General features: G+C 65.8%; 87 protein-coding genes and 6 pseudogenes (1 of these 93 cut by a window edge). 68 read left to right on the top strand and 25 right to left on the bottom strand.

Going from position 1 to position 115,343, the window contains the following annotated elements; all coding sequences use genetic code 11:
- Positions 1-1,381: 1,381 nt before the first annotated feature.
- On the top strand, positions 1,382-2,077 hold the full coding sequence (locus Bsp3421_RS02595; RefSeq protein WP_273995248.1) for a ParA family protein: 696 nt from the start codon (positions 1,382-1,384) through the stop codon (positions 2,075-2,077).
- Positions 2,070-3,098 carry a ParB/RepB/Spo0J family partition protein gene (locus Bsp3421_RS02600; protein ID WP_273995249.1) on the top strand — a complete coding sequence of 343 codons (1,029 nt, stop codon included), beginning with the start codon at positions 2,070-2,072 and terminating at the stop codon, positions 3,096-3,098. The genes Bsp3421_RS02595 and Bsp3421_RS02600 overlap by 8 nt, the downstream gene beginning before the upstream one ends.
- A 157-nt stretch (positions 3,099-3,255) precedes the next feature.
- On the opposite strand, the gene Bsp3421_RS02605 is transcribed toward Bsp3421_RS02600, so the two are convergent.
- Positions 3,256-4,572 carry a replication initiation protein gene (locus Bsp3421_RS02605; protein ID WP_273995250.1) on the bottom strand — a complete coding sequence of 439 codons (1,317 nt, stop codon included), beginning with the start codon at positions 4,570-4,572 and terminating at the stop codon, positions 3,256-3,258.
- A gap of 1,489 nt (positions 4,573-6,061) precedes the next feature.
- On the opposite strand from Bsp3421_RS02605, the gene Bsp3421_RS02610 reads away from it, so the two are divergent.
- The 5 genes from Bsp3421_RS02610 to Bsp3421_RS02630 all read left to right on the top strand — a co-directional run bounded on the left by Bsp3421_RS02610 (position 6,062) and on the right by Bsp3421_RS02630 (position 11,914).
- Complete coding sequence (locus Bsp3421_RS02610; protein WP_273995252.1) at positions 6,062-6,946, top strand: phytanoyl-CoA dioxygenase family protein; 885 nt, start codon at positions 6,062-6,064, stop codon at positions 6,944-6,946.
- Between the two features lie 27 nt (positions 6,947-6,973).
- On the top strand, positions 6,974-8,212 hold the full coding sequence (locus Bsp3421_RS02615) for an ATP-grasp domain-containing protein (protein WP_273995254.1): 1,239 nt from the start codon (positions 6,974-6,976) through the stop codon (positions 8,210-8,212).
- A 45-nt stretch (positions 8,213-8,257) separates the two neighbouring features.
- A complete protein-coding gene (locus Bsp3421_RS02620) occupies positions 8,258-9,355 on the top strand; it encodes a DUF1611 domain-containing protein (protein WP_273995255.1) in 1,098 nt (365 codons plus the stop codon).
- Entirely contained in the window at positions 9,352-10,668 is a 1,317-nt protein-coding gene (locus Bsp3421_RS02625; RefSeq protein ID WP_273995256.1) for an ATP-grasp domain-containing protein, read from the top strand. Before Bsp3421_RS02620 ends, Bsp3421_RS02625 begins: the two co-directional genes overlap by 4 nt.
- 94 nt (positions 10,669-10,762) lie before the next feature.
- Positions 10,763-11,914 (top strand): NAD(P)-dependent malic enzyme, encoded by a 1,152-nt coding sequence (locus tag Bsp3421_RS02630; RefSeq protein ID WP_273995257.1) that lies wholly within the window; start codon positions 10,763-10,765, stop codon positions 11,912-11,914.
- 82 nt (positions 11,915-11,996) lie between these two features.
- Here Bsp3421_RS02630 and Bsp3421_RS02635 read toward each other — a convergent pair whose 3' ends face one another.
- From Bsp3421_RS02635 to Bsp3421_RS02650, 4 genes are all read right to left on the bottom strand, one after another.
- The gene (locus tag Bsp3421_RS02635; protein ID WP_273995258.1) at positions 11,997-12,431 is read right to left on the bottom strand and encodes a response regulator transcription factor; all 435 of its coding nucleotides are present in this window, start codon (positions 12,429-12,431) and stop codon (positions 11,997-11,999) included.
- Between the two features lie 2 nt (positions 12,432-12,433).
- Positions 12,434-13,780 (bottom strand): 3-phosphoshikimate 1-carboxyvinyltransferase, encoded by a 1,347-nt coding sequence (locus tag Bsp3421_RS02640; RefSeq protein ID WP_273995259.1) that lies wholly within the window; start codon positions 13,778-13,780, stop codon positions 12,434-12,436.
- A 137-nt stretch (positions 13,781-13,917) separates the two neighbouring features.
- Positions 13,918-14,670 carry an iron-containing redox enzyme family protein gene (locus Bsp3421_RS02645; RefSeq protein WP_273995260.1) on the bottom strand — a complete coding sequence of 251 codons (753 nt, stop codon included), beginning with the start codon at positions 14,668-14,670 and terminating at the stop codon, positions 13,918-13,920.
- 543 nt (positions 14,671-15,213) lie between these two features.
- Positions 15,214-16,620: an MFS transporter gene (locus Bsp3421_RS02650; RefSeq protein ID WP_273995261.1), complete on the bottom strand. Its 1,407-nt coding sequence runs from the start codon at positions 16,618-16,620 to the stop codon at positions 15,214-15,216.
- A 606-nt stretch (positions 16,621-17,226) separates the two neighbouring features.
- Here Bsp3421_RS02650 and zwf point away from each other — a divergent pair.
- From zwf to cydB, 3 genes are all read left to right on the top strand, one after another.
- Positions 17,227-18,708, top strand: coding sequence for a glucose-6-phosphate dehydrogenase (gene zwf, locus Bsp3421_RS02655; protein ID WP_273995262.1), 1,482 nt, complete (start codon positions 17,227-17,229; stop codon positions 18,706-18,708).
- A gap of 327 nt (positions 18,709-19,035) precedes the next feature.
- Positions 19,036-20,436, top strand: a complete 1,401-nt coding sequence (locus Bsp3421_RS02660; protein WP_273995263.1) for a cytochrome ubiquinol oxidase subunit I — start codon at positions 19,036-19,038, stop codon at positions 20,434-20,436.
- A 3-nt stretch (positions 20,437-20,439) separates the two neighbouring features.
- The gene (gene cydB, locus Bsp3421_RS02665; protein WP_273995265.1) at positions 20,440-21,447 is read left to right on the top strand and encodes a cytochrome d ubiquinol oxidase subunit II; all 1,008 of its coding nucleotides are present in this window, start codon (positions 20,440-20,442) and stop codon (positions 21,445-21,447) included.
- 61 nt (positions 21,448-21,508) lie between these two features.
- Here the strand turns inward: cydB and Bsp3421_RS02670 are convergent, their stop codons facing one another.
- Positions 21,509-22,027: a hypothetical protein gene (locus Bsp3421_RS02670; protein WP_273995266.1), complete on the bottom strand. Its 519-nt coding sequence runs from the start codon at positions 22,025-22,027 to the stop codon at positions 21,509-21,511.
- A gap of 194 nt (positions 22,028-22,221) precedes the next feature.
- Between Bsp3421_RS02670 and Bsp3421_RS02675 the strand changes: the two genes are divergently transcribed.
- From Bsp3421_RS02675 to Bsp3421_RS02685, 3 genes are all read left to right on the top strand, one after another.
- Positions 22,222-22,674, top strand: a complete 453-nt coding sequence (locus tag Bsp3421_RS02675; RefSeq protein ID WP_273995267.1) for a hypothetical protein — start codon at positions 22,222-22,224, stop codon at positions 22,672-22,674.
- A gap of 660 nt (positions 22,675-23,334) precedes the next feature.
- Positions 23,335-24,828: a UbiD family decarboxylase gene (locus Bsp3421_RS02680; RefSeq protein WP_273995645.1), complete on the top strand. Its 1,494-nt coding sequence runs from the start codon at positions 23,335-23,337 to the stop codon at positions 24,826-24,828.
- Between the two features lie 109 nt (positions 24,829-24,937).
- Positions 24,938-25,378, top strand: a complete 441-nt coding sequence (locus Bsp3421_RS02685; RefSeq protein WP_273995268.1) for a MarR family winged helix-turn-helix transcriptional regulator — start codon at positions 24,938-24,940, stop codon at positions 25,376-25,378.
- A gap of 69 nt (positions 25,379-25,447) precedes the next feature.
- Here Bsp3421_RS02685 and Bsp3421_RS02690 read toward each other — a convergent pair whose 3' ends face one another.
- Positions 25,448-27,187 carry a cholesterol oxidase substrate-binding domain-containing protein gene (locus Bsp3421_RS02690; RefSeq protein ID WP_273995269.1) on the bottom strand — a complete coding sequence of 580 codons (1,740 nt, stop codon included), beginning with the start codon at positions 27,185-27,187 and terminating at the stop codon, positions 25,448-25,450.
- A gap of 465 nt (positions 27,188-27,652) precedes the next feature.
- On the opposite strand from Bsp3421_RS02690, the gene Bsp3421_RS02695 reads away from it, so the two are divergent.
- The 7 genes from Bsp3421_RS02695 to Bsp3421_RS02725 all read left to right on the top strand — a co-directional run bounded on the left by Bsp3421_RS02695 (position 27,653) and on the right by Bsp3421_RS02725 (position 34,348).
- The gene (locus tag Bsp3421_RS02695) at positions 27,653-28,435 is read left to right on the top strand and encodes a COG4705 family protein (RefSeq protein WP_273995270.1); all 783 of its coding nucleotides are present in this window, start codon (positions 27,653-27,655) and stop codon (positions 28,433-28,435) included.
- A gap of 28 nt (positions 28,436-28,463) precedes the next feature.
- Positions 28,464-28,919 carry a hypothetical protein gene (locus tag Bsp3421_RS02700; protein ID WP_273995271.1) on the top strand — a complete coding sequence of 152 codons (456 nt, stop codon included), beginning with the start codon at positions 28,464-28,466 and terminating at the stop codon, positions 28,917-28,919.
- A 16-nt stretch (positions 28,920-28,935) separates the two neighbouring features.
- The gene (locus Bsp3421_RS02705) at positions 28,936-29,694 is read left to right on the top strand and encodes a COG4705 family protein (protein ID WP_273995272.1); all 759 of its coding nucleotides are present in this window, start codon (positions 28,936-28,938) and stop codon (positions 29,692-29,694) included.
- 22 nt (positions 29,695-29,716) lie between these two features.
- Positions 29,717-30,382 (top strand): response regulator transcription factor, encoded by a 666-nt coding sequence (locus tag Bsp3421_RS02710; protein ID WP_273995273.1) that lies wholly within the window; start codon positions 29,717-29,719, stop codon positions 30,380-30,382.
- Complete coding sequence (locus tag Bsp3421_RS02715) at positions 30,358-31,746, top strand: ATP-binding protein (RefSeq protein WP_273995274.1); 1,389 nt, start codon at positions 30,358-30,360, stop codon at positions 31,744-31,746. The genes Bsp3421_RS02710 and Bsp3421_RS02715 overlap by 25 nt, the downstream gene beginning before the upstream one ends.
- A gap of 414 nt (positions 31,747-32,160) precedes the next feature.
- Entirely contained in the window at positions 32,161-33,102 is a 942-nt protein-coding gene (locus tag Bsp3421_RS02720) for a LysR family transcriptional regulator (protein ID WP_273995276.1), read from the top strand.
- Between the two features lie 274 nt (positions 33,103-33,376).
- On the top strand, positions 33,377-34,348 hold the full coding sequence (locus tag Bsp3421_RS02725) for a sulfonate ABC transporter substrate-binding protein (RefSeq protein ID WP_273995277.1): 972 nt from the start codon (positions 33,377-33,379) through the stop codon (positions 34,346-34,348).
- 71 nt (positions 34,349-34,419) lie between these two features.
- On the opposite strand, the gene Bsp3421_RS02730 is transcribed toward Bsp3421_RS02725, so the two are convergent.
- The 4 genes from Bsp3421_RS02730 to Bsp3421_RS02745 form a co-directional block, all read right to left on the bottom strand.
- Positions 34,420-35,895 (bottom strand): M81 family metallopeptidase, encoded by a 1,476-nt coding sequence (locus Bsp3421_RS02730; protein WP_273995279.1) that lies wholly within the window; start codon positions 35,893-35,895, stop codon positions 34,420-34,422.
- A gap of 314 nt (positions 35,896-36,209) precedes the next feature.
- Complete coding sequence (locus Bsp3421_RS02735; RefSeq protein WP_273995280.1) at positions 36,210-37,634, bottom strand: aldehyde dehydrogenase family protein; 1,425 nt, start codon at positions 37,632-37,634, stop codon at positions 36,210-36,212.
- Between the two features lie 39 nt (positions 37,635-37,673).
- Positions 37,674-39,071 (bottom strand): aspartate aminotransferase family protein, encoded by a 1,398-nt coding sequence (locus Bsp3421_RS02740; protein WP_273995282.1) that lies wholly within the window; start codon positions 39,069-39,071, stop codon positions 37,674-37,676.
- A gap of 44 nt (positions 39,072-39,115) precedes the next feature.
- On the bottom strand, positions 39,116-40,498 hold the full coding sequence (locus tag Bsp3421_RS02745) for an APC family permease (RefSeq protein ID WP_337995246.1): 1,383 nt from the start codon (positions 40,496-40,498) through the stop codon (positions 39,116-39,118).
- 233 nt (positions 40,499-40,731) lie between these two features.
- Between Bsp3421_RS02745 and Bsp3421_RS02750 the strand changes: the two genes are divergently transcribed.
- Positions 40,732-41,904: an AraC family transcriptional regulator gene (locus Bsp3421_RS02750; RefSeq protein WP_273995283.1), complete on the top strand. Its 1,173-nt coding sequence runs from the start codon at positions 40,732-40,734 to the stop codon at positions 41,902-41,904.
- A 673-nt stretch (positions 41,905-42,577) separates the two neighbouring features.
- On the opposite strand, the gene Bsp3421_RS02755 is transcribed toward Bsp3421_RS02750, so the two are convergent.
- From Bsp3421_RS02755 to Bsp3421_RS02770, 4 genes and pseudogenes are all read right to left on the bottom strand, one after another.
- A complete protein-coding gene (locus Bsp3421_RS02755; protein WP_273995284.1) occupies positions 42,578-42,880 on the bottom strand; it encodes a DUF4148 domain-containing protein in 303 nt (100 codons plus the stop codon).
- Between the two features lie 230 nt (positions 42,881-43,110).
- Positions 43,111-43,401: a hypothetical protein gene (locus Bsp3421_RS02760; protein ID WP_273995285.1), complete on the bottom strand. Its 291-nt coding sequence runs from the start codon at positions 43,399-43,401 to the stop codon at positions 43,111-43,113.
- 90 nt (positions 43,402-43,491) lie between these two features.
- On the bottom strand, positions 43,492-45,360 hold the full coding sequence (locus Bsp3421_RS02765; protein ID WP_273995286.1) for a DUF3857 domain-containing protein: 1,869 nt from the start codon (positions 45,358-45,360) through the stop codon (positions 43,492-43,494).
- 113 nt (positions 45,361-45,473) lie between these two features.
- Positions 45,474-45,665, bottom strand: a pseudogene (locus Bsp3421_RS02770) (alcohol dehydrogenase); the annotation flags it as partial.
- 297 nt (positions 45,666-45,962) lie between these two features.
- On the opposite strand from Bsp3421_RS02770, the gene Bsp3421_RS34210 reads away from it, so the two are divergent.
- Both Bsp3421_RS34210 and Bsp3421_RS34215 read left to right on the top strand, forming a co-directional pair.
- The gene (locus Bsp3421_RS34210) at positions 45,963-46,358 is read left to right on the top strand and encodes a plasmid fertility inhibition factor family protein (protein WP_443111418.1); all 396 of its coding nucleotides are present in this window, start codon (positions 45,963-45,965) and stop codon (positions 46,356-46,358) included.
- Positions 46,324-46,578 (top strand): annotated as a pseudogene (locus tag Bsp3421_RS34215) (hypothetical protein); the annotation flags it as partial. The gene Bsp3421_RS34210 and the pseudogene Bsp3421_RS34215, both read left to right, overlap by 35 nt.
- On the opposite strand, the gene Bsp3421_RS02785 reads toward Bsp3421_RS34215, so the two are convergent.
- The 5 genes and pseudogenes from Bsp3421_RS02785 to Bsp3421_RS02805 all read right to left on the bottom strand — a co-directional run.
- Positions 46,499-47,818 (bottom strand): beta-glucosidase, encoded by a 1,320-nt coding sequence (locus Bsp3421_RS02785; protein WP_443111408.1) that lies wholly within the window; start codon positions 47,816-47,818, stop codon positions 46,499-46,501. The pseudogene Bsp3421_RS34215 and the gene Bsp3421_RS02785 sit on opposite strands and share 80 nt — an antisense overlap.
- Before the next feature lie 394 nt (positions 47,819-48,212).
- A pseudogene (locus Bsp3421_RS02790) lies at positions 48,213-50,402 on the bottom strand (GNVR domain-containing protein); the annotation flags it as partial.
- Between the two features lie 77 nt (positions 50,403-50,479).
- On the bottom strand, positions 50,480-51,811 hold the full coding sequence (locus tag Bsp3421_RS02795) for a cellulase family glycosylhydrolase (protein ID WP_273995288.1): 1,332 nt from the start codon (positions 51,809-51,811) through the stop codon (positions 50,480-50,482).
- 13 nt (positions 51,812-51,824) lie between these two features.
- Positions 51,825-53,051: a hypothetical protein gene (locus Bsp3421_RS02800; RefSeq protein WP_273995289.1), complete on the bottom strand. Its 1,227-nt coding sequence runs from the start codon at positions 53,049-53,051 to the stop codon at positions 51,825-51,827.
- 258 nt (positions 53,052-53,309) lie between these two features.
- Positions 53,310-53,537, bottom strand: a pseudogene (locus Bsp3421_RS02805) (transposase); the annotation flags it as partial.
- A 329-nt stretch (positions 53,538-53,866) separates the two neighbouring features.
- Between Bsp3421_RS02805 and Bsp3421_RS02810 the strand changes: the two are divergent.
- The 6 genes from Bsp3421_RS02810 (at position 53,867) to Bsp3421_RS02835 (ending at position 61,825) form a co-directional block, all read left to right on the top strand.
- Positions 53,867-55,213 carry an alpha/beta fold hydrolase gene (locus Bsp3421_RS02810; protein ID WP_273995290.1) on the top strand — a complete coding sequence of 449 codons (1,347 nt, stop codon included), beginning with the start codon at positions 53,867-53,869 and terminating at the stop codon, positions 55,211-55,213.
- A gap of 596 nt (positions 55,214-55,809) precedes the next feature.
- On the top strand, positions 55,810-56,721 hold the full coding sequence (locus tag Bsp3421_RS02815) for a homocysteine S-methyltransferase family protein (protein WP_273995292.1): 912 nt from the start codon (positions 55,810-55,812) through the stop codon (positions 56,719-56,721).
- Positions 56,722-56,834: 113 nt separating this feature from the next.
- Complete coding sequence (locus tag Bsp3421_RS02820; protein WP_273995293.1) at positions 56,835-58,403, top strand: ABC transporter substrate-binding protein; 1,569 nt, start codon at positions 56,835-56,837, stop codon at positions 58,401-58,403.
- Positions 58,388-59,425 carry an ABC transporter permease gene (locus tag Bsp3421_RS02825; RefSeq protein WP_273995294.1) on the top strand — a complete coding sequence of 346 codons (1,038 nt, stop codon included), beginning with the start codon at positions 58,388-58,390 and terminating at the stop codon, positions 59,423-59,425. The genes Bsp3421_RS02820 and Bsp3421_RS02825 overlap by 16 nt, the downstream gene beginning before the upstream one ends.
- Positions 59,422-60,273 (top strand): ABC transporter permease, encoded by an 852-nt coding sequence (locus Bsp3421_RS02830; RefSeq protein ID WP_273995296.1) that lies wholly within the window; start codon positions 59,422-59,424, stop codon positions 60,271-60,273. Before Bsp3421_RS02825 ends, Bsp3421_RS02830 begins: the two co-directional genes overlap by 4 nt.
- Positions 60,263-61,825, top strand: a complete 1,563-nt coding sequence (locus Bsp3421_RS02835) for an ABC transporter ATP-binding protein (RefSeq protein ID WP_273995297.1) — start codon at positions 60,263-60,265, stop codon at positions 61,823-61,825. Before Bsp3421_RS02830 ends, Bsp3421_RS02835 begins: the two co-directional genes overlap by 11 nt.
- 107 nt (positions 61,826-61,932) lie before the next feature.
- Here Bsp3421_RS02835 and Bsp3421_RS02840 read toward each other — a convergent pair whose 3' ends face one another.
- The gene (locus tag Bsp3421_RS02840) at positions 61,933-62,295 is read right to left on the bottom strand and encodes a hypothetical protein (protein ID WP_273995299.1); all 363 of its coding nucleotides are present in this window, start codon (positions 62,293-62,295) and stop codon (positions 61,933-61,935) included.
- Positions 62,296-63,057: 762 nt separating this feature from the next.
- Here Bsp3421_RS02840 and Bsp3421_RS02845 point away from each other — a divergent pair.
- The gene (locus Bsp3421_RS02845) at positions 63,058-64,962 is read left to right on the top strand and encodes a tetratricopeptide repeat protein (RefSeq protein WP_273995300.1); all 1,905 of its coding nucleotides are present in this window, start codon (positions 63,058-63,060) and stop codon (positions 64,960-64,962) included.
- Positions 64,963-65,560: 598 nt separating this feature from the next.
- On the opposite strand, the gene Bsp3421_RS02850 is transcribed toward Bsp3421_RS02845, so the two are convergent.
- Positions 65,561-66,469, bottom strand: a complete 909-nt coding sequence (locus Bsp3421_RS02850; RefSeq protein ID WP_273995301.1) for a LysR family transcriptional regulator — start codon at positions 66,467-66,469, stop codon at positions 65,561-65,563.
- A gap of 143 nt (positions 66,470-66,612) precedes the next feature.
- Here Bsp3421_RS02850 and Bsp3421_RS02855 point away from each other — a divergent pair, with 143 nt between their 5' ends.
- The 10 genes from Bsp3421_RS02855 (at position 66,613) to Bsp3421_RS02900 (ending at position 76,066) form a co-directional block, all read left to right on the top strand.
- Positions 66,613-67,947, top strand: coding sequence for an MFS transporter (locus Bsp3421_RS02855; protein WP_273995302.1), 1,335 nt, complete (start codon positions 66,613-66,615; stop codon positions 67,945-67,947).
- Between the two features lie 323 nt (positions 67,948-68,270).
- Entirely contained in the window at positions 68,271-68,576 is a 306-nt protein-coding gene (locus Bsp3421_RS02860; RefSeq protein ID WP_273995303.1) for an H-NS histone family protein, read from the top strand.
- A gap of 353 nt (positions 68,577-68,929) precedes the next feature.
- Positions 68,930-69,712, top strand: a complete 783-nt coding sequence (locus Bsp3421_RS02865) for a hypothetical protein (RefSeq protein ID WP_273995305.1) — start codon at positions 68,930-68,932, stop codon at positions 69,710-69,712.
- A gap of 370 nt (positions 69,713-70,082) precedes the next feature.
- Positions 70,083-70,955 (top strand): TauD/TfdA dioxygenase family protein, encoded by an 873-nt coding sequence (locus tag Bsp3421_RS02870; RefSeq protein ID WP_273995306.1) that lies wholly within the window; start codon positions 70,083-70,085, stop codon positions 70,953-70,955.
- Between the two features lie 72 nt (positions 70,956-71,027).
- Positions 71,028-72,131 carry an iron-containing redox enzyme family protein gene (locus Bsp3421_RS02875; RefSeq protein ID WP_273995307.1) on the top strand — a complete coding sequence of 368 codons (1,104 nt, stop codon included), beginning with the start codon at positions 71,028-71,030 and terminating at the stop codon, positions 72,129-72,131.
- Positions 72,128-73,315 (top strand): amidohydrolase family protein, encoded by a 1,188-nt coding sequence (locus Bsp3421_RS02880; protein ID WP_273995308.1) that lies wholly within the window; start codon positions 72,128-72,130, stop codon positions 73,313-73,315. Before Bsp3421_RS02875 ends, Bsp3421_RS02880 begins: the two co-directional genes overlap by 4 nt.
- Before the next feature lie 14 nt (positions 73,316-73,329).
- On the top strand, positions 73,330-73,692 hold the full coding sequence (locus Bsp3421_RS02885; protein WP_273995309.1) for a (2Fe-2S) ferredoxin domain-containing protein: 363 nt from the start codon (positions 73,330-73,332) through the stop codon (positions 73,690-73,692).
- 500 nt (positions 73,693-74,192) lie between these two features.
- Positions 74,193-74,897, top strand: a complete 705-nt coding sequence (locus Bsp3421_RS02890; RefSeq protein WP_273995311.1) for a CoA transferase subunit A — start codon at positions 74,193-74,195, stop codon at positions 74,895-74,897.
- A 1-nt stretch (position 74,898) separates the two neighbouring features.
- A complete protein-coding gene (locus Bsp3421_RS02895; RefSeq protein WP_273995312.1) occupies positions 74,899-75,540 on the top strand; it encodes a CoA transferase subunit B in 642 nt (213 codons plus the stop codon).
- A 70-nt stretch (positions 75,541-75,610) separates the two neighbouring features.
- Positions 75,611-76,066 (top strand): DMT family transporter, encoded by a 456-nt coding sequence (locus Bsp3421_RS02900; RefSeq protein ID WP_273995313.1) that lies wholly within the window; start codon positions 75,611-75,613, stop codon positions 76,064-76,066.
- A 276-nt stretch (positions 76,067-76,342) separates the two neighbouring features.
- On the opposite strand, the gene Bsp3421_RS02905 is transcribed toward Bsp3421_RS02900, so the two are convergent.
- Positions 76,343-76,672, bottom strand: coding sequence for a hypothetical protein (locus Bsp3421_RS02905; protein WP_273995647.1), 330 nt, complete (start codon positions 76,670-76,672; stop codon positions 76,343-76,345).
- Positions 76,666-79,305 carry a glycoside hydrolase family 15 protein gene (locus Bsp3421_RS02910; RefSeq protein WP_443111409.1) on the bottom strand — a complete coding sequence of 880 codons (2,640 nt, stop codon included), beginning with the start codon at positions 79,303-79,305 and terminating at the stop codon, positions 76,666-76,668. Before Bsp3421_RS02910 ends, Bsp3421_RS02905 begins: the two co-directional genes overlap by 7 nt.
- Before the next feature lie 91 nt (positions 79,306-79,396).
- Here Bsp3421_RS02910 and Bsp3421_RS02915 point away from each other — a divergent pair, with 91 nt between their 5' ends.
- From Bsp3421_RS02915 to Bsp3421_RS03025, 23 genes and pseudogenes are all read left to right on the top strand, one after another.
- Positions 79,397-79,762, top strand: a complete 366-nt coding sequence (locus tag Bsp3421_RS02915) for a hypothetical protein (protein WP_273995315.1) — start codon at positions 79,397-79,399, stop codon at positions 79,760-79,762.
- A gap of 4 nt (positions 79,763-79,766) precedes the next feature.
- Positions 79,767-79,937, top strand: a complete 171-nt coding sequence (locus Bsp3421_RS02920) for a helix-turn-helix domain-containing protein (protein ID WP_273995316.1) — start codon at positions 79,767-79,769, stop codon at positions 79,935-79,937.
- Between the two features lie 1,921 nt (positions 79,938-81,858).
- Complete coding sequence (locus Bsp3421_RS02925) at positions 81,859-82,758, top strand: type VI secretion system protein TssA (protein WP_337995252.1); 900 nt, start codon at positions 81,859-81,861, stop codon at positions 82,756-82,758.
- 31 nt (positions 82,759-82,789) lie between these two features.
- Positions 82,790-83,341, top strand: coding sequence for a type VI secretion system contractile sheath small subunit (gene tssB / locus Bsp3421_RS02930; protein ID WP_337995248.1), 552 nt, complete (start codon positions 82,790-82,792; stop codon positions 83,339-83,341).
- Positions 83,338-84,849: a type VI secretion system contractile sheath large subunit gene (tssC, locus tag Bsp3421_RS02935; protein WP_273995318.1), complete on the top strand. Its 1,512-nt coding sequence runs from the start codon at positions 83,338-83,340 to the stop codon at positions 84,847-84,849. The genes tssB and tssC overlap by 4 nt, the downstream gene beginning before the upstream one ends.
- 150 nt (positions 84,850-84,999) lie before the next feature.
- Entirely contained in the window at positions 85,000-85,527 is a 528-nt protein-coding gene (locus Bsp3421_RS02940; RefSeq protein WP_273995319.1) for an Hcp family type VI secretion system effector, read from the top strand.
- Between the two features lie 74 nt (positions 85,528-85,601).
- Positions 85,602-86,030 carry a GPW/gp25 family protein gene (locus tag Bsp3421_RS02945; protein ID WP_273995320.1) on the top strand — a complete coding sequence of 143 codons (429 nt, stop codon included), beginning with the start codon at positions 85,602-85,604 and terminating at the stop codon, positions 86,028-86,030.
- Between the two features lie 16 nt (positions 86,031-86,046).
- Positions 86,047-87,909, top strand: a complete 1,863-nt coding sequence (tssF, locus tag Bsp3421_RS02950; protein WP_273995321.1) for a type VI secretion system baseplate subunit TssF — start codon at positions 86,047-86,049, stop codon at positions 87,907-87,909.
- Positions 87,906-88,886, top strand: a complete 981-nt coding sequence (gene tssG / locus Bsp3421_RS02955) for a type VI secretion system baseplate subunit TssG (RefSeq protein WP_273995322.1) — start codon at positions 87,906-87,908, stop codon at positions 88,884-88,886. Before tssF ends, tssG begins: the two co-directional genes overlap by 4 nt.
- Positions 88,887-88,888: 2 nt before the next feature.
- Positions 88,889-91,555 (top strand): type VI secretion system ATPase TssH, encoded by a 2,667-nt coding sequence (gene tssH / locus Bsp3421_RS02960; protein ID WP_273995323.1) that lies wholly within the window; start codon positions 88,889-88,891, stop codon positions 91,553-91,555.
- Positions 91,546-93,838 (top strand): annotated as a pseudogene (locus tag Bsp3421_RS02965) (type VI secretion system Vgr family protein). The gene tssH and the pseudogene Bsp3421_RS02965 overlap by 10 nt, the downstream one beginning before the upstream one ends.
- 13 nt (positions 93,839-93,851) lie before the next feature.
- A complete protein-coding gene (locus Bsp3421_RS02970; RefSeq protein ID WP_273995325.1) occupies positions 93,852-96,143 on the top strand; it encodes a type VI secretion system Vgr family protein in 2,292 nt (763 codons plus the stop codon).
- Complete coding sequence (locus Bsp3421_RS02975; RefSeq protein WP_273995326.1) at positions 96,143-98,368, top strand: DUF2169 family type VI secretion system accessory protein; 2,226 nt, start codon at positions 96,143-96,145, stop codon at positions 98,366-98,368. The genes Bsp3421_RS02970 and Bsp3421_RS02975 overlap by 1 nt, the downstream gene beginning before the upstream one ends.
- Positions 98,365-99,435: a pentapeptide repeat-containing protein gene (locus Bsp3421_RS02980; RefSeq protein WP_273995328.1), complete on the top strand. Its 1,071-nt coding sequence runs from the start codon at positions 98,365-98,367 to the stop codon at positions 99,433-99,435. The genes Bsp3421_RS02975 and Bsp3421_RS02980 overlap by 4 nt, the downstream gene beginning before the upstream one ends.
- Positions 99,436-99,437: 2 nt before the next feature.
- A complete protein-coding gene (locus Bsp3421_RS02985; RefSeq protein ID WP_273995329.1) occupies positions 99,438-100,043 on the top strand; it encodes a DUF3540 domain-containing protein in 606 nt (201 codons plus the stop codon).
- A 24-nt stretch (positions 100,044-100,067) separates the two neighbouring features.
- The gene (locus tag Bsp3421_RS02990) at positions 100,068-100,454 is read left to right on the top strand and encodes a DUF4150 domain-containing protein (RefSeq protein WP_273995330.1); all 387 of its coding nucleotides are present in this window, start codon (positions 100,068-100,070) and stop codon (positions 100,452-100,454) included.
- Complete coding sequence (locus Bsp3421_RS02995) at positions 100,454-101,032, top strand: type VI secretion lipoprotein TssJ (RefSeq protein WP_273995332.1); 579 nt, start codon at positions 100,454-100,456, stop codon at positions 101,030-101,032. The genes Bsp3421_RS02990 and Bsp3421_RS02995 overlap by 1 nt, the downstream gene beginning before the upstream one ends.
- Positions 101,029-102,389: pseudogene (gene tssK, locus Bsp3421_RS03000) on the top strand (type VI secretion system baseplate subunit TssK). Before Bsp3421_RS02995 ends, tssK begins: the two are co-directional and overlap by 4 nt.
- 82 nt (positions 102,390-102,471) lie before the next feature.
- Positions 102,472-103,986 (top strand): type IVB secretion system protein IcmH/DotU, encoded by a 1,515-nt coding sequence (icmH, locus tag Bsp3421_RS03005; protein ID WP_273995648.1) that lies wholly within the window; start codon positions 102,472-102,474, stop codon positions 103,984-103,986.
- On the top strand, positions 103,983-107,471 hold the full coding sequence (tssM, locus tag Bsp3421_RS03010; protein WP_273995333.1) for a type VI secretion system membrane subunit TssM: 3,489 nt from the start codon (positions 103,983-103,985) through the stop codon (positions 107,469-107,471). The genes icmH and tssM overlap by 4 nt, the downstream gene beginning before the upstream one ends.
- Positions 107,472-107,526: 55 nt before the next feature.
- Positions 107,527-107,886, top strand: coding sequence for a DUF6277 family protein (locus Bsp3421_RS03015; RefSeq protein ID WP_273995334.1), 360 nt, complete (start codon positions 107,527-107,529; stop codon positions 107,884-107,886).
- A 123-nt stretch (positions 107,887-108,009) separates the two neighbouring features.
- The gene (locus Bsp3421_RS03020; RefSeq protein ID WP_273995335.1) at positions 108,010-108,297 is read left to right on the top strand and encodes a hypothetical protein; all 288 of its coding nucleotides are present in this window, start codon (positions 108,010-108,012) and stop codon (positions 108,295-108,297) included.
- Positions 108,298-108,440: 143 nt separating this feature from the next.
- On the top strand, positions 108,441-108,809 hold the full coding sequence (locus tag Bsp3421_RS03025) for a hypothetical protein (protein WP_273995649.1): 369 nt from the start codon (positions 108,441-108,443) through the stop codon (positions 108,807-108,809).
- A 238-nt stretch (positions 108,810-109,047) separates the two neighbouring features.
- Here the strand turns inward: Bsp3421_RS03025 and Bsp3421_RS03030 are convergent, their stop codons facing one another.
- Positions 109,048-109,647, bottom strand: coding sequence for a TetR/AcrR family transcriptional regulator (locus Bsp3421_RS03030; RefSeq protein WP_273995337.1), 600 nt, complete (start codon positions 109,645-109,647; stop codon positions 109,048-109,050).
- 311 nt (positions 109,648-109,958) lie between these two features.
- Here Bsp3421_RS03030 and pxpA point away from each other — a divergent pair, with 311 nt between their 5' ends.
- The 5 genes from pxpA to Bsp3421_RS03055 form a co-directional block, all read left to right on the top strand.
- Positions 109,959-110,735, top strand: coding sequence for a 5-oxoprolinase subunit PxpA (gene pxpA / locus Bsp3421_RS03035; RefSeq protein ID WP_273995338.1), 777 nt, complete (start codon positions 109,959-109,961; stop codon positions 110,733-110,735).
- A gap of 299 nt (positions 110,736-111,034) precedes the next feature.
- Positions 111,035-111,565, top strand: coding sequence for a hypothetical protein (locus tag Bsp3421_RS03040; protein WP_273995339.1), 531 nt, complete (start codon positions 111,035-111,037; stop codon positions 111,563-111,565).
- A 237-nt stretch (positions 111,566-111,802) separates the two neighbouring features.
- Complete coding sequence (locus tag Bsp3421_RS03045; RefSeq protein ID WP_273995341.1) at positions 111,803-112,183, top strand: hypothetical protein; 381 nt, start codon at positions 111,803-111,805, stop codon at positions 112,181-112,183.
- A 73-nt stretch (positions 112,184-112,256) separates the two neighbouring features.
- Positions 112,257-114,443 carry a bifunctional diguanylate cyclase/phosphodiesterase gene (locus Bsp3421_RS03050; protein ID WP_273995342.1) on the top strand — a complete coding sequence of 729 codons (2,187 nt, stop codon included), beginning with the start codon at positions 112,257-112,259 and terminating at the stop codon, positions 114,441-114,443.
- Positions 114,440-115,343 carry the 5' portion of an autoinducer binding domain-containing protein gene (locus tag Bsp3421_RS03055; protein ID WP_273995344.1) on the top strand. Its footprint extends 113 nt past the window's final position, so only the first 904 of its 1,017 coding nucleotides appear in the window; its start codon is at positions 114,440-114,442; its stop codon lies beyond the right edge, outside the window. The genes Bsp3421_RS03050 and Bsp3421_RS03055 overlap by 4 nt, the downstream gene beginning before the upstream one ends.

Genomic DNA, 115,343 nt, shown 5'->3' on the forward strand with positions numbered 1-115,343 from the left:
CATGAGCCTGCGGCAATGCCAGAAGTGGATCGACTGAAGGAAGCATGTTACCTGATGCTGTCGAGTGGACGAGGCGCGGCGGGCATGGCGTCTCGCGTGGGATATGACGACCCAACTCAGGCCAATCACAGGTGCAGCCGGCAGTTCGGGAATTCGCCACACCGAGGCACTGATCTCTTGTGACATCAAATGGATACCCAGCCGTCTCGCGAATCGATCTCGGCAAGACCGTCTCCGTAGCGAGGCGCGGTTGTCACGTGACAACCGGATCAATTGACACGCGCCTGCGCGGAGGGATTTGCTCACCGATTTGTTTTGAACATTACGATATACGTATCAATCAAGACGTTCGGCACTTTTGTAGCGCTCCGCCCGCCTGGCTGGGCAACGGTTTCATATACGCCCCCATTTTTACCTGCGTGACAGGCTGTCAGCGTGAAACAATCCCTTCGACTCCCTCCCCAAACCCCCTCCAGCAAGGCTTTATGCGCCCACTCCATTCTTCCGAGAATGTTTCACGAAAATGCCTCGGCCACGCACATTCCTCTTCATCAGCCGCGAAATCGCCTGCGTGTGGACTGGGGCATCGCCAATCGAAGCGCCTTCGAATGTTTCCGAACAAAACGCTCCGGACAGCGACACCGCCCATTGCACGCCATCGGCGTCAACAATAATAAGGGCCGCATCATCAACCCCTCACATCTCCGCAATCCACCGAGCCGTTTCGCCCTCCCGCATTACAGTCGGTCACCGTTCATCTAGCCGAATAACGAACTAATCTCCACGACGAGCCACGATACTTGGACGCTGCATGCCAATACCGATCGCCTCGCATCTCCTGATTGACGATCGATGACACCATCGCCAAAAAATGCTGCTCACTTAAACGCCTTCAATCCGCTCGCCGTTCCAGCGCCCATGCGCCATCGCCGCAGCACGGTTGTCACGTAACAACCCGCGGCTAACGCCAGCCAAGTCGAAAGAATAAAAAACACAAGCTGAGTTCAGCCGAGTTCCCGTCCTCCGAAGCATCTCAATGTTGGGTTGTTACGTGACAACCCAACCACGCACACGCAAGCTTGCTAAAAACCACTTGCATCTGCCCAGACGTGAGCGGAACGTTGATCAGATGAAAGGGAAATCTCGATAGGGGCAATCCAAGTTCAATCTAGTCTCATCGCACGACTCAAGATTCGCTCGCGAAGATAAACATGCTTTAGTCGAGCTATCCAACGCACGACGAATGTCTCCGCCGTGCCGCCCATCGCACATCCGTTTGTCACGTGACAACACTGCCATACGGCTATTCCTATAAAACACCATTCTGTTGGACTTTTCTCTAGCAATTGAATATATTATGCAAAACTCATTGGGGAATTTAATGGCATTCAAGATCGCCGTGAGCAACCAGAAAGGCGGGACGGGCAAGACAACCCTCTCGGTCAATATCGCCGCCGCGTTCGAAGCCGGCGGCAACAAAGTCGCCCTGATCGACGCCGACCCCCAGGGCACCTCCGTGCGCTGGGTCACCAGCGGCGAGAACACCTTGCCGATGACCGTCCTCTCCCTGGCCCCGGCCGGCCGAGGCATCGGCGCGGAAATCAAGAAGCAGGATGCCCACTTCGACGTCATCGTCGTCGACTGCCCGGGCAACCTCGAAGATCCCCGTATTGCCTCCGTGCTCGAAGTCGCCGACTTCTGCCTGGTGCCGCTCTCGCCATCGCCAGCGGATCTCTACAGCACCGTCGCGATGATCCGGATGATCGAATCGATGCGCGCCGTCCGCAATCCTCAGCTGTCCTCCGCACTGATGCTCAATAGCGTCAATGGAAAAACAAAAATGCGCGAAGAAATTCTAAAAATTCTTAGGGCAGAGGAAATAGGGGAGCATCTGCTCGAAAGCCAGATCGCGCAGCGGGAGGTCTATCGGCAAACCTTCGCACTCGGCACGACCATCCATCATCACAACCGATACATGAAAGGGCTCAAGGAAGCCCGCGCAGAAATCGAAAAACTGGTCACCGAAATGGCCCAGTACATCGCCTCCACGCGCGCAACCGGAGCAGCTCATGGCTAAGGACGCCTCGAAAGACAAGAAGCCTACCGGCAACCTCCATCTGGCAGCCGGCCTGTTGCGCGGCCTGGCGCAGGAAAACGCCGCGCTGGCAACCCGCCTGCCCGACGCACCGGCGCAGCGCCCCGTCGTCCACATGCCGGCCGCGCCTGCGCCTCAGCCGGTTGAGCCCGGCACGGCCCCGTCGGATCTCGACGCGCCGCAGCGCGTGGCGCTGAAGGACTGCATCCCGAATCCGTTCAATCCGCGCGTCTTCTATTCCGAGGCGAGCCTGCACGAGCTGGCGCTCACGCTGAAGCGGGAAGGGCAGATCGAGCCGATCAAGGTGACCCGGCTGCCGGAATTCCCGGGCAAGCTCGTCGTGATCGACGGCCAGCGCCGCCTGCGCGCCACGAGCATCAACGGCGACGAATACATCAACGCCACGTTCCGCTCGGACCACACACCGGAACAGCTCTACACGATCGCCTACCGCGCCAACCACGATCACGAACGCCAGACGATCTTCGACGACGCAGTGGCCTGGAAGCGCCTGCTCGACGAAAAGGTCTTCCCGGATCAGAACACGCTCGCGGAGAAGATCGGCAAGGACAAGGCCTCGATCAGCAAGACCTTGTCGCTCAATGCGCTGCCCGCACCGATCCTCGAGCGGATGGCTGCCGCGAACGACAGCATCGGTCTGCAGGCGGCTTACTTTCTGAAGCTGATCTTCGAGCGCCTCGGCGAGCCCACCGCCGATCGCCTGCTGTCCGCCGTGATCGAGCGCAAGAAGTCCGTCCGCGATCTCGAGAATTTCCTCCGTACGCAGAACGAAGGAAATCCGAAGGCGGGACGCACGCGCTACAGCGTCCGTCATGACTTCGCGATCGATGCGCGCGCCATCGGCCAATTGAAGACCTATCCCGACGGACGCCTCGACCTGCAGTTGAAGGACGTGGCCGCCGCGGATCAGGAAGCGCTCGCCGACCAGCTCAAGGCGGTCATCGACGCCTACGTCGCCGGACGCGTCACCAGCGAACGCTGAACGCCCGGCGCCCATGACAAAAGACCTCGCATCGCGAGGTCTCAGGCTGCTGACAAACCCCACGTTTTTCGGAGCGTGGGGTTTTGCTTTTTAGAATCGGGCAGGCAGGGTTGCGGAGAGCGAGCAGACCGAACTGCGGGCCACGGGCTTTTTGCGCTCAGCTGGCAGCAAGACTGCTGCGCAGCAAGAACTCCAGCAGGTCGTCGGAAGTGGGTTCGCCCCAGGTATCGAGCGCGAGCCAGCGGAAGAAGCTCGTCTGCGCCAGCTTGCTCGCCTTCTTCTTCGGCGACAGCGTCAAATCCTTCGATCCCACGACCGTCTCGTTGTAGCGGTCGATGAGCGTGGTCTGGTCGTCGATCTCGAGTTCACGGAAATACGCGCCGGCCTCGTCGATCTTGGCGGCGAGATACTTGTCGCGGATCTGCTCCTGCTTGCTCTGTGCATTTTGCTTCGCGGGCGCCGCGGCTTCCGGCGCCTGCCCCTCGGCCAGCGTGTAGCCGTGGGAAAGCGCCTTGCGGAAATAGGCCCCGACATTGTCGAGCGGCGCCGCATTTTTCTTCGTCGTGCGATTGAGCGTATAGGCGAGCGCCGCCTTGATCCGCTGCACGCCGTACTGCGTGATCAGCCGGCGCGCCTCCGAGCGCGGAATGCCGAGCTTCGCCACTTCGTCGATCAGCGCCTCGTTCTTGACGTCGCCTTCTTCCACCGTGTCGGCGCTCGGCTTGCGCAGGACCTTGAACTGGACGGCCTCGACGCTGCGCCCGGACTTGTGTTCGATCAGTTCGAGCGTATGGTCGGAGACCTCGTTGACTTCCTGGATGCAGGGCACCAGGACCTTGCTCTTGAAGAGCTTGTATTCCTTGTACGACTGCGACGCCTTGTCCTGGCCCAGGATCAGGTCGCGAAACTTCGGCAGCGGAATCTTCGCGGTGATGCCGATGCCTTCGTAGCGCACCGTGTTTTCCCACAGCGCGAGCGAATGCGAACGCCGAAATTCGCGGGCGATACGCATGTCGATCAGCGCGTAGATTTCCGGGTTCAGCAGTTCGCTGCGGATCTGGTCGGAGAAGCTGTACTTGAGGACCGATTGCTCCAGCTCCGCACCGGCGAGCAGGCCGGACGCCTTCCAGACCGTCGAACGGTCCGCGGCAAGATAGTCCCAGTTGACGACGGTGCTGATCAGCGAATTCACCGTGTCCTTCACGTACTTGGTGTTGTTGCTGTTCAGCCCGCTCTCGTGCGAGAGCGCCGCGATCGAGATCGAGAAGCTGGTGCGTCCGGGCTCGAAGGCTTCCTGGCGAAGCGCGTTCTTGATCAGCGAGCTGAACATCTTGCGTTGCTGCAAGCCGATCTTGCCGGACTTCGGCGCGATGTGAATCGCCTGCACCGCCTTGCGCAGCAAGTCTGGAGGCTCAGGAGTTTGAAACAGCGAGACCTGTTTGTCAGAGCCTTTGCTTGCGGGCTTTCGCGGCATGGAGTATCCAGGCAAGGTAACCTTATTCAAAGCGGACTTTATACCTTTTCACCGCCCGCGGCAACGACCATCCTCGCGCGCCACTTGCACAATCCGAGCTAACTGGTCGACTGAAAAGAAGTTTTTTTGCCGGCCCCTCGGATGCCATGCCCCATAACCCTCTACCTTTTGGCCAGGCGCCATCCCAAAACCCGCTACCTTTGGGCGTTCCAGGCCTTTCCGGCTCCCCTGAACCGCCCCGAAAGGTAGCCTTTCATGGGGGTGAAACCGCCGAATCATTCGTCGGGCATCATTTTTGTGATGCCGTGCAGCAGTCTCTCAAAAAAGCCCCATAAACGGCTACCTGAAAAGGAACTCATAAACGGCTACCTTTCGTGCTCCCCGCCTCGAATCCGCACGGACTCGATTCCCCATAAACAGGAACCTTTTCACACTCCCATAAAAGGTTACCTTGCGACTGACCCCTACCTGTGCACAAGACGCTCGCGGACAGCACACCGGCGCTCGTCCGAATTGGAAATTTACGCGCTCCCATAGACATCCACCCTGGAAAGCTCCCATAGGCGGCTACCCTCAGGTGGGCATGAGTTTGTGCCCCCATAAACATCCCCCTGAAAAAGCTCCCATAAACAGCTACCCTCAAGGGCTCCCATAACCGGGTACCTGTGGTTTGCGGCATCGTCTATCCCATAACCGGGTACGTTTATCCCATATCCACAGACCTGTTTCCCCACGGTTTGCTACCCAATCTCCCAAATCCACAGACCCAACACCCCACATCCTTCCACCCAGGGTCCCATAAATGGGTACCGAACACCTCGCAAAGCCTTGCCTGCCAAGTCCTTGATCCGGCTAAAGGTAGTTAAAGAAGTAAACGTGCCCTTATAAAGATGTAAACACACGTGCGTGTCCGTCAAAAAGACCCGACCCATAAACCACTACCCTCCGATCACCGGCAGCTTGATTTCCTCGAGCGAGACACGCAACGTCCCATTCGTCGATCGTCTGTTCGGCATCCCGCGATCCATCGAAATCGTCACGAAGCAAGCGAACCCCGCTTGAACCACGACATACGTAGACAGTTATGGGAAGAGGCCGGGACGTTCTCGCTTCCCGAGTTCGAAAGGTTACCGTTCATGGGAACCTATTTGCGCCGACACTCGATCGACACCGGTTGCTCACAGCCCAGACTCAAACGTCAGGCATCACGCATTGCAGCAAGCGCGCTCGCATCCGTCGATGCCTCGGCAAGCGCACGACACGCAGCACGCATCGCCGACCTCCTCGCGCACGCGTCCCCGCTCATGATGCGCACAGCGCGAACACCGCTGCGTCTCCCATACACGTCAACCTGAGCGCCGCCTCGCTCGCCGCGATACATACCTTCGTCCATCTGCCCAGCGGCATCGTCGCTCGCTAGCATGGATTCGCGTCAACTACCCGCGCGTTCTGCATGCGCGAATCCGGTACCAGCTCAAGAGGGGAAGAGATGTCTCATCACTTGTCGAAGGAAGACGTCGCGCGCTTCCAGCAATCCGGTTTCCTTGTCGTGCCCGATCTGTTCGATGTCGACGTCGTGGCGGAAATGGATGCGGCCGTGACGCACATCATCGATTCGGCGGCCAACGTGCGCGACGTCGCCGAACTGGAACCCGCCGATGCCGCCATCATCCGGCGGATCTGGCAGCCGTCGAAGCGGCACGCGGTGTTTCGGCGCGTGCACGAAGATCCGCGCGTCCTCGATGCGATGGAATCGTTGATCGGCCCCGACATCGTGTTCCATCACAGCAAGCTCAACATGAAGGGACCAAGGATCGGCTCGCCCGTCGAATGGCACCAGGATTTCTCGTACTACCCGCACACCAATACCAAGCTCGTCGCGTGCCTGATCTACCTCGACGACGCCGACGAAGGCAACGGCTGCCTGCGTGTGCTCGCGGGCTCGCATCGGGCCGCGATGTACGACCACACGACCGACGGCTATTTCCGCGGCAAGGTCGATCCCGCCATCTTGCCCGACGGCTACGAGGAGGTGGCGATCGCGGGTCGCGCGGGCACCGCCGTGTTCCTGCATTGCAAGGTCCTGCACCGGTCGGATCCGAACCACTCCGAGCGCTATCGCCGCGTCTTCATTCCCGCGTATCGCGCGGCCGATTCCGTGCCGATCTACTTCGGTCCCCACGCCGCGCACAACGAACCCGACGCCTACCTGCTGCGCGGCCAGCGGCAGATGTATGCGACGGTGGAAGGCGGGCGGATTCCGCTGCCCATCACGGAGAAAGCGTTCAACTCGCTGTTCGCGCTGCAGCAGGGCGAGCATGTGCGCAAGGACGGGCTGCACGAACAGTCGAGCGGTTATGCCACGCAGGCCTGATCGCCACCCGCCACGCGGAGGAATACGATGAAACCGCACGTGCTGGTGCTGAACCGCTGGCCGCAGGCGCAGATCGGCCCGGCATGGGATCACGAGCTGTGCCGCTATCGGGAGATCCTGCCGTCCACCTGCACGGTCAGCTATCTGTGCGACGACGAAGGCGCCATCGGGCTCGATGCGGAAGCGATCGACGGGCGACTGCAGCGGGTCGCCGATTTCGACGACCTCGACGCGGTTCGGCGCGCGGCGCAGGCGCTCGCGACCCGCCACGGTCCGTTCACGCAGGTGCTGGCGTTCTCGGAATACCTGCTCGATGCCGCCGCGCAGCTGCGGCGCGATTTCGCGATCGCGGGCCATACGCCGGAGGAAGTGAGCCGCTTTCGCGACAAGACCGAGATGAAGGCCGCGCTCGATGCGGCCGGCCTGCGCGTGCCGCGCTGGTTCGCGTGCGGCGAAGCGCAACAGGTGCGTCGGCACGCCGAGGCGCTTGGCTTTCCGCTCATCCTGAAGCCGGTGCGCGGCGCATCGAGCAAGGGCGTATACAAGATCGGCTCGGCGGCGGAGCTGGAGCCGTTCCTCGCGGATCACGCGCTGCCCGGTCACGAGATCGAGGAGTTCATCGAGGGCGACGTCCTGCATGTCGACGGCATCGTGCTCGACAACGGCGAGATCGCCTTCGCCTGTGTCAGCCAGTACATCTCGAACTGCCTCGCCTTCGAGTCGGGCACGCCGCTCGGCTCGTTCATCCTCGGCGACTCGCCGCTCGCGCGCAACAGCAAGGCTTTCGCCGATCTCTGCCTGCGCGCGCTCGGGCTGCGCCGCTCGGCGTTCCACCTGGAACTGTTCCATCGCGACGGCGAACTGGTGTTTCTCGAAGTCGGTGCGCGCGTTCCGGGCGCCGACGTCCCGTACGTGATCGAGCGTGCGTTCGGCGTCAACCTGTTCGCGCAGTGGGTCGCCGTGCTGCTCGACGAGCGGCCGGTGGTGCCGTCCATTGCGCGGCGGGCGAGCGGCGGCTGGATCACGGTGCCGCGTCCCCGACCGCTGCCGCGCCAGGTGGTGTCCGCCACGTCGCTGCTCGGGCAGGTCGCCGGGCTCTACCGCGAATGGATTCCGAGCGAGGGGCAACTGCTGGCCGATACGCGCGGCGGTTATACGCACCTGCAAGGCGGCCGTTTTCTCGTCGAGGGCGACGACGACCGACAGGTCGCGCGCGCGCTCGAAGCGATCAGCAGGCAATACGTCCTCACCACCCGCGCGGCGTGACGCGTCGCGCCGACTCAACGATTCCCACCCAGACGGAGAACGAATATGGCAACGCTCACGCATGCGCAACTGCTCGACAAGAAATGCATCGTTTTCGCCGAAGGCTGCTTCGGCCTGTTCACCAGCAAGGTGGCCGCCTCCTTCCTGCGCTATCGCGGCGAGAACTGCCTCGCGGTGATCGACAGCACGCAGGCGGGCAAGCGCGTCGAGGACGTGATCGGCTACGGCGGCGATATTCCCATCGTCAAGGATGTCGAGACGGCCATGGCGTTCGGCCCCGAGGTGATGCTGATCGGCAAGGGGCTCCATTCGGCCCAATTGCCCCCCGGTTGGAAGGCCCCGATCCTGCGGGCCATCTCGGGCGGCCTGCATGTGATCAACTGCATCCACTTCCGCCTGCGCTCGGATCCCGAGCTTGCCGCCGCCGCGGATCGGGCGGGCGTCACGATCTGGGAAACCAAGGAACCCGTGCCGCTCGAACTCAACAAGGCACGCGTGCTCGATCTGCCCGTGTTCGTCTCGCATACCTGCGGCAGCGATTCGAACATCGGCAAGAAGACCACCGCGCTCGAAGTCGTGCTCGAGGCACGCCGGCGCGGCATTCGCACGGGCTTCGGCGCGACGGGGCAAACCGGCCTGCTGATCTCGGGCACGGGCGTCGTCGTCGACTGCATCCCGAGCGACTTCGTCGCCGGCGCGGCCGAGAAGGTCGTGATGGAGGCGGCGCCCGGCAACGAATGGGTGGTGCTCGAAGGGCAGGGGTCGCTCAACCACATCGGCGCGAGTGGTATCGCGCTCGCGTTGCTGCACGGCGGGCTGCCCCACGCGCTGATCTTCTGCCACCGGCTGGGCCTCGAGCGCACCAAGGTCTGGGAGACCCCGATCCGGCCGTTGCCGGAACTGATCCAGCTGAACGAAGCCCTGACCGTGTTCGAGCGTCCGGCCAAGGTCGTCGCGATCAGCGTCAACAGCGCGGGCTTTGACGACGCCGAGTATCGCGAGGCGATCGGCCGCTTGAGCGAGGAGACCGGGCTGCCCGTCGTGGACCCGTGCCGCGAGGGCGCGGGCGTGCTGGTCGACGCGCTCGTGGCCTATCAGAAGACGCTGCCCGAGTTCGCCTCGGTCGAGGAGGCCCAGTCATGACGCAGGCGGTGCTGTTGCTCATGCACCAGGGCAACTCGTTCACGCAGGAGGTGCGCGCGTTCGTCGCGGCGCGCGGGCTGGCGCTCGTCGCCGTCAGCTCGCGGCCGGGCGATCCCGAGGTGTTCCGCAAGAACGAAACGCTGCTGGACGACTACGAGGTGGCGGACGGCTTCGACCTGACCCAGGCGGACGTCGAGGCGGGCGTGCGCGCGCTGCAGGCGCGCGGCGTCGAGATCGTCGCCGCGCTCGCGACCTTCGAGGGCTATCGCGTGTTCATGGCCGGAATCAATGCCGCGCTCGGCGCACCGGACGCGCCCGTCGACGCGCTCGCGCTGACGCTGGACAAGCATCGCTGCCGCAGCGCGCTGCGCGAGGCCGGCCTGAGCGAGGTGCGCGGCATGCTGGTTCCCGCCGGGGACGCGCGCTGGCGCGGCGCGCTCGATCCGGCCAGCCGCTGGTTCGTGAAGCCCGTGCGCGGCGCGGCGTCGTTCGCGTGCTTCATCCTCGAAGACGCGGATGCGCTCGACGACCTGGTCGCCATGCAGCAGCAGATGGTCAGCGATCGCAAGCTGTCCGCGATCTTCATGGGCAAGTACGATTTCGTCGTCGAGGAATATGTCGACGGGCCGGAGTTCAGCTACGAGATCATCGCGGCCGAGACGCCGCGCGTCGTCTGCATTCACGAGAAGGCGCGCGTCGAGCGCCAGGCGCGCACGACCCTCGAAAGCATGTCGATCACGCCGCCCACGTCGCTGCCGGAAGCCACGCTGCGCGAGGGCGCGGATTTCGTGTGCGCGTGTCTTGCGCAGCTCGGCTTGCGGCAGGGGGCGTTTCACGTCGAGATGAAGTACTGGCAGGCGCGGCGCCGCTGGGAAATCATCGAGGTCAATCCGCGCATGGGCGGCAGCCTGATTCATGCGAGCACCGAGCGCGCGACCGGCGTGTCGCTGCTGTCGTTGTGGCTGCGCACCCTGCTCGCGCGCACGCCCGAGGCGCGCGCGGCGCTCGACGCCGAAGTCGATTCGATCAGCCAGCTGCACGACCTGAGCCTCGGCAGCGCGCGACGCGGGACGGTGTTCGTCAGCAAGTACGGCGCGCGCGGCAGGACCATCGAGGCGATCCGCTATGCGGCGGCCGATCGCGAGCCCGCCGTGCTCAAGCTGCACGCGAAAGCCGGCGATACGCTCGACGATTCCGACCGGGCGATCTGCGTGATGGACGCGCTGTGGGAAGTCGAGCGCGCCACCTTGCCCGACGCGGTGGCCGCGATCGAGGCCGAATCGGAGCAGTGCTTCCACATCGCCTATCGCTGAAGCGGCGCGCGGCGGGCGGCGGGCGGCGGGCGGGCCCCGCGCCCGCCCGCCGCTTTTTTCTTTGTTTTTCCACTCCTCTCATTTGGATCCGACGATGAACGATCTTTCGCATCCCGCCTTCGCCGACCACCTCGGCGGCAAGCTGGGAATCGTCAGCAAGGTGCGCATCGAATCGCGCGACGACCTGTCGCGCGTCTACACCCCGGGGTTCGCGCGCGTCGCGGCGGCGATCCACCGCGACCCGGAACTGGTCTGGCGCTACACGATCCGCCAGCACACCGTGGCGATCGTGACCGACGGCTCGGCGGTGTCGGGCATCGGCAACGTGGGCCCGCTCGCGGCGCTGCCCGTGATGGAGGGCAAGTCGCTGATCTTCCGGCGCTTCGCCGATCTCGACGCGGTGCCGATCTGTCTCGACGCGAGCGACCCCGACGACATCGTCGACACGGTGCGCCGCATCGCCCCGACGTTCGGCGCGATCATGCTCGAGGACATCTCGGCGCCGCGCTGCTTCGAGATCGAGGCGCGCCTGCAGGCGGCGCTCGACATTCCGGTGCTGCACGACGACCAGCACGCCACGGCGATTTCCGCGGGGGCCGCGCTGCTCAATGCGTTGAAGCTGGTGGACAAGCGCATCGAGGACATCAAGGTGGTGATGGTCGGCGCGGGCGCGGCGGGCACCGGCTCGGCGAAGCTGTTCCTGAAGCTCGGGGTGCGGCGTCTGATCGCCTGCGACCGGACGGGCGCGCTGCATCGCGGGCGCGACGATCTCAACGCGTCGAAGGCCTGGTTCGCGCAGCACACCAACGCCGGGCAGGAAACCGGCTCGCTCGCCGAGGTGATCGCCGGCGCGGATGTCTTCCTCGGCGTGTCCGGTCCCGGCGTGATCAGCGTCGACGACGTGCGGCGGATGGCGCGCGACCCGATCGTGTTCGCGCTCGCGAATCCGGATCCGGAGATCCTGCCCGCGGCGCTCGCGGGCACCGGGGCGCTGGTTGCGACGGGACGCAGCGATCTGCCGAACCAGATCGACGGCGGGCTCGCCTATCCGGGCCTGTATCGGGGCGTGCTCGACAGCGGCGCGCGGCGCTTCACCGATGCGATGAAGGTGGCGGCCGTCCATGCGATCGCGGGCCTCGTCGATCCGCGCACGCTCGGGCCGACGCGGATCGTGCCGGATATCTTCGACGAACGCGTGATGCCCGCCGTGGCCGCCGCGGTGGCGGGCGCGGGCGCGAGCGCGTGAGGCGGAACGCCGGAAGAAAAAAATGCGCGCGGGACCGGAGTCCCGCGCGCATCGCAGGGGGATGGCGTCGACCGATCCTGCGTCAGCCCAGCGAGTGCGCGCGCGCGACGTCGCGCATCAGGTCCATGCCGCGCACGGCCGCCGAAGTGCGGTTCGAGACGCCGAGCTTCTTGAACAGCACGCCGACGTGCATCTTGACGGTCGCGATTTCAATGCCGAGACGGTTCGCGATGACTTTGTTCTGGCAACCCTCGATGATGCAGATGAGGATCTGCAACTGGCGATTCGACAGCTTCAGCGCGGCCTGCCGCGCATCCTCCGCCAGCGGGCGCTCGCTGTCCGTGTCGGGCAGGGGCGTCGCCAGCGCGACGGCGATCTCTCCCGAGGCATAACGGCCAAACGGCGCCGCGCCCTTCACGTCGTGCAATTCTTCGTAGCATAGGTGTGTCAAGAAAGCCTCCGTGAGCTTGTGGGCCCGGGGGAAGGGCGGGCGGGAAGAGAGGGGCGTGTGGGACATGGTTACTCGTCGTTGGCTTCCGCGTAGTGGCGTTCGGTCGCGGCGCTGCGCACGCCGAGCCGGGTGAACTGCTCGATGAAGTCGGGGAACGAGCACACGATGTCCTCGTATCCGTCGAGGTTGCAGGGTTTGTCGCAGCGCAGGGCCGCGACGAACAGCGACATGAAGTTGCGGTGATCGCCGTGGCTCGACAGCGTGACGCCGCCCTCGTAGCGGGCGCGGCCGCGGGTCACGAAGCCGTCGACATGGCCGCCCGGCGCGCGCGTGATCGTGATGTCCGCGCCGAGCTTGCGCGCTTCCTCGACCATCGCCTCGATGCGCGACGACTTGTGAAAGCGCGTGACCGACCCGCCCGTGATCGCGAAGCGGCCCGTGACGAACAGGCTCAGCGCCACCAGCGTCGGGATGATGTTCGGCCCGTTGCTGACGTCGAACGCGAACTGGCCGTCGAAGTCGATGCCCGTGCTGTCGACGCTCATCACGCGCTCCGGCAGGTAGGCGATCTTCACGCCGAGCGCCTGCACGATGTCGATGAACAGCTGCTCGCCCTGCAGCGTTTCCGGGTCGAGGCCGTGCAGGCGATAGGCGCCCGGGAAGATCGCGCACGCCATCAGCAGGTAGGACAGCGAGGTGAAGTCGGCGTTGATGCGGGTCTGAAAGCGCGTGTAGCGACCCGGCGCGACGCGATACGACGTGAAGTCCGCGCCGGCCTCGGCGCGGATGCCGGCCATGCGCAGCGTGTCGAGCGTTTGCGCGATGTACGACTGCGACAGCACGGGCGGCGTGACGCGCAGCGTGATCGGCTGCTTCGCGAGCGGCGCGGCCATCAGCACCGCGGTGATGAACTGCGAGCTGATCTCGCCCGGAATCGTGACGCTGCCGCCTTGCAGCGTGCGGCCCCAGTTGATCACGGGCGCCTTCGTTTCGTCGGCGAGATACGAGAAGCTGGCGCCGAGCGTATGCAACGCATCGAACAGCGGCGTCATCACGCGCCGGCGCAAGGTGGCGTCGCCCGTCAGGATCGTCGGCACGCCGCGCATGCTGCTCAGCGCCATCATCGTGCGGAACACGAGGCCCGAGCCTTTCGCGTCCACGACGAGCATGTCGTCGCCGAAGCGGCCGCCCGTGCCGTCGATGCGCAGCGCGTCGCCGTCCTCCACGATCGTGGCGCCCAGCTGGCGGCAGGCGCGTTTCATGGTGTCCGTTTCGAGGCAGCGCAGATCGTTGTGGATGATCGAGGTGCCGTCGGCCAGGGTCGCCGCGAGGATGGCCCGCTGCGTCTCGGGCTTGGACGCGGGCACCTTCATGTCGCGGCCGAGTTCGCTCAGTGGTTCGATGCGCAGATACATACCATCTCCATTGTCTGGATTCGAGATCGGCGGCGCGGCGCGCATGCGGACGCGTGCGTGCCAGCCGCCAGACGAGCAAGGTGGGGGTTCCGGCAGGAGGCGGCCGCGGTCGCGGCCGCCCGAGCGGGGAGCGGGGATCAGGCCGCGGCCTTGTCCGATTGCCTCACGACCATGTCTTCGTGGATTTCGCGGAAGAACAGCGCGAGGATCGACTGGATGTCGTCGATGTACTTGAAGACGGCCTGGTAGTCCTCCTCGCTCAGGATCAGCTGGTTGAGGATCTTCCACATCTCCATCGAGTGGTCGTCGCGCGTATCGACCGTCAGGTGCGCTTCCTGGCCCTTGATGAGGTCGTGCCCGAGCGACGACTTCAGGTTCTTCACGATGTCGGGCTGGAGCTTCTGCTGCGTGTACTCGACCAGGTAGTTCGAGACCACCGGCGCCATCGGGTGCTCGTGCTCGAGCGTGTAGTAAAAGAAGCCCTCGAACAGACGCGTGGACAGATAGGGTTCGGTGTTGAGGATTTCCTCCATCGAGATCCCGGCCGCCTCGCAATCGTGGATATAGAGCTTGTCGTGCAGCATCTCGTCGGCCTGGTAGTGCGCATAGTCCTGCGCGGCGGACGGCGAGATTTCAGCAATTTTATATATTGCTTTCGCTTGACTGACTCGCGAAAGGCGAATACGCCAGACGTGCTCGATAAGCGTGCGGCGGTAGTACGCCATGTGAATGTTCTTTTCCTTCATGTGCGACGCGAACGGGACCGTTTGTCGCCATTCCTCCATTTTCTTGTCGAGATAGCGGTCGATTTCTTTTTTTCGTTCCAGGCCCTCGGTATCGGAAAAAAACGGCGCAGGATGGGCGATGCCACTGTTTCGTACGCGGTTCATCTGAAGCTCCCTCGGAGAAGGTTGAATATGTCCGGCTGGTCGTGCGCGCAATGGCGGTGCAGCCTGACGTTTGGGAACGACGGGGCATGCGGCAGGCGGTGACGCATCAGCGGAAAACCGCGGCGGAGTCGTCGCGGGGCCGTTGTTATTTAATGGTTCTGCGAAAAAATATTTAATTCTCGTGCGGCGCGGACTGTTTCATAAAATCGATGCGCCGGGAAAATAATAACCGTCTCGATGGCGAGAAAAAGATATCCGAAGGTATAGGTGGGATGCGGTTTTGTGGCGTGCGTGTCGATTCGGCGCGCGGGCCCGGCCGGCGACGCCGGCCGTCCGGCAATTCTGTCCGGGGAGCGGGTGCGCAGGATGCGGTTTTTACTGAAATCGATCGGCCGCTATTCAACGGGCGGATGGGATCGGTGCACCCGGCGCGCGCGAATCCACCCGCCCGCGTAGCGGGGAGAACGGCCGGCCCGTCGGCGACGAGCCGGCCCGTGGCCCGCGATCGGGCCGACGGGCGGCGCCCGCGTGCGCCGCGCGCGTTCAGGCGTGGGAGATGGCCGGCGCGCGCAAGCGCAGCACGCTGACCATGCTCGCGACGGCGGCGAACCCGCTGGCGAGCCAGAGCGCGACCACCGAACCGTGCTCGACGCCAAGGCTGAAGCAGGCCGCGACCAGTGCCGCGCCGAGTGCCTGGCCGAACAGGCGCGCGGCCGGAATCAGGCCGCTCGCGGAGCCGATGCGGGCCTTGGGCGCGCTCAGGCTCAGCGCCTTGAGGTTGGGCGACTGGAAGAAGCCGAAGCCCGCGCCGCAGATCGCGAGCCGCCAGGCGATGTCGAGGACGCCCGCATTGGCCGGCAGCAGCGCGGTCGAGGCGAGGCCCACGCCCATGATCACGAGCCCGGTGCCGCACAGCAGGGCGACGGAGCGCTTCTCGGACAGGTAGCCGGCGAGCGGTGCGGTCACGGCGCTCAGGATCGGCCAGGGGGTGAACAGCAGGCCGGTCTCGACGGCGGTGCGGCCGAGCTTGGTCTGCATGAGAAAGGGCAGCGCGACGAACGCGAGACCCTGCGCGGCGTAGGACAGGCTCGAGGTCGCCATCGACAGCGAGAACAGCGGCAGCCGGAACAGGTCGACGGGGAGGAGCGGCGCGGGATCCGCGCGCTCGCGCCGCAGCAGCAGCGCGCAGCACAGCGCGGCCACGCCGAATTCGATGGCGACGCGCGCGGGCGGTGCGTGATGCGACAGCTCGCCGAGCCCGAAGATGACGAGCGACAGCATGGTCGCGAGCAGGCCGGCGGCGATCACGTCGAACGGCCGGCGCGGCGCGGCCGCGGCGTGGTTGTATGGCAGTGTGCGGATCGCGAGCGTCATCGCGACGAGCCCGAGCGGCACGTTGATCAGGAACAGCCAGGGCCAGGTCGAGATCGACAGGATGATCGAGGTCACGGTCGGGCCGACGGCGAAGAACACCGCGACGGTCAGGGCGTTCAACCCCTGCGCGCGGCCCATCTGGTGCGGCGGGAAGATGAGGCGCAGGAGCGCGCTGCCGACGCCGAGGATGCCGGCCGCGCCGACGCCCTGGAGGATGCGCGCGATCACGAGCGTGGACAGCGACCACGCGAACCCGCTCGCGAGCGAGGCGAGGGTGAAGAGCCCGAGACCGAAGAAGTAGATCCGGCGATGGCCGATCCGGTCTCCGAGCGCGGCCAGCGGCAGCAGCGCCGCCACCATCGCGAGCTGGTAGGCGTTGATGATCCAGACCGACAGGTCGGGCGACGCGTGCAGGTCGGCGGCGATGGTCGGCAGGGCGGTGTTGGCGATCGCGGTATCGAGCGTCGCCACCGCGCCGCCGACGATCAGCGTCGACATGGCCCACCATTTGCGCGCGCCGGGCAGGCCGGTTTCCTCCGCGAGCATCGTGGGCTGTTCTTTCGTGGCATGGGTCATGAAGGGGTCTCCGCTGCGCGGAAGAGGCCGCGGGCGAGGCGATGTGGGGGCGGGCGGGTTTGCTGGCGGGCGCGGCGCTGTCATGAGGGGCCGGGCGCCGGACGGTTTTCCGCGCGCTTCGATGCGCATGGGGGCGCGGGTTGCGCGGCGCGCGCCGACTGGGCGGGAGAGGCGCGGTGCGGCCCGCGGGTGCGTGGCGCGGCGCGCATATGACAACGATGCGACAGCCGAGTGGAATGCGGCCCGGGTTGCGGCCCGAGGTCGGCGGCGTGGGGCGTGTCGGGCGCCGCGTCGTGCGCGGCGAAGATTCGGTCGGTACCCACGGGGAGCCATCGATGATCGGCGCACGCCGCAGCGGCGTGGCGCATGTTCAGACGCCCAAGACCACGCCCGCGCCGGGCGGCGCGCGTCATGCCCTCGGGTCCTTGTGTCGCGATCTCTGATTCGGCGATCACATTAGCACACGCGTTTGTGCCGAACAACGCCGACTCGCGGCTAGGTCGGCCCGGTCCGGCAGGCCGTCAGCAGGGTCGCGGCAGGCACGGTATGCTGTCGGACAGGCCCGGCCGTCCGGCTCGTCAATCCCGTGATTCCCTGCGTCAAACGATGAACCCATCCGCCTCTTCCTCCCCGGTTTCCGAGCTGCCGCTCGACATGGTCATTTTCGGCGGCGCGGGCGATCTGTCCGCGCGCAAGCTGCTGCCCGCGCTCTACATGGCGCACCTGCACGGCAGCCTGCCCGACGCCACGCGCATCATCGCGGTCGGGCGCGGCCGCTGGTCGCGCGAGCAGTACCTGGATTTCGTCGAGACGCGCTCGCGGCCGTTCGTCGACGCCAAGGCGCTCGAGCCCGAGGCGTGGGGGCGCTTTCTCGCGCGCTTCGAGTACGCGTGCGTCGACATCAACGACGTGGATGCATACACGAGCCTCGCGCAAGCCGTGCGGCCCGGTTCGCTGCGCGTGTTCTACCTCGCGACGGCGCCGAGCCTGTTCAGCACCATCGGCGATTGCCTGGCCGCGCAGGGGCTCGTCGACGAGCACGCGCGGGTCGTGCTCGAGAAGCCGCTGGGGCACGACCTCGCCTCCGCGAAGGCGATCAACGCGGCGATCGGACGTCACTTCCCGGAGGAGCGGATCTATCGGATCGATCACTACCTGGGCAAGGAAACCGTCCAGAACCTGATGGTGCTGCGCTTCGGCAACGCGATCTTCGGGCCGCTGTGGCAGGCGCCGTATATCCGCAGCGTCCAGATCACGGTGGCGGAATCGGTCGGCGTCGGCAGCCGCGCGGGCTTCTACGACGACACGGGCGCGCTGCGCGACATGATCCAGAATCATCTGCTGCAACTGCTGTGCATCGTCTCGATGGAGCCGCCCGTTTCCCTCGATCCCGACGCGGTGCGCGACGAGAAGCTCAAGGTGCTGCGTTCGCTGCGGCCGATGACCGTCGAGACGATCGCGCGCGACACGGTGCGCGGCCAGTACACGGCGGGTTCGGTGGACGGCGAGGCGGTGCGCGGCTACCTGGATGAGCCGGACGTGCCGGCCGACAGCACGACGGAAACGTTCGTGGCGATTCGCGCGCAGATCAACAACTGGCGCTGGGCCAACGTGCCGTTCTTCCTGAGAACGGGCAAGCGGCTGCGCGACCGGCGCTCGGAGATCGTGATCGAGTTCGCCGACCTGCCGTTCTCGATCATTCCGCGCGGCGCGTACAGCCAGGGCAACCGGCTGGTCATCCAGTTGCAGCCGGAAGAGTCGATCCAGTTGCACTTGCTCGCGAAGGAGCCCGGCAGCGGGCTGCACGTGCTGCCCGTGAGCCTCAACCTGGATTTGCAGCAGGCGCTGAGCGGGCGTCGCGCCGAGGCTTACGAGCGCCTCCTGATCGACGTGATCCGCGGCCGCCTCACGCACTTCATGCGCTACGACGAACTCGAGGCGGCGTGGGCGTGGGTCGAGCCGATCCTGAACGGCTGGCAGGCGCTGGGCGGCAAGCCGCGCAGCTATATCGCCGGCACCTACGGGCCGGCGGCGTCCTCCGCGCTGCTGGCCCGCGACGACATGGCCTGGGCGGAAGAAGAATCCTGAGCGGGCGAGGTTCGCCCGCCGCGCGCGGCCATCCCATTCCCGAGGCAGCACCCGACCCGCGCCGCGACCCGGCGCGGTTTTTTTCGATCCTGACGAATGCACGGGCGCCCGGGGCGCGGCCGCGGCTTGCCTGGGCGGCGCGCCGCGCGCGCGAGGCGGACCGCGCCGCAATACTGTTTTCCAGAAGCCGAAACTTGCACTACTTTATTGTCGTAAGCCGATATTGATCAGGACTGCCGTACGCGTCATGCTCGACCGCATGGCGTCGGCGGGCGACGCCGCGCAACGGCGGTCAGGCGCGCCGCGAACCGGAGGATCGACAGAGCCATGGAAATCTTCGACGCATTCCATCTCGCGCGGCTGCAGTTCGCGTTCACGGTGTCGTTCCATATCGTGTTCCCGGCCATCAGCATCGGCATGGCGAGCTTCCTGGCGGTGCTGGAGTGGCGCTGGCTCGCGACGGGCGACGCCGCGTACAAGGCGATGTTCCAGTTCTGGTCGAAGATCTTCGCGATCGGCTTCGGCATGGGCGTGGTGTCGGGCGTCGTGATGGCCTACGAGTTCGGCACCAACTGGAGCGGCTTCGCTTCGGTGGCGGGCAACATCACCGGGCCGCTCCTGACCTACGAAGTGCTGACGGCATTCTTCCTCGAGGCGGGGTTTCTCGGCGTGATGCTGTTCGGCTGGGAGCGCGTCAGCCCGCGCGCGCACTTCTTCGCGACGCTGATGGTCGCGCTCGGCACGCTGATCTCGACCTTCTGGATCCTCGCGTCCAACAGCTTCATGCAGACGCCGCAGGGCTTCGCGATCGAGCATGGCCGCATCGTGCCGGTCGACTGGTTCAAGGTCATTTTCAATCCTTCGTTTCCCTATCGGCTCGCGCACATGACGATCGCTGCGTTCATCGTCGCGGGCTTCATCGTCGCCGCATGTGGTGCGTGGCACCTGCTGCGCGGCCGGCGCGACGAGCCCGTCAAGCGCAGCTTCTCGATGGCGCTGTGGATCCTGCTGCTGCTCACGCCGATCCAGATCGCCGTCGGCGATGCGCACGGCCTCAATACCCGCGCCTACCAGCCGGCCAAGATCGCCGCGATCGAAGGCCTGTGGGAGACCGAACACGGCGGCACCTCGCTGAATCTGGTCGGCCTGCCCGACATGCAGGCGGAGACGACGCGCTACGCGTTGCAGGTGCCGCACCTGGGCAGCCTGATCCTCACGCACAGCTGGGACGGCGAGATCCGAGGCCTGAAGGAATTCCCGCCCGAGGATCGCCCATACTCGCCGATCGTGTTCTGGACCTTCCGCATCATGGCGGGCCTCGGCATGCTGATGCTGCTGGTCGCGCTGCTCGGCCTGCTGCTGCGCCGGGGCGGCCGCCTCTACGAGGCGCGCGCCTTCCAGTGGTTCGTGCTGGCGATGGGGCCGTCGGGGCTCGTGGCGTTGCTGGCCGGCTGGATCACGACCGAGGTCGGGCGGCAGCCGTGGACCGTGTACGGCGTGCTGCGCACCATCGACTCGGTCGCGCCGCTGAGCGCCCGGCAGGTCGGGGTCTCGCTGCTGATCTTCGTGGTCGTGTATTTCCTGGTCTTCGGCACCGGCGTCTACTACATGATGCAGCTCATGAAACGCGGGCCGGCGGCGCAGGCCGGCCTCCACGAACACCACCCTCACCCGGGGCTGCGCAACCGCGCGCTGTCCGCGCGGCTGGGTACGACCGACGCGGAGTAAGCCATGCATCTCGACCTTCCCGTCATCTGGGCCATGATCATCGGGCTCGGCGTGTTCATCTACGTGATGCTCGACGGCTTCGACCTCGGCATCGGGCTGCTGTTTCCATTCTTCGGCGAAGCCGCCGAGCGCGAAGTGATGATCAACACGGTCGCCCCCGTGTGGGACGGCAACGAGACCTTCCTCGTGCTCGGCGGCGCGGCGCTGTACGGTGCGTTTCCGGTGGTCTATGCGACGCTGCTGCCCGCCAACTACCTGCCGCTGATCTTGATGGTGGTGGGGCTGATCTTCCGCGGCGCGGCGTTCGAGCTGCGCGCGAAGGCGAGCCGGACCCGGCATCTGTGGGACCTCGCGTTCATCGGCGGCTCGGCGCTCGCGGCGTTCTGCCAGGGGATCGTGCTCGGCTCGCTGTTGCAGGGGATCCGGATCGTCGACGGCCGCTTCGCCGGCGAGCCGTTCGACTGGCTGTCGCCGTTCAGCCTGTTCTGCGGGCTCGGGGTGCTCGTCACCTATGCGACGCTCGGCTGCGGCTGGCTGATCCTCAAGACCGACGGCGACCTGCAGCGCAAGATGCGGATGCTGATGAAGCCGCTCGTGAGCGTGCTGCTCGGGGCGATGGCGATCGTCAGCCTGTGGACCGTGCTCGGGCTGCCCGCCGTCGCGCACCGCTGGTTCGGCAGCGGCGACCTGCCCTGGTTCCTGCCGGTGCCCGTGCTGGTGGTCGCGTGCGTATGGGGCATCTTCCACACGGTGCGGCGCGGGCACGAGGCCATGCCGTTCCTGCTGACGCTCGCGTTGAGCTTCCTCGGCTACAGCGGCCTCATCATCAGCATCTGGCCGCACATCGTGCCGCCTTCGCTGTCGATCTGGGAGGCCTCGTCGAGCCCCGCGAGCCAGTTGTTCGCGCTGGTCGGCACGGTGATCGTGCTGCCGATCATCCTCGTGTACAACGCGATGCAATACCACGTGTTCCGCGGCAAGGTGCGCTCGGGGGATGCGGGCTACCACTGAGCCCGCGCGCGCCCTCCGCCCGGCGGCGCGCAAGGCGCCGCCGGGCGGACGAGGCGGGGGCTCAGGGCGTCTTGACCGGGCCGCGCCGGATCAGTTGCGCGCGCACCCTGTCGTAGCCCATGACGCCGGCCAGCAGCAGCGCGACGACCAGGAAGATGTCGAGCAGGGAGGCGAAGCTCTTCACCTGGGTCAGGTGGAACAGCATCATGAAGATGCCGGTGAAGAACATCTTGATCGTCCCTTGCAGCGCGCTGGCCGCGCTGCGGTTCTTCTCGACCTCGCCCATGCTCAGCGCGAGCACGAGCACGAGCACGAGCACGAGCACGAGCACGAGCACGAGCACGAGCACGAGCACGAGCACGAGCACGAGCACGAGCACGAGCACGAGCACGAGCACGAGCACGAGCACGAGCGGCGCGGCCACGCCGCAGCCGCAGCAGATCAGGAACGAGAACATGGCGATGCGCCAGCCGCTGCCGTCGACGTCGACGCAGCGGAACAGCATGCAGACCACCACGTAATAGACGATCGTGCCGAGGTCGCGCCGCGCGAACGGCAGCTTGACCAGGACGCTGCCCATCGCCCACGAGCCGGCCAGGATGGCGGCCGAGTACGCGAGTCTGGACGGGCGAATAGCCGAGCGTGTGGAAGGCGAGCGGCGAGGTCGCGTAATAGCCGATCGTGAACACGAACACGAGCGTCGACGACAGGCTGTAGGCCATGAAGCGGAAATCCCCCGCGAGCTCGACGTACGGGCCGAAGTAGGACGCCGGCGTGCGCCGCCGCGGCTGCGGCGCGTGGGTCTCGGGCATCCACGCGAGCAGGGCGAGCCAGGGCCGGCTCGATCCAGGCCGCATCGATGTCGTTCGCGGCGTCGCGGTGCACGGCCTCGGCTTCCGCGGCGGTGATCCGGAAGTAGGGCGACAGCAGGTTGCCGAGCGTGCCGACGGACAGGCGCTCCTGCTCGATGATCCGTTGCAGGCGATCGAGCGCGAGATAGCCCTGGCTGCGCGAGAGCGCCTTGCCGGCGCTCAATTGCTGGCGGCCGTAGTGTCCGCCGACGTTCTCGTGCGAGAAGCCGCCGGATTCGATCTTGCGCAGGTCCGCATGGGACGCTTCGAGGTCCCTCGGACCGAGCGCATCGTGATTCAGATAGTGGGATGCATCGGGAAAGCGGCTTTTGAGATCGGTAAAAAAATCCTGATACGATTCGCCAAATGCGGCTGATTATTGTGATACGGCAGGCTTATTTGTTTCGATAAAAATCGTCATGTTAAATTCTAAGAATAGTCAATGAGGAAGACTGTTTTTTGAATAGACGGGCACGAAATATTGAATCGAAAGGCACTAAAATCTCAAATAACAACCAATGATTTTGAATTTGAGCAAGGGAATGGGAAATTCAATCCACCACGATCTTTTGTCCTGTTTTTTTGGAATATCTGTGCGCGCAGATTGATAAGAATTTCGGATTAATCGGTGAATTTATGGGAATTGTATTATTGATTATTTGCGATTGTGTTAAAAGAAGCTTTATCAATTTTTATAATAATTTATTTGCGGTTTTGAAGTTGAATGAATTTATGGGTGTGCTAGGGCAGCGTACCTGCTGCGAATGGGGATCTCAGCGGCGGCGCGGGACATGCCGCGGGGGTGGCCCGGCCTGAGGACGATCTGCCCGCTTGCCGATCGCGCCGACCATCAATATGATGTGTGCACATGCATGCAATAAATGCAAGCCGACGAGGTGATCGACGCCGCAGCGGCCGGTCGCTTCTGCGCGCCGGGCGCGGGTCGATCCGCGCCGCGCGGCGCGCCACCGCACGATCACCGACGCGCCATGCATCGGCGACGCTGCGCCCCCTCAACCTGGAGACGTTCATGAGCCTGCTTCACTGCGCGCTGGACCTGCGCGCGTTCCTCGACGAGCTGCGCCGCAGGCGGGATCTCGTCGATATCGACGTCGAAGTCGACACCGCGCTCGAACTGGCGGCGATCACGCGCCGCGTCTATGAGGCGCGCCTGCCCGCCCCGCTGTTCACGCGCCTTGCGAGCGGCGTGCCGGGGGCGCGGATCCTGGGCGCGCCCGCCGGCATGCGGGCGACGCCGGGGCGGGAATACGGCCGGCTGGCGCTGCATCTCGGTCTGCCGGAGACGAGCGGCCCGCGCGAGATCATCGCGACGATCCGGCGCGCGATGGCGGCCGCGCCCATCGCGCCGCGCCGGGTGGCGAGCGGCCCCGTGAAGCAGAACGTCTGGCGCGACGAGGCGGTCGATCTGACGCGCTTCCCGGTTCCGCTGCTGCACGAAGCGGATGGCGGCCGTTACTTCGGCACCTACGGCTTCCATATCGTGCGTTCTCCCGACGGTGCGTGGGACAGCTGGGGCATCGGCCGGCTCATGCTGGTGGATCGCAACACGCTGGCGGGGCCGGCGATTCCGACCCAGCACATCGGCATGATCCGCGAGATGTGGCGTCGCGAGGGCAAGCCTATGCCGTGGGCGATGGCGCTTGGCGCGCCGCCCGCCGCGGTGGCCGCGGCCGGCATGCCGCTGCCCGCCGGCGTCAGCGAGCCCGGATATGTCGGGGCGCTGCTGGGCGCGGCGCTCGAAGTCGTGCGCGCGGAGCGCGTCGATCTGTGGGTGCCCGCGCAGGCGGAGATCGTGCTGGAAGGCGAGGTCAGCCTGACCGAGACCGCGCTCGAAGGGCCGATGGGCGAGTACCACGGCTACCAGCATCGCGAAGGGCGCGCGCAGCCCGTGTTTCACGTGCGCGCGGTGACCTTCCGCGATGCGCCGATCCTGCCCGTGTGCGTGGCGGGCACGCCGCCCGAGGAAAACCACACGATCTGGGGAACCATGATCTCCGCGCAACTGCTCGAGTTGTTGCAGGCAGCCGGCCTGCCGATCGACATGGCGTGGTGTTCCTACGAGGCCGCGAGCTGCTGGGCCGTGCTGTCGGTCGACGTCGCGCGGCTCGCCGCGTTGAACACGACGGCGCGCGCGCTCGTCGAGCGCGTGGCCGAGGTGTTGTTCGACTCGCATCCCGGTTACCTGATTCCGAAGTTCATCCTGGTGGGCAACGACGTCGACGTCACCGACCTCAACCAGGTGGTCTGGGCGCTCGCGACGCGCGCGCACCCCGAGCACGATCACTTCGCATTCCCGGGGCAGCGCGGCTTTCCGATGGTCCCGTATCTGACGACGGACGATCGCGCGGCCGGCTCGGGCGGCAAGCTCGTCGTCAATTGCCTGTATCCGGAGCAGTTTCGCGGCGAGATGCGCGCGGGAATCGCCTCGTTCCGGCATGCGTATCCGGACGCGCTTCAGCGCAAGGTGTTGGAGAACTGGGCGCGCTACGGTTTCGCGGAGGCTCGATAGGTCTACGTGATGGTTGAGGAAACTGGACGCGGAGCGGTTGATTGAACAAGAATAGGGCCTGCGGCGTTCGCAGGCCGCCAAGACATACGGATTTGCGACGGGAGAACAAATGAGCAGGGAGAAGGCGCTTGGATTGCCGTCCGGTGAAATCTATTCGATGACAAACATCGTGCGCAATCGAGACAGGCGTCTCACGACGGAGCTGGGCCGCATCGGCCTCACGCTGCCGGAATGGCGGGTGCTGCGGATCATTCACAGCTTCGCGCAGGACGTGCCGATGAGCGTCATCATCGAACATTCGCAGACCGATCGAACCGCACTGGGCCGCACCATCGACCGGCTCGTCGAGCGCGGCTGGGTCGAACGATTGCCGGATCCCGACGACAAGCGGGCCGTCTATATCCGGCGGCGTCCCGCATCGTGCGTCGCGTTCACCCAGGCGCTGCAGGTCGTGTCGCAATGGGACACGCAACTGATGGCGGGCCTCGATGCAGTCGAACGCGGTGCCTTGTCGCGCGCGCTCAAGAAGCTCGACGACGCGTCGCTCTGAGCCGGCCCGGCGCGGCTTGCGCGGGTTCGCGCGAGCCGCGTCCGGGCCGCTCGCCTTGCGACGCGCGTCTCAGGGCAGCAGCCGGTCCAGCAGCGGCGACGCGAAGATCCGCCCGGGGTCGTAGCGATCGAGCGTCGCGCGAGCGGCGTCCCAGCCGGCGGCGGCGGGCTGGCCCTCGCGATACAGGTTGGGAATCGTCGTCGTCAGCATCGCGTCGTCCCGCCACGCGCCGGTATCGGTGTAGGCCCAGCCTTTCGACCACTCGGGGCGCACGGTCGCGTAGGTCCCGGCGTAGTTGGCCAGCATCCATTGCTCGATCTCACGATAGAAGCGGTTCGCGCCCGGTGTGCCGGGCAACGTGAGGATGTCGAACCAGACGGCGGTGTCCCACTCGGGATGATCGGGGCGCGGCTTGAGCGCCGACAGCGGGGGGACGGTTGCGCCGCCGTCGGCCGGCTGATCGAGGCCGGTCACGCGGATCTCGACGGGGCCGTTCATGGGATAGGCGCCGCGTGCGCGGCAGGCGTCGACCCGGCCCTGGTAGAACTGCACGAACTCGTGGATCGCGCGTTGCACGTCGGCGCGCCGCACCAGCACGGCGTAGCCGTTCGCGGTGACGCGCAGCGTCGTCGGTCGGACGTATTGCAGCACGGTGCGCGACCAGCCCCAGAGGTCGGCGCTCGCGGTCGCGAACAGTCCGGCCGCCGTGATCGCGAGCTGAGTCTGGCCGAACAGCGGCGTCAGCACGCCTTCGCCGGCGATGACGATGCGCGCGATCAGGTTGGCCAGCTCGGGCGGGATCGAATCGGAGAACGGATAGTTGTACGGCTGGGTGACCGCGCGCGACAGCAGCGGCCGGTTGGGCGACACGCTCCAGACCTTGAGCCACGGAAATATCGTGAACGGATACCAGATCGCTTCCACGCGGCCTGCCTGATCGAGGAACGAGGCCATGCTGCGGCCGGCCGCATCCGGCGCGCCGAACAGTTCGGACACCGCGATATTGATATGGCTCTGGCAGCGCAGGCGCTGGTTCGGCCCGACGACGAGCGTGGCCTCCACGACGAAGGCGCGGCCGAGATGCGCGAGGAAGGGGCCGCAGTCCGGATCGCCGCGCTCGAACGTGCGCAGGGCATAGCGCTGCGAGCCGGGATCGAACACCACCGCGGTCAGCTTCTGCACGAGATTGCTGAGCGAGCCATAGGCCTGGCCCGGCGCGGGGTGTTCGCCGCCGGCCGGCACGGCGGTGCCGTGCGCGTCGATCGCCAGGGCGCCGCCGAGCGTGATGTCGCCGGGGGCGGGTACGGCGACGATGCCGAGCCCATACGGCTCGAGCGCGGCGAGCAGCGCTTCGAGCGAGATGCCGGTCTGAGCGGTGACGCGGGCCGGCTGCGTCGAGGTGTCGATCGAGACCGCGGTGAGCGCGCGGGTCGTGTCGAGCAGCACGACTTGCGCGGGCGCGACGTCCGCGGCGAGCGTCAGCGGCGACCAGTTGTGCAGGTGGCCGCGCGGTCGGATCCGGTAGCCGTTGGCGTAGGCCCAGTTGGCGACCTCCACCACCTCGGCGGGGCTGCGCGGCGCGGCGGTCCAGACGTCCGGGATCGTGATTTCGCCGCTCCAGTTCTGGAACGCCTGCTGGTACAGCGCGATGTCGGGCGGGAAGTTCGGCGGCGCGGACGAGGCGGGTTGCGTGCGGGCCGAGTGGGCGAGCGGTGTCCATCCGCCGATGACGCCGGCCGCGGCGAGTCGCGCGAGATCGGTCAGAAAGGCGCGCCTCGGCGCGTGGTCTCCTTGAGCATCCTCATTCATCGCAAGCTCCGGTCAAGTTGAATTGAATTCTGATAACGGAAGCGTTAATAACGAATCGATTCGATGATGAAAAGCGGATAAGGGAAGAACATCGTTGGTATGCGCGCGGCGAGGGCGGAGCGGCGTTTTCGTCTCCTGAGCGCGGTCCGCCCATGAAGATATTAGGTCGATTTATGGTGGGTGATTTTGCGGTGAAATTAAAATAAGAAAATTAGCCTTCCTGTGAATTGCCAAGGTGGATATTCGGCGGAATTATTCAGGAATGCGGAGCCGAGCGGCGGGGCGCTGCGTTTTCACGGGGCGCGCTCGGGATCCGGTTCAGGCGCTGACCGATCCTCCGGCTCGCGACCTGCATCCCCGGGTTGCGTGACCGCGCCGGGATGGAGGCGCGGGTGGGCCTATGTCCAGGCTAAGTTTGCCTGGGCAGACTGACGGTCATCCCCTTCGCATCGGTATGACTACAGCATGAACACACGGCCCGCACCCAACACACGCGACTGGCTCAACAAGGTTCCCGACGTCACGCTTGCGTTCTGGATCGTCAAGATCATGTCCACCACCGTGGGCGAAACGGGCGCCGACTTCCTGGCGGTCAATGCCGGCTGGGGTCAGGGAATGACCCGCGCGGTCATGGCCGGCCTGCTCGCGGCCACCTTGATCGCGCAGTTGCGCGTCCGCCGCTACACCCCCTGGATTTACTGGCTGACGGTCGTGCTGGTCAGCGTGGTCGGCACGCAGATCACCGACTGGCTGACCGACGGCCTGGGAGTCAGCCTGTACGCCAGTACGTCCGTTTTCGCGGCGGGGCTCGCCGCGATCTTCTTCGCCTGGCATCGGGTCGAACGCACGCTGTCCATCCATGACATCGTGACGCGCAGACGCGAGCTGTTTTACTGGTCGGCCGTCCTGTGCACGTTCGCGCTGGGCACGGCCGCCGGCGATCTGGCGACCGAGGCGCTGGGCCTGGGCTTTATCCGGGGCGCGTTCGCCTTCGGTGCGTCGATCGGCGCGACCTGCGTCGCCTGGCGCATGGGTGGCAACGCCGTGCTCACGTTCTGGATCGGCTACATCCTGACCCGCCCGTTCGGCGCCGCGCTGGGCGACTGGCTGACGCAGGCCAGGACCTACGGCGGCCTCGGCATGGGGGCCATGTGGACCAGCGCCCTGTTCCTCGGGGTGATCCTCACGGCGGTGGCGGCGGCTCAGTTCGGGATGAGGACGAACCGATCCGCCCGAACCGCCGAATAACCGTCTTTCCACTTCTCAAGGAGAACACATGTTCAATCGATACGCGTTTGTCCGACCCGTCGCCGCCGTGTCGGCCATCTTGCTTCTGGCCGTGGCGGCCGGATGTTCCAAATCCGCCGACCCGGAGCGCGCGAGCGTCGGGCCCGCTGACGCCGCGCACGCCAACGCGGCTCCGCAGGCCGTGGCGGCGGCCTCCAGGCTCGGCGACCTGTCGGCGTTCCGCGGCATTGCCGCCGACGTGGCCGTCATCGTGGACAAGGGCGATCTGCCCGCGGCCAGGACCCGCATCAAGGATCTGGAAGTCTCCTGGGATTCAGCCGAGGCGGGTTTGAAACCGCGGGCGGCCGACGATTGGCATGTGCTCGACAAGGCCATCGACCGGGCGTTGTCGGCGCTGCGCGCCGACGCGCCGGGCCAGGCCGACTGCAAGGCGGCGATGGCCAATTTGCTGAAGACCTTCGACGCCTTCCAAGGCAAGGCCTGACCCGCGAGCGCACCCGATGAAAACGTCTACTGAACACGCGCTGGTCAAGGTCCCCGAGACCACGCTGGGATTCTGGCTGATCAAGATCGCGGCCACCACGCTCGGCGAAACCGGCGGCGATGCCGTTTCGATGTCCATGCATCTCGGCTATCTGGTCGCCACCGGCATCTTCGCGGCGATCTTCCTGGTCGTCGTCGTCGCGCAGGTCAAGGCCAAAAGGTTCCATCCATTGCTGTACTGGGCCGCCATCATCGCGACGACCACCGTCGGCACGACGCTGGCCGATTTTGCGGATCGCTCGCTGGGAATCGGGTACGCTGGCGGTTCGAGCCTGCTGCTGGCCTTGCTGCTCGGCTCGCTCCTGGTCTGGCATCGCACCCTCGGTTCCGTGTCCGCGAGCACCACCCACTCGCCCAAGGCGGAAGCCTTCTACTGGCTGACCATCGTGTTCTCCCAGACGCTGGGCACGGCGCTGGGCGACTGGACCGCCGATACGGCGGGCCTGGGCTACACGGGCGCGGCCGCCGTGTTCAGCGGCTTGCTCGCCCTGGTCGCGGCCGCCTACTACCGGACCGGCGTGTCCCGTACGCTGCTGTTCTGGGCGGCGTTCATTCTGACCCGCCCGCTGGGCGCGGCGGTCGGCGACTTCCTGGACAAACCGTCGAGCGCGGGCGGTCTGGCCTTGAGCCGTTATTCGGCGTCGGCTGCGTTGTTCGCCTTCATGCTGACGGCGATCCTGTTCTTCAAGCAGCGCGCAGCCAGGACGACACATTGACCGACGATTGAAGGGAGTGGGAATGCGGGTATTGCTCGTCGAAGACGATCCCATGATCGGGGACGCGATCCAGGGCGCGTTGAAGGATGCGTCCTACGCGGTGGACTGGGTCAAGAACGGACGGACTGCGCTCACGACATTGGGCTGCCAGCACTATGACCTGGTGCTGCTCGACCTGGGCTTGCCCGGCAAAGACGGGCTGGACGTGCTCGCGAGCCTCCGCGCCAGGGACGATCCGGTTCCCCTCCTCATCATCACGGCGCGCGATGGCCTCGATGATCTGCTCCGCGGCCTGGACGGCGGGGCCGACGACTATGTCGCCAAGCCCTTCCAGATGGCGGCGCTGCTGGCCCGGATGCGCGCCGTCCTGCGGCGCAGGGGCGGCAAGGCCGCGCCCGTCCTCGGCAACGGCGTGGTGTCGCTCGATCCGGTCACCAAGGAGGCCAGCGTCGACGGCGGATCCCCGGTACAACTGTCCAACCGCGAGTTTTCACTGCTGCGGGCCTTGCTGGTTCGGCCGGGCGCCATTCTCTCGCGCAGCGAACTGGAGGATCGCATCTACAGCTGGGGGGAAGAAGTCGAAAGCAATGCCGTCGAGTTCCTGATCCATGCGCTGCGGCGCAAGCTCGGCAGCGCGGTCATCAAGAACGTCAGGGGGCTGGGATGGATGGTTTCAAAAGACGCTTGAACGAGTCGGTTCAACTCAAGCTGTCCGTTACCCTGTCGCTGGCGATTCTCGTGATGGCCATCGTCGCGGGCGCATTCTCGTTCCTGTCTGCCTTCGACGAGGCGCACGAGCTGCAGGATGACGTTCTGCGCCAGGTGGCGCAGCTCATGGATCAGCAGCGTTTGTCGCCGACGCCTTCGCCGAGCGGGGGGCGTCTCGCGGATGCCGATGAGGAATCGCGCGTGATCGTTCAGCGCCTGGGCGGGGCCCAACCCTCGCCGGTCGACGTGGATTCGGGAGGCATCCTGCCGCTGCCCGCCACGCTGTCCGACGGATTGCAGACGCTGGAGGTCGGCGGCGAGACATTCCGCGTCCTGGTGAAGACCACGGCCGCCGGCGAACGCATCGCCGTGGCGCAGGAGGCGGGCTTCCGCAATGAAATCGCCCGCGAGGGCGCGCTGCGCACGGTGATGCCTTTCCTGGTGCTCGTGCCGGTGTTGCTGCTGATCGTCGCCGATCTGGTGCGCAAGATGTTTCGGCCCATCGCCGCCCTCTCCAGGGAAATCGACCAGCGCGCCGAGCAGGAACTGCACCCCGTCGCAGATCGGCATCTTCCGGTCGAGGTGCGGCCTTTCGCCGTGGCGATCAATCGCCTGCTCGCCCGCGTCGGCCAGTCCATGACGTCCCAGCGCCGTTTCGTGGCGGACGCGGCGCACGAGCTGCGCTCGCCGTTGACGGCGCTTTCGCTGCAGGCGGAACGGCTGGCGCAAACGGAGATGTCCGGTCCGGCGCGCGAACGGTTGACGGCGCTGCGCCAAGGGATCGAGCGTGGCCGAAACCTGCTGGATCAACTCCTGACCTTGGCCAGGGCGCAGTCGGCTGCCGACGCGCCGGAATCGCCGGTATCTGTCCAAGGCGTCTACCGCCGTGTGCTGGAGGACCTCATGCCGCTGGCCGAGGCCAGGCGCATCGACATCGGCGTCGAAGGCACGCAGGATGACGAAGTGTGGGTCAGCGAGCTGGACCTGATCGCCGTGGTCAAGAACTTGATCGACAACGCCATTCGCTACACGCCGGAAGGCGGGCGGGTCGATCTTTCCGTGGGGGCGTTGGACGGGAAGGTCGAAGTGCGCGTCACGGACAACGGGCCGGGCATCCCGTCAGCCGAGCGGGCCCGGGTTTTCGATCCGTTCTACCGCACACTGGGCAGTGAACAGATGGGATCGGGTTTGGGGCTCTCCATCGTCCAGACGATTGTCGATCGCGTCGGCGCGGAGATCCGCCTTGATTTCGCGGACCCGGCGAAGCAAACCGGCTTGAGCGTCACCGTTCTCTTTCCCATGAGCGCCCCGCCTCCCGCAACGGCTTCGCAGGGGCGCGGTTAAGCGCTGCGGGCCGGTGAGGCCCGAGCGACGCAGGTCCGTCGCGAATCGCCCGGGCGTCGTCGTCCGGATGCGGGGCCTCGCCGGCGGGCGCGTTGGCTAGCGGGTCGGCCTCGTCGTCGCGATCCGTATTTTCCCTGTGTGCACCGGCGAGCCCCGATGGCAGGGCGTGCGCCTGTCCGCGGTGACGCGCGGATGCGACGGCCTCGCACGCCCTCGATCGCGATCTGGACACGGCATTTAACGTCCTGTACCGTTCCGCAAAATTCGCGTCGGAACGTCGCCGCGCGTGCCGTGCGGTGACGGAAATCGGCGCATGCCGACTGCGTGGGTCGCGCGCGATGCGCCGCGACGAACCGGATGCCGCCGCGAGCCGTGCCGCCGCGCGGCGCGATGTCATTCGCGGGAAGGGGGGCGATGGATACGCTACAGATGATGCGCATTTTTGTCCGCGTCGCCGAGGAGGGCAGCTTCACGCATGCCGCCCAACGGCTGGACATCACGACCGCCTTTGCGTCGCGCTCGGTGGCGCAGCTGGAGACGCACCTGCGCACGCGCCTGCTCAATCGCAGCACGCGCCGGGTGGCGCTGACCCAGGCGGGCCAGCGCTATCTCGAACGCTGCGTGCAGATTCTTGGGTATATCGACGAAGCCGAGTCGGAGGCGGCCGATGCGCAGGCGAGCCCGTCCGGCCGGCTGCGCGTGCATGCGACGACGAGCTTCGGGCAGGCCTACGTGGTGCCCGCGATCGTGCGCTATCGGACGCTCCACCCGAGCGTGATGGTCGAGCTGACGTTGTCGCAGCATTTTCCCGATCTGCTCGACGAGGGCTACGACGTGTCGCTGCAGTTGAGCGCGAATGAACTGCCCGATTCGGGGCTCGTGTCGCAGCGGCTCGGCACCGTGCACAGCGTGCTGTGCGCGTCGCCCGAGTATCTGCGCGCGCGCGGCGTACCGCAAAGCGTGACCGATCTGGCCGATCACGTGTGCCTGCAGATCGTCACACCGGTGTTCCCGCCCGATCGCTGGCATCTGGACGGGCCCAACGGCCGCGAAACCCTGGCGCTGCCGTCGGCGGATTTCCAGGTCAACGTCGCGGACGCGCTCGGCGCCGCGCTGCGCGAAGGCATCGGCATCGGCTCGCTGCCGATGTCGACCGCGCTGCCCGCCCTGCGCAGCGGCGCGCTGGTGCGTGTGCTGCCCGACTATCGCCTGCAGCAGTTGACGGTGTATACCTTGTATCCGTCGCGCCAGTACCTCGATGCGAAGATCCGCACCTTCATCGATTTCCTGAGGGAATTCGTCCCGCAACTGCTGGCCGCCGACGAGGCGGCATTGGGTTCGGGCAGCCAGTCCTAAGCGTTCCCGACCATTGGATGCGCGCCGTCGACGGCGCGTGCGCTTCGCGCTGCATGAGCGGCGGCGGCGCGCCTTTGCGCGGGTTATGCCTGTTCCTGCTTTGAATATCGTGCATCGTTGGTTCGATTGACGGACCACGCCCCATAGAATCGTCCGGACACCCGTGCGTCGCGCGCGAGATGCGTGAATCCCATTCGCGCCTTGGCATTGCGCCGCGGGAGAACAAGGGGCCGTCAGCCGTCGCGCCCCGGCATGCCATGAGGACTGGAACGACATGACGGATACGATTTCGATGAAGCGACGCCGCTTCGTGGGCGCGGGTCTCGCCTGGAGCGCCGCGGTCGCGGCCGGGACTGCGCACGCGACGACCGATCCGCATACGCTGCGCATCGGCTACCAGAAAGGGCCGCTCAGCCTGCTGAAGGCGCGCGGCACCCTGGAGCGCAAGCTCGCGCCGCTCGGCGCGAAGGTGACGTGGACCGAGTTTCCCTCGGGGCCGCCGCAACTGGAGGCGCTGAATGCCGGGGCCATCGATTTCGGCGACGTGGGCGAGGCGCCGCCGATTTTCGCGTTGGCGGCGGGCGCGCCGCTCGTCTATGGCGCGCAAGGCGTGGCGCGCCCTTCGTCCGAGGCGGTGGTCGTGCCGAAGACCTCGACCGTCAAGACCTTCGCGGGACTGCGCGGCAAGCGCATCGCGCTGACCAAAGGCTCGAACACGCATTTCCTGCTGGTGCGCCTGTTGCAGGCGGCGGGGCTCGGCTACACGGACGTCACGCCGGTATGGCTCTCGCCTGTCGATGCGCGTGCGGCATTCGAGCGCGGCGCGGTCGATGCGTGGATCATCTGGGATCCGTTTCTCGCGGCGGTCCAGCAATCGTTCGGCGCGAGGATCATCGCCGACGGCACGGGCCTCGTCGAGAATCGCGTCTATTACTTCACGTCGCGGTCGTACGCGACCGGCCACGCGGAGGTGCTGCGCACGACGCTCGGCGAAGTGGCCGCGCTCGAACGCTGGCTCGACGCGAATCGCGGGCCGGCCGCCGCCGAATTCGCGAAGCTGTGGGGTATTCCGGAGCCGACGGTCGCGCTGGCGTTCCAGCGCACGCGTTTCGGCATCGAGCCGATCACGCCGGCGGCGCTCGCCTACCAGCAGAAGCTGTCCGATGTGTTCTATCGGACGGGGCTGCTGCCGAAGCCGGTTCAGGTTGCGGGCGCGGCGCCGCCGGCGGGGTTGGTGAGCGGTTGAGCGACGGGCCGGCGCGGGCATAGCCGTCATGCGATCGTCCGCTGTCCGGCCGCGCGTGGCGCGTTGCGATGTCACCAGTCGAGGTTGTCGAGCGGATAGACGGGGCGGACGAGCCGCACGTAGCGGAACAGGCCGTAGTCTGATCCCGTGACGCCGCGGCTGTCGCACTCGACGAGCGCGGCCGAGATCGGCTCGAAAACGGGCCGGCAATACATCCTCGATTTCAGCAACAGGAATCGTGCGCGCCGGGGATCGATGCCGACGCTCTCGAATACACTGAGATCCCAGGGCTCCTGTGTGCGTTCGCTGACGACGAACAGGGCCGACCCGGTATCGAGCACGGCGGTACGTCCCATGCAGGCACGTTGCCCTGTATAGGTCGGCCCCTGGATCACGTATTCGCCGTCGGTGATGGCGCGCACGATGCCGGTCGCGCGAAACGGCTGACGCTGCAGGCCATCGTGCGACGGCAGTCGATTGCCGATGGCCAGCGTCACGGTCGCGCCGACGCCCGCCGCGATCATTCGAGCCACCGCATCCGGATCGCATATCGGTCCGCTGACGATACCGTCGAGTCCCTGCGCAAGCGCCGTCTCGATAACGTCCATGGTGTCGCACGGACCGCCCGACATGCAGTTGTCGCCGTGATCGAGCATCAGCACAGGCCGCTTCGCACCGCGCGCCAGCGCGGCGGCTTGTGCGACGGAGGCCGCGAGCGGGGCGCTGCGATACACGAAATCGTCGCGCGCTTGCCAGATCTGTCGCGCGATACGTTCGGCGTGCGCGTCGGCCGCCGCGCGGTCGCCGTCGCCGACCACGACGACGCTGAGGCATGGCGCGGGAATATCAGCCAGCGAGAAGCCCGGCAATACCGATACCGCGAGCATTCCATCGGCCTCGGCTGCGCGCGCGGCGTTCACCGCGCGCCGCATCGCGCCTTCGGCGGTCGCGCTGCGCAGGGTCGACGTCATGAGCGGCGGCTGGTGCCAAGCGAGCACGGGCCGTGCGTGACCGGACAGTTGCCTGAACAGCACGCGCGCCGCGTGCTCGCCCGTCTCGTACATATCGACGTGGGGGTAGGTCTTGAAGCTGACGATCACATCCGCGTGGTCGATCATTTTTTGTGTCACGTTCGCATGCAGGTCCAGCGCAACCGCAATCGGCGCATCGGGCAGGGCGGCGCGCACGCGTGCGAGCAAGTCGCCCTCGCCGTCCACACTGTGTTCGGCGACCATCGCGCCGTGCAGGTCGAGCAGCACGGCGTCGCAGCCGGGCGCGGCGGCAACGATCGCGTCGCAGATGGCCGCATACGCGTCGGCTGCGACCGGGCCGCTCGGGTTCGCGGCAGCCGACACGGGGGTCACGACGTCGGCGCCCTCGCGGGCAGCCATGTCGAGGAAGGCGGCCATCGCCGTGCGCATGCCGTGGTTCGCGCGATATGCATCGTCACCCCAATCGGGACCGTCGCGACCGAACGCCGCGAGCGGCGTCGGTACGGGCGAGAACGTATTCGTCTCGTGGTTCATCCGGGCAATCAGCAGCTTCATCGCGTGTCGACCTCCCTGCTACCGATCGCGTGGGAACACGTCCGCGGGGGGAGGTCGTCGCGTGCCGCCGGGTGCGGGGAAGCCGCATCGCTCTGCTGGAACGCGCTTGTCCTGCGCGGCGTCGCGGTCGATGCGACGCCCGGTGCCGAATTTCGACCTTGCATGGATCAAACCTCGCGATAACCGTGGACGACTGCGCTTCGCGCGTGCGGCATCAGCGCATCGACAAGACCGTGTTGGCGTGTGACTCGCGCTCGGCCCCCTCGGCAGGCGGCGATGCAGCGCAGCGCTGCTGCCATGGAGGGGGCGGTCGCTCAGGCATACCCCGTCGTGGCTTTCGTTTCCAGGTACGCCTCGAGACCAAATTCGGCGTATTCGCGCCCGTTGCCCGAACGCTTGTAGCCGCCGAACGGCGCTGCCGGGTTCCACGGCGGGTAATTGATGTGGACGTTCCCCACGCGCAACCGCGCCGCGATTCGGCGGGCGTGTTCGACGTCCTTCGATTGCACGTAGGCGGCGAGCCCGTATACCGAGTCGTTCGCAAGCGCGACTGCCTCGTCCTCGGATCGGTAGGTCATGATCGACAGGACCGGCCCGAAGATTTCCTCGCGCGCGATGCCCATGTCTGGGGTGACGTTGGAAAACACCGTCGGGCGGACGTAAAATCCCTCGCTCAATCCGGACGGTCGCCCGGGACCGCCCGCGACCAGGGTGGCGCCCTCGTCGATCCCGAGTTGGATGAAATGCTGGACGCGTTGGAACTGTGCGCGGCTGACGACCGGTCCAAGCGTGGTGTCCGGTGCGCGCGGGTCGCCGACGACCATCCGGGCAACCTCGTCGCGCGCAGCCTGTTCCGCGCGACCGAGGTGATCCACGTGCACCAGCATGCGCGTCGGCGCATTGCACGATTGGCCGCTGTTGCTGAAGCAACTGCGCGTGCCGTGCGTGACGGCATCCTCGATGTCGGCGTCGGGCAGGATGAGATTCGGGCTCTTGCTGCCCAACTCCTGGTGAACGCGCTTCACCGTATCGGCGGCGGCTTTGGCGACTTCGATGCCCGCGCGGGTCGAGCCCGTAAACGACACCATGTCGACGTCCGGATGCCGCGACAGGGCGGCACCGACCCCAGGGCCGTCTCCGTGCACGAGATTGAACACGCCGGGCGGGACGCCGGCCTCATGCAGAATTTCCGCAAACAGGATCGCGCTGAATGGCGCGATCTCGCTCGGCTTGAGCACCATGGTGCAGCCTGTGGCGAGCGCGGGCGCGACCTTGCACACGATCTGGTTGATCGGCCAGTTCCACGGAGTGATCAAGGCGCACACACCGATCGGCTCGCGCGAGACCAGTAGCGAGTCCGTCCACGTGCTGAAGCGGTACGAACGCAAGGCGTGAATCGTCTGCTCGAGGTGTGCGGTGCCGACGGCGGCCTGCATCGCTCGCGCGAACGCGAGCGGCGCGCCCATCTCCTGGCTGATGGTTCGTGCGACCTCGTCGTGGCGGCGTTGGTAGACGTGGAGTACGCGTTGCAGCAGGGCGAGACGCGTCTCGATCGGTTCGCGTGAGAATGTGTCGAACGCCTGCCGCGCCGCGCCGACCGCGCGCTCGACGTCGGCTGCCCCTCCGATCCCGAGCCGGGCGTACGGTCGCGCGGTGCTCGGGTCGATGACGTCGATCGTCCGCATCTCGGCCGGGTCGCTCCACTGGCCGTCGATATAGGTGTGTTGCGAGGTTCGCATCGCATGCTCCTGAGTCGATAGGGTGCGTCGAGGCCGCGCTCAGCGCGTCGCGCGTGCATAGGTGTCGGAAAGGAGATCGCGGATCGTCGCGATCAGCCACGCGATTTCCGCGCGCGTCATCACGAGCGGCGGTGCGAATTGTACGATCGGCGTGCCTTCGTGATCGACGCCCGCGCGACACAGCAGCCCCGCGTCGAGGATCGCGGGCGCGAGCAGCGTCGAGACGAAGGTTGCGGCGGGCATGCGTGCCGTCCAGCGGCACGCTTCCTTGTCCGTCACGAGTTCGAGCGAGTGGTGGTAGCCGTCGCCGCGTACGTCGCCGACGCACGGCAGCGCGAGCAGACCCTCGAGCGCCTGGCGGAAATATGCGGTGTTCTCGCGGACGTTCGCGAGCACGCTTTCCCGTTCCATGATCGCCAGGTTCGCGAGCGCGGCGGCGCAGGCGACCGGATGGCCGCCATAGGTTGCGCCATGCAGGAACATGCGCTGTGGTCCCGTCAGAACCGTGTCGATCACCTTGTCGCTCGCGATTACGCCGCCGAGTGGCACATAGCCCGAAGCGACGCCCTTTGCAAACGTCATCAGGTCCGGCTTGAGTCCATAGCGACGCGACCCGAAATACTCGCCGAGCCGGCCGAAGCCGCAGATCACTTCATCGGCGACGAGCAGCACGCCATGCCGGTCGCAGATTGCGCGCAGGCCTTCGGCATAGCCGTCCGGCGGCGTCAGGCTGCCGCCCGCGTTCTGCAGCGGTTCGACGACGATCGCCGCGACGGTATCCGGTCCTTCCTGAACGATGAGCGAATCGATCTCGTCGAGCAACTGACGCGTAAACTGCGCTTCCGTCTCGGCGGCCGGGCGCCCGTAGCGCTTGGTATTGCCGACGTGCCGAACCCCCGCCATCAGCGGTTCGAAATGCTTGCGGAAGTGCGTCATCCCATTCAGCGCGAGCGCGCCGAACGAGGTCCCGTGATAAGCGACGCGGCGCGCGATGAACTTGCGCCGTTGCGGTTCGCCACGGGCCTGGTGATACTGGCGCACCAGCTTGATCGCGGCTTCGTTCGATTCGGATCCGCTCGACGTGAAGAACACGCGGTTCAGACCGTCCGGCGCGAGCGTCGCGAGCGCGTGGGCGAGACGGATCGCCGGCTCATGACCGTAGCCCCAGTTGGTCGCGAACGGGAGCCGGACCATCTGATCTCGGACCGCGTCGCCGATTTCCGCGCCGTGGCTGTAGCCGATCTGCACGCAGTACAGTCCAGCCAGCGCATCGAAGTAGCGTCGGCCGTTCCGGTCCACGAGCCAGCACCCTTCGCCGCGCTCGAATAGGGTCAGCGGGTGGTCGCCGTAGGCATCGGCGTGCGTGAAATGCATCAGCAGGTGGCGCTTGCCCAGCGCCTGAAGATCCGCCTCGAAGTTGACGTCGATACTGTTCATGCTGCCTCCAGTGTGGTTGCAAAGCGGGTTCGGCAACCCGTCGTTCAATGCATCGTCAGCGTCGGGGCGGGGCGCGTAAAGCCGCGGGTCAGCCACGCGAGCTGGCAAAGTCCGAGCGCGAGCCAGCCGACGCCGACATAGAAGGTCTGGCGCGACAGGCCGGACCAGAGCCAGACATTCATCGCGAAGCCCATGGCGGGGAGCAGGCCGAACGTGATCCAGCCGGCGGGATGGCGGTGTTCCGCTCGCGCGAGATGGCAGCGCATCACGCACAGGTTCACGACCGCGAACGCGACGAGCGCGCCGAAACTGATCATGGTGGACGCGAGATCGAGCGTGATGAACAGCGCCGACAGCGACACGGCGCCGACCGCGAGCGTGGCGCGCACCGGCGTGCGCAGCCGCGCATGCCGGTGCCCGAACACGCGCTCCGGCAGCACCTGATCGCGTCCCATCGCGAACAGCACGCGCGTCACGCTGGCCTGCCCGGCCATCGCACTTGCGAAGCAGCCGGCCACGTAGACCGCGACGAAGAGCGCAGACAGCGCGCCGCCGCCGATCCGCTGCATCAGTTCGAGGCTGGCGGAATCGAGATCCTTGAAGGCGCGCCAGTCGGGAAAGACGATGTGCCCCGCATAGGCGATCAGCATGAACAGCAGGCCGCTCAGCAGCGTGCAGAGGAGGATGGCGCGCGGGACGGTGCGGCGCGGCTCGTGCGTCTCCTCCGATAATGTCGACACGGCGTCGAAGCCGAGAAAGGACAGGCACAGGATCGCGGACCCGGCCAAGACCGCGCGGGCATCGCCCGCGCCGGGCAGCACACTTGGCAGCGTCGGCGCCTGGCCGGCCGCGAAGCGTGCCGAGGCGACGAGAAAGACCGCGATGAAGACGAGCTGACCGACGATCAGGATCAGGTTGACGCGATTGACGAGCCGGATGCCGATGATGTTCAGCCCGGTGACGCAGGCGATGCTCGCCACGATCCACACGCTGGACGGCACGACGGGGAACAGTTGCTTCATGTAGATGCCGATGACGAGGTAGCTGATCATCGGGATGAAGAGGTAGTCCATCAGCAGTGCCCAGCCGACCATGAACCCCGCCGCGGTGCCGAAGCCGCGGCTGGCAAACGTATAGGCCGATCCGGCGCTCGGCATGAGCCGCACCATGTGGCCGTAGCTGCGCGCGGTAAGCAGCATGGCGATCAGCGTGACCGCATACGCGATCGTGAGATGACCGTTCGTCGTGCGGGTGACGAGCCCGTAGGTGGTAAACACCGTCATCGGCAACATGTAGGCCAGGCCGAAGATCACCAGGGTGGAGAGACCGAGCAGAGAGGGATGAGCCGGTCCGCTGCCGGGCGTGCGCTGCTGCGCTGTGCCTGTCGCGATGCTCGATACCCACCGACGTGACCTGTCGTCTCTCATGCTGTCCTCGCGCGGATCGCGCTCATGGCTGCAACGCTCGTTCGGTCGGCAACGCTTGCGTTGCACGATTCGAGGAAAGTGTGGTGCGCCAAAAATTCGAGGACGAATGAGAAAAGCGGACGTAATCGAGGGATATTTCCGGACGCATCGGCCTGTCACACGGGCGTACCGCACTGGCGCGCCGCGGCCATTCCGGCTATGTTCTACGCGAACCCGCCGCGATATCCGAACCCATGGTCAGCAGGCTCACTCGACAGCAAAGCAGTGCCGAACACCGCCTGCGTTCGGCGCTCGGCCTCGCCCGCCCGAGCGGACGCCAGGAAGACATTCCTGCCACCGTCCACGCGATAGCGGTCGTTCTGGACGAATGCCGCGTGCGTCAGATCGAGCGTGCGGCCGTACTGGAGGGGACGGGGCTCGGCGCGGACGAAGTCGCATCCCCGGACCTGCGCGTGAATCGTGCGCAGGAGCAGCATTGCTTCAGGAACCTGCTGCGGCGCAGCGGCGTCGCGTCGATCGGCTTGTCGATCGGCAATCGGCTCCAGGTGTCGACGCTCGGCCTGGCGGGCTATGCGATGTTGATCAGCGGGTCCGTCATGCAGGCGCTCACATGCATGAGCCGGTTTCCGCTGTTCATGGGCTTGTATTTCGACGTCAGCGTCCAGGCGCGCCCGGATGGCGTGAGCGTGACGATCGGCCGGTACAGCGGTGATCCCGATATCGAGATATTCCAGACCGACATGTGTTTGTCGAGCCTGCGAGTGATCGTATCCGATCTCGTCGGCAAACCGGTCTGGCCGGCGCACTTGCATCTCGCGCGGCGTACGCCGCGCAACGGCGCGGAGTATGTGGATCACTTCGGCTGCCGGGTGCGATTCAATGCCTGCGAAAACAGTCTTGTGTTCACGACCGTCGACGGCACGGAGACGCCGCGTTTTGCGAACGAGGTCAGCTTCAATGCGCTGCATAGCCAGTGCGACGCGCTTGAGCGGCAGTGGGCTGCATCGATCGGCGAGCGGTTCGCCGGGCGCGCAAAGGAGTTGATGGGACGCGACCTGGCGCGCTTCAAGTCGATGACCTCGCTCGCAAGCGCGCTGCACATGACGGAACGCACGCTGCGCCGTCGGCTCGACAAGGACGGCGTGACGTTTCAGTCGTTGCTGGACGAGGTGCGGCGCGAGGAGGCGATCCGATTGTTGCGCGATCGCGCGCTGACGGTCGCGGCAATCGCGGAGCGCCTCGGCTACAGCGAGCCGCGCAGTTTCCGCCATGCGTACCGACGATGGACAGGGCGAACGCCGCGTGCCGATCCCGAGGGGGGCGGTGAATCCGTGGGGCAGCGTGGGCGCGGCGCGCATCGCATGCGTGTACCGGGCCGCCTGGTGCCGTTTGAACCAGATTGGTGATCCGGCCAACGTCGTATCGTGGCCGCGCAGGCACGCGTATTCGCGGCTAAATTGACAGGCGGCCGCACAGCCGATTTGCCGATTTGCCGATTGGCCTCGCCTCTCCTCGCGGCGCTGAACATCAATGTGCACACCGGTCGAGCCGCAGGATTCTCTGGCATTGCAGCGGGCTCATCGAGGCAATTAAACGAACATGATCAAAGCTGTGCATCGACGTGCGCGGTTCATACGCTTTGCAAGGCCGCGTCATCCGACGCAGGCAATCGATGTGAATCGTGCGTCACGAAAATAGGAATCGAGATTAAGCGATTATTTGAAAACGATCCGGGTGTTCGTGGGACTACGAGGGAAGGTGAGTCCCGGCGCATGGTTGCGCGTGTCAACGCATTCGACGCATGCCTGGGTGCGCGGTTGCTGAACCGGGGCCACGACGTTTGCCATGGACCGAAGGCGGCGAGATATGCCTCGCGCGCGTCGAGAACGTACTGGACGTGCTCAATGCAACTGACGGCCGCTCCGCAGTGGTGAACTGCAAGTCGACGGTTGACGGGAAAGTTCGTTGCGCACACAACGATTTTGCGCCGCGCGCGATCAGCTGACGGACGGCGTCGAGGACAACTTCCCGTTCGCGAATGGCGCGCGGGGCAGGGTGCCCTCGCGCGCTTGAATCCTGTTATTGACCGGTGCGGGCCGCGTTGGAATCATTCGGCGCGGCGCTCGTCGCGCGACCTGTTTGCACCACGGGCGCGGCTTGCGCGCCATAGCCGGTGGTGTCGGTCGTCGCCACGCGTGTCCGGGCGACCTGCAGCGCGCGCGGATAGTACGGGTCCGCCACCTCCGGCTTGTAGCCTGCCTGTTCGAGTTGGACCAGTTCCGCGCGGACCTGCTCTCGCGTCAGCGGCGTCGACTGGGCCGACGCGCCATACGACACGGTCAGTGCGACGGCAGCGGCAAAGGCGTAGGCGAGCGATTTCATGGAGATCTCCGGGTTGTGCGATGCGGATCGAGCGAGCGGGACTCGATGTGTGAACGCATCGTAGCAACGTGGATCCATACTAAAAACTTACGAAGCGATGAAATATTACTACTGCGTAGTTAATGATCGACGGAGTGATCCTGCCGACGGGCGGGAGCGCAGGCGGCATCATGACCGCATCGCGGGGTGGGTGGGCGGCGCAATGCCCCTTGGGGTGGGACGCGACAATTTTATTGGGAGGATAAAGTTGTCACGTTACAACTGGACAATTTTATATACTGATTTATTGCAACGAACCCAACGAAGCGAATCTTCGATTCGCCGACACCCGCCGCCATCGATGCGGGCCGGCTGCCTTGGCGGGCGGCCAGGGTTCTGAAGTCACGGGAGTTCCGAAGGCTCGGATCGGGATGCCGCGCATAGAGAGGATTCGTGAAATCGATCAGCGCCGTGCCCAGCCGCGACGCAATGAATTCGCGATGGGTGACGGACTCCGCGTCCGGGCACGATGCGTTGACCATCTGCAAGCTCATGTCATTGAGGGCGCTTGCGATTTATCCGTGCATGTCGGCGCCCGTCGCGCGGCCGCAGCCGCTCGACGGGCGCTCCGCTCACCGGCTCGGCTCGTACACCAGCTGATTGCGCAGGTCGCGCTTGACCTGCGTCGCCAACTGCTTGAACGCCGGGTAGCGATCGGGCCCGACGAGCGGCCCGGACGGCGTGATGTCCAGCTCGCGCGTCACGGTGACCGTGCGACCCTCGATCCGGTAGCCGGAGGAATAGCGGCCGAGCGGCGACACGACCCGGGCCGGCTTCGGCACGTGGGTGATCCGGATGCCGTCGGGCAGCGTGATGACGGTGGTTTCCGCCACGCGCTGGCCGGTGACGGGGATCGCGTAGTTGCGCGTATCCAGCTCGCACTGGTCGAACGCGGAGGCGATGCTGCTGAAGCTGCCGAGACCGAGCGGCACCTGCATCGCGCCGGGGCCGGGGAACGGCGTGTAGTCGGGCAGCTTGAACGCGGTCGCGTAGTTGAACGGTCGCGTGAGGTCGCGCGGGTCGCCGTGCTGGTAGCTGCCGGTGCCGCTCTGGCCGGTCAGCGTCAGGATCCGGTTCGCGACCTGGGGTTCGACGCCGGGCGGCAGCGACGCGAACAGCTGGCGCGCGGAGTAGTCGAGCACGCCCGAGTTGTCGATCGTCGCCGCGCCGCGCGCGTTGCCGTCGCGGTCGATCGACACGCGCGTCGTGACCCGGGTGCGCGCGTTGTCCGGCGTGCCGAGCGGCAGCGTCACGATGCGCGCGCCGCCGGGTGCGTCGGTGATCAGCGCGGGCTTGCCGAGTTCGCTCGACGGCAGCGTGCCGAAGCGGGCGAAGGAGGCCGTCGAGTCGACGAACAGGTCGAAGTCCGGCAGGTAGGTGATCGCGTGATCGAACACGGCGAGCGGCGCGGGGACGCTCGGCAGCCAGTAGGTGCTGTCGGCGTTCACGAGCACCGCGCTGCTCGCGATGCCCTTCGCGGCGAGCAGCGCCTGCAGGACGGTCACGTGGTCCTTGCAGTCGCCGTACCCGGAATGGAGGATCGCGTCGGCGTCGTGCGGCACCACGCCGCCGAAGTCGAGATAGATCGCGACGTAGCGGATATGCGCGCTGACCCAGTTGTAGAGGATTTCCGCCTGCGCGCGCGGCTCGCTCACGCCCTGCGTGAGGCGTTCGGCCAGTTCGCGCACGGCCGGCGTGACGGCCGCCTTGGACGCCGCGCGCTGCTGGTACGCCGCGCCGACGGCCGCGAAATCCGGGAAGGTGGTGAGCGCGAGGCGCGGGCTGTAGTCGCCGATGCTCACGGAACCGAGTTCCGGCGCGCGCGCGGGCGTGTCGGGCAGCGACCAGCGCCACTGCTGGAGCGCGCCGTCGCCGTCGTTCACGCGGCCGCCCGTCAGGCCGATCGCCTCCGCGCGCAGCGGCACGGACGCCGGCGCGCGCACCGTGATGTGCGTCGCGGTGCGCGCGACCTCGTTGCTGAAGTACTCGGACGCGCTGAACTGGTTCGGAAACAGCGCCTGTTTCTGGGTTCTGCGGGTGCGCAGTGTCAGGACCGAGCCGATCTCGACGCGCGGAAACACCACGGTCTTGACCTTGCCGTCGTCGAACATCGGCGCGGCCGCGCTTTCGCGGCTCTGCTGCACGATGATCTTGTCGGGCGCGACGTCGAGGCGTTCGCCCTGCGGCGTGGTCGTGTACGCCTCCTCGACGTCGAGCGTTTCCAGCGACGTGCTGTAGCGCAGCGGCATCTGGCTGTCGTTCTTCACACCCTGGTCGGTGTTGATGCGATAGGTTTCCGACACCTGCTTCGTGAAGGTGCCGTCGGCGTGGATGTCGTAGGCGATGTCGTTGGAGAGCACCGTGACGTTGGACTGGAACGGGGCGGCGCGGGCACAGGAGCAGGCCAGCGCGAGGGCGATCAGAAAGGATCTCGTGAGCATTCGCATGAGCGGGTTGAAGCGTGGACGGGTTCGGCGCGCACGGGTCGCGCGCCGCAACGCGAAATCCTAGCACTCCGCCCGGAAATGCGACGTCCGGTTTGCCGCGCCGCCGCTCACGGGTCGAACACGATCACGGAGCGCGCCAGTTCGCCGTGGCGCATGGCCTCGAAGCCTTCGGTGATCCGTTGCGAGATCATCGCATCGAGTTCGAGCCGGTCTCGCAGATAAAAGTCCACGAGGTTCGGCAGGTCCACGGGGAAACGATTGGGGCCCATTTAGGTGCCCTGGATGCGCCGCTCATGGAGCAGCGCGGACGGGGCGAGCGCGCGCCGAGTAGCGGCGCCGTAGCGACGATGCCAACACCAGGGAATCCGGCGCAAAGTTCGACGTTGACGACGGCAGCTTGTTCGGCCTGCGTCGCCGTCGCGGCAGCAGGCAGTATCCACAAGGAGCTGAGGGGCAGCTCCAGGCGTGACGGCCTCATCGATTGCAAGCACAGATATTTCAAAGCGGATGAACACATTTTCCATCTGGAAACAAGGGTCCAGTTGGAACGCTTCGCCTTGTTTCGCATCCCAACCCCGGAACACGGTGAGGTTTGGATGAGGATCTCGGAACGATGCTCCGGCAGGGCGGTGATTGAAGTTGATGCAGAGCGCTTCCTTACGGCGTGGCGTCAGGAAGGAAGTGGTTATCCGGAGATTGCGCATCAAACGATTGAAGGATGGCGACACGACTACAAGTTTGATGAGGCTCGAAAAGGTTTTGACGAGGGCTGCTCCAATCCGGCGCCGCTCGCAGACGTCCACGGGTGGCTTTCGCGCAAACGAAAGCAGCCTGTTTCCCCGGTCGCAGGGAAACGCCTTGGAAAGTGGTTTCGGCGCCCCACGGGTGTTGGACCGGACGATGCCCCTGCAATTGAAACCGCGCCCTGTATCGGCTTCACAAATGGCATCACACGCATTGCCCGTCTACGTCGCGCCCAGCCTGCTCGGTGACGACGCGGCGGCGATGTTCGGGCTCGCCGCGCCGGCGACGTTCGGCGGCCGGACGCGGCTCGCGTTCCATGACGTCGAGCGGATCGGCCCGGCCCTGCGGATCCTCGCGCGGCTGGCGTCAGCCGTGTGGCACACGCGCATCACTGGAGAGCCTTGGTGCTGGTCGCGATGGCCGATTGCAAGGTGGCATAGCGCGGTTTCGGGGCACCGCTCGCATTGAGCAATCCGAACGTGGTGTTCTTGTAGTCGTAGAGTTCGTACCACGCGAAGCCGATCACGTTGTAGGCCGCCTTCGCGGCCACCATCTCGGGTACCGTCTTCGCGATATAGGCGGCTGCCTGCGCATCGGTGTTGTCGGTGTCGACACCCAGCTCGGTGAACACGATCGGTAGGTTGTAGGTCGCCTTGAGGCGCGCCAGCACGTTGTAGGTGCCGCCGGTCTTGGCGACCGCGTTCTCGAAATCGCCGCCGTTCGAATACCAGTGCCACTGAATCGCATCGGGCGTGATTTTCGGGTGGCCGGTCGAGCCGTCCGGCTGAACGCCTGTCATCAACGCGTCGAGAAAACCGAAATTGAGCCAGCCAGTCGACGCGTTCGCGATCAACATCGTCTTGTGCTGCGTGTCCACCGAGCGCCAGCCGTCGAGCGCGCCGCGCAACGCGCCGCGGTAGATCGGAAAGGTCGAGTTGTCGAAATCCGAGGGATTCAGGCCGTCGCCCTTGATCACCGCGTTGTGCGGATCGCTGTCGTATTCGTTACCGAATTCCACGAGGGGGATGCCCGCGAGCTTTTGCGCGGCATAGACGGATAGCGTGTACGCATACGCGTAGGCGCTGGCCTCGGTCGGCGCTTTCCCCTTCAGCGATGGATCGTCCCACGGATAGGCCTCGATCATCGGCAGCACCGTGACTTTCGAGCCGAGGCCGGGGATGACGGTATTGACCAGCATGTCGATATGCGCGGGCAGGTACACGTCCTGCCGGTAGAGTCCGGCACCGAGTTGGGTGATCGACGCGGCTTGCGTCGCGAACGGGGTGGATGCGTAGATACCGCCCTGCACGTAGTGGCCGTTCACGCCGAAGAACGGCAGGGTCGAGGTGGTGGGGTTAGGCGCAGGAGCAGGAGCAGGAGCAGGAGCAGGAGCAGGAGCAGGAGCAGGAGCAGGAGCAGGAGCAGGAGCAGGAGCAGGCGTTGGGGTTGGCGCAGGCGCAGGCGTTGCGGTTGGCGTAGCGGTTGCGGTTGGCGTCGGCGTATGCGTATCGCTCGACGGCGAAGGGCCGGACGAATGACCCGGAACGGGAACGAGCGTCGGCGTGGCGGCGGGCGATGCGACCACCGGGCCGGCACTGCCTCCATCGCCTCCGCCGCATGCGGCGAGGAGACTCGCCAGCAGTACCGTGCTCAAGGTCGAACGCAGGGTCGCGGCACCCGCGTCCGTCAAGTCGGCGAAATGCTTCATCGATGAAATTCCGGTCTGAAAACGGTGCACATTCTATGTGACATTTCATTAGGATTTCTATCATCTCAGACAAAATCATCGATGCGTTCGCGCTTTGATGCACGATCGCGTGGTATCAGCGCTTTCGGGTCGGCGATTCGCTCAGGGTTGGAGGCAATGCGCGAGCGCCACGATGAGGGCGTCGCGCCGTGGGCCGCTGCGGCCCACTCCGTCCCAATTCCTCTCCAGGCATTAAGTTGCGCGACACGCCGGTCACGGTCTTTTTCGTCAGCGCGAGCGCCTGTCCCTTCGTCGCGGCCCAGACCTTTCCGCCGAACGACGCGTGCTGCCTGGTCAAGCCGAGCAGTCGCGCGCGCCATGTCGGATCGGCGCCTTGCGCGGACGTGTCCGTGTCGGCGTTGAACACGTGTCCGGCCACGCTCGCGCCGACGCTCGCAAGCCGATGCAGCGCGGCTTCGAGTTCCGGCGCGCGGGTCAGGCCGGCGCGCGACACCAGCAGGATCATGTCGCGCAGCTCCGAGGCGATGCTGAGCGTGTCGCTGTAGGGGAGCACGGGCGGCGCGTCGACGATCACGAAATCGTAGCGCGCGCGCAGCGCCGCCAGCAGTTCGCGGAAGGCAGGCCGTTCGAACAGTTCGCCTGGGTTGACCTCGTCTGCCGTGCCCGGCCCGAGGATCGACAGCCGGCTCTTGTCGAGCGGCGCAATGGCCGCGTCGAGCGGCACGGTGCCGGCCAGCACGTCCGCGAGGCCGGCCGATTCGCGCGCCGTCGCCGGCGCGCGGTCGCGCAGGTTGGCGTCGACCAGCAGCACGCGCGCATGCACCTCGGCCAGCAGATAGGCCAGGTTCGACGCCATGAAGCTGCAGCCGACGTTCGCGGTCGGCCCGGTGAACAGCAGGACCTTGCCGGCGCCGCCTCGACGGCGCTTCGAGAATGCGGCTTTCAGGTTGGTGCGCAGCGCGCGCAGCGATTCGATACTGGGATCGTGTGGCAGGCTGGCGGCGAGCAGATGATCCGGCAGGCGCGGCCCGGTGTACCGCGCGCGGCGCTGGTCACGCAGCGCGGGCGAGGCCGCGACGACGGCCACGCAGGGGCGCTCGGACAGCGTGGCGAGCGCAAGCGGCGAGTACAGCTCGCGGCGATAGCGGGCCAGCAGATGGGTGAGGGCGAGCGCGACGAACAGTCCGCCCAGCATTGAGCCGAGCACCACGAGGCCGCGTCGCGGCCAGGTCGGACGGTACGGCGCGGCGGCCCAGTCGACGACGCTGACACCCGGCGCGGTGCTGGCCACCGCGATGTCCAGCTGCTGCGAATTGGTCAGCACGCTCGTATAGAGTTGCGTGGCGACCGCCACGTCGCGCGACAGGCGGACGTATTCGCGCTGCACGGTGGGCAGCTTGCCGGCCGCCGCCGTGGTGTCGCGAATCTCGCCCTTCACCAACTTCAGTTGCGACATCACCGTCTGGTATTCGCGACTCGCCGGCAGGAAGCGTTCCCGGACGGTGCCGAGCGCAAGCTGCAGCACGATCTCGTGTTCGGCGAGGGTGTTGAGGCGTGCGATCAGCGCCGCGCCTTGCTGATCGACGTCGATCGTGCCGGTCGTGGTGCGGTAGCGGTTGAGCGCGTCCTCGGCCTTCTGCAGATCCTTCTTCAGGTTGGGCAGGCGGGCACGCAGCGAATCGAGATTGCGGCGCGCCTTGTCGGTGCGGAACGCGAGGTCGCGCCGCAGATAGATGGCGACGATCGCGTTGACCATCTGTTCGGCATGCCGGGCGGTGTCGGACTGGTAGCTGAGCCGCATCATCGACGGCTCCTCGAGCGTCGAATCGCGGTTCGTCACCAGGGTTTTCAGGTGCTTCGACACGTCGTCGTAAGCGAGCTGCTCCGGCTCCTTGCGCACCGAGAAGGCGATGCCGGGCCGCGCCCGCAGCGTGTCGACGCGGATCTCGCCGGCCTGCTCCGTGCCGGCCAGGTTCATGTGGAACGGTACCGTCTGGCCCAGCGCGCCCTGCGCGAGCGGATGCCCCGCCTTGTCTCGCAGCGTCCATCGCCCGCCGTCTTCGGCAACGAGCCTGAACGGTTCGCCGAGCGCGTCGTCGGGGATCGAGAACACGCCGAGCTTCAGCGCCTCGCCGCCCCACGCATAGCTGCTCAGGCCGAGTAGCGGCGCGGCGAGTGTGTCGTCGTTGGCGTGGCGCGATGCCAGCAGGCGGCCGATCAGCGGGAAATGACTTTCGGTGCGGATGTCGTAGCCCACGCCGGTCTGCTCGATGGCCTCAAGGACGATCGAGCGGGACGTCAGGATCTCGCTTTCGTCATTCGCGGAAGGGCCGGCCGAGATCGTGCCCGATACGTCCGACAGCGCGCTGATCGCCGCGCCGGGTTTGGTCTGGATGCGCAGCAGCGCCTCCGCCCGGTACTGCGGCGTCGCGACCAGCGCGTAGATCGTGCCGAGCAGCGTGAACGCGGCGACAATCGACGCGATCCACCAGCGATACCGGACCGTGCTCCACCACAGGCTCGACAGCCCGTCGTCCCGCTGCGTCGCCTGGGTTGCCGGCATCCGTTGCGCATTCAGATTCATTTCCAGTCCTGCCCAGTGCGGCAATCATGACGACTGCCGCGATGTTTTAGATGTAGGTATGTTGGCCGCGAGCGGCGCTAGCCGTCCGGCCCGATGTAGAGCGGCCCCTGGTCCTCGCGCAACGTCACGAGGCCATCGTGCGCGGCGCGTGGTGTGCCGTACAGGTCGGTCGCGGCCGCTTCGGCGGGCGGCAGGCGCGACAGATCCACGGTGACGGCGTTGCCCTGGCCGTAGCACCAGACCACATAGCGGGTCGCCGCGCCGTTGCTCAGCCTCAGCACGATATAGCGGCCGGCCGGATCCATCCGATAGGCGGCGCGCGCCGCGTGCGCGGTGAACGCGAACAGCCGTTTCACCGCGACATACGCGGGCAGCGGCTCGCCCTGCGCATCCAGCAGGCCGAAGTTGTGCTCCATGTTCTTCGGGTCTGGGCCATCGTCGCGGATGTCGTAGTAGGCGCTCAGCCCGAGTTGCGCGATCCAGTCGACCAGCAGCCGGCGCGCCGCGTAGGTGGCCTGCCGGGCCCGCGCGCGCGGCGCGTGGCCGTCGGCGAGATCGGAGACGTACGCGTAGCCGACGCTCGGATACGACCACTCGGTCGCCCAGATCTCCGGCACCCGCCGATAGGCAGACAGGTCACGGCGGAGCGCGCGATAGTCGTCCAGCGCCGTTTCGGGATTGCCTTGCCGGTACGGATGCACGCTGACCGCGTCCGGCGCGTACCGGGCGCCGGCGCTGATGTCGCCCACCGCGCGGATGAACGATCGATCGATCTGCTGGACGCCGCCCATCGCAACCTGGGCGGCGGGATTGGTCTGTCTGATCGCCTGCACGGCGGTTTTCAGCAGGTTCCGGTAGCCGGCGGCTGACGGCGCGGCAAGCCAGTAGGTCGGGTGATTCTGCTCGTTCCAAACTTCGAAGCGCACTGCGTCGTGCCGGTAGCGCAGCGCCGACTGGGACACATACGCGTGGAACGCCGCCAGTTGCGCGGGGGTGGTGGGCGGCTGTCTGGGACTGTGCAGCGGATGCTGGTAGCCGAGGATGAACAGCGCGCCGAGCCCGCGCTCGGCCAGGTTCGCGACGAGCGCGTCGTACTTCGAGAAATCCCAGCCGGCCGGTGTCTCGACCGCCTCCCAGAACAGGTCGGTGCGGACGAACGAGAATCCCGCGTCGCGCACCGCGTCGAGCAGGCCCGGATCGTCGATGTCGTGGATCGCGATGCCGGTATTGGCGCGGGAGGCTTCGAAGCGCGGCAGGTCGACATAGGACGACGCCGCACCGGGAACGACCACGACGGCCGCCGCGTGCACCGCGCCGGCCGCGACGAGCGCCGCGCTCGCGAGCGCGGCCGCGAGCAGCAGGCGGCAGCGGACGGTTCGGCGAACGAGGGAGCGGGGTGGGGAGAGCATCGCGAATCCGGAGTTAGCGCCAGAGCGGCGCGATGCGGGGCGCGGCCGGCACGGAGTAGACGGTACGATCCGCGTCGGCTTGCGCCGGGCTTAGCGTGAGCATGCGCACCGTGATGCCGAAGAACAGCAGGCAGCCGAGCGTTTCGTAGATGTCGGTGGTGATGCCGCTCAACAGCAGGAACGACAGCATCAGCCATGCGCGCGTGTCGGTCGAGCGGCTCGCGAGCACGTAGTGGGCGAAGGCGAACAAGGACATCGCGGTGCCGATCACGCCGAGCGTGGCAATCATGAGAAGGGCGGCATTGTCCGACCAGCCGACGTTGAAGCCGAAGTCGCCGACGTAATACGCGGTGGCCGAGCCGAAGCCGCCCGGCCCGATGCCAAACCAGATCAGGTGTTCGCGCAGCAATCCTTCGAGCAGTTGGGGCCAAGTGTTGATGACGCGGTCCTGCATCGACGCCAGCAGCGTGGAATCGGTCATTCCGGCGTTGGTCGACAGCGACGCGACCCAGCCCGCGAACGGCAGCACGACGATCAGCATGGTGATCCACGCGCAAGCGCGCTTGAGCGCGTGCGGGCGCATCAGGTAATGGAAGCCGACGACGATCGCAAGCGCAATGAGCGTCGTCTTGTTGGTGGTGTCCCAGATCCCGATCGCCGAGACCGTCAGCAGCGCGGCGATCGCGAGCGGCGCGCGCAGCCGGGGCAGCAGCCAGACCGTCATCAGGCCGATCATCAGTCCGGTCGTGGCGCTGCTTCGGCCGAATCCGGCCAGTCGCGTCGCGGTGCCGACATAGGTGTTGACCGCGATCTGCACGCTCACGCCGTCGATGTCGATGCTGCCGCCGGCCCACGGCATGCGGGTGAAGGTATTGATGATCACCCCGGCGTTGCATAGCGCCGCAACGGCGATCAATGCCCCCAGCATGCGCGGATATTCGAGTGCTTCGAGCGCTTCCGGTGGCGTGAGCGCCGCGAACAGCATCGGCGACACAGTCCAGATCCAGAAGCCTGTCGCGGCGAGCCCAACGCCGTTGGCAAGCGCCACGCAGGTCTCCGCGGCGATGTAGCAGGCGACGATCAGATGCATGGGGCGGGGGCGCCGCAGCAGCGCGACGGCGATGCAGCCCACCATCATCACCTTCGGCAGATAGTTGAGCGACGCGATACCCGCGGCCGACAGGTAGTACCGGAGCGCACCGGACAAGACCTCGCTTGCCGCGGCGATCACGAAGGTCACAGCCCAAAGCCGATGGTACGGTCGTATCCCGCTCATGATAACGATTTGGCCTGCTGATTGACTGGAGTCGATTCGAGTAATGGGGGCTGATCGGCGAAAGGCAGCGGGCCCGGGTCCGGACGCCCGCTGCTTGCCTGCGGGCTATCCCGGTCGGGAGCATAGCCGTACGGATTGGGGGAGAAAGTACGATAGCCCACCGTAGACAGCGGAAATGACAGTGTTTGACGAGCGCGGGTGCGTGGATAGGATTGCGAAAGGTTTAAGTAATGAAGCGGCCGTCCGATTTCTCTGGTGCATCGATTCTGCGAGCAACTTCTTCAGCCGGTTGTTTTTCGCCTCGCGCTCTTTCAGGCGTTTCGCGTCAGACACGCTCACTCCGCCTAACTTGCTGCGCCACAGGTAGTCGCTCGCCTCGGAAAATCCGTGCTGACGGCAGAGCGCCTTGATCGGCAAGCCGGCCTCTGCCTCGCGCAAAAAACCAATGATCTGCTCTTAGGTGAATCGTTTCTTCATGCCCAATCTCATGACTATGTGATAGGACTCCAAAGCGTCGCGCTACCCAAGGACAGGGTGACATCGAAGGCAATTATGACTGCGCCGGCAACGACGCAGTGGGGCGCATCGAACGCTCCTGACACATTACGGGACTGATCGAATGGCGTTCGACAGGCACAATATTTTCTTTATGGTCAAGCAAGATCTTCTTGATTGTAGGCGAAATGAAATTAAGTGAAAATAATGGTGTGCGGTGATCAATGGAAATGGGGTTAAGTGAGAATTAAGCCATCAATATTGATCAATTTTGCTATTTTTATATGAAATTTGAATCGATTTTATGTGATTTAAATTTTCGTATGTTTGATGGTGTGCGGGCTTTATCAAGTGGATGGCGTTGGACTAAATTGAAAAACATGATGAAAATTCCAAAGATTTTCCATATCGTCGTCGCAGCAATATTTTTGAACCCTGCGGCGCCCCGTGCCGGCGAATTCGCACCCAGCGGTAGCATCCCGGCATTCTATAGATGGAGCGACGACATTCCTTCGGTGCCCGGCCGACTTCTGCGGACCGAGCCGCTGACGGCTGAACAACGCCTTTCCAAGGCGGGCGCGAGCGTCCGCCTGCTATATGCGTCGACCGACGGCGTTGACGGTCACACACCAGTCGTGGTGTCTGGCGCGCTGTATCTCCCAAAGGGCCATCCGCCCCCCGGCGGATGGCCGCTGATCGCCTGGGCTCACGGCACCGTAGGGACTGCAGACATTTGCGCGCCATCGTACTCGGGCCGCAGTCGTCGGGATCGCGACTATCTGGATCATTGGCTGGATAGGGGGTACGCGATCGTCGCAACCGACTACCCGGGACTAGGAACCGAAGGACTGCATCCATATGCGGGAACCCGTTCGCTTGCGTACAGTGTGCTGGACAGCGTTCGGGCGGTAGCTGAGCACGGCTTTCACATTTCGAAGAAGACGGTCGTCGTTGGACAATCCCAAGGCGCGCGAGCAGCTTTCGCGAGCGCGCTGTACGCAGCGTCGTACTCGCCGAACCTCGATATCGCCGGAGTGGTCGCGACCGGCACGCCCGACTATCTCTGGGACTCGAACGAAGGGGCCTCCGATGACACTCTGGCGACCTCGCGCAAGAGCGTCAATACCGCCTTTGCCTTCGATCTCTATCAGTTGCAATCCGCCAGACTCCTAAATGTCGCGTATCGTCCGGAAAACTACCTCAATGAACAAGGGCTTAAGATTTTTAAGTTTGCCGAGGATCATTGTGTGCTTGACCTCCAAAGCGAAATTGTTCGAACTAAGGCAACCTTTGACGGGAGCTTCAAGACTGACCCCAAGGACGTGTTTTCCGCAATATCCGATCTGGGCGCCTACCCTGAAATCAAGACCAACATTCCGATTTTCTTTGGAACCGGCGGCAAGGACCGCGCTGTTTCCGTTCCAGGCCAGATCGCACTAGCCAAACGGGCTTGCGCAGCTGGAAATCGCGTCGAATTTCATTTCTACCCCGATCTCGATCACTCCGGTACGGTGCTGGGATCGGCGCCAGATTCGACGATTTTTGTCAGAAAGGCTTTTTCCGGAGCGGCGATACCGGGGAATTGCGCTATGGAGAAGCTGACCGAGCCGTCGCAACGAGTCAATGAGTAGCCGACTTGCGGGACTGTCAAATTGTCGGCGGGCTGGAGTATTGAGTCGGCCCTGAACAATCCGCCAAGGCTTGGCGTTGTTGAGCCGATCCGGTAGCCGTGAGGCACGGCACCGAGTACGTACAACAACCGAAGCTGCGCCGCCATTAACAATCGGGTTTCGGTGCAGTGAGCGGTGGGCGCGCCAATTGGGACAGTCGGATAAGTGGTTGGTCCGGGGCCTGAGCCAGTGATGATGCTGGCAAAGGAATCGAGGACATCACGAAGAGAACCCGACGGACGCACTCCGCAGCGTTCAAAGCGAAGGCAGCGCTGGCAGCGGTCAACGGCGAGCGGACGCGCCAGCCAACAATACGCGGGCGAACACGTCGATCACGAATGCCACGTACAGCCACCTGCAGCGCGTGACTCGGGCACCTGTGTTCGATGATCGCCCCTTGTCGACCTCCGCCAGCTTGCCGCGAACGCGCGAACGGCGTCGTGAAGCGCGCCCCTTGAACGATTGCACGTGATTCTGTTTGGAATAACGATATCGTCATTTACTGGTTGGGGACGGAACGAGGGGGCCGTATGATCGCCGCTCGGAGGTAACGAGAGATGATCCGCATTCTTGACGGCGGCATGGGCCGCGAATTATTGCGCATGGGCGCGCCGTTCAAACAACCCGAATGGTCGGCGCTGGCGCTGATTGAAGCGCCCCACTATGTGCGCGCCGCCCATGAGGCATTCGTGCGCGCGGGTGCCGATGTCGTGACGACCAACTCCTACGCCGTCGTGCCGTTTCATATTGGCGAGGAGCGCTTCGCACAGCATGGGCAGGAACTTGCCGACCGCGCGGGCCGGCTCGCGCGCGATGCGGTCGCCAACAGCGCGAGCCCCGTGCAGGTCGCGGGCTCCTTGCCACCGCTGTTCGGCTCCTATCGCCCCGATCTGTTCGACGCCAGGCGCGCCGCGCCGTTGCTCGATACGCTCATCAACGGGCTCGCGCCGCACGTCGATCTGTGGCTCGGTGAAACGCTCGGCTCGACAGCCGAAGCACGCGCGATCCGCACCGCATTGGGCGACGACACGCGACCGCTCTGGCTCTCCTTCACGCTCGACGACGCGGACGACGTGCCTGCGATTGCCGCGGGCCATGCACCCGCGCGGCTGCGCTCGGGAGAAAGCGTGAGCGCAGCGGTCGATACCGCGCGGGCGTTGAACGCCCAGGCGCTGCTCTTCAATTGCAGCCAGGCCGAAATCATGAAATCCGCCGTACTCGAAGCGCGCAAACATGCCGGCCCGACGCTCGCGCTCGGTGTCTACGCCAATGCGTTCGAACCCGAGCGTCAGCGCCGCGCCGCGAACACCGGATTGAGCGCACTGCGCGGCGATCTCGAACCCGATGGCTACCTCGCCTTCGCACGCGAATGGGCCGCTGCGGGCGCGTCGCTGATCGGCGGTTGCTGCGGCATCGGCCCCGAGCATATCGAACGTCTCGCCGAAGCACTGCGCGAAAGCGAGCAGTGACCCGGCGACAAACTCGCGGTCAGCGCGCGGTATCGCCCAACAATGAGCACGCCTTGAGGCCGCGATAAGCGCGATCCTCGGACCCGGCTCTTGCACTTCTCTTCTACCCGTCTATGTCGAACGATACGGATACGTCCACGCCGGCCCACGCGTCACGCCGCCGTTTCCTGCAACTGACCGGCGGCAGTCTCGCCGCCGGCGCGGCCGCCGTGCTATTGCCCTTGAGCGCGCGCGCGGCCGACACACCCAAACGCGGCGGGCACCTGATTCTCGGCGTCGACACGGCGTCGAGTTCCGACCGCATCGACCCGGCGTTCTACTTCGAAGAGTACATGTACAACGTCGGGCGCCAGATCTTCAATACGCTGACCGATCTCAACGACGACGGCACGCTGCGCCCTGGCCTCGCGACTCATTGGGAAAGCCGGCAAGGCGCGACGGTCTGGGTGTTCAAGCTGCGCCAAGGCGTGCAATTCCACAACGGCAAGACGCTCGAACCCGCCGACGTCATCTACTCGCTGAATCACCATCGCGCGAAGGACTCGCAATCCGCCGCGAAGAGCTATCTCGATCCGGTGCGCGATATCGCCGTCACCGGGCGGAACGAACTCACGTTTCGCCTTGCCTCGCCGAACGTCGATTTTCCGTGGCTGCTTGGCGACGTCCACTTCGGCATTACGCCGGCGGGTGCGGATTTTGACAAGGGCATCGGCACGGGCGCCTTCGTGCTGGAACGTTTCCAGCCCGGTGTGCGTACGCTCACGCGCCGCAATCCGAACTACTGGGACAGCTCGCGCGGCTTTGTCGACTCGGTCGAGACTGTGGCCTACAACGACAGTACCGCGCGAGTGGCCGCGCTGCTGAGCGGCTCGGTGCATTTGATCAATCGAGTCGAGCCGCGCGTCGCGAAGCGCCTCGAAAATACGCCGAACATCGTCATCCATCGTGCGCGCGACACGCAGAATATTCTGTTTCCGATGCTCGCCGACACGGCGCCATACACCGGCAACGACCTGCGCACGGCGCTCAAGTATGCGATCGATCGAGAGCAATTGCGCAACTCATTGCTGAGCGGTCATGGCTCGGTCTCGAACGACAATCCGTTGTTTCCGTCGAACCGTTTCTATACGACCGACATACCGAAGCACACCTACGACCCCGACAAGGCGAGGTTTTACTGGAAAAAAGCGGGCCTGAGCCAGCCGATCGTACTCACGGCGGCGGACGGCGCGACCTTCAACGGTGCGGTGTCGGCGGCCGAGCTTTATCAGGCGTCGGCGACACGCGCAGGCATTCCGTTTCGCGTCAATCGCGTGCCTGCCGACGGCTACTGGACCCAGGTCTGGATGAAGCAGCCGTTCTGCGCGTCGTCGTGGGCGAACCGTTCGACCGCCGACGCTTATCTTTCGATGGTCTGCGTCTCGGATGCGCCGTGGAACGAGTCGAAGTGGAAGAACCCCAAGTTCGACCAGTTGGTCGCCCAAGCACGCGCGCAAGCCGACGAGACGCGCCGCCGCCAGCTTTATCACGACATTCAAGTGCTGTACGCCGAACAGGGCGCATCGGTGATTCCCTTGTACGCCGATTCGCTCCGGGCGTCGCGCACGAGTCTGCGCGGCTATGTGGACATTCCGGGCGAAGTCGGCTCGCGTGCCGCCGAGCGGGTATGGTTCGCGAGCTGAACACACGCGCGGCGCGCGATGTCCGCTCCTGGCAGAGCACCTCGTCACGTGCCTGGCAGCGTACGCGGCGGCTGACAACCTTCGTGCTGCGCCGGCTCGTGCACGCCGCGCTCACGCTGTTCGCCGCGGCCACGCTCGTCTTCGCAGCGACGAGCCTCCTCCCTGGCAACATCGCCGCGACGATTCTCGGCCAGAGCGGGACGCCTTCGGCCGTGCAGTCGCTCGAACACGAGCTGGCGCTCGACCGGCCGCTCGCGGAACGATACGGCGACTGGCTCGGTGCGCTGCTGCAAGGCGATGCCGGCAAGAGCTTCACCACGCGCACGCCCGTGATGCGAAGCGTGTTGCCTCGTCTCGCCAACACCTTGCTGCTCGCGGGCGCGGCCGCCGCGCTCGCGTTGCCGCTTGCCCTCGCGGCGGGCATCGCGGCGGCGCTCAACCGCGACAGCCTGCTGGATCGGGGCTTGCTCGCGCTGATGCGCGTTTCGGTGGCGCTGCCCGAATTCTTCACCGGCTATCTGTTGATCCTGCTGTTCGCGGTCGCGCACGCGTGGCTACCGAGCAGCGCAGCGAACTTCGGCGCTGACGGCTCGGCGCGCGAAAATCTCGCCGCGCTCGCGCTCCCGTGCGCGACGCTTGCGCTCGCCGTGATCGGTCATATGGGGAGCATGATCCGTGCAGCGCTGATCGACGTGTTGGCGCAGCCCTACATCGAAATGGCACGGCTCAAGGGACTCGGTGCCGGGCGCATCGTCTGGCGCCACGCGCTGCCCTGCGCGGTCGCGCCGATCGCCAACATCGTTGCGCTCAATCTCGCGTGGCTGACGGTGGGCGCGGTCGTGGTCGAGACGATCTTCGTCTGGCCTGGCCTCGGCCAATACATGGTCGACAGTGTCTCGAAGCGAGACATTCCCGCCGTGCAGGCGTGCGGCGTCGTTTTCGCGGCGATCTACGCCGGGCTGAATCTCGCCGCCGATCTCGTCGCCATGCTTTTTGATCCCCGCCTGAGACCGCATCGATGACTACGCCTATCGACGCCTCCTCCGAGAGCCGTGGCGCCGCTGCACGGCTGCGAGGGCCTCGATCGCCCCGGTGTCCCTGGTTCACGCTCGGCTTCTTGCTCGCCTGCGCCGTGGTCTGCGTCGCAACCCCGTTGCTTGCGCCTCACGCCGCCGGCGATGTGCTCGGCGGCAACTGGGAGCCGCCTTCGCGTCTTGCCTGGCTCGGCACTGACAATCTGGGCCGCGACATGTTCTCGCGCCTGCTCTGGAGCACTCGCACAACGCTCACGCTCGCGCTGTTCGCCGTGCTGTTCGCGTCGCTCACGGGCGGCGTGGCAGGGCTGGTTGCGGGCTTGCGCGGCGGCTGGCTGGATACGATGCTGGCGCGCTTGACCGATGTGCTGATGTCGATCCCAACGCTGGTATTCGCGCTGGTCGCGCTGTCGGTTGTCACGCCGGGCGCACTGTCCTTGTGCATCGTCGTGGGCCTGCTCGAAGGTTTGCGGCTTTTTCGCGTCACGCGCGCACTCGCGGCCAGCGTGAGCCAGCTCGATTATGTCGATGTCGCGCGGCTGCGCGGCGACCGGCTGGCAACGCTCATCGTGCGCGAAGTGCTGCCGAACATCGCCACACCGCTCGTCGCAGAACTCGGTTTGCGGCTTGTGTTCGCCGTGCTGCTGATTGCCACGCTTTCGTTTCTCGGCCTCGGCCTGCCGCCGCCCGCGACGGACTGGGGCAGTCTCGCGAAAGACAACAAGGACGGCGTGCTGTTCGGCGTGTCGGCCGCGCTGTTTCCCGGCCTGTTGATCGCTGCGTTCAGCCTGAGCGTGAACCGGTTGCTCGAATGGGGGACGCGCCGTGGCCGATGAGATCGTCCTGCGCGCAGAGCGCCTGTCCGTGCAAGGCAACGCATACGGTGCCCCCGTGCTCGACGACGTCTCGTTCACGTTGCGACGCGGCGAAACGCTCGGCGTGATCGGCGAGTCCGGTGCGGGCAAGACCACGCTCGGCCTCGCATTGCTCGGCCATCTGCGCGACGGTCTCGTGCGTGGCGCGGGCCGCGTCCTGCTCGGCGAAACCGATGTGCTCGCGCTGCGCCCGCGCGAACTCGCCGCGCTACGCGGCGCGCGCGTGGCCTATGTGGCGCAGTCGGTGGCGGCTTTCAATCCGACGGGGCGCCTGATCGATCAGGTCGCGGAGATCGCGGTCGCGCGCGGGCTGCTCTCGAAGCGCGCTGCGCGCGAGCGCGCCGTGGCGTTGTTCGCACAACTCGACCTGCCCAACCCCGAGCGCTTCGGGGAGCGTTACCCGCACGAAGCTTCAGGTGGACAACTGCAACGGGCGATGACCGCGATGGCCTTGTGCGCATCGCCGGACATCGTGGTCTTCGACGAGCCGACCGCCGCGCTCGACGCCGAGGCTCGCACGCGGGTGCTCGATCTGATCCGTGAGACGCTGGCAGCGACCGGCACGGCGGCTGTGTTCATCAGCCACGATCTGCCGTCGATAGGGCGAGTCTGCGACGCGTTGCTCGTGCTGCGCAATGGTCGAGTGATCGAGTCGGGCCGGGCCGAGCAGGTGCTGGTGGCGCCGCGTGATCCGTATACGCGCGCGCTCCTTGACGCACAGCATGCCGGCCGCGGCGACGCCAATCACGTCGCAGACGACTCCGCGCCCGAGAAAAACGGCACGCAAGTGCCGCTACTCGAAGCCCGGCGCATCGGCGCGCGCTATCCGAACGGCCAGGTGGCTTTGCGCGACGTATCGATCGCGCTGCATGCGGGCCGCACGTTGGCGGTCGTCGGGCCGTCCGGTTCCGGCAAGTCGACGCTTGCACGTATCGTCACCGGCTTGCTCGCACCGTCCACCGGTTCGCTGTACTTGAACGGCGCGCCGCTCGCACCAGCGCTGCGCCAACGAGGCCGCGAGACGTTGCGCACAATCCAGCTGGTGCATCAGATTCCTGATCTCGCGCTCAATCCGGCACAGCGGATCAGCGAGACGATAGGGCGCGTGCTCGCACTCGCCGGCGTGCCGTCCGGCACGGCGCGCGACGCCGAGGCCGCCGCGCTGCTCGAACAGGTCGGGATGGACGCGAGCCACGGGCAGCGTTATCCGCGCGAGCTGTCGGGCGGTCAGCTGCAGCGCGTCTGCATCGCGCGCGCATTGGCCGCACGCCCCGCGCTGCTGGTCTGCGACGAGCCGACCTCGGCGCTCGATCCGCTCGTGGCTGCGACATTGCTCGAACTCCTTGCGCGGCTGCAACGCGAGCGGCGCTTCGCCATGCTGCTGATCACGCACGACCGCGCGACGCTCCATGCGCTCGCGCACGACGTGCTGCATCTGCGTGAAGGCACGCCCGTGGGCACACAGGCTCGCCATGTCGCGCCCGACGCGCTCGCCCTCGGCCCGGCGACTTGAACGCACCTGATCCGCCGCGATCATGCGCCACATCTTCTCCTTGACACCGTCCCAATAGAAGCTCGCTCCCGCTGCCGGGTGGCAGGAGCGAGCATGGGGATCAAGATTCAGGCGTCGTAGAGCTGGAAGAAGATATCAAGCGTGCCGTTGTTGTGTCCGCCAGAATCCAGCGTGAAACGGTACTGGTTGAACCTGATTTCATTGAATGCCGAACGATCCTTTGTAACGCTTACGGGGCCGCCACCGAGAAAGTTGATGTACTGCTGATTGCCATTCCCACTCCAGAACCACAGTGATATAGGCGTATTGTTGACATTGAACAGGGATACGCTGCCTTTCTCCAGCGTCTGACGCAAAAAATTGTCCGGAGAGAATTGCTGCACGGGATTGGTGTCGGAGTTATAAAGATCGAAGTTGCATATCGCTGTTCTCCCGGGCTTGAAATCCCTCTTCCTATTCCAGATCGCCATTCTGATTTTGTTCCGTTCATCAGCATCGCGATGTCATAGTACAAGCCGGTACTGGATGTGTGATTGCTAACATAGAACTTGTAAAAGGTGCCTCCGCCAGCATCACTGTTCGTATCGAAAGCCGCCATGGCATTCCCTTGTTTCGATGAGATTGAACGTACGGAACCGGGGTTTACCGTGCAGATTGACGATTGAATTCCATGTTTTCTCGACCACCATCACTTCATCATGGCGTTGGCTTCGCCGCGCCGGGGGGCACTCCCTCGCAGGCGCCCTTTGACGATAGCAGTCAAGAAACCGCTGATCAATGATCCTGTCGTCTGCATAACGGACGAGACAGGCGGCCCTTTAAAATTGACGAAGAAATCTGGCGGCACTCGAGGCGAGTTTTTCACACGCATGATGGATTGAATTCGACAGAATTTATATTTGACTTTCATCAAAGACAAAGTGCGTGCTCCCCATCAACACCCGAACATCACCAACCCTGAAACGGATTCCCCAGCCACGGCGGGAAGACGATGCAACGCATTTAAATTGCGCCAATTCATGTGCAAATCAATGGCATTATGTCAAGCCAAATGCAGTTATTTTGACTCAATTAAAAATTATAATCAATAATTTTATTCGATACACAATTCAAATTGTCGAGCCGCATTCCTTGTCTAATATGGTTTTCACACTTCATTTGACTTTTTAAAAAATCATGGCGCCAGCATCTGTGGATCAAAATTGCTGAGCACATTGACGGGAGAGCATGCAATGGGAGCAACCGACAATCGCACGCGTTCCGGCAGCGACGGCCCTCATCGAAACCGCCTGAGGCAGGCGTGCCTGTCCTGGGCGATCGGTGTGATGGCCGGGCTGAGCGCGCCTTGCGCGATGTCCGCATCCGGTGGCGGCGTGCATGGCGCGGCGGTTCACGACATGCAGGGCATGAGCGAACACATGATGAGTGCGCTGCCCGGCAGCACGGCGTCGATCGCGCTGTCGGACATCGCGGCCAACGATCCCGAGCCGCCGACGGATTTCCAGCTCGGCTCGCTGACGAAACCGATCAAGACGGCCAATCCGGAGACGCAAGCCTTTTTCGATCAAGGCTTGCGCTTCTACTACGCGTTCAATTTTCGCGAGGCGTACCGCGCGTACAGGGCCGCGCTCAAGCGAGATCCCGACTGCGTGATGTGCCGATGGGGGATCGCGATGTCGCTGGGCGTGAACATCAATCAGCTCGATCAGCCGGAACAAGATCGCCGGATCGCGCGACAGATGCTGGAGGACGCACTGCGTATCCGTGATGCAGACCCGAAGGAGCGTTCGCTTGTCGAGGCGCTGATGCCACGCTACGAGGCACATCAGCAGATTCCCGACGAGCGCAAGCGCCAGAGCCGGCGCAACAAGGGCTATGCCGAGGCGATGACCTCGCTGGCCCACAGCTACCCGGACGATCCCGATATCCAGACCCTGTATGCGGATGCCGTGATGAACCTCAGCGCCTGGAGTTACTGGGACCCTCAGGGGAACCCGGCCTACGAGGACATTCCGCCGGCCGTCGATGCAGTCGAAGGCGGGCTGAAGACGCACGCCGATCACATGGGGCTCGTGCATTGGTACATTCACATTCGCGAGGGGTCGACGGAGCCGAACGTCGTGACGCCTTTTGCGGACACGCTGCCCGGCCTCGCACCCGGTGCGGGCCATCTGGTTCATATGCCGTCGCACATTTACTACCGCACCGGCGACCACCTGAAATCGTTCGAAGCGAATCAGAACGCAACGGTGAGTGACGAAGCGTATTTCGCGAAGGTCGACGCCGGGCCCGGGGGCGGCATCAAGCATCCGGACGGCGACCGTTATCGCTGGGGCTACTACCGGCACAACATCCATTTCGCGCTGGCTTCGGCGATCATGACAGGCAACGTCGAGGACATGAAGTGGGCCGCCGCTCGGCTCCGGAATTCGGAAGGCCAGGGCGTGAAGTTCCGAACGGACCGCTATCGCGGCGTCTATTACCAGGCGCTGACGTATTTCATGTCGCCGGACGAGATCATCCAGCAGCCACCGCCTGACGGAACGGAAAAGGAATGGCGCTTTGCACGCATTTCCCGGAGCTACGCACGCGTGCTTGCCTACGTTCGCAAACACGATGTGCGCGGCGCACGAAGTGCGTATGCGCAGCTTGCGAAAGACGTGATCGCCTTCCGGAATGAGCGGAGCGATGAAGTGATGAATCACCAGGTAACGCAGATCATGCAATCGGTCGCGCACGCGCGGATCGACCAGATGAACGGCGACACGCGTAGCGGCATACGTGTTCTCGAACACGCCGTCCAGCAGCAGGACGCGATGCACTATGACGAGCCGCCTTACTGGATGGTGCCGGTCAGGCAAACCCTCGCCGCGCTTCTGATCGACCTCGGCCGATACGACCATGCGATCGACACGCTCCACGCGTCGCTCGGCAACGACGACCCGAATCGCGAACTGTACATGAACTTCAAAGGGAACGGCTGGGCGTATTTCGGCTTGACGCAGGCTTACGAAGGAAAAGGCATCGGGAATTTGACGCCCGATCAACGAAAGGACTACGACAGCGCACGGAAACGGCTCGCCGAATACTGTCCGCCCGCTACGCAGGTTTGCGCGGTGTCGCTTGATCGGATGTAAATGAGCCAGCTCGTCGGACGTCCGCCGAAGTCAATCTATGGTCCGCCCCATTTTTGCAACACGGATCATGGTGCGTGACACCCTGCGATACGCGTCGAGCTCGACGACGTCGGCCAGCGATGAAGCTCGCCGGGCCCGGCGAGCTTCATCAGGCGTTCGGCAACCGGGAAGCCAAGCCGCCTCAAGGCGATTGCGACATCGTCGGCTGAAGCGTCAGATTTTGCGCCTGACGGATGCGGATCGCGAAAACGACGTCCCTCGAAGCGGATGATTCATACCAGCTTTTCGAACAAAACCGCCGGATTTTGCACGAAAAGGACGAGTACCCCGTGAACGCGCGCAGGTCGAAGCGTTCTGTGCGCGTGGGCAACCGCGGCGACCACCCGAACGGCAACGCCGCTGAGGCAGACGTTGAATTCTCTCCGCAGTGCGGAGAGAAGCGGGTCGACGTCGATGGGCGGCTTCCACGGATTTCCCCGTATCGTCTAACCGCTCACCGTTTTAAGGATGCGCTTCGGCGTCCCTGGGCGACGGCGCTCGCCGTTCGGGCCGGCACGACGACCGCGGCGCGGCCGGTGTGCACCGAGGCGCGACGCGCCTACTGGAACACCGTCATGCCGGTTTCGATGCGTTGCAGCATCTCGCGCGTCGCATCGGACAGGCCGCGCTGCGCCTTGACGAGGATCGAAGTGGACTGGCGGCCGAGCGACGGATGATCGAGCGCCTTGCCGACGAGCAGGCCGCGTTCGACCTCGCTGCGGATCGTAAACGTCGACACGAAGGCGACGCCGAGCCCTTCGAGCGCGAAGCGGCGCAGCACGTCGAGCGTATTGGCGACCACGGTCGGCTTGAACTTGATGCCCTCGGCATGAGCGACGCTTTCCATGAGGCCGCCGAGGCCGTACAGCGTCGGCATCGTGGCGAACGGATACGACACCGCGCGGGTGAACGTGATCGGGCCGTCGTGCTTGGCGAGCGGGTGGTCGGGATGCACCGCCGCGGTCACGCTGTCGCGCACGCTGCGGTAGACCGAGACGCCGTCGACGGCCGGCGCGTTGTAGGCAATCCCGATATGGGCGTTGTCGGTCAGCACGTCCTCGATGATTTCGCGGGTCGCACGCTGGCTCAATGAAACGCGGATATTCGGATATTCGCGGCAGAAACTCCACAGTACTTCATTGACGAACGGCGTCATCATGCTTTCACTTGCGGAAATGGAAACAGTCCCCGTTTTTAGTGATTTCAACGAATTAATATGACTCTCGAAAACTTCATATTGCGCATCGCAGCCGCGTTGGAATTCGAGCAGATATTTGGCTTCTTCGGTCGGCTTCACGCCGGAGCGTTCGCGATCGAACAGGTGCAACTTGGTTTCGGTTTCGAGTTTACGGATCTGTCGGCTGACCTCCGAGACGGACATGGCGAGCCGATCGGCCGCCTTGCGTACGGAGCGTTCCGCCATCACTGCTTCGAAACATTGAATTTGCCGCGATTTATATAGCTCCATGATTCAATCCAGGCTGACCACATCCCGCATGGTGCAGGTTTCCGCACACCGTGTCTCGTACATTGTCGTCTAAATACGCCAAACCTTCTGTATAGTCTGCTCGCATTCGGCTGCACATACTTACAACGGCTACCGAGGATCGAATGTCCGTTCAAACGAAAGGCGTTCCTGATTCATATGCGAGCGCATATCGGAAGATCGATTTAAGAGTGCTGGCATTCCTGGCGCTGTGCTATTGCGTCGCCTATATCGACCGCGTCAACGTCGGTTTCGCGAAGCTGCAGATGCAGCACGAGCTGGGGCTCAGCGACGCCGCCTACGGGCTCGGCGCGGGCATTTTCTTTCTCGGTTACGTGCTCGTCGAGGTGCCGAGCAACATGCTGCTCGTGCGCGTGGGCGCGCGCCTGACGCTGAGCCGCATCATGGTGCTGTGGGGGCTGACGTCGGCGGCGACCTGCCTCGTGTCCGATGCGAACACGTTCTACGCGCTGCGCTTCCTGCTGGGCCTGTTCGAAGCGGGCTTCGCGCCCGGCCTGATCTATTTCCTGACCCGCTGGTATCCGCGCCAGCGCATGGGGCGCGCGATGGCGATGCTGATGTGGGCGCTGCCCGTGGCGTCGATCGTGGGCGGCGTGGTGTCGGGGGCGATCATCGAGCATTTCAGCGGGCTCGCCGGCCTGTCCGGCTGGCGCTGGATGTTTCTGCTCGAAGGCATGCCCGCGCTCGTGCTCGGCGTCATCACGTGGGCGTCCTTGAGCGATGCGCCCGAGCTTGCGGGCTGGCTGACGCATGACGAGAAGCAGGCGGTCGCGACCGCGCTCGCGCAGCGGCATCCCGAGCCCGCGCCGCGCGCCGCGCTGCGCCGGGTGATGCGCGATGCGCGCGTGTGGCGGCTCGCGCTGACCTATTTCGGCCTGATCAGCGGCATCTACGCGGTGGGCTTCTGGTTGCCCACCATCCTGAAGTCGGCCGGCGTGCGCGGCTATACCGAAATCGGCCTGTACTCGGCCGTGCCGTATCTGTTCACCATTGTCGTGACCTACCTGGTCGGGCGGCGTTCGGACCGGCAGGGTGAACGGCAGGCGCACGCGGCGCTGTCGACCGCGGTGGGCGCGGCGGGGCTCGTGGTGGGCGCGCATTTCGCGGATCAGTTCGGTCTCGCGCTGGCCGCGATCTCGGTCGCGACGGCCGGCATGTACACGGGCTATACCGTGTTCTGGGCGATTCCCGCCGATTATTTCGCCGAGCAGGACGCGGCGGTCGGCATTGCGTTCATCAACACGCTGGGACTGTTCGGCGGCTTCGTGAGCCCGACGCTGATCGGTTGGGTGACGAGCGCCTCGGGCAGCAGCGAGGCGGGTTTTCTCACGATCGCGGTGCTGCTCGTTGCCAGCGCGATCGTCCTGGCCACCCGTCCCGCCGGTGACGTCCGGGTGGCGGCGGGCGCATCCGTCGCGCAGGTCCGGCGGATGCGGTAGCGGCGACGCCGCCCTGGGGCGTGAGTAGGGGAAATATCGTGTTTTCCCTGAGTTTTCATTTCGCACTGCGAAGCATGCATCCGGATGGTGCATGCGAGCGTGGCAGACGCCGGCCGGGCGTCCGTCGATTCGCGGGCGAATATCGAATTACCGCTTGCCAAGTAACGCACCGTTGGCCCGGGGGCGGGCGGGTTTGCGATCGCCGGGTTCGGCGATCGTTGTTTTGTTCTGGCGCGCACGGGCGCGGGGTTCTGGGCGCTGCGTGCCGCCTGTCGAGAGCGGGCGGGCCGTGACGAAGGTCGACGCTTGCCGGGAGAAACCGAATGACAACCTACGCGATACTGAAGGCGCAGCTCAAGGCGCTCAACGATGAAGCCAAGGCTGCGCGGCAACGTGAACTCGAACAGGTGCTGTGCGACATCCGCGCGGCCGTGGAACGCTACGCGATCGCGCCGGAACAGATCTACGGCAACCACGTGAGAATGCGGATCCGCGACGGCCGGCGCGGCCCCTTGCAGCCCAAGTACCGCGATCCCGAGACCGGGCAGACCTGGTGCGGCCGCGGGCGTCTGCCGCGCTGGCTGGTGGGACGCTGCAGGGAGGACTTCCTGGTCGAGCAGGCGATCTGATCATCCGATCGACGCGCGAGGCGGCGCGCCGCGCGCGGCGGTTGGCGGTCGGCGGTCGGCGCGGTTCGGGCGCGGCGTCGCGCTCCGAACAGGACGAGAGCAGGACGAGAGCAGGACGAGAGCAGGACGAGAGCAGGACGAGAGCAGGACGAGAGCAGGACGAGAGCAGGACGAGATACACGGTTGATGCGGCAGGACGCCGGCGGGATCCGGGCAACACCGGAGCGGGCGCCCAGCCCGCCTTGACGCCTGTCCGGGCGTTCGGGCGGCTTCATTTCCAGGCAGGTTTCCCCACACGATCCATACGCGCCCCTCGCCGGGCAGCTCTGCCCGTGGGCAGCGAAGGGGGCGGCATGAGGCTGGTATCGCCTGAGCATTTCGACGCGGCGCAAAAGGTGCTGGTCGAAACGTTCAAGGAGTCGGTGCGCACGATCTCATCCCAGACCGACGTCGTCCTGGGCGTCAAGGACATCCATTCGCGCCACCTGAGCGCCACGGACGCCTTTGCCCGGCTCGTCGGCCTGTCGTGCGGCCTGGACGTGGCGGGCCGCACGGATCGCGACATGCCGTGCGAGGGCACCGCGCAGTTCGCGGACTGCTATGTGCGGGAAGACCAGGAACTGCTGCGGCAGCCGGATCTCCACCAGAAGAAATCGATTCTCAACGTGCACGAATACAGTCACGGGATCGACGCGCTGGTCTTCGAGAAATACGCGCTGAAGCAGGTGGCGACCGAGTCCGCGCTCGGCGTCGTCTATGCGGCCCACAAGATCGAACTGTCCCGCTTCCTCGCGCTGGTGCCCAACTACGTGCTCGAATTCGGCATCGGTTGCAGCATCGAGCACGTCAACGGGCCGCTCGCCGTGGGCGGCGCCCGGCTGACGGACTACGAGCACGAGGTCTGCTTCCTGCTCGCGATGAACTGGGACTTCAAGCAGATCGCCCACTTCATGAACAAGCACCGGCCGATCGCGAGCACGCGCAGCCCGGATGCGATCTACAAATGCCGCAATCGCATCTGCGAAAAGCTCGCCTGCCATCCCGCGCATCTGCGCGAAATGCTCGTCGGCATGGGCATTCACCAGAAAATGCCGAATCTGTTCTTTCGCCGCCTGATCGGCTCGCGATCGCTGTGATGCGCGGATCGCCGGACCGGTAGCGAATACCGCATCCGGCGCCGCGCCGGGTGCCGCGCGCCGAATCGATCACCCTATTTTCCCGATGCATGAAATCGATGGGATTTTTATTCCACGATTTCCGATCGCATTGGATTTTCAATGAGCCGATTTCGATGAATGCGAATCATGTCGTACGGTTGTTGGGTTAATCATCTTTTCAATATCGACGGCGCTTCAAAATTAACGGCAAGTCCAATCTTTTGGACTATCGCGGGGCACTGCGCGTGGTTATGCTCGATCCCAATCCAACCCCACACGCTCGCGCAAGAACGGCCCGGACGCCGCTCGCGCAGCGGGATGTCATATTCTGTCGAGAGGGAGGCGCCCTATGTCTGCCGGCAGTGCATTGACTGTTGTTCCAATCACGCCTTTCGGGGCGGAAATCAAGAACGTGGATCTTCGGGATCCGACTCAGGCTGAAATAGAAAAGATAATATCGGCGTGGGATCGGCATGGCGTTCTGGTGTTTCGCAATCAGACGCTGAGCGACGATCAGCTATTGGCTTTTTCCTCGCATTTCGGCACGCTCGACGTTCCGCCGAATCAGGGCGAGGGCGTGAAATCCCCGCCCGGCTATCCGAACATCTTCGTCGTGTCCAACGTGCGCGACGCGCAGGGCAATCCGATCGGCGCGCTGGGCGACGGCGAATCCGCGTGGCATACCGATTCGAGCTATCGGCCGGACCCGCCGGACGCGTCGATCCTGTACGCGCTGGAACTGCCGGCCTGGGGCGGCGACACGCTGTTCGCGAACATGAAGGCCGCGCTGGCGGCCTTGCCGCCCGAGCTGTACGAACGGGTCAAGGGGCTCGACGTCAAGCATGACGGCACCTACGACTCGTCGAACGCGCTGCGCAAGGGCATGGCGCATTGCGACGACCCGCGCGCGGCGGTCGGTCTCCTGCATCCGCTCGTCATCGAACATCCGGTCACGCGGGAACGGGCGATCTACATGGGGCGGCGCCGCAACGCCTACCTGTCGCCGCTCGAGCTGGACGAATCCGAGCGCCTGATCAACGCGATCTGGGCGCACGTCGAGACCGCGGTCTATCGCCACCGCTGGACCGTCGGCGACCTGCTCATCTGGGACAACCGGATGACCATGCACATGCGGGAAGCGTTCGATCCCGCCTCCCGCCGCGTCATGCATCGCACTCAAATCAGAGGTACTCGGCCGCCGCGCCGGCCCGAGGGCTTGTAAGCGCGTGTTCCCTGTTCAACGCAGTGGGCGGCCGCCGCCGGCGGTCGCCGTTTCCTCTATCGGAGCGTGAATATGTCCGTTGCAACGTCTTCGTCCAATCCGTTCATCGAACCTCCGCTGAACACCTGGGTCGCCACCGAGAACGACCTGGAGCGTTACATCCTGTCCATCACCGATCGCGTGCCGCCGCGTCTGTTGCAGCTCGCGGCGGACCCGTCGCCCGAGAACACCCGGCGGCACCTGCTCGAATACATCCGCGACCACCGGGTCCAGCGCAGCATCAAGGAATTCGACAGCCGCTTCGGCGCGCGCGCCCACGGCCCGGACGCGCTGGCCACGGTGCTGCGCACCGTGCGCCACTATCACAACGGCCTGCGCGGCGGCCTGCTGTATCTGTCCGGGCGGATCACCGAGGACACCCGGCTCGAACGCGGCCGGCGCGACCGGATCGCGGCCGCGGGCCCGCTGTTCGCCGCCTTCGACGAGTTCACGGACAACCCGCACTATCTCGTCTCGACGGTCACGCCGATGCTGCATGCGGTCTGGTCGGAATCGCAGCAGCAGATCTCGGTCGACGATGCGCTCGCGGTCCTGACGCACAAGGGCATGCTGCGCCGCGACCCGCCGCATCTGGAACGGTTCTACGGCGTCATCGACGAGCTGGTGGCGGCGGGTTCCATGCGCGTGACGGCCGACCAGATGGATCGGGAGGATCCGATCGACGTACTGCCCGAGCAGGCGCTCAACGCCTGGCATACGCGCCGCATCATCACCAAGCGTCCGGATGTGTCGTGCGCCGGCGCATGCGCGTTCATGTACGGCAACGAATCCGTCGCGGGCCAGCTGTACGGGAAGCTCTACAAGGGCTTCAAGCGGTTTCAGCGCGACTACGGGCTCAGCGATCACGCCTGCGACTACTTCGGCGACCATGCCTCGGAGGACGGCGAGGACGGCGCGCCGGCATTCGAGGCGAGCCACGCGAGCCTGATGCTCGACGCGGTGATCCTGTACGCCATGCTCGAACAGACCAACCGCGAGGCGGTGTACCGCGGCCTGCACCTGTTCCTCGAGACCTATGCGGATCTCGTGGAGAACCTGAGCCGCACGCTCGCCGAGGATCCGCGCGACGCCGCGCACGGACAACGGACCGCATCGCTGCAGGAGGCACGCGCATGAGTACGCATCGCGTCATCGACGCCGACGGACATGTGCTGGAGCCCGTGGACCTGTGGGAGCGCTATATCGACAGCGCCTACCGCGGACGCGCGCCGAAGATCATCGAGGACGAGACCGGGCTGCAACGCGTGGTGGTGGACGGGCGCCTGTTTCCGCGCCATCACTACGGCCTGAACGGCGCGGGTTCGGCGGGCGCGCCGGTCGTGCCGCCCGCGATCAAGACGAAGCGCTACGAGTTCAACAAGGCGGGCGGCTTCGATTCGCGCGAGCGCCTGAAGGACATGGATCTCGAAGGCATCGACGTCGCGGTGCTGTTCCCGACGCTCGGCATGTTCCTGACCGGGATCCAGGACCGGCCGCTCTCGGAGCGGATCAGCATCGCGTACAACAACTGGCTGCATGACTATTGCTCGGTCGATACGGACCGGCTGAAGGGCTATGCGCACCTGCCGCTGCTCGACGTGCAGGCCTCGATCCGCGAATTGCGGCGCGCGGTCACGGAGCTGGGCATGGTCGGCGTGTACATGCGGCCCAATCCGTATGGGCATCGCAATCTCGACGATGCCGAGTACGACCCGCTGTGGGAGGCGATCGTCGACCTCGACGTCTGCGTGGGTTTTCACGAGGGCGCGAACGGCCCGCTGCCGATCATCGGCGCCGATCGCTACGAGGCGAACGCGAAGGGCCGCTACAACCACTACATCAGTCACGTGCTGTCGCATCCGTTCGAGCAGCAGTTCGCCTGCCTGACGCTGATCGCGGGCGGCGTGTTCGAGCGCTTCCCGGATCTGCGGGTGGCGTTCATGGAGAGCGGCGTGGGCTGGCTGCCCTACTGGGTCGACCGGATGGACAAGGACTTCGAGCACCTGGGCTGGTATGTGCCGGATCTCCAGCTCAAGCCGAGCGAGTATTTCCAGCGCAACTGCTGGGTCAGCTGCGACCCGGACGAAGTGATGCTGAACTACGTCGCGGCGACGATGGGTGACGACAACCTGCTGTTCGCGTCCGACTATCCGCACTTCGACGCGATGTTCCCGGGCGCCGTGGCGGCGATCGCGAATCGTACGGAGCTGTCCGCCTCGAGCAAGGAGAAGATCCTGGGCCTGAACGCGGAGCGCCTGCTCAAGCTGTCGTCGCGGCAGCCGGCCGAGCGCGACGCGTTGCTGTCCGGCGCGCGCGCATAAGCGGGGGCCGGACGATGACGCAGCGTCAACGTTATCTGATGGTCTGCACGAACCTGCGGCCGGCGGGGGCGCAGAAGGGCTCGTGCGCGGCGCGCGGTTCGGTCGAGCTGCACGCCGAGCTGAAGGAGCTGGTGCGGGTGCGCGGCCTGGCGGCGACGGAAGTCCGGGCGTGCACGTCGAGCTGTCTCGACGCGTGCTGGGCGGGGCCCGCGCTCCTGGTCGAGCCGGATCACTACTTCTACGGGCGGGTGTCCAGCGCGGACCTGCCCGAGATCGTGGATGCGCTCGAAGCGGGCGGGCGGGTGGAGCGGCTCGTGCTGGAGGAAAGCGATTTCCTCGGGCCGACGGCGCCGGACCGGACGCTTCACTCGGTCTAGGCGCGAGGCGAGCGCACGGGAAGGCGTTGCCCGACCCCGGCGCGATCGATCGGCCGGCGCGCTGCGCCGGGTGGTCGGTCGTGCCGGGGTGTTTTGACGGGGCACGACGTAGCGCCTGGCAGGGCGCAGGGATCATGCCGGTCCCGATCGGCATCGCGCGTGTTGCGATAGGGACGCGGCGTGTTGGTGCGCATGGGCGCATCGCCTCCGTCGGCGTGGATGGGCTGCGCTTGTCGAGGCGTGCATCGGTTTGAATCCGGCGCGTTTCCACGACACGAGCGATACCGACTGACGCGATGGCCGATTCAAAGCAGGCGGGCATGTCGGGCGGACCTTCATCGCAATCGGTGCTGATGTGGTTTTGCGGATGGTGTTTCATGCGGCGCGCCGTCACGCTCGTTTCGGCGAATCCGCGCGCCGTTGCACGAGGACGCGCACGGGTATCGCGCATGCCGCACGTCGTCCGACTCGACAGGCTTTCTTGGAAGAAGGGATGTGAGATGAACAAACTCTATCCGAGCGCGGCCGCCGCGCTCGATGGCATCGTCGGGGACGGACAGACCTTCGCGGTCGGCGGCTTCGGCCTGTGCGGCATTCCCGAGGCCTTGATCGCCGCGCTGCGCGACACCGGCGTGAAGGGGCTCACCTGCATCAGCAACACCGCTGGCGTCGACGGCTTCGGACTCGGGCTGCTGCTCGAAACGCGGCAGATCAGGAAGATGTTTTCCTCCTACGTCGGCGACAACAAGGAATTCGAACGTCAATATCTGGCGGGCGAGGTCGAGATCGAATTCACGCCGCAAGGCACGCTCGCGGAGAAGCTGCGCGCGGGCGGTGCGGGGATCCCGGCCTTCTTCACGGGGACGGGCTACGGCACGGTGATCGCGGAGGGCAAGGAAACCCGCCAGTTCGGCGATCGCCACTACGTGCTGGAGCCGTCGCTCACGGCCGACGTCGCGCTCGTGAAGGCCTGGAAGGCGGACAAGGCGGGCAACCTGATCTACCGCCGCACGGCGCGCAACTTCAACCCGGTATGCGCGATGGCGGGCAGGATCACGGTCGCGGAGGTCGAGGAGATCGTCGAGACCGGCACCTTCGATCCGGACGAGGTCCATACGCCCGGCATCTTCGTGCAGCGGGTGGTGCTCAACGCCACGCCGGAAAAGCGCATCGAACAACGCACCGTCCGCGCGAAAGGAGAATGACATGGCTTGGAATCGTGACCAGATGGCCGCGCGCGCGGCGCGGGAGCTGCAGGACGGCTTTTATGTGAACCTCGGCATCGGCCTGCCGACGCTCGTGGCCAACCACGTGCCGCCGCGGGCGGAGGTGTGGCTGCAGTCGGAGAACGGGCTGCTCGGCATCGGGCCGTTCCCGGCCGACGACGAGGTCGACGCCGACCTGATCAATGCCGGCAAGCAGACGATCACGACGCTGCCGGGTTCGTCGACGTTCTCGTCGGCGGATTCGTTCGCGATGATCCGCGGCGGCCACGTCGATCTCGCGATCCTCGGCGCGATGCAGGTCAGCAGGACGGGCGATCTCGCGAACTGGCTGATCCCGGGCAAGATGATCAAGGGCATGGGCGGTGCGATGGACCTGGTGGCGGGCGTGAAGCGCGTGATCGTGCTGATGGAGCACGTCGCGAAGGGCGACCAGCACAAGATTCTCGACGCATGCACGCTGCCGCTGACGGGCGTGGGCGTCGTGGACCTGATCATCACCGACCTCGGCGTGATCGAGGTGACGCCGGCGGGGCTGAAGGTGGTCGAGTTGGCCGACGGCGTGAGCGTCGACGAAATCAAGACCAAGACGGGCGCGCCGCTCGACCTGAGCGCGATCCGCTGATCATCGCATCGCGGCGGGGGCGTCTCGCGCGCCGGCCCGCCGGATGCCCAACCGACCGATCCTGATCGTCATGCGTGAGCTTTTGTCTTTCGTGGGGCTGCCGTTCGTGGCGATGCTTGCGGGTTCGAGCCTCGTCGTCCAGGCGATTCTCAACGTCAATCTGCGTTCGGGGCTCGCGTCCTGGTCCTGGGCCGCGCTCGTCAGCTATCTCGGCGGCACGGTGATGATGATCATCGTGCTGCTGATCCAGGGCGCGTCGCGGCCCGGCGCGCACGCGCTCGCATCGGTGCCGTGGTTCGCGTGGCTCGGCGGCTTGTTCGGCGGCGCGTATATCGTGCTGTCCATCATCCTGCTGCCGCGCCTCGGCGCGGCGGCGACCGTGGCGTTCATCGTGACGGGGCAGATGCTCACGTCGATGCTCTGCGACCAGTACGGCTTGATGGGGCTCGCCCGGCTGCCCGCCACGCCGCTGCGTCTTGCCGGGGCGCTGTGCCTGATCGTCGGCGTCGTGCTGATGCGGATCTAGCGGCGCGGCGTGTGGCGTGCATCGCGGGCGGCGCGGCACGAGCCCACGCAGCCCGGCCGGTCCGGTCGATCGTGCCCGGCCGCTTCAGTCGGGGCGAAGGCGGCGTCGACGACGGCTTGCAGCGCGGCATCGCCCGGATCCGCGTCCGGCGCGCCGCGCGCGATCCTTCGCGTGGTCCCGTTGATCGGGAAATTTTCGGAATGCCGCGCCGTCGCCTGACGAGGTGCGGCAAAGGGGCATGGAAATCCGCCCGCTTCAAGCCGGCAGGCATGACGATCAACCCGGATTCGAGGGCGGCGGCTTGAGCGGCTGCGCGCCTCGGATGTCGGGCGCGCCACGCTGGGCCTCGATCGGCGGCTGGGTCTTGGCCGGGGTCGCGCTCCACGTGGTTCCCGTCGCAGCGGCCTTCATCGGCGGCAGCGCCTCGACGAGCGATCGACTCGACGGTGGAGCCGACCTCACGGGCGGCGCGCGATCGGACGGAGCGGCCGCTTGCGCGGCTGCCCCAGGCTCCCGAACGGCAAGCACGCCGAAGCGCATCCCCAATGTCGCCGCGCTCAATAGCGCGGCGGCGGCGGCAAGCCGGCGAACACGCGTCTTCACCAGCTCACCTGATCGTTCAGCGTCAGGTTCGCATGCGCCGGCGTCTGCATCAGGCGGTTCGCCGTCAGATTCTCCCAGCTCACGCCGCCGTCCGCGTTCTTGCGGTAATACTTATATTGAATGGTCTGGCCGGCGGGGAGGTTGACGGTATTGCTCCAAACGGGGTAACGAGCCGGGTCGACCGGAATGCCGAGATCCGTATTCCAGTTGCCGAGTGCCGCCACGTTGCCTGTCACGTAGACTTGCTGGCCGAGCTGGGTGCCGGCATTGACGTTGACCGAGACGGCGACCTGTCCGCTTTGCAAGGGGGGCAGGCAAGTGCCGTAGCGCGCGCAGACGACCGACGGCACGTCGACGATGCGTCCGGCCTGAATCGAGGCCAGGAGGCTGATGTATTCGCCCATTGCCCAGTTCAACGGCGCCATCGACCGGGTCGGCCGGCCGGGCGTTTCATTGGCGGGCGTCGTGACCACCCAGTTGTCCGGCAGCGTGGTCGACGTGGGCCATACCTGCTCGGGCAGGAACCCTTCGGGCGTCGTCAGCTGCTTGAGCGTGGACAAATAGGCGCGGCCGGCATCGCCGCGGCCCTGGCGAGCGATCTCGTACATGCCGCGCTCGGCGGTGAAGATCGGCCACAATCGGCCGGCGCCGGTTCCGTCGAAATCGCCGTCGTCGTTATGTTCGCCGTATCCATCGAAGTTGTAGCGGAACCACGCGTTCGGGCTCGGCGACGGCCCGTTCGGCACGCTCAGCGACTGGCCCAGCACGCTGTCGTATACGGCGATCGTATTGAGGATCGTGGGATCGGTCGCGCGTTTCACGCCCATCCGCACCAGCTCGAAGAAGCCGCCGTCGACCACGCGTCGCGCATCGTGGCTTCCGCCGCCGTTCTTGATCGCGAGGATTTGCGCGGCGTCGGGGCCGGCCGTCGGGGCAAAGCTCGCGCGATCGGTGCCGGTTCCTGAACGGTTCGCCGGGTTGATGCGCAGGTAGTAGCGGCCGCTTCCGAACGAACCGGTGCCGGTGTAAGTCCACGCCGCGACGTTTTCCTGCCAGTAGTCGGCCGTCGACAGGTAGCGCGAGGCGCTTGCCGTGTCGTTGTTGCGAATCGCGATGTCGGCCGCCGTGACGAGGCCGGCGATTTCGGCGGCGATCGTGGACGGTGAATAGCCGGCGTTTTCCTCCCAGCGTTCCTGGTAGGTCCAGGGGCCGGTGGCGACGATATAGTCGGCGGCGAGCTTGATCTTGGGCCATAGCGGGTCGGATACGCTCGGGCCGAGACGCCACGCCAGGATGATCGGCATGGCTTGCTCGTCCATCTGGGTGCCTTGCCAGTATGGCCAGCCGCTCACCCAGGCATTCTGCGGAAATCGGCCCACGCGGCTGTAGCCCTGCGGGCAGCCCGACGCGTTGTATTCGGCGATACCGCAGTTGGCGGTCTGTTGCAGCGTATCGAACAGGTAGTTGACGACGCTCGCAGCCGTCGACGTATCGCCCGCCGTCGTCAGCGCGTTGGCGAACTTGAAGAGGTCGCGCGCCCAGACCAGGTGATAGCCGCCTGCGTTGGCGTCACCCTGCGTTTCGCCCCAGGGCGTGCCGATGCCGGCGATCATCGCGCCGTTGCTCTTGTCCTGCATCGTCTTGAGCGTCATGGCGGCAAGATAGTAGGCGGCATCGGCCGTACCGTTTTGCGTCGACAGGCCCGCCGCGTACTGATGCCACGCCGCATCGTATTGCTGCTGCGCGTTCGCGAGATCGCTGCCGAGCACGGCGCCCGCGTCGCCGAGCGCCTGGTCCTGCGTACCGCCAAAGCCGAGCACTACGTCGAACGACACGCGGGTCGCGGTCGGGTCGCCGGTGTCGACCCAGCCCATCTGCGCCACGTTGCCGTTGGTGGCGGACGAGAAGGTCCAGTCCATGGTCTTGTCGGCTCGCCCGCCGAGCAGATCGGTCCAGCCGTCGCTTTGCGCGACGAAGCCGTTCGATGTCATGCGGACGCCGTTGACCACCTTCCACGGCGCGCTTGCCACCAGTGCGGAATAACGGCTGTCGCGGCTGGCAACCAGCGCCGTGCCGGCGCGATAGGAAACCGTCTGTGCGGTGTTGCCGCTCCCGGCATTGTCGAGATAGGGCTTCGACAACAGATACAGATTGAAATCGCCGACCGTGCGGCCGTCGAGCGCCGTGAAGGTGACGCGCTGAACGATGGCGTTGTAGGTCGGGTCCGCGAAGATGACCTTGCGCATTTCCCAGTGATGCGCGCGGTTGCGGACCGTCACTTGCCAACTCATGGTTCGCGCGTCGGTTTGTTGCGCCGAGTAGGCCTGCGACTTTTCCTCGTCGACGAAGGTCTTGCCCGTATCGCCGACCAGGAACTGCAAGTCGACCGATTCAGGGGTGTCGAGCACCGGATAGTAGACCTCGGACAGGATGCCTCGGTAACCGGTGAAGTACACGCGCGACTTTCCGTTGACCGCGGTGCCGAGGAACGACTTGGCCGACGGACCCCGCACGGGTGTCGCGCCCGGCGAGCCGAAGGCTTCGGCGGCTTGCGCCGATTGAGCGGGACCCCCTGCCAGAACGGTCATCGCCGCGGCAAGGGCTGCGCACGCGAATCTGAAACGCCATGTCGCCATCTGTGTCTCCGTGTGGTGGTGTTGAGAGGAGCATGCAGCGATTGATCGGCAAGCGCGTCAAACATAGCGCGTCGGGGCGCGGAAAGATAGCGTGGAAGCCGCAGGCATCGGGCAAGGTTGGATAACGTGCAGCACGCCGCGATTTCTTGCGGAGGCCGAGGTCGTTCTTCCGCTGGATCATGCGGCTGGATGTGCTTTCGAGGCCGGCGGTCCGCGGCTCTGGGTGGAGGGTTCACCGGCAGGCGCACGGGCTTGCCCTTGCATCGGGTTCCAGCCGCCCGACTTCGACATTGCGGCATATACCGGCAAAGACATCGTGCATGTCGTCCGGTATCGCCTTGGTAAATATCTCGCGCCGGTATTTCGTCAAGAAGAACACATGCGCATGCAACAGGAAGATGCGATGACGGTCGTGTCGAATGTCGTGGCTCGGGTTGATCGGTCAACTGTGCAGTGACCCGATGCAATGCCTTCAACCCTTTGCGTTCGCGCTGATGTCGACCGGTGAACGGCGACACGACATGCGCCGCTTTGCCGGGTCGTGCAGCTTCGTCTACAACACGGTGCTCGCGTCGCCGACGAAGAACCGCGAGGCGGGCGACGAGTTCATCGACTGCGTGACCACGGTGTGACACCTGACCGCGCGGCGAGCCGCCGCGACTGGCTGAAGCGCCGCTGCATCCCTTGCGGCATGAGATCCGGGGGAGAGCGTGGGCGTATGAAAACTTCTTCGCCAAACGCGTGGCATTCCCGAAATTCAGGAAGAAGCATCGCGACGGCCTCCGCCACCCTGACGAAACGAATCAAGCCCGATCGGGTGAACAGCCGCATCTTCTCGCCGAAGCTCGGCTTGCTGCGTTTCGAACAATCGCGAGGTGCGGGGTGATCTGCAAAACGCTGTGGTCAGTCCGCCGGTCGGTAAATGGCATGTATTGATGATTCGGATCGAGCGCGAAGTCGAATAACCGATTCCATCGGTTGCCCGCGCAATGGTCATCGATGTGGGCATCGCGCTTCGCCATGAAGCGCGACGGTACGTGTCTCGCACCGTGCGGGTGGCTGAAGCATCGCTTGCGTTCAACCGATTCTTGTCCTTCTCGTCGCGCAGTCACTTCGCTTGGAATCGACGTGTACATGCCAACGTTGGAACACTGCCCCACGACGGTTGGTCTATTCGTGTTCGCGGTGGTTTAACCGCGCCGTCCGACTTGCGTTGTGCAGCGTCGGTACATGCGATGGTGTCAGGTCGATTCATCACGACGTCGAGCGACGAACCGAGGAGCAACAATATTCACGGTTGCCCGAAGCGCCATATCGTCAGGGCACTGCACCTGCGCATCCTTATCGATCCGACCGATTCGAGGCGCGCTTCACGGCACAGGCGAGGAGAGTGGGCCGAGAAAATGTATTCCAACGCGCCTCTATAAGGTCGACGATATGGCGTGTGGTGATGCCTCCGGCTATATCGATCGCTATAACCTTCTCGATCGAGCGGGCGTCGCGAGGGTCGGCGGCGTCTGATGTGGGCCGGACAATCCTGTACGTCCGATGAGGAGAATGTTGAGGGTAAGTAATTTTTTCTTGAAACCATCGTGGCGCGAATATTTTTCCTGATGTGTCGATATTGTTTTTTCCTGGTTGTTGATTGGGTAAAAAAATTCCACCTTGAAATATAATGAGCCGGGTATCGGTAATACAGAATCAATATTCCTGTGTTTCGTACTGAATGGAATCGGTTCCATAGGTGATTTTGCCGATGGCGCGAGGGCTGGTGGTGCCATTGAACGGCCATTTCTGAAGAAATGTGAAATTCTCGTTCGATTTATTTAGCTTGCCATGGGGGAGGTGAACGCTTATATTTGTTGTGTCATAGAGTGAATTCTCTAGACGGAGTGATTCCTGAGAGCGTGCTTGTCCGTAAAAGCAGCTGTTTGTGTGGTGGCTTGCCCGTGATGAGTATGAAGATTTTATGAAGCGAACAATTAATTTCACATCCGTTCTGATTGGGGTGGTGGTGGGTTGATGTCAGTCAAATGAAATAAACTGTATAAATGGTTGTGATGTGGATGTGTTCGCGCGTAAATCGATGCTCGAATGACGCATTGCTTGTGTACAAGCGATGCGTGCACTTTCATTTCCCGGATTGTATTTTTCCTGCATCGAAATGCGCACTGTGCCGTTCTGCGTTCGCGCCATCGTTGCGCCTGATGGCTCGTGGTGTGAAGGCTTTTCGGGCACGATAGTTTAAACATAGTAAAACCTCCATCATTCGTCAAATTATGTTTGATGAAATTTAAATTGCATTAAGGGATGGGCGTGCGGGCTTGATGGTGCTTACGATGCGGTGTGATGGAGGGGGGTGAATCATTTTCCCAAATGTCACGTGGCGTCAGAAAATCAGGGCTTCTTTCAAGCACCAGGACTCCCCGGCCGTGGGGTGTGCAGTCACTATTGCGACTGCAGTACGGCAGCAGCGTTTTCCGACTTCGTTTTTTAGAAATCCTGCTGCCGGTGTGGGGTATCTCGAGGAATGTGATGGACGAGAACATATCAATGCAATCTCCGGGCGTGTCTGACGAATTGGACTTCGACGAAGATTTCATGCGAATCGATGCCGCGATCTGCGAGTACGACGCGATCGGCGCTGCGCCGCAGAGAAAGGGGGAGGGCGCCTTTCAATGGACGTCGATCGAAAAGACCTGCATGACTCTGTTGGCACGGGCGAAGGATATCCGTGTGGCGATCTGGTACATCCGCGCGTGCATGGCGAGAAGAGGCATCGCCGGGCTGGCCGAGAGCGTCAGGGTGCTGGCCGACATCATGAGCCTGCCGGTCGATGCCATTCATCCGCGCGCGTTACCTGGCGAGGCGCCGGGCGACATTCATGCGCTGCACCTGGGCTGGATCTCAACTTCTCAGTTCCTGCATCAGTTCGGCTGCGCCTGCTTCGGCGAGACGGACATTTCCTTGAGTGCGCTGGCGAATGGAGAGGCGGGTGCGATTCTCAAGGATTCCGCTCATAAGGCGTCGACATCGAGCTTTCTTCATCAAATTCAGGATTCCTTTCTAAAGATAAGTGAATCGATGGATGCCGCGGAGCAGCAGATCGACATCACGGGCGTGTTGACTTTGCTGAATCAGGCTCTGTCGCGAATCAGCACGAATGGGCCGCCCGACACGAGCGATGAACCGTCAGTTTCAGCCGTCGAGCCGGTTAGCAACGGCGAGGCGCACAGGAGCGGGTCCAGTCTGGCGACGAGAAAGGACGTGGAGGCGGCACTCGATCGCATCGTCGAATACTTCCTGCTTCACGAACCGAGCCATCCGGCGCCGATCTTCCTGTCGCGGGTCCGGCGCATGCTGGGCGCGGGCTTCGAGGAGGTCATGGCGGAGCTTTATCCGGAAGGGGCGGCGCTGGCAGCCCAGCTCGGGCGCCCGGCAGGGGCCAGGTAATTGGATTTCTTAATTTAGGAGGGCGAATAGCATGGTGCGTCACAAGGATGGTCAGAAATTCATCGGGGAGAGCCGCGCCCCGCGGGTGCAGATCGAGTACGACGTCGAGATCTACGGGTCGCAGAAGAAGGTCGAGCTGCCCTTCGTGGCAGGGGTGATGGCGGACCTGTCGGGCGACAACGTGGAGCCGCTCGGCCCGGTCGAAGATCGTCGGTTCTCGGAAATCGACGTGGAGAATTTCGACGAGCGCATGGCGAAGATCGCGCCGTCGCTGAGCTATCACGTGAAGAACGTCCTGACGAACGACGGCACGCTGATTCCGATCGACCTGACCTTCACGTCGATGGATTCGTTCGAGCCGGCCGACGTGGTGCGGCGCATTCCGGAACTGTCCACGCTGCTCGAAGCGCGCAATCGTCTGAAGGAATTGCTGACCTACATGGACGGCAAGGCCGCGGCCGAGGATCTGATCCACGAGCTGCTCAAGAATCCGCAATGGTCGGACGAGGAGGCCGCCGTTGCCGAACCGGCGCCCACTGCCGGGCCGTCCGGCGATCCGGAATCGAACCAGGAGGTGAAATGAGCACGCTCAGCCAGCTTGAACCGTCCGCCGAACACGTCGTCGTCGAGGAACGCGTCGACGACGACCTGAAGGACATCCTGCGCCGTTCGTTCCGGCCCAGGACCAACGAGGCCGCCGAGGCGGTCCAGAGCGCCGTCGAGACGCTGCTCACGTATGCGCGCCGCAACCGGGTCGTGGTCCGCGAGGACGTCGCGCAGACGATCGAGCAGCTGGTCGCGGAACTCGACAGCAAGATCTCCAACCAGCTGACCGAGGTGTTGCACAACAAGCGCTTCCAGTCGCTCGAGGGCGCGTGGCGCGGCCTGCACTACCTGGTATCGAACACCGACACCAGCGAGAACCTCAAGATCCGCTACCTGAACATCTCGAAGTCGGACCTTGGCAAGACGCTGCGCCGCTTCAAGGGCGTGGTGTGGGATCAGAGTCCGATCTTCAAGATGATCTACGAGCAGGAATACGGTCAGTTCGGCGGCGAGCCGTTCGGCTGCCTGATCGGCGATTACCAGTTCGACCACAGCATGCAGGACGTGTCGATCCTGACCGAGATGTCGAAGATCGCGGCGGCCGCCCACGCGCCGTTCGTGTCGGCGGCCGCGCCGGGGCTGCTGCAGATGGACAACTGGGACGAACTGTCGAATCCGCGCGACGTCTCGAAGATCTTCACGTCGACCGAGTACACGTTCTGGCGCCGTCTGCGCGAGAGCAACGATTCGCGCTATCTCGCGCTGACCATGCCGCGCTTCCTGGCGCGTGTGCCCTACGGGCCGAAGACGCATCAGATCGAGGAGTTCGGTTTCGAGGAAAAGGTCGATCCGAACCGCTCGGAGGATTTCTGCTGGGCGAATTCCGCCTATGCGATGGGCGTGAACATCACCCGCGCCTTCAAGACCTACGGCTGGTGCACGAAGATCCGCGGCATCGAGTCGGGCGGCGCGGTGGAAGTGCTGCCGAAGTTCGTGCTGCCGTCGCAGGACAAGGAGATCGAACTGCATTGCCCGACGGAGATCGCGATCTCGGACCGTCGCGAACATGAACTGTCGGAATCCGGCCTGATGCCGCTCGTGTACCGCAAGAATTCCGACAGTGCAGCCTTCATCGGCGCGAAAACCGTGCACCGGCCGTCGATCTACGAGGACGACGACGCCACGGCGAACGCCAACCTTTCGTCCCGGCTGCCGTATATCTTCGCGACCTGCCGCTTCGCGCATTACCTGAAGTGCATCGTTCGCGACAAGATCGGCTCGTTCAAGTCGCGCGAGGATACGCAGCGCTGGCTCAACGATTGGCTGATGAATTACGTCGACGGCGATCCGTCGATCTCGAGCGAGACCACCAAGGCGCAGCGTCCGCTGTCGGCTGCCGAGGTGGTGGTCGACGAGATCCCGGAGAACCCCGGCTACTATCGCGCGCAGTTTTTCCTGCGCCCCCATTTCCAGCTGGAGGGGTTGACCGTGTCCCTCCGGCTGGTTTCGAAGCTGCCGTCGAGCAAGCAGGAGTCGGGCGCCTGACCGGCGGAAGCCGGTGTGGCCCCGCACTTGTGCGGAGAAGGATAGCTTTGAAAGACCGCTGGACGACGCTGGAACGGAGGTCGGGACGCGGTGACGTAGCACGCACGGTGAGTGTGTTTCATTTCTTGACTTATCTTAGGAGTTCTTAGGATGGCGAATGCATTGGTTGACTATTTTTTGCAGATCGATGGCGTTGAAGGCGAGTCGACCGATCAGCAATATCCCGGCCTGATCCAGATCCAGAGCTGGCAGTGGGCGGAAGAAAATTCGGGTCGCTGGGGCTTCGGCAGCGGCGGCGGTGCGGGGAAGGTCGAAATGAAGGATTTCGAGTTCCGGATGGTGTCGAACAAGGCCTCGCCGAAACTGTTCCTGATGTGCGCGACCGGCGATCACATCGCGAATGCGAAGCTGATCTGCCGCAAATCGGGCAAGGGCCAGCAGGAATTCCTCACGATCACGTTCGCCAGCGGGCTGGTGTCGTCGTTCCGCACGCTCGGCAACATGCCGTTCTCGCAACTGGGCCATGGCAGCGGCGAGGTTGACAACGTGCTGCCGACGGACGAGATCCGGATCAATTTCGCGCAGATCGAGTTCGAGTACCGCGAGCAGCGCAACGACGGCACGATGGGCGCGGTGATCAAGGCCGGCTACGACCTCAAGCTGAACGCGGCGATCTGATCGGCCGCGCGTTTTCTTTTCGAGCAAACCATGGACGTGTGGCGACCTAGGGCGCGACACGCAGGAATACGCATGTGAGCGCGCATCCACTCTACAACAAGCTGTCGAGACGGTTTCGTCGCGACTCGCTCCAGGACATCGTCGGGCATCACCTGGTCGAGTTGATGAACTGTGCATCGCGCGGCGCGCGGATCGGCGTGTCGGACAGCAGTCCGGCTGCCCATTCGGTGCTGAACTACGGTTGCCCGCCGCTGCAGTTGGCGGGCGCCACCCGGATCGATCCGGCGCGTACGGCTTCGCATATCGGCGAGGTGATACGCCGCTTCGAGCCGCGCGTGGACAGCGGGCGGACCGTGGTGCAGCCGAGAGCCGGTGGCGCCCGGCACGCGCCGCAAACGATGTATTTCGACATCTTGACGCTGTCCCGTGACGACGGGGCGGAAATCAGGGTGAGCCTCGCGCTCGACTATCTCAGTGGTTATTTCAGTCTGGTCGGCGAATGACGAACGGCGAACGATCATGAATTTCCTGGACCATTACAACGACGAATTGCGTCAGCTGCGCGACGCGGGGGCCCGCTTTTCGAAGGAGCACCCGCAGGTCGCATCGGCGCTCGGCCTGCATCCGGATGCAGTGACCGATCCGTTCGTCGAACGGTTGCTTGAAGGCGTGGCCTATCTGTCGGCAAGGGTGCAGACGCGCCTCGATCGCGAATGCGCGGAGTTCGCGCAGCAAGCGCTCGGGCGGGTCTGCCCGTTGTTCATGGCGGCCACGCCTGCCATTTCGAGTTTTGCGTTTCACCCGGACCTGGAGTCACCGGAAGCGTTCCGGGGCAGCACGCTGCCGCGCGGTTCGCTGATCTCGGCCCGTCTGCCCGGGCGCAAGCTGCCCGTCACGTTTTCCACCGCGCGCGACGTGACCCTGCTGCCGTTGCGCATCGCGCAGGCCGAATGCAGCCGGAGCCTGAATGGGCTCTCTTCGCAGCTTGCCCAGCAGCTCGCGTCTTCGCAGGCGGTGCTGCGTTTTCGCTTCGAGCTGGAAGGGCTGACGACGGTCGGCGAACTGGGGCGCGGCGACGGCGGCTTCGCGCCGCTGCACCTGAGTCTCGCCGGCGACTTGCCGCGCGCCTATGCGCTGCATCAGGCGCTGCTGGCGTCGAGCAGTGCCTGGTACGCGGTCGTGCCGACTGCGCACGGTGACGAAGTACTGACCTTGCCGGTAACCGGCATCCGCCTGTCCGGGAGCGAGGACGCCGAGGCGCTGCTGCCGCCCGATTTCGGCGGGCTGCCCGGCCTGCGGCTGATGCGCGAGTATTTCGCGCAGCCGACGCGCTTCCTGGGCGTCTATCTCGACGTGCTCGAACGCGTCGCGGCGGTTGATCCGTCCGCGCGCGCCTTCGAGCTGTTCTTCGCGCTGCGGCACGTGCCGACGGGCCTCGTCGGCGAAGTCGAGGCGAGTCAGTTCCGCCTGTTCGCGACCCCGGCGATCAACCTGTACACGAAGCGCTTCGACCCGGTGCCGTACGACCCCAACCTGACCGAGCACTGGATTCCGGTCGACCGCATGGCGCCCGCCGCGCATCACCTGTGGGGGCTGACGGAAGTGCGCGCGTGCGAAAGCAACGGTCACGCCCATGCGGTCCGCTCCGTGCTGGAGACGGGCGGCTATGGCGCGCGCGATGAGGCGGCCCGCTACAGCTTGCGGCGTGAGAATACGCCGCTCGCCGATGGCGCGCGGCGCGATCGCTTCGATCCGCTCGCGAGCCATGACCTGATCGCCGTCTCGACGCTGGGCGAGAACATCGAACTGGACGATATCGCGTCGATCACCGGCAGGGCGCTGGTGGCCGATCGCGACTGGCGGCCGTCGGCGCTGCTCGACGCCGAGCTGAGCCTGCTCGATCCCGTCGCCGTGCGGCGCATCGAGTGCCTGTGGCCCGCCAGTGCGCCGCGCGGCGCGCCGCCCGTCGAAGCGTGCTGGGATGCGACCGCGCAACTCGGCCAGAGTCCGCTCGCGCTGCGGGCCGGGCAGTCGCAGGACGTCACCGCCCGCATCGTCGAGCAATTGCGGCTTGCAGCCGATCGCGACGATGCGCTCGACCGCCAGCGCATCGACAGCCTGCGCTCGGTTCACCTCGGGACGCACTTCATCGCGGCGGGCCGCGCGACGCCGCTCGCGCTGGTGCGGGCGACGCGGGTGGAGATCGACGTCGCGGAAAGCGCCCACTCAGACCGCGGCGGCTGGCTGTTCGGCCGGGTGCTGGCGCAGGCGCTCGGCGAGGCGGCGACGCTCAACGACGGCATCGAGGCGATCGTGCGGCTCGACGGCGAAGCCGTCAGCACCCACGTCAACACGGCCGTCGGCGACGGGAGGCTGCTGTGAGGCTCGCACGCGTTGAGCGGGCGCTGACGCCGCGCCGCACCTTCTTCGAGCTGATGCGCCGCGTCGAGGTGCTGGAGCGGGAGCAGGGCGGGCCGCCGCGGCGCGCGCGGCGCAGCCCCGCGTGGCTGCGCATCGAGCAGTCGGCCGACATGCGCTTCGCGAGCACCGAGGTGGCGAACGTGACGGTCGAGCAGACCCGCTTCGTCGACGCGGACGATCACCCGCAGGTGAGCGTCGTGCAGCGGCATTTCGGCCTGTTCGCGCCATTCGGTCCGCTGCCGTTGCACGTGACCGAACACGCCATGCAGGAGAAGCGTTTCGAGCGCAACGCGGCGTTCGAGCGCTTCGTCAACGTGGCCTGCGGCGATCTGGCGTGGCTGCATTACAGCGCCTGGTCGGCGATGCACCCGGTACTGGGCTACGAGCGTGCGCGCAATCCGTTCGTCGAACGGGTCACCACGCTCGCGAATGCAGGCCGCGGGGCGGATATCAGTTCGCAGGATCGCGATGCCCAGGCATGCCGGGCCGCGTTTCCGGGTATCTACTGCGCGCCGCGGCGCTCGCTCGGCGACCTGCGGCGGATGCTGGCCGGCTACTTTCGCGTGCCGCTGCGGATCCTGCCGCGCCACGGACGCTGGATTCCGGTGCCGCCGGCTCCGCGCGGCGGTCGGCGGCTGGGCGGCTGGCGGCTCGGCGCGCGGATCTGGGATGTCCAGCATTCGATGGAGATCGTGATCGGCCCGATCGAGGCCGAGGAGTTTCACCGTTGGCAACGCCGGTCGGCGGCCGTGATGGCGGTATGCGCGGTCGCGACGGACTTTGTGGACGGAAGGATCGACCCTGTCATCAAGGTCGAAGTACGAACGCGCCCTGAGCTGGCGGGGAAAGTCGGGCGCATGCGCATCGGCGTCGATGCGTGGTCGCGGCCGGATCATGCGCTGCGCACGCTGACTATCTACGAATCTTTTCGGAACTAAACGTGAATCGGGAACGTATCTTCAACTGTCTCGGCCGCACGACTTATGCGGCTTTGGTCGACGCCACGGTGCTGGGCCGTTCGCGCCGTCATACTTTCATCGACCTCGATCACTGGGCGTTGTGCCTGTTGCAGCGCGAGCAGAGCGATCTGGCGAAACTGTTCGCCGAATGGGGCCACGACGTCGGCGATCTCAAGCGCCGGCTGGAGAAGGCGCTCGATACGTTCGACGTGGGCGGCGATTCGCTGCGCGACATTTCCGCGTCGCTGGAGCGCAGCGTGGGTCCGGCCGTGATCTGGAGCCAGGTCGCCGCGCCGTCGGGCAAGGTGCGCTCGGGCCACCTGCTGCTGGCGTGGCTCGACGACGATGTCACGCGCCGCTGGCTCCAGCAGCGCTGTCCGCAGGGCCTCACGTCGGTCGCGATCGACGAGGTCGTGAAACGCTACGAGGCGTTGGCCGCCGGGTGGCCTGAGGCGATCGAGAGCCCGTCGTCGGGTGACGTCGATGCGTCCGTCGACGCGGCGGCGCCGGACGACGCGCTCGCGAAATGGGCGACTTGCCTGACCGATCAGGCGGCGCGTGGCGAGCTGGATCCGGTCGTCGGTCGCGACGACGAACTGCGCACCGTGATCGACGTGCTGTCGCGGCGTCGCCAGAACAACCCGATCCTGGTCGGGGAGGCGGGCGTGGGCAAGACGGCCGTGGTCGAGGCGCTCGCGCAGAAGATCCACGCGGGCGCGGTGCCGCCGGGGCTGCTGGGCGCGCAGGTGTGGGCGCTCGATCTGGCCCGTCTGCAGGCGGGCGCGGGCGTGCGCGGCGAGTTCGAGCAGCGCCTGAAGACGCTGGTCGACGCGGTGATCGCCGCGCCCGCGCCGATCATCCTGTTCTGCGACGAAACCCACACGCTGATCGGCGCGGGCGGCTCGGCGGGCACGGGCGACGCCGCGAACCTGATCAAGCCGATGCTCGCGCGCGGGCAGCTGCGGATGGTCGCGGCGACGACGTGGTCCGAGTACAAGCAGTACATCGAGCCTGACGCGGCGCTCGTGCGGCGGTTCCAGGCGGTGCCGGTCGAGGAGCCGGACGACGCGGCGGCGGTGGGCATGCTGCGGACCATCGCGTCGCGCTTCGCCGAGCATCACGGAGTGCATATCGTCGATGCGGCGCTGCGCAGCGCGGTGGCGCTGTCGCGCCGCTACCTGCCGGCGCGGCAGCTGCCGGACAAGGCGATCGGCCTGCTCGACACGGCCTGCGCGCGGGTGGCGATGAGCCAGCGCTGCGCGCCGGCCGAACTGGAACGGCTCGGGCAACAGGCGCAGGCGATCGGGCAGACGCTCGACTGGCGCGCGAGCGACCGGCGCATGGGGGTTTCGACACCCGGCGACGAGGCCGAGCTGGAGACGCAGCGCGACCATCTCGTGCAAGAGGCGCGCACGCTCGAAGGCGTGGTCGCGACCCAGCGCGAGGAAGTCGGCGCGTGGCTCGCGCGGATGCGCGCGTCGGCCGAGGAAACGGGAGACAGCGCGGCGCTGGCGGAAGCCGATCGCTGGGTGCGGCCGTGGGTCGACGAGCATGTGATCGCGGAGGTGCTGGCGGAGTGGACCGGTGTTCCCGTCGCGCAGCTGGCGCAGGACGAGGCGCAGCGGATCGTCGATCTGGAGCGCGCGCTCGGTGCGTCGATCCATGGGCAGGCGGACGGCATGCGGGCGATCGCGCAGGCGCTGCACCTGTCGCATTCGGGTCTTGGCGATCCGCATCGGCCGCTCGGCGTGATGCTGTTCGCGGGGCCGACGGGCACGGGCAAGAGCCAGGCCGCGGCGAAGCTCGCCGAACTGCTGTTCGGTGGCGAGCGCAATCTCGTGCAGTTCAACATGAACGAATTCCAGGAGGCGCACACGGCGTCGACGCTGAAGGGTGCGCCGCCGGGCTATGTCGGCTACGGCAAGGGCGGCCGGCTGACCGAGGCGATCCGCAAGAAGCCGTACAGCGTGCTGTTGCTCGACGAGTTCGATCGCGCGCATCCGGACATCCACGAAGTGTTCTATCAGGTGTTCGACCAGGGCTGGATGGAGGACGGCGAAGGACGTCGCATCAGCTTCCGCAACAGCCTGATCCTGCTGACCACGAATCTGGGCGATGCGGAGATCGAGGCGTCGTGCAAGGCGGACCCGCAGGTGTCGCAGGCGAAGCTCGCGGCGCGGGTGTACGAGCGGCTGCGCGAGCGGTTCTCGCCGGCGCTGCTCGCGCGGATCCAGGTGGTTGCGTTCCGGCCGCTCGATGCCGAAGCGCTGACGGGCATCGCGGGCCAGGCGCTCGACGAGATCGGCGAGCGGCTCGCGCAGAACGGGCTGGACTGGCGCGTGGACGAGGCGGTCGCGGGCTGGGTGGCCCGGGCGGTCGCGCAGCACCCGGCCAACGGTCGCGCGGTGCGCGACCTGCTGCGCCAGCATGTGCTGCCGGCGGTGGCGCGCGGCGTGCTCGCCGCGCGGGCGGAGGGCAGGACGCTGCGCAGCGTGCGGCTGTCGGCCGGCGACACGTTGTCGCTTACGTTCGACGATGACGATGCTGACGACGCGCTGGTGGGCGTCGCCTCGGACGACCCTGCCGTATCGCATGAAACCGACGCACCGAGCCACGCCGGATTGGAAGGAGAAGCAGCATGCGCCTGATCGAATTGCGCAGCGACGTGCTGGATCCGGGCAGCATCGCGCTGTCCCTGACGGCCGACGAACGCCTGTCGCGCGAACCGTCCTATCGTCTCGACCTGTTGAGCAGCGATCCGGAACTGGACCTGGACGCGTTGCTGGGGACGCCGCTCGAAGCGGACATCGACCTCGGCAACGGTGCGGTGCGCACGTTCAGCACCTATGTGTTCGGCGGCTACGACACGGGGCAGTTGAGCGGGCAGTACACCTATACGCTTGAATTGAAAAGCTGGCTGTCGTTCCTGGAGGAGAACCGCAACAGCCGGATCTTCCAGAACCTGACGGTGCCGGAGATCGTGGAGCAGGTGTTCCAGGGGCATCAGCGCACGGACTACCGGTTCGATCTGGAAGGCAACTACGAGACGCGCGAATATTGCGTGCAGTTCCAGGAGAGCGACCTGAACTTCGTCAAGCGGCTGCTGGAAGACGAAGGCATCTATTTCTGGGTCGAGCACGAGACGGATCGTCATGTGGTGGTGCTGTCCGACACGCAGCGTTTCGCCGATCTGCCGGCGCCGTATGGGCAGCTTGAATACCTGCCGGACGGCGAGGAAGCGCGGGCGATCCAGGGGCGCGAGGGGGTGCAGCGCCTGCAGCGGACCCGGCGGGTGCGTTCGAACAACGTCGCGCTGCGCGACTTCAACTACTGGTCGCCGTCGAACCGCTTGGACAGCGATGCGCAGACAGCGCCGGAACCGGCGCTGTCGGGCGTGCAGCTTCAGTACTACGACTACGCGTCGGGCTACCAGGACGTCGAGAACGGCGAACGTCTCGCGCGGCTGCGGCTGGAGGCGTTCCAGGCGGATGCGCACGTGCTGGTCGGCGAGTCGAACGCACGGGGCCTGGCGACGGGCCAGGCGTTCACCTTGACGGGCTCTCCGGCGCTGAACCGGAATCGTCGCTACTACGTGATCGGCAGCGAGTTGTCGTTCGTTCAGGACGGCCCGGACAGCACGTCGCAAGGCCGCAACGTCGCGGTGAAGTTCCGCGCGCTGGCGGATGACCAGCCGTATCGGCCGCTGCTCGCGACGAAGCGCCCGGAGGTGCCGGGCATCCAGAGCGCGACGGTGGTGGGGCCGGTGGTTTCGGAGGTGTACACGGACAAGCTGGGCCGGATCAAGGTGCATTTCCACTGGGACCGCTACAAGACGACGGAAGCGGACGCGTCGTGCTGGATCCGCGTGTCGCAGGCGTGGGCGGGCAAGGGGGTGGGGCGTGATCGCGATGCCGCGGGTCGGGCAGGAAGTGGTGGTGACCTACGTGGACGGCGATCTGGATCGGCCGCTCGTGACGGGGATCGTCTACAACGGCGAGAACCCGACGCCCTACGATCTGCCGAAGGACACGCGCTACACGGGCATCGTGTCGCGCTCGACCAAGCTGGCGGGGCAGGCGCAGAACGCGAGCCAGCTGACGTTCGACGACCAGCGCGGTGCGGAGCGCGTGATGATCCACGCCGAACGCGACATGCAGCAGACCGTCGAGCGCAACAGTTCGACCGCGGTCGGTCAGGATCAAAACCTCACGGTGAAGCGTACGTCGACGTCGGTGATCGGGATGACGCTCAGCTATACGGGCATCGCGGTGTCGTACACGGGCCTGTCGGTGGGATACACCGGCGTGTCGACATCGTTTACCGGGCTCAGCACGTCGTTTACCGGCGTCAGCACGGGCTTTACCGGCGTGTCGACCTCGTTTACCGGCGTGTCGACCGGCTTTGTCGGCGTGAACACGTCGTTTACCGGCGTCAGCACGGGCTTCACGGGCGTCTCGACGTCGATGACCGGGATGTCGACCGGCTTGACGGGCTTGAGCAATTCGGTCGTCGGCATCTCGAACAGCATGACGGGGATCTCGTCGTCGCTGACGGACGTCAGTACCTCGGCGACGGGGCAGTCGCAGAGCATGACGGGCGTGTCGCTGTCGTTCACGGGCACGTCGACGGGCATGACGGGGGTGAGCACGTCGGTGACGGGCACCTCGACAAGCATCGTCGGCACGTCGATGTCGAATACCGGAAGCTCGATCGGCATCACCGGCACCTCCGTATCGACCACGGGAAGCTCGACCAGCGTTACCGGTACGTCCATGTCGACCACGGGGAGTTCGGTCAGCCAGACGGGATCGAGTGTTTCAGAAACAGGCAGCGACGTATCGGTCACCGGTTTCAGTTTCTCGTATTCGGTGGCTCAATACTCCGACAAGGGCTTCGATCTGAAGGATTACCTCATGAAGTTGCTCAATTGATGGGAGCGTCTGTATGCGTCTGATCGAATTACGCAGCGACGTGCTGGATCCGGGCAGCATCGCGCTGTCCCTGACGGCCGACGAACGTCTGTCGCGCGAACCGTCCTATCGTCTCGACCTGTTGAGCAGCGATCCGGAACTGGACCTGGACGCGTTGCTGGGGACGCCGCTCGAAGCGGACATCGACCTCGGCAACGGTGCGGTGCGCACGTTCAGCACCTATGTGTTCGGCGGCTACGACACGGGGCAGTTGAGCGGGCAGTACACCTATACGCTTGAATTGAAAAGCTGGCTGTCGTTCCTGGAGGAGAACCGCAACAGCCGGATCTTCCAGAACCTGACGGTGCCGCAGATCGTGGAGCAGGTATTCCAGGGGCATCAGCGCACGGATTACCGGTTCGATCTGGAAGGCAACTACGAGGCGCGTGAATATTGCGTGCAGTTCCAGGAGAGCGACCTGAACTTCGTCAAGCGGCTGCTGGAGGACGAAGGCATCTATTTCTGGGTCGAGCACGAGACGGATCGTCATGTGGTGGTGCTGTCGGACACGCAGCGTTTCGCCGATCTGCCGGCGCCGTATGGGCAGCTCGAATACCTGCCGGACGGCGAGGAAGCGCGGGCGATCCAGGGGCGCGAGGGGGTGCAGCGCCTGCAGCGGACCCGGCGGGTGCGCTCGAACAACGTCGCGCTGCGCGACTTCAACTACTGGTCGCCGTCGAACCGCTTGGACAGCGATGCGCAGACAGCGCCGGAACCGGCGCTGTCGGGCGTGCAGCTTCAGTACTACGACTACGCGTCGGGCTACCAGGACGTCGAGAACGGCGAACGTCTCGCGCGGCTGCGGCTGGAGGCGTTCCAGGCGGATGCGCACGTGCTGGTCGGCGAGTCGAACGCACGGGGCCTGGCGACGGGCCAGGCGTTCACCTTGACGGGCTCTCCGGCGCTGAACCGGAATCGTCGCTACTACGTGACCGGCAGCGAGCTGTCGTTCGTTCAGGACGGCCCGGACAGCACGTCGCAAGGGCGCAACGTCGCGGTGAAGTTTCACGCGCTGGCGGACGACCAGCCGTATCGGCCGCTGCTCGCGACGAAGCGTCCGAAGGTGCCGGGCATCCAGAGCGCGACGGTGGTGGGGCCGGTGGTTTCGGAGGTGTACACGGACAAGCTGGGCCGGATCAAGGTGCATTTCCACTGGGACCGCTACAAGACGACGGAAGCGGACGCGTCGTGCTGGATCCGCGTGTCGCAGGCGTGGGCGGGCAAGGGGTGGGGCGTGATCGCGATGCCGCGGGTCGGGCAGGAAGTGGTGGTGACCTACGTGGACGGCGATCTGGATCGGCCGCTCGTGACGGGGATCGTCTACAACGGCGAGAACCCGACGCCCTACGATCTGCCGAAGGACACGCGCTACACGGGCATCGTGTCGCGCTCGACCAAGCTGGCGGGGCAGGCGCAGAACGCGAGCCAGCTGACGTTCGACGACCAGCGCGGCGCGGAGCGCGTGATGATCCACGCCGAACGCGACATGCAGCACACCGTCGAGCGCAACACCTCGACCGCGGTCGGCCAGGATCAAAACCTCACGGTGGAGCGCACGTCGACCTCGGTGATCGGAATCAAGGTCAGCTATACCGGGATCTCGGTGTCGTACACGGGTTTGTCGGCGAAATTCACCGGCGTGTCGGCGTCGTTCACCGGACTCAGCACGTCGTTTATCGGTGTCAGCACGGGCTTTACCGGCGTGTCGACCTCGTTTACCGGCGTGTCGACCGGCTTTACCGGCGTGAGCACGTCGTTTACCGGCGTCAGCACGGGCTTCACGGGCGTCTCGACGTCGATGACCGGGATGTCGACCAGCTTGACGGGCTTGAGCAATTCGGTCGTCGGCATCTCGAACAGCATGAAGGGCATTTCGTCGTCGCTGACGGACGTCAGTACCTCGGCGACCGGGCAGTCGCAGAGCGTGACCGGCGTCTCACTGTCATTCAAAGGCGTGTCGACAGGCATGACCGGCTCGGATACGTCAGTGACCGGCATGTCGACGAGCATCACGGGCACGAAGATGTCGAGTACCGGAAGCTCGACCAGCATCACCGGTACGTCGATGTCGGCCACGGGTGCGTCGATAGACACCAAGGGGATGAGCGTCTCGTCGACAGGAAGCACGATGAGCACAACGGGCACGAAGTTTTCGACAACGGGCAGCAAGATCTCGCATAAGGAATTTTCATTCTCGTACACCGGCATTGAATACGCGGACAAGCGTTGGGATCTCAAGACCTGCGGCATGGAGAAAAACAACTGATGCCGCTTCGCCACATCAAACCTCAAGCCGCGCTCGTCGCGACGACGCGCACCCAGATCGGCTCGACCCCGATGCTGGCGATCAGCGTCGGGGTGGGATTCCGGCTCACCGACCCGGCCATCCTCGTCCACGAAACCGCGGTCTGGGAAGCATTGAAGGCGGCGGCGCCGTCGGTGCCGCTGACCGAGGCGGCCATGCCGAAACGCTGCGCGGAGTGGCTGCTCGCCGGGCATGCGGTGCAGCGCGCGCCGGCGGGTGCTGCCGGACGCGCGATCGACTGGGCGGCCTGGGTCGAACTCGACGGCGTGCGCAAGACCGTGTCGTGCCGCGCGACGGTCGACGAACAGGCGCAATCCGCGGGCCTCGTCCGGCTCGCGATCGATCCGACCCGGGCGGCCGCGGGCCGCTCGCGCGAGAATCCGCTCGGCGTGGCGTCGGGTTCCGCGCCGCTGCAGCGCGTGAGCGCGCTCGGCGTCGGACCGGATCCGCTCGCCGCGATGGGCGTGCTCGGCAGCGACTGGCCCGAGCGCCACCAATGGATGCCGAGCCGGCCGGGCACGGTCGAGGCGATGGCGCGCGACGGCACGCACATGGGCTGGCCGGAGCACGTCGACCTGCGTTACTTCCAATTGGCCGCGCCGGATCAATGGTCGCGCCACGACAGCTGGACGCCGGGCGCCCGCTTCGAACTCGGCGGCTTCGGCGAGCGCGGCGAAGGTTACGCGGGCACGCTGCCGCGCCTCGCGGCCGTGGCGCTGACGACGCGCACGGATCGGCCGGGCTTCGAGCAGGTGCCGCTGCGGCAGCAGACGGTCTGGCTGCTGCCCGACCACGACCTCGGCGTGCTCTGGTGGAACGGGGCGGTGCAGACCGACTACGTGCTCGACGACAGTCCGGCCATGCTCGTTGCCGCGTTCAAGGATGCGAACGAGCCCATCGACGCCGACATGCTGATGGCGTTCGCGGCGCGGCGCGCCGACCTGACCCAGGTCGACCTGCTCAAGCACGCCGACGAAGTGCTGATGCCGGCCATCGAGCGGAACTGGGTATGGGAGCTGATTCTCGCCAGGACCGACCATCCGCGTTTCGCGCCGCCGCCGCGCACGCGGGAGGAAGTCGGCGCCCGCCTCGCGAGCCATCGTCAGAGTCTCGTGGACGCGCAGCAGGGGCGAGCCCGATTGCAGGCCTTCAAGGAGGAGGCGCAACAGATGGCGCCGCCCGTCGTGCCGCCGGACGGCATCGACTGGCGGCAGCGCTTCGATCAGGCAGACAGCAAGGCGCTGTCGGACGTGACGATCCGCGGGGCCGACCTGACCGCATTGCGGCTCGATGGCTGGCACTTCGAAAACGTGCGGTTCGAAGCATGCCGGCTCGATCGCAGCACCTGGCGCCATTGCCGGCTGGTGAACGTGTTTGCGGTCGACTGCGGATTCGCCGATACCGCGTTCGACGATCTGGCCTGGACGGGGGGCGCGATGACGCGCGGCGAGCTCGCGCGCAGCGCATGGCGGGATGTCGTGCTGGAACAGCTCCACCTCGAAGACTGCGGACTCGACGATCTGTCGGTGGCGGGCGGGTCGTGGTCGATGGTGTCGGTGAAGGGGCGCGGCGGGTCGGGCGGCGTCGTGGAGGACACCCGGTGGAAGAGCGTGGCCTGGAACGGCGTAAAAGCGCCGCGCTGGACCTGGAACCGCATCAGTGCCGACAGCCTCGGATTGGTCGAGTGCGACATGGTCGGCCTGACGCTGTCGCATTGCACGCTGCGGAAGTCGAGCGCGTTGCTGAGCGATCTGTCCGCGGGCACCTGGCGCAAGAATGTGTTGTCGCTCGTCGTGCTGTCGCACGGCACGTCGATCGATCGCACGGTCCTGTGCGACTGCTCGTTCAAGTCGTCGAGCTTCCAGAACCTGCATGCGGCTTCCGTGCAGGTCGAGCACTGTTCGTTCTTGCAGTTCAATGCGCAGCACATGAAGGCGGAGCACTCGAGCTGGACCTGCACACTGCTCGACGGCGCGAACGTCACGCATGCCCACCTGAGCGGCGCGTCGTTCGACCGCTGCTCGCTCAAGGAGACGATGCTGTACGGCGCGGACATGCGCGAGACCCGGATGCGCGACTGCAACCTGATCCGTGCGCGCACGTCGTGGGCGCATCTGCCCGAAGCCGGCGCGTGGCGCGGCAACCTGAGCCTCGGCCTGCTCGAGGTACCGAGGAGGGAACAATGAACGAACCGCGCGAGCCGGTCTCCGCACCGGCCTTGCCCCGCGTGATCGAGGGGCGGCACTACACCTCGTCGCATCACGGCCTGGAACTCGCGGACGTGATCTACCGAGACTGCCATTTCGACCGGGTGACCTGGGCGGATTGCCGGCTCTCCAACCTGCATTTCGTCAACTGCCGCTTCGACGCGAATCGCTTCGTGCGCAGCGCGCTGACGAAACTCGTCCACGAGAACTGTCAGATCGTCGAGACGGAGTGGAGCGATTGCGTGCTGCGCGGCATGTCGCTCGACGGCAGCGGGATACGCGACGCGGTCTGGTCGAAGGGCGTCTTGCAGGACGTGATCTTCGTCAAGACCAGCGGCGCGTCGCTGCGTTTCGACGCGGTGCGCGCGGCGCACGTGTCGTTCATCGCGGGCGAGCTGACGAACGTCGAACTGAACGGCGGCCACTGGACCGATGCGTCCTGGATGAGCCTGCAACTCAATGGGCTTCAGGTGCGCGCGAGCCGGATCGACAACTTCATCGTCGGCCAATCCAGTTGCGCGGCGTGCGAGCTCGATGCTTGCACCGGCATCAACGTGCGCTGGATCGATTGCCGGATCGATCGGATGAACGTGCGTGGATCGGCGCTGAACCAGGCTGCGTGGTCGCACAGCACCTGGTCGGGCGGCGGGATCGAGGCAAGCCGGTTGCCGCTCGTGAGTTTCGATTGCGCGAAGCTGAGCCGGGTGACCGTGCGGGACGCGGCGATGCCCCAGGCGATCTTCGATAGCGCCCAGGTGCAGGACTGCGAACTTCAGGGAATGCATGCGCCGCGCGTCTCGTTGCGCGATGCGCAGCTCGCGCGGGTGCAACTGGACGCCGCGCAGCTGGCGGGACTCGATGCGCGCGGCGCGACGCTCGACCAGGTCGGCCTGAACGGCGCGGATTGCCGGGCGGGGGTGCTGGTCGGCCAATCCAGGCAGGTCTGGCGGGCTGCGGACACGCAGCAGGCGATGTTCGACGATGCAGTGTTGGAAGAAGACCGCCAATGGCGGCAACGCGCCCAGCCGGGCGCCAGAGGAGTATGACGATGATCGAGACTCGAATGGTTCGTGAGCGGCAGGTCGAATCCAGCGAAGACGAGATGCCGGAACCGATGCGCACCTTGCTGAAGCGAAGCGCCGCGCCGTTCTCGCCGGGCGCGGCGGGACGCATGTCGATCGGCCGTGTGACGGGCGCGGAGTCCGACGGGCTGTGGCGCATCGTCGTGGAGCCGGGTTGCGCGCTGTACGCCCGCGCGGCGATCAGTTGTGTCGTCCGGCCGCAGCCGGACGATCTGGTCCAGCTCTATCAGGCGGCGGGCGGATGCTGGGTGCTCGCCGTTCTCGAACGGCGCGGCGACGCGGCCGATGTCGTGCTCGATTTCGGCGCGGCCGGGGTCCTGCTGCAAGCGCAGGACGTGCGCGTGCAGGCGCGCGACCGGCTCGCGCTCGAAGCCGTGCAGCTGTCGAGCCGCGCGGAGGTGATCACCGAGGCCGCGGCGGAGCGCCACGCGCACGTCAGCGGCACCGACGCCACGCATGCCGGCAACACGTTCGTCCATACCGAGGGCCATCTGGGCATGCACGCGCAAAGCGCGGTCGTGACGGCGGAAGCCCTGCTCAAGATGGACGCCGGCCAGATTCACGTGGGTTGATGCGATTTACGCTTGGAGATTCTCATGTTTGCCAATTGCTCTGCCGGCGGAATGGCGCTGTCCGGCTCGGACGTCTGCAAGACGCCGCCGCTCGCGATTCCCGTGTCGTATTCGAACATCGCGAACAAGCCGGAGGCTGTGCCGAACGTCCCGACCATCATTTATGCGGGCGGTCCCGTCCACAACATGAACACCATCATTCCCGTCACGCACAGCGACGAGCCGGGATCGATGGGCGGGGTGGCGTCCGGGACCGTGTCGGCGCTGTCGCGACATGTAACAGGCTCCGGCAAGTTGATGATCCAGGGCGCGCCCCAGACCCGGCTGACCGACACCAACCTGCCTAACAACCAGAACACGTCTGGGCAGACCATCGCGCCGTCCCAGACGATCACGATGACGCTCAGCTGATGAAGCATGTTCCAACGCTGATCGCGGGACTGGCGCTGGTCCTGCTGTCCGCCTGCTCGTCGTCCGGCTCGAAGCCCGATCCGCGCCAGCTGCACGTGACGCTGGTCGGCGGCAGCCGGCTGAACGTCGGCGCGAGCGGCGAGCCGCGGCCGATCCAGTCGTGCGTGTACATCGTGCGCGAAGCCGACTGGGTGCCGATGACGAACGGCGACGCGCCGTGCGCCGCCAAGGATCAGGAGGGCGCGGTGTTGAGCGTGTCGCGCCATGTGATCGCACCGAACCAGGTGCTGCAGTTCTGGATCGACGTGCCGCGCAGCGGCGAGATCTGGCTCGTCGCGGACGCCGACTACGCACAGCGTCCGGCCCAGTACGCGCCCTTGCGCGTGCGCATCGACGGAAGCGGGGTGCTTCATCTCGCGGTGTGGCTCGATCGCAGCGGAATCTACAACGCGTCGTTGCCGGGCGCGGTGCCGCTGCCGCCCGACGCGCCCATCGCCGCGAGCGCGCCGAACCCCGACGCCGCAACCGACAAACCCGCCCGACGCCACGGCTCGGGCACGAGGAGATACAGGCAATGAGCAGTCTGCCGGTTGGACCGGTCGCGTGGAGCGACGGCATGCTGATCGAGACGCAGCATTTTCAGCAACTGGAGCGCCACTTGTCCCATCAGGTCGCGTCGCGGCTCGGGCAAACCGTGAATCACGGCTGGGGCTTCACGCTGCTCGACGTCGACCAGGACGGGCTCGGCCTCGGCCGGCTCGCGCTGCGCGGCGCGCGCGGCGTGTTCCAGGACGGCACTGCATTCTCGCTGCCGTCGCACGACCCGCTGCCCGCGCCGCTCGAGACCGAACGGGCGCAGGCGGGCGACATCGCGTGCCTCGCGATCCAGGCCGCGCGCAGCGGCGGCCCGAAATGGCCTTCGGCGAGGTGGCGTCGTCGTCGCGCTACCGGGCGATGACCACCGACGTGCCCGATCTCGCGGTCGGCCTCGACGCGCCGGGCACGCCGCGCAGCCTGACGATCGAGACCGGGCAGCTGGCGACGCGGCTGTGCTGGAAGTCGCAACTGCGCTCGGACGAAGCGGCGCTGCCGATCGCCCGCGTGGCCGGGCGCAGCGCGAGCCGCACGGTGCTGCTCGATCCGCGCTTCATCCCGCCGCTGCTCGACACGCGCGCGCACGTCGTGCTCAATTCGCTGATCGACGAGCTGCAAAGCACGCTGCGCGTGCGCCTCGCGCATACGTCCGGGCAGCGGGTGCTGTCCGCGGGCGGGGGCATCGCGGACCTGATCGAGCTGCTGCTGCGGCAGGCGATCGCCGAGTACCGGATGCGGCTCGCGCATCTCGATGCGTTCGATCCGCTGCCGCCCGCGCTGCTGTATCGCGAGCTGATCGGCCTGCTCGGGCGGCTGAGCGTGCTGCCCGGCGTCGACGAGGAGCTGGCCGAGCGCGATTTCGGCTACCGCCACGACGACCTGCAAGGCAGCTTCGAGCCGCTCGCGGCCACCTTGCGGCATGCGCTCGCGCGCGTGATCGAGACGCCGGTGCTGCCGCTGCGCTTCGAGGATCGCGGCGACCAGGTCCATATCTGCGTGGTCGACAAGCAGTGGAACCTGAAGAAGCTCGTGTTCGCGGTGTCGGCCGCGATGCCGGCCGACAAGCTGCGCCAGCTGCTGCCGCAGCAGACCAAGCTCGGCGCGGTCGAACAGATCCAGAAGCTGGTGGACCTGCAACTGCCGGGGGCCCGCCTGATCCCGCTGCCCAACCCGCCGCGCCAGATTCCCTATTACGCCCAAAGCACCTACTTCGAGGTCGAATCGACCGATCCGTTCTGGACGCAGACGCTCGCCGGCTCGGCGATGGCGCTGCGCATCGTCGGCGATTTTCCGGACCTGCGTTTCGAAGCCTGGGGCTTGAGAGACGGGAAGGTGGCATGACACACGATATGAACCGCTATCCACGATGAACCTGCTCAGAAACCTTTCCTCCGCCATCCGGCGCACGTCGTCGGCCTCCAACATGCTCGACCGGGTCGCGGAAAATCCCGATCTGACCACCCGGATGCCGACGCTGTCGTCGCTGGCCCAGGGGGTGTCGACCACCGGGCCGGCCACGACCGACGCTACCTCGCCACGCGACGCGGAGCACGCGGTGCTGCGCTTCCCGACCCCGCCCGGCGCGTTCCGCGCGTCGTATGACGACGGCGCGGACGCGTCGCCCGTCGTGTATACCCCCCAGGGCGGCCAGGTGGCGATCCTGAAGGCCGGCCAGCAGTCGGCCAACTGGAGCAATCCGTTCGTGTCGCACGCGCTGCCCGCGATCCTGCAATTGCAGCGTCATCTCGCGGACGGCCCGCCCGACCAGTCGACGGTGCGCACCCAGCTCGGCCTCGAAGTGCGCCTGTACCGCGAGCGGCTGGCCGGCTCGGGCTGCGAGTGGGAGCAGATCCGCGACGCTTCGTATCTGCTGTGCACGTATCTGGACGAGAACGTCAGCGACATCGCGCGCGCCGCGTCGCAAGTGCTCTACGACGGGGAGCGCAGCCTGCTGGTCGAGTTCCACGACGATGCGTGGGGCGGCGAGGACGCGTTTTCCGATCTCGGCCGCTGGATGAAGGCGGACGATCCGCCCATTCGTCTCCTCGCGTTCTACGAGCTGATCCTGTCGCTCGGCTGGCAGGGCCGCTACCGCGTGCTCGATCGCGGCGACGTGCTGCTGCAGGACCTGCGTTCGCAGCTGCATGCGCTGATCTGGCATCACGTGCCGCCCGAGCCGCTCGGCACCGGGCTGATCACCCCGGCGCGCGCGCGCAGGCGCTGGTGGACGCCGATGCGCGCAGGCGCGGCGGCGCTGGGCGCGGTGCTGTTGACCTACGGCATCGTCAGCGCCGTGCTTGATATACAGGGCGGGCCGATCCGCCATGCGCTCGCGGCCTGGATGCCGCCGACCCGCACCATCAATCTCGCGGAAACGCTGCCGCCGCCGCTGCCGCAGCTGCTGTCCGAGGGCTGGCTCACGGCGTACAAGCGTCCGGAAGGCTGGGTGCTGGTGTTCCGCAGCGACGGCGCGTTCGATGTCGGCAAGGCGCAGATGCGCGCCGATTTCAAACACAACATCGAGCGGCTCGGCGCGGCGTTCGCGCCGTGGCCGGGCGACCTGGAGGTGATCGGCCATACCGACCGTCAGCCGATCAGCACGAGTGAGTTTGCGAACAACCAGGCGCTCTCGGAAGCCCGGGCGCGCACCGTCGCCGACGAGCTGCGCCGGACCGCGCTGCCGGGCGGCGCGCAGGCGCCCGGGAACGCCGTGCAGCGGAACATCGCGTTTTCCGGGCGCGGCGACACGCAGCCGATCGATCAGGCGCCGACGCCGGCCGCCTACGAACGGAACCGGCGCGTGGACGTGCTGTGGAAGGTGATTCCGGCGGGCGGCCGGCGCACGGCGGATGCCGACGCGCGCCCCGCGACCCCGGAGGGCGTGGCGATCGCCCCGGACGGCCAATCGCCGTATGCAACGGAGGATAAACAACCATGATACGAACCAGCCTGAGGGTTCTTGTCGCGATCCTGATCGCGGTCCTGATCTGGTGGGTGGGCCCGCTGTTCGCGCTGGGCATCTACCGGCCGTTCGCGCCGCTCTGGGTGCGCGAGGTGCTGGTGGCGGCGGTGCTCGTCTGGGGCCTGTGGCCGGCGCTTGCGCGACTGTGGGTACGGCTCGCGATGAGCCCGCGCCGGGTGCGCACGCCGCAGCCGGCGGCGCGCGCCGATTTCATCGACGAGCGCCTGCGCGATCTGGATCGCCAGTTGAAGGCGCGCTGGCAGCGCGAGCCGCACGGCCGCTGGGATCGCTTGACCGGCGCGCTGCGCCGCCAGCACCGGACCCTGCTGCCCTGGTATCTGGTGATGGGCGCGGAAGGCAGCGGCAAGACGAACCTGGTCGCGAAGGCGGTGAACGCGGCCGGCTCCGAAGGCGAGCGGGCCCTCGCGGTCGAGCCGCTGAACAGCCGCGGCGACGACTTCAACTTCCGCATCGCGAGCGACGCGGTCTGGTTCGACATCGGCGGGCGCTGGAACCTGCGCGACGGCTTCGACGAGACGGCGCTCGATACCTGGAAGCGGTTGTTGCAGGGGATGCGTCGCCTGCGCGGCGGGGCGGCGGTGAACGGCGTGGTGTTGTGCGTCGACAGCGCGTCGATGGTCGATGCGCCGCTGGAGGCGCGCAAGCGCCTCGCCGATGTCGTGCATCGCCGGCTGGCGGAACTGCATGAGGTGTTCGGAGAGCAGGCGCAGGTCTATGTCGCGCTGAACGGCGTGGACCGGCTCGACGGCGCGGTCTCGATGCTGTCGCTGGTGGACGCGGGCCGCTGGGCCAGCGGGATGGGTTTCTGCCTGCCCGAGCAGGCGCTCGGCGAGACGGCCGCCGAAGCGGGCGCGAGCTGGCAGGGGGCGTTGCAGCACCTGCAGCAGCGGGTCCAGCAGCAGGTGCTGTTCGCCGCGCCGGCGGCGACCGAGGTCGGCGCGAACTACGCGCAGCTGCGTTTCGTCGAGACGCTGAGCCAGCTGCACAAGGCGCTGCTGGTGTGGCTGCAGATCGCGATCGCGCCCGGCGAGGCGCATTCGGCCGCGCGTCTGCGCGGCGTCTGGATGGGCTCGATGGCGGAGCTGGCGGTGGCCCAGCCGGGCGGGGCGGCGCCCGGGCTGCCCGCGCAGACCCGGCCGCTCGGCGAGCTGTGGGCGCCGCTGTTCCGGCAGGTCGCGCTCGAACGCGACGCGGTGCGGCCGAGCGGCGTGCGTTCGTGGCGCGGCCGGGTCGGGCACCTGCTGCGCTGGGCCGCGCTGCCCGTCCTCGCGCTTGGCTTGCTGATGTGGTTCGGCTGGGGCTATGTCGCGGAGAGCAACTACCTCGACGACGTCGGCGCGCAGTTCAGCGAGGCGAAGCGCCTGGCGCAGGCCGATATGTCGTACGGCCCGGACGGCGGCGCACCGCTGCTCGACGTGGCGAGCCACATGCGCTATGCGCAGGAACAGGCGGAAGACGCCGGGCGCGGGCTGGCGACGCCGTACTTCGAGCATGGTCTCGTCGCCGCCGCGGCGCGCGACACTTATCACCGGCAGTTGCAGAAGATGCTGATGCCGGAGTTGTACAACGAGGTGCGGCGCGTGCTGGTCGCGCAGTCGGACGGCGCGCCCGGCGACGTCTACCAGACGCTCAAGGTCTACCTGATGCTGTGCCGGCCCGATCGGCGCAACGCGACCGATGTCGAGCGCTGGCTGAGCAGCCGGTGGGACAGCCTGTCCGGCGGGCAGCAATACGGCGACGACGACCGGCGCGCGCTGCTCGCGCACGTGCGCGCGTTGATGGAGCTGCCGAAGCTGCCGGGCACGCCGGAGGACGCGAACCTCGTTCGCGCGGCGCGCGTGCGGGCCGCGCAGATCCCGATCGTGACGCGCGTGCTGCAGCACATCCATGCGCAAGGGCTGCCGGCGTCGGTCAACGACATCTCGCTGTCGCGCGCGGCCGGCTTCGAGTCGGCGATGAGCCTGCGCATGCGCAGCGACGTCCCGGCGACCGACGTCGCGGTATCGGGCTGGTTCACGCGGGCGGGCTACACGGACGTGTTCCTGCCGCGCCTCGACAAGGCCGCGCGCGCGATGCTCGAAGAGGAAAGCTGGGTGCTGCGCGACGAGACCCTGCGCGGCAACAGTTTCCAGATCGACGGCGTGGTGCAGAAGCTCGCGGATTCCACCCGCGCGCAGTTCCTGCAGGACTACATCGCCGGCTGGCAGAACTTCCTCAACGACGTGACGGTGCGCAGCGTCACGGGCCTCGACGATGCGTCGCAGCTGGCGGCGGCGATGATGGATTCGCAATCGCCGCTCGCGAGCCTGCTGCGCTTCGCGGCGCGCGAGACGACCCTGACCGGCGCGAGCGACGAAGGCAACATCGACAGCTGGATCGATCGCCAGAAATACCGCTTCGAGAAGGGGCGTCGCCAGATCGTCGGCGAACTGAGCGGCCAGCACTACCGCACCGTGCTGCTGCCGGAACATATCGTCGAGGAACACTTCCTGGCAGTCCGGCAACTGGCCGCGCAGCTGAACAACCGCAGCGTGGCGTCGAGCAACCCGCTTGCCCGGTTGTTCGAGCCGCTGTACCGGCAGCTGGGGCTCGTCAATGGCGCGCTGCAGGCGGGCCAGGTGCTACCCGCGCAGTACGACGCGTTCTCGCGGCTCAAGGAAACCGCCGCGCGGCAGCCCGAGCCGGTGCGGGGCATCATGCTCGACCTGATCGGCAGCGGCAGCACGATGACGACCCGCGAATCGGGCGCGCTGCTCAATCGCGGCGCGGCGGGCGCGACCTCGACGGTGTGCAGCGCCGGCTTCACGAGCCGCTATCCGTTCCGGCGCAACGCGCAGGTCGACGCGGGCGTCGCGGATTTCGAACGCCTGTTCAGCGCCCAGGGCCTGATGGCGTCTTACTTCCGCGACCATCTGGCGGCCTATGTCGATACGTCGAGCACGCCGTGGAAGGCGCTGCGCTCGAACGGCGGCAATCTCGGTCTGGTGAGCCCGGGCGTGCTGTCGTCCTACGAGACGGCCGATCGCATTCGCGGCGTGACGCTCGATGAATCCGGCCATCTGCGCGTGTCGACCGTGCTGCGCTTCCTCGACATGGATTCGCAGATCTCGGAAGCGCAGCTGCTCGTGGGCGGGCAGACGCTGCGCTACGCGCATGGGATGACGTCGCCGCAGCGCATCGACTGGAGCGGGCAAGGCACCAAGCTGGCGATCCAGCTTCAACTCAAATCGGTCGACGGTCGGTTGAGCACGCTTCAGTTCGACGGACCCTGGGCGCTGTTCCGCTTCTTCGACGCGGGACAGGCGGCGGGCGGGACGGCCGACCGTCGCGAACGGCTGTATCAGACGGACATCGGGACCGTCCGGCTGGAGTGGCAGGCGCTGACGACGCCGTCGCCGATCTGGTCGGGGATCCTGCAGGGGTTCAGGTGCCCGTCGTGACACGCCTCTTGTATCGGAATGCGCCAGCCGGCGCGAACTTGGAAAGGAGCAGCAGATGATAGACCCGAAGGAAATCCTGTCCGCGTGCAGCAACGCGCATGAGTATGGACAGAACGCCAGCGGTTCGATGGCGAAGCCGTTCATGGATTCGATCTCCGACATGTCGGTGGCGTCGTCCCAGAACGCGAGCAACCTGATCGGCAACGTGCAGCAGGTGGGCGGCAAGATGCTGGAGCACATGTCGAACATCAAGTCGTCGGTCGACAAGCAGGTCGCCGCGCACCAGGATGCGCAGCAGCGTGAGAAGACCTACGACTTCAACGCCAACATGAACGACCTGCGGCCGACCAACTCGGTCGGCTTCCCGCAGGAAATGCCGTCCAACTTCTTCGCGCCGTTCAAGACCGGCAAGTAGGCCGCCCGGACGGGAGCGGTACACCGTCCTCGGACGTCGCCGTGTTTGCGGCGGGGTTCGGGGCTTTCGGGGCGCGGCCGGCGGCAGCCGGCGCGCCCGACCATTCGATAGGAAAACAGGATCATGAAGAAAGTTTTATTCGGACTCCTTGCAGGTGTGTTCTCGGTGAGCGTGTATGCCCAGTTGGGTCAGTTGTTCCAGTCGGTCAAGGATCAGGTGACGAGCACGACGCAGCGGCAGGTGAGCCAGGGCGTGCAGTCGGCGACGAACGATGCGATGCAATCGGCGACGACGCGTGCGCACAAGGTGATCCAGTCGGCGCGCACGCCCGACACCGCCGCGAGCAAGGAAGCCCCGGGCGTGCAACCGGCCGGCGTGCCCCAGGAGTCCCAGGGCGTAAAACCGCAATGAGGCGGGCCGGGTTGGCGCCCGGGGATATCGACAGACGAGGCATTCGAATGAAAGGATCACCGAGGCCGTCGCGCGCACGTGCGAACGGGCCCAGTCCGGTGCCGCGCCCCTGGCGCGCCGGGCACATTAAAGGCGGGGCAGGCATGATGGGATTTTCGATGATGTCGGTCATCGGCGTGATCGTCGCGATTTCGCTGATTTCGTTGATTTTCTCGATGTCGGTCGTGCTGCCCCGGATCATCTCGGCCGCATGGGGCGACACCCTCGTCACGGACGGCGCCAAGGCCGTTGCCGAGGTTGTCGAGATCAGACAGACCGGGGTGACGCTCAATCAGGTGCCGCAGATGCGGATGGTGTTGCGCATCAGCGATCACGGCGCATCCCGGGACGTGACGATCCGGCAGTACGTCGATCTCGGCAACATACCGCGCGCGGGGGAGCGGGTGAGGGTCGTCATCGACGCGCGCGATCCGGCGCGGGTGACCTATCTGGGGCTCGCCGGCGCTCACTGATGGCAGCGCGTGCGCCGACCTGACCATGCCGGCGCGACCGGGCCCGATCACCGAACCACATCGCATTCCGCAGCCGTCCGGACGTGGCATGCGATGCGCGGCGGGACTCGGACAAGCCGTGTACGGGCATCGGTCGCGACGCGCGGGGCATGATGCAGCACGCCGGTGCGCGACGGCATGGCCTCGTCGAGCGCACGAGCGGCATGCGCGGGCCGCGATGCCGTCTCGTGCGATACGCTCAGGCGGGCAGCCCCAGCAATTGCCGGGTGGCGACCAGCGCGGCATCGAGCGGCGCGCTGTCGCGGGTGATCTTGGCGCGCAGGCTGGCGCCCAGCCACAGCTGGTAGAGCGTGGTGGCGGTGGCGTGCGCCGCGAGATGGGTGGGCAGCGAGCCGTCGATGCGGCCTTCGTCGATGGTCTGCGCGAGCCGGGCGATCACGCGATCCGTACCCTGTCTGAGCACGACGCGCATCGGCTCCGACAGGTCGCTGACTTCGGCCGCGAGCTTCACTGCGAGGCATTTGCCTTTCGGGTCGCAATTCGCCTGCGTCTCGAGCCAGTTTTCCCAGTAGCTCATCAGGCGGGCCGCGCCCTTCAGCCCCGGGCGGCACAGCAGGCCTTCGATGCCCACCATGTAGGCGGCGAAGTAGCTTTCCAGCAACGCCTCGCCGAACGCCTCCTTCGAGCCGAAGTAGTGGTAGAACGAGCCCTTCGGCACACTTGAGGATTGCAGGATTTCGTTCAGGCCGACGGCCGAGAAGCCCCGGCCCGCGATGATGATCTGTGCGGTGTCGAGGATGTGCTGGCGGACATCGGCGGCGGCGTGGGAGGCGTTCATGCGCGACATGATAGCGGAGATTAGACCAGTCGACTGGTGACGAAGTGTGTTCAAAACGCGGGATGTTTACTATTCTTGCATATTCCAATCGGGAATATGCATATGTGCTTTTAATATAAGAAAAGTGTCGGCGAAGCCCGGTTAAGGTGCGGCAACGGCAAGGCATGCGGTGCGCATCCGTCGATCGGGATGACGCCAGCCGGGCCGATCGGAGCGAGGTTCGGCCGTTGTTGAATCAGGAATCCTGATGATGCGGGCGTGAGGGCGTCCGACAGGGCCCGCCGCGCCGACGGATAACGAAGAGGTCTGGTGTGCACACAATCGATTTGAATGTCGATCTGGGCGAAGGATGCGACAACGACATCCCGCTGCTCGACCACGCGACGTCGATCAACGTCGCCTGCGGCTGGCATGCCGGCGATGCGGTCACGATGCGCACGCTCGCCGCGGCCGCGGCGCAACGCGGCATCGCGATCGGCGCGCATCCCGGCTATCCGGACCGCGCGCATTTCGGGCGTCGGTCCATGGCGCTGCCGCCCGACGAGATCTATGCGGGCGTGCTGTACCAGGTCGGCGCGCTCGCGGCGATCGTCAAGGCGCTGGGCGCGGGGGCGCGCCTCGCGCACGTGAAGCCGCACGGCGCGCTGTATCACGACGCGGAGCGCCGTTCCGAGGTGGCCGAGGCGATCGTCGCCGCGGTGCGCGACCTCGATCCTTCGCTCGTGATGTTCGGGCTGGCGGGCGGCGAACTTATCGCGGCGGCGCGCCGCGCGGGGCTCGCGACCGCCAGCGAGGCTTTCGCGGATCGCGGCTACCTGCCGGACGGCACGCTCATTCCGCGCTCGGAACCGGATGCGCTGATCAGCCGCGTCGAGGAGATCACGCAGCGGGCGGTGGAGCTGGTGAAGCACGGCCGCGTGCGCGGGCGGGGCGGCGACTGGACGCCGGTGCGGGCCGACACGCTGTGCCTGCACGGCGACGGGCCGCATGCGCTCGAATTCGCCGCTCAGATCGGCGCGGCGATGCGTTCGGCCCAGGTCCGCATCGCACGCCGCCCGGTCAGCCCGCGCATGCCGGTGCTTCAATAGCGGGTTCCGCCGAGGCGAGGCCGAGGTTTTCCCCATCTGTAGTAATAACTTGGTGGCCCGGGTTACAGATGGTTTTGCTGCGCACGTCGCGTTCGGATTCGTCGTCGTGCGCAGCTTTTTATCCAGGCCGCGGCGCGTATCTGGCGGTGCGCCGCGGGTCGAGCATGAGGTCCTTGCGCGGAACACGTCGGGAACGACGCCGCCGCGACGGGCGCGCGACGTGATGCCGGCGGCGGCAGGACACGGTCCGCACCCGTCGAACGCCTGGGACCGCATGGCATCCTTTCCGGATGGGGTTCATGGGCTATTTCATTCTGATCGGGAGCGTGGGCATCGTTTCCGCGTTCGCGATCACGACCGCGTGGCTGATGCGGGTCTGGCAGGCCGATGCCGAGCGTCAGCGCTGTGGATGGGGCGACGGCGGCGCGCTGCTGCTGCATGGCCTCGACGACCCACAGCGCCGCGCCGCCCGCGCCGTCCAGGCGGCCACGCTCGATGCGCAGGCAGCGTGCGATTGCGCCTCCGAGCTGGCGTACTTCGCGACGTTCGCGGCGAATGCCGGCTGGCCCCGGCTTCCCAGCGCGCGGGTTCGGCTCCAGCTCGTGCGCGAGCGCGCCAACAAGGCGCGCGATTATGCGAGGCGCGCCCAGACCCACGCCCAGGCGGCCCGATCCTGCGAATCGGGCCGGCAAGCGTTGCCCGCTACGGCCTGTCTTGCCGCCATCGAGCGGCATGCGGCGCTCGCCAAGCAAGCCCACCTCAATGCACGCGATCTGCGCGAATTCATCTTGATCGGCTGGCGCCGCGACGGCTTGGCGCTGCCCAGGTGAAGGCGGCCGGCCGCGCCACGCCGCGCCGGGTCCGCGGGACGCTTGAGCCGACGGTCCGATCCCGCTCGTCGAGCGCACCCGGGCGTCGCGCGTATTGATGCGCCATTCACGCGACTTTATTTGCATTTCCAGAATGAGGAGAAGATCTTGTAATATTCGTTTGAAATTCCCGCCGATTTTCAGAAATACAAATACTGTTTCGTGAATAGCATTATTTGATAGAATTGCGCGCTCATTATGAAACGATGGCTTGCTATTGTGCTGCTGGCTGCGGTCACGACACTCAGCGCGGAGCCACTCTCCTTCGTGCTGCAAACCTCGAAGCAACAGTTTTATCTCGTGAAGCATTCGGTTCGTCGGGACGATGACGGCGATACGCGCTTCACGCTGGAAGCCATCTCGAAGCTCGCCTATCATCCGGTCGGCGCGACGGAGCCGATCGGCATCGCGCTTTTCGACTACGTGATCGATTGTCCGCGGGAACGCTTCAAGCTCAGCCGTATCCGTTATCGCACGGATGAGAACAAGAACGCGGGCGCAGCGCCCGCGCCGTCCGATATCTGGAAGCCGATCACGCCTGGTGGAGAACTCGATGTTGTCAAGAAGGAAATCTGCTAGCGCCCGGCCGGCAGATCGGCTCAGTCTTTCCGCGTTTTCCGCGCCGCCCGTTCGTCCGAGCGGCCTGCGCTTCGTGACCCTCTCGATCGTCGTGGTGTTCGTGGCGCTGTGCGTGCTGCTGTTCGACCTGGTCGGCCGGGCCCTGCAGGACGCGAAGCACGAGGTGGATGCGGCCGCCGTCACCAAGGCCACGCTCGTCGCGCGCTCCTACGCATCCTATCTGGCCGAGCGCACGTCGACGTCCGACATCCTGAGCCGCACGGTGGCGTTCGAATTCCGCTCGAGTCACGGCACGCTGGACCTGAACTATCTGGTGCAGGAAGGACTCGTGCTGCCGTCCGACGAGACGCTGCTCACGCTCGTGAACGCGCAGGGCCTCGTCACGCAATCGTGGCCGACGCCGCCGAAGCGCGATGTCTACCTCTCCGATCGCGAGCATTTCATCGTGCAGAAGAACGCGCACGACGACAATCTGTTCATCGGCGCCCCGGTGCTCGGCCGGGTGTCGCGGGCCAAGACGATCCAGTTCACGCGGCGCCTGTCGCTGCGCGAGCAGGTCTTCGACGGCATCGTCGTGGTGTCGCAGCCGCCGCAATATTTCACGGCCAGCTTCGCGAACCACGCCAATCTCGGCAACGACGGCGAGATCCTGGTGTTCCGCTCGGACGGCTCGCTGCTCGTGCGCGGGCGTTCGGACGGCAGCGTGTCCACCGACGGGCTGCCGCTCGGCATGTATCCGAGCGAGGAAGGCGGGGTGAGCCCGCAGCGCGATCCGATCGACGGCCAGCGCCGGCTGTTCGTGCGACAACCGGTGCCGGGCTATTCGCTGATCGCGGTGGTGGCGCTCTCGGAAGCCGACATCTACGCGAACTACGCGCGTCAGACCGCTTCCTACTGGGCCTGGACCTTCGTCGTGGTGATCGCGCTCGTCCTCGTGGCGGCGCTGGCCATGTTCAACGCGCGGCGCGTGCTGTACGACCGGGCCCGCAACAAGCAGCTCGCCGAAACCGACCTGCTCACCGGGCTCGGCAACCGGCGCGCGATCGAGGTGTTGCTCGCCCAGCTGCCCGAGGCCGACGCGGCCCAGTCGATTTCGCTGATCCTGATCGACGTGACCGATTTCGGGGCGATCAACCGGCGCTACGGCGACGATGGCGGCGACAACTTCCTGGCGGCATTCGCCACCCGCATCCGCGCGGTCGCCCAGGATTCCGACCTGATCGCCCGGCTCAAGGGCGACCAGTTCGCCATCCTGTTCGCGGGCCCCGAGCCGCATGCGCGCGCGCTCTACTGCCTGAGAACGATCACGGACGCGTTCAACCAGCAGCCGATCCTGTTCCACGGCCATACGCATCGGGTGACGATGAGCATCGGGTTTGCGTCGGCGTCCGTGGAGGCCGCGCGCACGGGCGACCTGCAGGCCCGGGCGGAACTGGCGCTGCAGCTTGCCAAGCGCGAGACGGCGGCCACGCATGGCACGCGCTACAAGGCCTTCGCGCAAAGCATGCTCGATTCTCAGGACGAGGCGCGCGAGCTGGAATTCGACCTCGACAACGCCGTACGCCAGCGCGAGGGGATCGAGGCGGCGTGCGCGCCCGTGGTGTGCCCGGCGAGCGGCGCGTCGTGCGGGGTCTGGGTGACGCCCGTGTGGCGTCGCGACGGCCTGCCCGACGTGCGCGCCGACGCGTTCATGCCGGTTGCCGAAAAGCAGGGGCTCGCGGTGTTCGTCTGGATGCAGACGATCGAAGCCGCGCTGGCCGCCGTCGCGTCGGTCCCGCGGCCGACGACCCTCTATCTGCGCCTGCCCGCGCTGGTCCTGACCGATCCGACGTTCAGCATCGAGGTGTTCACGGGCGCGTCGCCCGCCGCGTCGTTCTTGATCGCGGTGTCCGGCGTCGAGCAGTTGCCCGTGCGCGACGGGCTGCGCGACGTGGTCGCGCAGCTCCGCGCCCACGCGATCCGCGTCTTGCTCGCGTTCGATCCCGCCGACGGTGTGCCCACCAGCGAGACCGAGATCGACGGCCTGCTCGTCGAGGGCGCGGGCGTCGCTGCGCTGCCGGCCTCGGAGTTGGCCTGCGGGGTGGCGGCCGGCATCTTCGACGCCGGCGCGCGGCTCGGCTGGCGTCTGGTCGTCGGGGGCGTGGCCACGCGCGAACAGTTCGAGTGGCTGGCCGCATGGCCGGCGCTCGAAGTCTTCGGGCCGTTCGTGGATCGTCGCCCCGACCTGCAACCCGTGCTCGCGGGGCCCGGCGCGGCATGATCCAGTCCCTGGTTCACGACGACCTGCCGAGCGACACCGTGCGCTCGCTCCCGGTGCCGCTGTCGCGCGGGCGCGTCGTGATCAGCCTGCGCGGCCGCGACCGCGCGGGCTTCCTGCTCGAGCGGCGGCGAACCTTCGCGAACGGGACCGTGGCGATCCAGCGCATGGCCGCCGCGCCGACGGACGACGTCGAGGCGTTCATCAGCAACGAAACCCAGATTCCCGCGCCGCGCCAGCGCTACGCCTACCTGCTCGACGCGCTCACGGGCGCCGCCGCGCCGCCGCGCGCCGATGGCGTGCCCGCGATCCTCGACTGCCAGAACGAAATCGACCTGCTGCATCGCCTGCGGATCGAATGCGCGCGCAGCCATGCGCGGCAATCGCTGTTCCACGTGTTCCTGATCGACAACGACGACGCCAACATCCGGCTTCACGACGTCCTGATCACGGGCAGCGCCAGCGCGGGCTGGTCGCAGCGCTATTCGAACAACGGCTGGTTCCAGACCGACCCGGTGTTCCAGCAGGCGCGCCGGCACAACTACCAGCCGGTGGGCGCGTCGCAGCTGCGCGGCCTCGCGCGCGAGCACTGGTTCCATCAGCTGGGGATCATTCCGGATCTGGGCAGCAGTGTGTTCTTCCTGACGCGGCACGAGAACGCGGTCGCGGTGCTGCACGTCGCGACGGCCGCGCCGGACTGCGCGGAGGAGGCCATGCTGCTCCAGTTCCGGCATGCCTTCAATGCCCTCGCGGCCGATACGCTCGTCCGCTACCTGGCCTTGCGCCGCGCCGAATCGTCGTCGAAGGCGCGCTTCGAGGCCATCGAGGAACAACTGCTGTCGCTGCTTGCGCACGGCTTCAAAACGCCCGAAATCGAACAGCGGCTGAATATTACCCATTCGA

Source organism: Burkholderia sp. FERM BP-3421 (genome assembly GCF_028657905.1).
GTDB lineage: Bacteria > Pseudomonadota > Gammaproteobacteria > Burkholderiales > Burkholderiaceae > Burkholderia.

Excerpts from the sequence above, each read along its gene's own strand:
- Bsp3421_RS02595 (WP_273995248.1), top strand. The coding sequence starts at position 1,382 with ATGGCATTCAAGATCGCCGTGAGCAACCAGAAAGGCGGGACGGGCAAG.
- Bsp3421_RS02600 (WP_273995249.1), top strand. The coding sequence starts at position 2,070 with ATGGCTAAGGACGCCTCGAAAGACAAGAAGCCTACCGGCAACCTCCAT.
- Bsp3421_RS02605 (WP_273995250.1), bottom strand. The coding sequence starts at position 4,572 with ATGCCGCGAAAGCCCGCAAGCAAAGGCTCTGACAAACAGGTCTCGCTG.
- Bsp3421_RS02610 (WP_273995252.1), top strand. The coding sequence starts at position 6,062 with ATGTCTCATCACTTGTCGAAGGAAGACGTCGCGCGCTTCCAGCAATCC.
- Bsp3421_RS02615 (WP_273995254.1), top strand. The coding sequence starts at position 6,974 with ATGAAACCGCACGTGCTGGTGCTGAACCGCTGGCCGCAGGCGCAGATC.
- Bsp3421_RS02620 (WP_273995255.1), top strand. The coding sequence starts at position 8,258 with ATGGCAACGCTCACGCATGCGCAACTGCTCGACAAGAAATGCATCGTT.
- Bsp3421_RS02625 (WP_273995256.1), top strand. The coding sequence starts at position 9,352 with ATGACGCAGGCGGTGCTGTTGCTCATGCACCAGGGCAACTCGTTCACG.
- Bsp3421_RS02630 (WP_273995257.1), top strand. The coding sequence starts at position 10,763 with ATGAACGATCTTTCGCATCCCGCCTTCGCCGACCACCTCGGCGGCAAG.
- Bsp3421_RS02635 (WP_273995258.1), bottom strand. The coding sequence starts at position 12,431 with ATGTCCCACACGCCCCTCTCTTCCCGCCCGCCCTTCCCCCGGGCCCAC.
- Bsp3421_RS02640 (WP_273995259.1), bottom strand. The coding sequence starts at position 13,780 with ATGTATCTGCGCATCGAACCACTGAGCGAACTCGGCCGCGACATGAAG.
- Bsp3421_RS02645 (WP_273995260.1), bottom strand. The coding sequence starts at position 14,670 with ATGAACCGCGTACGAAACAGTGGCATCGCCCATCCTGCGCCGTTTTTT.
- Bsp3421_RS02650 (WP_273995261.1), bottom strand. The coding sequence starts at position 16,620 with ATGACCCATGCCACGAAAGAACAGCCCACGATGCTCGCGGAGGAAACC.
- zwf (WP_273995262.1), top strand. The coding sequence starts at position 17,227 with ATGAACCCATCCGCCTCTTCCTCCCCGGTTTCCGAGCTGCCGCTCGAC.
- Bsp3421_RS02660 (WP_273995263.1), top strand. The coding sequence starts at position 19,036 with ATGGAAATCTTCGACGCATTCCATCTCGCGCGGCTGCAGTTCGCGTTC.
- cydB (WP_273995265.1), top strand. The coding sequence starts at position 20,440 with ATGCATCTCGACCTTCCCGTCATCTGGGCCATGATCATCGGGCTCGGC.
- Bsp3421_RS02670 (WP_273995266.1), bottom strand. The coding sequence starts at position 22,027 with ATGGGCAGCGTCCTGGTCAAGCTGCCGTTCGCGCGGCGCGACCTCGGC.
- Bsp3421_RS02685 (WP_273995268.1), top strand. The coding sequence starts at position 24,938 with ATGAGCAGGGAGAAGGCGCTTGGATTGCCGTCCGGTGAAATCTATTCG.
- Bsp3421_RS02690 (WP_273995269.1), bottom strand. The coding sequence starts at position 27,187 with ATGAATGAGGATGCTCAAGGAGACCACGCGCCGAGGCGCGCCTTTCTG.
- Bsp3421_RS02695 (WP_273995270.1), top strand. The coding sequence starts at position 27,653 with ATGAACACACGGCCCGCACCCAACACACGCGACTGGCTCAACAAGGTT.
- Bsp3421_RS02700 (WP_273995271.1), top strand. The coding sequence starts at position 28,464 with ATGTTCAATCGATACGCGTTTGTCCGACCCGTCGCCGCCGTGTCGGCC.
- Bsp3421_RS02705 (WP_273995272.1), top strand. The coding sequence starts at position 28,936 with ATGAAAACGTCTACTGAACACGCGCTGGTCAAGGTCCCCGAGACCACG.
- Bsp3421_RS02710 (WP_273995273.1), top strand. The coding sequence starts at position 29,717 with ATGCGGGTATTGCTCGTCGAAGACGATCCCATGATCGGGGACGCGATC.
- Bsp3421_RS02715 (WP_273995274.1), top strand. The coding sequence starts at position 30,358 with ATGGATGGTTTCAAAAGACGCTTGAACGAGTCGGTTCAACTCAAGCTG.
- Bsp3421_RS02720 (WP_273995276.1), top strand. The coding sequence starts at position 32,161 with ATGGATACGCTACAGATGATGCGCATTTTTGTCCGCGTCGCCGAGGAG.
- Bsp3421_RS02725 (WP_273995277.1), top strand. The coding sequence starts at position 33,377 with ATGACGGATACGATTTCGATGAAGCGACGCCGCTTCGTGGGCGCGGGT.
- Bsp3421_RS02730 (WP_273995279.1), bottom strand. The coding sequence starts at position 35,895 with ATGAAGCTGCTGATTGCCCGGATGAACCACGAGACGAATACGTTCTCG.
- Bsp3421_RS02735 (WP_273995280.1), bottom strand. The coding sequence starts at position 37,634 with ATGCGAACCTCGCAACACACCTATATCGACGGCCAGTGGAGCGACCCG.
- Bsp3421_RS02740 (WP_273995282.1), bottom strand. The coding sequence starts at position 39,071 with ATGAACAGTATCGACGTCAACTTCGAGGCGGATCTTCAGGCGCTGGGC.
- Bsp3421_RS02745 (WP_337995246.1), bottom strand. The coding sequence starts at position 40,498 with ATGAGAGACGACAGGTCACGTCGGTGGGTATCGAGCATCGCGACAGGC.
- Bsp3421_RS02750 (WP_273995283.1), top strand. The coding sequence starts at position 40,732 with ATGGTCAGCAGGCTCACTCGACAGCAAAGCAGTGCCGAACACCGCCTG.
- Bsp3421_RS02755 (WP_273995284.1), bottom strand. The coding sequence starts at position 42,880 with ATGAAATCGCTCGCCTACGCCTTTGCCGCTGCCGTCGCACTGACCGTG.
- Bsp3421_RS02760 (WP_273995285.1), bottom strand. The coding sequence starts at position 43,401 with ATGGTCAACGCATCGTGCCCGGACGCGGAGTCCGTCACCCATCGCGAA.
- Bsp3421_RS02765 (WP_273995286.1), bottom strand. The coding sequence starts at position 45,360 with ATGCTCACGAGATCCTTTCTGATCGCCCTCGCGCTGGCCTGCTCCTGT.
- Bsp3421_RS34210 (WP_443111418.1), top strand. The coding sequence starts at position 45,963 with ATGAGGATCTCGGAACGATGCTCCGGCAGGGCGGTGATTGAAGTTGAT.
- Bsp3421_RS02785 (WP_443111408.1), bottom strand. The coding sequence starts at position 47,818 with ATGAAGCATTTCGCCGACTTGACGGACGCGGGTGCCGCGACCCTGCGT.
- Bsp3421_RS02795 (WP_273995288.1), bottom strand. The coding sequence starts at position 51,811 with ATGCTCTCCCCACCCCGCTCCCTCGTTCGCCGAACCGTCCGCTGCCGC.
- Bsp3421_RS02810 (WP_273995290.1), top strand. The coding sequence starts at position 53,867 with ATGAAATTTGAATCGATTTTATGTGATTTAAATTTTCGTATGTTTGAT.
- Bsp3421_RS02815 (WP_273995292.1), top strand. The coding sequence starts at position 55,810 with ATGATCCGCATTCTTGACGGCGGCATGGGCCGCGAATTATTGCGCATG.
- Bsp3421_RS02820 (WP_273995293.1), top strand. The coding sequence starts at position 56,835 with ATGTCGAACGATACGGATACGTCCACGCCGGCCCACGCGTCACGCCGC.
- Bsp3421_RS02825 (WP_273995294.1), top strand. The coding sequence starts at position 58,388 with ATGGTTCGCGAGCTGAACACACGCGCGGCGCGCGATGTCCGCTCCTGG.
- Bsp3421_RS02830 (WP_273995296.1), top strand. The coding sequence starts at position 59,422 with ATGACTACGCCTATCGACGCCTCCTCCGAGAGCCGTGGCGCCGCTGCA.
- Bsp3421_RS02840 (WP_273995299.1), bottom strand. The coding sequence starts at position 62,295 with ATGGCGATCTGGAATAGGAAGAGGGATTTCAAGCCCGGGAGAACAGCG.
- Bsp3421_RS02845 (WP_273995300.1), top strand. The coding sequence starts at position 63,058 with ATGGGAGCAACCGACAATCGCACGCGTTCCGGCAGCGACGGCCCTCAT.
- Bsp3421_RS02850 (WP_273995301.1), bottom strand. The coding sequence starts at position 66,469 with ATGGAGCTATATAAATCGCGGCAAATTCAATGTTTCGAAGCAGTGATG.
- Bsp3421_RS02855 (WP_273995302.1), top strand. The coding sequence starts at position 66,613 with ATGTCCGTTCAAACGAAAGGCGTTCCTGATTCATATGCGAGCGCATAT.
- Bsp3421_RS02860 (WP_273995303.1), top strand. The coding sequence starts at position 68,271 with ATGACAACCTACGCGATACTGAAGGCGCAGCTCAAGGCGCTCAACGAT.
- Bsp3421_RS02865 (WP_273995305.1), top strand. The coding sequence starts at position 68,930 with ATGAGGCTGGTATCGCCTGAGCATTTCGACGCGGCGCAAAAGGTGCTG.
- Bsp3421_RS02870 (WP_273995306.1), top strand. The coding sequence starts at position 70,083 with ATGTCTGCCGGCAGTGCATTGACTGTTGTTCCAATCACGCCTTTCGGG.
- Bsp3421_RS02875 (WP_273995307.1), top strand. The coding sequence starts at position 71,028 with ATGTCCGTTGCAACGTCTTCGTCCAATCCGTTCATCGAACCTCCGCTG.
- Bsp3421_RS02880 (WP_273995308.1), top strand. The coding sequence starts at position 72,128 with ATGAGTACGCATCGCGTCATCGACGCCGACGGACATGTGCTGGAGCCC.
- Bsp3421_RS02885 (WP_273995309.1), top strand. The coding sequence starts at position 73,330 with ATGACGCAGCGTCAACGTTATCTGATGGTCTGCACGAACCTGCGGCCG.
- Bsp3421_RS02890 (WP_273995311.1), top strand. The coding sequence starts at position 74,193 with ATGAACAAACTCTATCCGAGCGCGGCCGCCGCGCTCGATGGCATCGTC.
- Bsp3421_RS02895 (WP_273995312.1), top strand. The coding sequence starts at position 74,899 with ATGGCTTGGAATCGTGACCAGATGGCCGCGCGCGCGGCGCGGGAGCTG.
- Bsp3421_RS02900 (WP_273995313.1), top strand. The coding sequence starts at position 75,611 with ATGCGTGAGCTTTTGTCTTTCGTGGGGCTGCCGTTCGTGGCGATGCTT.
- Bsp3421_RS02910 (WP_443111409.1), bottom strand. The coding sequence starts at position 79,305 with ATGGCGACATGGCGTTTCAGATTCGCGTGCGCAGCCCTTGCCGCGGCG.
- Bsp3421_RS02920 (WP_273995316.1), top strand. The coding sequence starts at position 79,767 with ATGCAATGCCTTCAACCCTTTGCGTTCGCGCTGATGTCGACCGGTGAA.
- Bsp3421_RS02925 (WP_337995252.1), top strand. The coding sequence starts at position 81,859 with ATGCAATCTCCGGGCGTGTCTGACGAATTGGACTTCGACGAAGATTTC.
- tssB (WP_337995248.1), top strand. The coding sequence starts at position 82,790 with ATGGTGCGTCACAAGGATGGTCAGAAATTCATCGGGGAGAGCCGCGCC.
- tssC (WP_273995318.1), top strand. The coding sequence starts at position 83,338 with ATGAGCACGCTCAGCCAGCTTGAACCGTCCGCCGAACACGTCGTCGTC.
- Bsp3421_RS02940 (WP_273995319.1), top strand. The coding sequence starts at position 85,000 with ATGGCGAATGCATTGGTTGACTATTTTTTGCAGATCGATGGCGTTGAA.
- tssF (WP_273995321.1), top strand. The coding sequence starts at position 86,047 with ATGAATTTCCTGGACCATTACAACGACGAATTGCGTCAGCTGCGCGAC.
- Bsp3421_RS02970 (WP_273995325.1), top strand. The coding sequence starts at position 93,852 with ATGCGTCTGATCGAATTACGCAGCGACGTGCTGGATCCGGGCAGCATC.
- Bsp3421_RS02975 (WP_273995326.1), top strand. The coding sequence starts at position 96,143 with ATGCCGCTTCGCCACATCAAACCTCAAGCCGCGCTCGTCGCGACGACG.
- Bsp3421_RS02980 (WP_273995328.1), top strand. The coding sequence starts at position 98,365 with ATGAACGAACCGCGCGAGCCGGTCTCCGCACCGGCCTTGCCCCGCGTG.
- Bsp3421_RS02985 (WP_273995329.1), top strand. The coding sequence starts at position 99,438 with ATGATCGAGACTCGAATGGTTCGTGAGCGGCAGGTCGAATCCAGCGAA.
- Bsp3421_RS02990 (WP_273995330.1), top strand. The coding sequence starts at position 100,068 with ATGTTTGCCAATTGCTCTGCCGGCGGAATGGCGCTGTCCGGCTCGGAC.
- Bsp3421_RS02995 (WP_273995332.1), top strand. The coding sequence starts at position 100,454 with ATGAAGCATGTTCCAACGCTGATCGCGGGACTGGCGCTGGTCCTGCTG.
- icmH (WP_273995648.1), top strand. The coding sequence starts at position 102,472 with ATGCTCGACCGGGTCGCGGAAAATCCCGATCTGACCACCCGGATGCCG.
- tssM (WP_273995333.1), top strand. The coding sequence starts at position 103,983 with ATGATACGAACCAGCCTGAGGGTTCTTGTCGCGATCCTGATCGCGGTC.
- Bsp3421_RS03015 (WP_273995334.1), top strand. The coding sequence starts at position 107,527 with ATGATAGACCCGAAGGAAATCCTGTCCGCGTGCAGCAACGCGCATGAG.
- Bsp3421_RS03020 (WP_273995335.1), top strand. The coding sequence starts at position 108,010 with ATGAAGAAAGTTTTATTCGGACTCCTTGCAGGTGTGTTCTCGGTGAGC.
- Bsp3421_RS03025 (WP_273995649.1), top strand. The coding sequence starts at position 108,441 with ATGATGGGATTTTCGATGATGTCGGTCATCGGCGTGATCGTCGCGATT.
- Bsp3421_RS03030 (WP_273995337.1), bottom strand. The coding sequence starts at position 109,647 with ATGAACGCCTCCCACGCCGCCGCCGATGTCCGCCAGCACATCCTCGAC.
- Bsp3421_RS03040 (WP_273995339.1), top strand. The coding sequence starts at position 111,035 with ATGGGCTATTTCATTCTGATCGGGAGCGTGGGCATCGTTTCCGCGTTC.
- Bsp3421_RS03045 (WP_273995341.1), top strand. The coding sequence starts at position 111,803 with ATGAAACGATGGCTTGCTATTGTGCTGCTGGCTGCGGTCACGACACTC.